General features: G+C 69.8%; 85 protein-coding genes and 3 tRNA genes. 54 read left to right on the top strand and 34 right to left on the bottom strand.

All coding sequences use genetic code 11. The annotated features are described in order from the left end of the window. Nucleotides 1-99 precede the first annotated feature (99 nt). Entirely contained in the window at nucleotides 100-4,071 is a 3,972-nt protein-coding gene (gene eccCa / locus C5E06_RS17265; protein ID WP_104307682.1) for a type VII secretion protein EccCa, read from the top strand. Between the two features lie 32 nt (nucleotides 4,072-4,103). Here the strand turns inward: eccCa and C5E06_RS17270 are convergent, their stop codons facing one another. Further along, nucleotides 4,104-4,391 carry a GNAT family N-acetyltransferase gene (locus C5E06_RS17270; protein WP_104244301.1) on the bottom strand — a complete coding sequence of 96 codons (288 nt, stop codon included), beginning with the start codon at nucleotides 4,389-4,391 and terminating at the stop codon, nucleotides 4,104-4,106. A 147-nt stretch (nucleotides 4,392-4,538) separates the two neighbouring features. Here C5E06_RS17270 and C5E06_RS17275 point away from each other — a divergent pair, with 147 nt between their 5' ends. Beyond that, the gene (locus C5E06_RS17275; protein WP_104300578.1) at nucleotides 4,539-5,471 is read left to right on the top strand and encodes a M15 family metallopeptidase; all 933 of its coding nucleotides are present in this window, start codon (nucleotides 4,539-4,541) and stop codon (nucleotides 5,469-5,471) included. Between the two features lie 267 nt (nucleotides 5,472-5,738). Next, nucleotides 5,739-8,063, top strand: coding sequence for a hypothetical protein (locus C5E06_RS17280; protein WP_104300580.1), 2,325 nt, complete (start codon nucleotides 5,739-5,741; stop codon nucleotides 8,061-8,063). Between the two features lie 102 nt (nucleotides 8,064-8,165). On the opposite strand, the gene pgm is transcribed toward C5E06_RS17280, so the two are convergent. Beyond that, nucleotides 8,166-9,794, bottom strand: a complete 1,629-nt coding sequence (gene pgm / locus C5E06_RS17285) for a phosphoglucomutase (alpha-D-glucose-1,6-bisphosphate-dependent) (protein ID WP_104244331.1) — start codon at nucleotides 9,792-9,794, stop codon at nucleotides 8,166-8,168. Between the two features lie 67 nt (nucleotides 9,795-9,861). On the opposite strand from pgm, the gene pheA reads away from it, so the two are divergent. After that, nucleotides 9,862-10,809 carry a prephenate dehydratase gene (gene pheA, locus C5E06_RS17290; RefSeq protein WP_104307683.1) on the top strand — a complete coding sequence of 316 codons (948 nt, stop codon included), beginning with the start codon at nucleotides 9,862-9,864 and terminating at the stop codon, nucleotides 10,807-10,809. On the opposite strand, the gene C5E06_RS17295 is transcribed toward pheA, so the two are convergent. Continuing rightward, entirely contained in the window at nucleotides 10,806-11,129 is a 324-nt protein-coding gene (locus C5E06_RS17295; protein ID WP_104244309.1) for a DUF6907 domain-containing protein, read from the bottom strand. The two genes, pheA and C5E06_RS17295, sit on opposite strands and share 4 nt — an antisense overlap. Before the next feature lie 245 nt (nucleotides 11,130-11,374). Between C5E06_RS17295 and C5E06_RS17300 the strand changes: the two genes are divergently transcribed. Then, complete coding sequence (locus C5E06_RS17300) at nucleotides 11,375-11,701, top strand: hypothetical protein (RefSeq protein WP_104307684.1); 327 nt, start codon at nucleotides 11,375-11,377, stop codon at nucleotides 11,699-11,701. On the opposite strand, the gene C5E06_RS17305 is transcribed toward C5E06_RS17300, so the two are convergent. From C5E06_RS17305 to C5E06_RS17315, 3 genes are all read right to left on the bottom strand, one after another. Further along, nucleotides 11,698-12,012 (bottom strand): DUF6907 domain-containing protein, encoded by a 315-nt coding sequence (locus tag C5E06_RS17305; protein ID WP_104307685.1) that lies wholly within the window; start codon nucleotides 12,010-12,012, stop codon nucleotides 11,698-11,700. The genes C5E06_RS17300 and C5E06_RS17305 overlap by 4 nt on opposite strands. 67 nt (nucleotides 12,013-12,079) lie before the next feature. Beyond that, the gene (locus C5E06_RS17310; protein WP_104244315.1) at nucleotides 12,080-12,328 is read right to left on the bottom strand and encodes a helix-turn-helix domain-containing protein; all 249 of its coding nucleotides are present in this window, start codon (nucleotides 12,326-12,328) and stop codon (nucleotides 12,080-12,082) included. A 164-nt stretch (nucleotides 12,329-12,492) separates the two neighbouring features. After that, complete coding sequence (locus C5E06_RS17315; RefSeq protein WP_104244317.1) at nucleotides 12,493-13,659, bottom strand: diacylglycerol kinase family protein; 1,167 nt, start codon at nucleotides 13,657-13,659, stop codon at nucleotides 12,493-12,495. Between the two features lie 85 nt (nucleotides 13,660-13,744). Here C5E06_RS17315 and serS point away from each other — a divergent pair, with 85 nt between their 5' ends. The 18 genes from serS (at nucleotide 13,745) to C5E06_RS17405 (ending at nucleotide 35,715) form a co-directional block, all read left to right on the top strand. After that, nucleotides 13,745-15,010, top strand: coding sequence for a serine--tRNA ligase (gene serS, locus C5E06_RS17320; RefSeq protein ID WP_104307686.1), 1,266 nt, complete (start codon nucleotides 13,745-13,747; stop codon nucleotides 15,008-15,010). Continuing rightward, nucleotides 15,007-15,843: an HAD family hydrolase gene (locus tag C5E06_RS17325; protein WP_194686498.1), complete on the top strand. Its 837-nt coding sequence runs from the start codon at nucleotides 15,007-15,009 to the stop codon at nucleotides 15,841-15,843. The genes serS and C5E06_RS17325 overlap by 4 nt, the downstream gene beginning before the upstream one ends. An 8-nt stretch (nucleotides 15,844-15,851) precedes the next feature. Beyond that, nucleotides 15,852-17,300, top strand: a complete 1,449-nt coding sequence (locus C5E06_RS19075) for an LssY C-terminal domain-containing protein (protein ID WP_146081414.1) — start codon at nucleotides 15,852-15,854, stop codon at nucleotides 17,298-17,300. Nucleotides 17,301-17,400: 100 nt separating this feature from the next. Continuing rightward, nucleotides 17,401-17,488, top strand: a tRNA-Ser gene (locus C5E06_RS17335). A 29-nt stretch (nucleotides 17,489-17,517) separates the two neighbouring features. After that, a complete protein-coding gene (locus C5E06_RS17340; protein WP_104307687.1) occupies nucleotides 17,518-18,867 on the top strand; it encodes an LCP family protein in 1,350 nt (449 codons plus the stop codon). A 117-nt stretch (nucleotides 18,868-18,984) separates the two neighbouring features. Next, on the top strand, nucleotides 18,985-20,274 hold the full coding sequence (locus C5E06_RS17345; protein WP_104307688.1) for an LCP family protein: 1,290 nt from the start codon (nucleotides 18,985-18,987) through the stop codon (nucleotides 20,272-20,274). A gap of 200 nt (nucleotides 20,275-20,474) precedes the next feature. Then, a tRNA-Ser gene (locus C5E06_RS17350) sits at nucleotides 20,475-20,564 on the top strand. 158 nt (nucleotides 20,565-20,722) lie between these two features. Further along, entirely contained in the window at nucleotides 20,723-21,640 is a 918-nt protein-coding gene (locus C5E06_RS17355) for a PRD domain-containing protein (RefSeq protein ID WP_104307736.1), read from the top strand. A 187-nt stretch (nucleotides 21,641-21,827) separates the two neighbouring features. Further along, nucleotides 21,828-23,687 carry a beta-glucoside-specific PTS transporter subunit IIABC gene (locus C5E06_RS17360; protein WP_104307689.1) on the top strand — a complete coding sequence of 620 codons (1,860 nt, stop codon included), beginning with the start codon at nucleotides 21,828-21,830 and terminating at the stop codon, nucleotides 23,685-23,687. 59 nt (nucleotides 23,688-23,746) lie between these two features. After that, nucleotides 23,747-25,159, top strand: coding sequence for a glycoside hydrolase family 1 protein (locus C5E06_RS17365; protein ID WP_104244338.1), 1,413 nt, complete (start codon nucleotides 23,747-23,749; stop codon nucleotides 25,157-25,159). Between the two features lie 354 nt (nucleotides 25,160-25,513). After that, a complete protein-coding gene (locus C5E06_RS17370; protein ID WP_104307690.1) occupies nucleotides 25,514-26,956 on the top strand; it encodes an FAD-binding oxidoreductase in 1,443 nt (480 codons plus the stop codon). A gap of 135 nt (nucleotides 26,957-27,091) precedes the next feature. After that, the gene (locus tag C5E06_RS17375) at nucleotides 27,092-28,750 is read left to right on the top strand and encodes an ABC transporter substrate-binding protein (protein ID WP_104307691.1); all 1,659 of its coding nucleotides are present in this window, start codon (nucleotides 27,092-27,094) and stop codon (nucleotides 28,748-28,750) included. A 26-nt stretch (nucleotides 28,751-28,776) separates the two neighbouring features. Further along, nucleotides 28,777-29,826: an ABC transporter permease gene (locus tag C5E06_RS17380; RefSeq protein WP_104244344.1), complete on the top strand. Its 1,050-nt coding sequence runs from the start codon at nucleotides 28,777-28,779 to the stop codon at nucleotides 29,824-29,826. After that, the gene (locus C5E06_RS17385) at nucleotides 29,823-30,692 is read left to right on the top strand and encodes an ABC transporter permease (protein WP_104307692.1); all 870 of its coding nucleotides are present in this window, start codon (nucleotides 29,823-29,825) and stop codon (nucleotides 30,690-30,692) included. The genes C5E06_RS17380 and C5E06_RS17385 overlap by 4 nt, the downstream gene beginning before the upstream one ends. 22 nt (nucleotides 30,693-30,714) lie before the next feature. Next, nucleotides 30,715-32,412, top strand: a complete 1,698-nt coding sequence (locus C5E06_RS17390) for an ABC transporter ATP-binding protein (RefSeq protein ID WP_104307693.1) — start codon at nucleotides 30,715-30,717, stop codon at nucleotides 32,410-32,412. A gap of 74 nt (nucleotides 32,413-32,486) precedes the next feature. Next, a complete protein-coding gene (locus tag C5E06_RS17395; RefSeq protein WP_104307694.1) occupies nucleotides 32,487-33,722 on the top strand; it encodes a PLP-dependent aminotransferase family protein in 1,236 nt (411 codons plus the stop codon). Between the two features lie 24 nt (nucleotides 33,723-33,746). Continuing rightward, nucleotides 33,747-34,631, top strand: a complete 885-nt coding sequence (locus C5E06_RS17400) for a helix-turn-helix domain-containing protein (RefSeq protein WP_104244352.1) — start codon at nucleotides 33,747-33,749, stop codon at nucleotides 34,629-34,631. Nucleotides 34,632-34,869: 238 nt separating this feature from the next. Next, complete coding sequence (locus C5E06_RS17405) at nucleotides 34,870-35,715, top strand: hypothetical protein (protein ID WP_104244354.1); 846 nt, start codon at nucleotides 34,870-34,872, stop codon at nucleotides 35,713-35,715. Nucleotides 35,716-36,003: 288 nt separating this feature from the next. Here C5E06_RS17405 and C5E06_RS17410 read toward each other — a convergent pair whose 3' ends face one another. From C5E06_RS17410 to C5E06_RS17420, 3 genes are all read right to left on the bottom strand, one after another. After that, complete coding sequence (locus C5E06_RS17410; protein WP_104307737.1) at nucleotides 36,004-36,774, bottom strand: EI24 domain-containing protein; 771 nt, start codon at nucleotides 36,772-36,774, stop codon at nucleotides 36,004-36,006. A 94-nt stretch (nucleotides 36,775-36,868) separates the two neighbouring features. Continuing rightward, nucleotides 36,869-37,492, bottom strand: a complete 624-nt coding sequence (locus C5E06_RS17415; RefSeq protein WP_104244356.1) for a superoxide dismutase — start codon at nucleotides 37,490-37,492, stop codon at nucleotides 36,869-36,871. Between the two features lie 124 nt (nucleotides 37,493-37,616). Then, the gene (locus C5E06_RS17420) at nucleotides 37,617-38,156 is read right to left on the bottom strand and encodes a flavin reductase family protein (protein WP_104307695.1); all 540 of its coding nucleotides are present in this window, start codon (nucleotides 38,154-38,156) and stop codon (nucleotides 37,617-37,619) included. A 115-nt stretch (nucleotides 38,157-38,271) separates the two neighbouring features. Here C5E06_RS17420 and soxR point away from each other — a divergent pair, with 115 nt between their 5' ends. After that, entirely contained in the window at nucleotides 38,272-38,763 is a 492-nt protein-coding gene (gene soxR, locus C5E06_RS17425; protein ID WP_374953210.1) for a redox-sensitive transcriptional activator SoxR, read from the top strand. 525 nt (nucleotides 38,764-39,288) lie between these two features. Here soxR and C5E06_RS17430 read toward each other — a convergent pair. Both C5E06_RS17430 and C5E06_RS17435 read right to left on the bottom strand, forming a co-directional pair. Next, nucleotides 39,289-39,966, bottom strand: a complete 678-nt coding sequence (locus C5E06_RS17430) for an SRPBCC domain-containing protein (protein ID WP_104307696.1) — start codon at nucleotides 39,964-39,966, stop codon at nucleotides 39,289-39,291. A 199-nt stretch (nucleotides 39,967-40,165) separates the two neighbouring features. Then, complete coding sequence (locus tag C5E06_RS17435) at nucleotides 40,166-41,455, bottom strand: MFS transporter (RefSeq protein WP_258063545.1); 1,290 nt, start codon at nucleotides 41,453-41,455, stop codon at nucleotides 40,166-40,168. Between the two features lie 166 nt (nucleotides 41,456-41,621). On the opposite strand from C5E06_RS17435, the gene C5E06_RS17440 reads away from it, so the two are divergent. Next, nucleotides 41,622-41,694, top strand: a tRNA-Arg gene (locus C5E06_RS17440). Between the two features lie 103 nt (nucleotides 41,695-41,797). Here the strand turns inward: C5E06_RS17440 and C5E06_RS17445 are convergent. Next, the gene (locus C5E06_RS17445; protein ID WP_104307697.1) at nucleotides 41,798-42,085 is read right to left on the bottom strand and encodes a hypothetical protein; all 288 of its coding nucleotides are present in this window, start codon (nucleotides 42,083-42,085) and stop codon (nucleotides 41,798-41,800) included. Nucleotides 42,086-42,232: 147 nt separating this feature from the next. Between C5E06_RS17445 and C5E06_RS17450 the strand changes: the two genes are divergently transcribed. Beyond that, a complete protein-coding gene (locus tag C5E06_RS17450) occupies nucleotides 42,233-42,547 on the top strand; it encodes a heavy metal-binding domain-containing protein (protein ID WP_104244492.1) in 315 nt (104 codons plus the stop codon). A 62-nt stretch (nucleotides 42,548-42,609) separates the two neighbouring features. Here C5E06_RS17450 and C5E06_RS17455 read toward each other — a convergent pair whose 3' ends face one another. Both C5E06_RS17455 and C5E06_RS17460 read right to left on the bottom strand, forming a co-directional pair. Beyond that, nucleotides 42,610-43,971, bottom strand: a complete 1,362-nt coding sequence (locus C5E06_RS17455; RefSeq protein WP_104307698.1) for an FAD/NAD(P)-binding oxidoreductase — start codon at nucleotides 43,969-43,971, stop codon at nucleotides 42,610-42,612. A 156-nt stretch (nucleotides 43,972-44,127) separates the two neighbouring features. After that, complete coding sequence (locus tag C5E06_RS17460) at nucleotides 44,128-44,718, bottom strand: TetR/AcrR family transcriptional regulator (RefSeq protein ID WP_104307699.1); 591 nt, start codon at nucleotides 44,716-44,718, stop codon at nucleotides 44,128-44,130. Nucleotides 44,719-44,832: 114 nt separating this feature from the next. Here C5E06_RS17460 and C5E06_RS17465 point away from each other — a divergent pair, with 114 nt between their 5' ends. Together C5E06_RS17465 and C5E06_RS17470 are read left to right on the top strand one after the other, a co-directional pair. After that, the gene (locus C5E06_RS17465; RefSeq protein WP_104307700.1) at nucleotides 44,833-45,642 is read left to right on the top strand and encodes an SDR family NAD(P)-dependent oxidoreductase; all 810 of its coding nucleotides are present in this window, start codon (nucleotides 44,833-44,835) and stop codon (nucleotides 45,640-45,642) included. After that, nucleotides 45,639-46,688, top strand: a complete 1,050-nt coding sequence (locus tag C5E06_RS17470; protein WP_104307701.1) for a 2,3-butanediol dehydrogenase — start codon at nucleotides 45,639-45,641, stop codon at nucleotides 46,686-46,688. Before C5E06_RS17465 ends, C5E06_RS17470 begins: the two co-directional genes overlap by 4 nt. Nucleotides 46,689-46,745: 57 nt before the next feature. Here the strand turns inward: C5E06_RS17470 and C5E06_RS17475 are convergent, their stop codons facing one another. From C5E06_RS17475 to C5E06_RS17485, 3 genes are all read right to left on the bottom strand, one after another. Beyond that, nucleotides 46,746-46,973 carry a DUF1272 domain-containing protein gene (locus tag C5E06_RS17475; RefSeq protein WP_104244502.1) on the bottom strand — a complete coding sequence of 76 codons (228 nt, stop codon included), beginning with the start codon at nucleotides 46,971-46,973 and terminating at the stop codon, nucleotides 46,746-46,748. After that, nucleotides 46,973-47,593: a DJ-1/PfpI family protein gene (locus C5E06_RS17480; RefSeq protein ID WP_104307702.1), complete on the bottom strand. Its 621-nt coding sequence runs from the start codon at nucleotides 47,591-47,593 to the stop codon at nucleotides 46,973-46,975. Before C5E06_RS17480 ends, C5E06_RS17475 begins: the two co-directional genes overlap by 1 nt. A 168-nt stretch (nucleotides 47,594-47,761) precedes the next feature. Next, entirely contained in the window at nucleotides 47,762-48,160 is a 399-nt protein-coding gene (locus C5E06_RS17485; protein WP_104307703.1) for a hypothetical protein, read from the bottom strand. Between the two features lie 284 nt (nucleotides 48,161-48,444). On the opposite strand from C5E06_RS17485, the gene C5E06_RS17490 reads away from it, so the two are divergent. After that, nucleotides 48,445-48,909: a DUF6892 domain-containing protein gene (locus C5E06_RS17490; protein ID WP_104244548.1), complete on the top strand. Its 465-nt coding sequence runs from the start codon at nucleotides 48,445-48,447 to the stop codon at nucleotides 48,907-48,909. Between the two features lie 161 nt (nucleotides 48,910-49,070). On the opposite strand, the gene C5E06_RS17495 is transcribed toward C5E06_RS17490, so the two are convergent. Continuing rightward, nucleotides 49,071-50,051 (bottom strand): NAD(P)H-quinone oxidoreductase, encoded by a 981-nt coding sequence (locus tag C5E06_RS17495; protein ID WP_104307704.1) that lies wholly within the window; start codon nucleotides 50,049-50,051, stop codon nucleotides 49,071-49,073. 39 nt (nucleotides 50,052-50,090) lie between these two features. On the opposite strand from C5E06_RS17495, the gene C5E06_RS17500 reads away from it, so the two are divergent. The 8 genes from C5E06_RS17500 to C5E06_RS17540 all read left to right on the top strand — a co-directional run bounded on the left by C5E06_RS17500 (nucleotide 50,091) and on the right by C5E06_RS17540 (nucleotide 59,535). Next, the gene (locus C5E06_RS17500; RefSeq protein WP_104307705.1) at nucleotides 50,091-50,954 is read left to right on the top strand and encodes a MurR/RpiR family transcriptional regulator; all 864 of its coding nucleotides are present in this window, start codon (nucleotides 50,091-50,093) and stop codon (nucleotides 50,952-50,954) included. A gap of 1,120 nt (nucleotides 50,955-52,074) precedes the next feature. Further along, the gene (locus C5E06_RS17510) at nucleotides 52,075-52,758 is read left to right on the top strand and encodes a tyrosine-protein phosphatase (protein ID WP_181063023.1); all 684 of its coding nucleotides are present in this window, start codon (nucleotides 52,075-52,077) and stop codon (nucleotides 52,756-52,758) included. Next, a complete protein-coding gene (locus C5E06_RS17515) occupies nucleotides 52,755-53,711 on the top strand; it encodes a metallophosphoesterase (protein ID WP_258067746.1) in 957 nt (318 codons plus the stop codon). Before C5E06_RS17510 ends, C5E06_RS17515 begins: the two co-directional genes overlap by 4 nt. After that, nucleotides 53,708-54,751, top strand: coding sequence for an ABC transporter substrate-binding protein (locus C5E06_RS17520; RefSeq protein WP_104307707.1), 1,044 nt, complete (start codon nucleotides 53,708-53,710; stop codon nucleotides 54,749-54,751). The genes C5E06_RS17515 and C5E06_RS17520 overlap by 4 nt, the downstream gene beginning before the upstream one ends. Nucleotides 54,752-54,770: 19 nt before the next feature. Continuing rightward, a complete protein-coding gene (locus C5E06_RS17525; protein ID WP_104244516.1) occupies nucleotides 54,771-56,462 on the top strand; it encodes an iron ABC transporter permease in 1,692 nt (563 codons plus the stop codon). A 145-nt stretch (nucleotides 56,463-56,607) separates the two neighbouring features. Beyond that, the gene (locus C5E06_RS17530) at nucleotides 56,608-57,795 is read left to right on the top strand and encodes an ABC transporter ATP-binding protein (protein WP_104307708.1); all 1,188 of its coding nucleotides are present in this window, start codon (nucleotides 56,608-56,610) and stop codon (nucleotides 57,793-57,795) included. Further along, the gene (locus C5E06_RS17535; RefSeq protein ID WP_181063024.1) at nucleotides 57,792-58,328 is read left to right on the top strand and encodes a histidine phosphatase family protein; all 537 of its coding nucleotides are present in this window, start codon (nucleotides 57,792-57,794) and stop codon (nucleotides 58,326-58,328) included. Before C5E06_RS17530 ends, C5E06_RS17535 begins: the two co-directional genes overlap by 4 nt. A 73-nt stretch (nucleotides 58,329-58,401) precedes the next feature. After that, on the top strand, nucleotides 58,402-59,535 hold the full coding sequence (locus tag C5E06_RS17540; RefSeq protein ID WP_258067747.1) for an alpha/beta fold hydrolase: 1,134 nt from the start codon (nucleotides 58,402-58,404) through the stop codon (nucleotides 59,533-59,535). A 77-nt stretch (nucleotides 59,536-59,612) separates the two neighbouring features. Here the strand turns inward: C5E06_RS17540 and C5E06_RS17545 are convergent, their stop codons facing one another. Next, nucleotides 59,613-60,245, bottom strand: coding sequence for a TetR/AcrR family transcriptional regulator (locus tag C5E06_RS17545; RefSeq protein WP_104244553.1), 633 nt, complete (start codon nucleotides 60,243-60,245; stop codon nucleotides 59,613-59,615). Between the two features lie 134 nt (nucleotides 60,246-60,379). On the opposite strand from C5E06_RS17545, the gene C5E06_RS17550 reads away from it, so the two are divergent. Next, nucleotides 60,380-62,932 carry an MMPL family transporter gene (locus C5E06_RS17550; protein ID WP_104307740.1) on the top strand — a complete coding sequence of 851 codons (2,553 nt, stop codon included), beginning with the start codon at nucleotides 60,380-60,382 and terminating at the stop codon, nucleotides 62,930-62,932. A gap of 135 nt (nucleotides 62,933-63,067) precedes the next feature. Here the strand turns inward: C5E06_RS17550 and C5E06_RS17555 are convergent, their stop codons facing one another. Then, nucleotides 63,068-63,703, bottom strand: a complete 636-nt coding sequence (locus C5E06_RS17555; RefSeq protein WP_104307710.1) for a dihydrofolate reductase family protein — start codon at nucleotides 63,701-63,703, stop codon at nucleotides 63,068-63,070. A 334-nt stretch (nucleotides 63,704-64,037) separates the two neighbouring features. Beyond that, the gene (locus C5E06_RS19435; protein ID WP_181063025.1) at nucleotides 64,038-66,374 is read right to left on the bottom strand and encodes an HNH endonuclease; all 2,337 of its coding nucleotides are present in this window, start codon (nucleotides 66,372-66,374) and stop codon (nucleotides 64,038-64,040) included. Nucleotides 66,375-66,561: 187 nt separating this feature from the next. On the opposite strand from C5E06_RS19435, the gene C5E06_RS17575 reads away from it, so the two are divergent. Then, nucleotides 66,562-67,230 (top strand): hypothetical protein, encoded by a 669-nt coding sequence (locus C5E06_RS17575; RefSeq protein ID WP_104307714.1) that lies wholly within the window; start codon nucleotides 66,562-66,564, stop codon nucleotides 67,228-67,230. 83 nt (nucleotides 67,231-67,313) lie between these two features. Here the strand turns inward: C5E06_RS17575 and C5E06_RS17580 are convergent, their stop codons facing one another. Genes C5E06_RS17580 through C5E06_RS17590 form a run of 3 tightly spaced genes read right to left on the bottom strand, consistent with a single transcriptional unit; the run spans nucleotide 67,314 to nucleotide 70,385 of the window. Then, nucleotides 67,314-68,600, bottom strand: coding sequence for an ABC transporter permease (locus C5E06_RS17580; RefSeq protein WP_104307715.1), 1,287 nt, complete (start codon nucleotides 68,598-68,600; stop codon nucleotides 67,314-67,316). Further along, complete coding sequence (locus C5E06_RS17585; RefSeq protein WP_104244534.1) at nucleotides 68,597-69,313, bottom strand: ABC transporter ATP-binding protein; 717 nt, start codon at nucleotides 69,311-69,313, stop codon at nucleotides 68,597-68,599. Before C5E06_RS17585 ends, C5E06_RS17580 begins: the two co-directional genes overlap by 4 nt. Nucleotide 69,314: 1 nt before the next feature. Then, nucleotides 69,315-70,385, bottom strand: coding sequence for a biotin/lipoyl-binding protein (locus tag C5E06_RS17590; protein WP_228497100.1), 1,071 nt, complete (start codon nucleotides 70,383-70,385; stop codon nucleotides 69,315-69,317). 146 nt (nucleotides 70,386-70,531) lie between these two features. Between C5E06_RS17590 and C5E06_RS17595 the strand changes: the two genes are divergently transcribed. After that, nucleotides 70,532-71,425, top strand: coding sequence for a hypothetical protein (locus C5E06_RS17595; protein WP_104244538.1), 894 nt, complete (start codon nucleotides 70,532-70,534; stop codon nucleotides 71,423-71,425). Between the two features lie 109 nt (nucleotides 71,426-71,534). Next, entirely contained in the window at nucleotides 71,535-71,810 is a 276-nt protein-coding gene (locus C5E06_RS17600) for a hypothetical protein (protein ID WP_104244540.1), read from the top strand. 19 nt (nucleotides 71,811-71,829) lie between these two features. Here C5E06_RS17600 and purT read toward each other — a convergent pair whose 3' ends face one another. The 3 genes from purT to C5E06_RS17615 all read right to left on the bottom strand — a co-directional run bounded on the left by purT (nucleotide 71,830) and on the right by C5E06_RS17615 (nucleotide 77,249). Beyond that, the gene (gene purT / locus C5E06_RS17605) at nucleotides 71,830-73,038 is read right to left on the bottom strand and encodes a formate-dependent phosphoribosylglycinamide formyltransferase (protein WP_104307717.1); all 1,209 of its coding nucleotides are present in this window, start codon (nucleotides 73,036-73,038) and stop codon (nucleotides 71,830-71,832) included. Nucleotides 73,039-73,440: 402 nt separating this feature from the next. Next, nucleotides 73,441-75,360, bottom strand: a complete 1,920-nt coding sequence (locus C5E06_RS17610; RefSeq protein ID WP_104307718.1) for an ABC transporter ATP-binding protein — start codon at nucleotides 75,358-75,360, stop codon at nucleotides 73,441-73,443. Then, nucleotides 75,357-77,249 carry an ABC transporter ATP-binding protein gene (locus C5E06_RS17615; protein WP_146081417.1) on the bottom strand — a complete coding sequence of 631 codons (1,893 nt, stop codon included), beginning with the start codon at nucleotides 77,247-77,249 and terminating at the stop codon, nucleotides 75,357-75,359. The genes C5E06_RS17610 and C5E06_RS17615 overlap by 4 nt, the downstream gene beginning before the upstream one ends. An 85-nt stretch (nucleotides 77,250-77,334) precedes the next feature. Between C5E06_RS17615 and C5E06_RS17620 the strand changes: the two genes are divergently transcribed. Further along, nucleotides 77,335-78,120 (top strand): AraC family transcriptional regulator, encoded by a 786-nt coding sequence (locus C5E06_RS17620; protein ID WP_104307720.1) that lies wholly within the window; start codon nucleotides 77,335-77,337, stop codon nucleotides 78,118-78,120. Nucleotides 78,121-78,574: 454 nt separating this feature from the next. Here the strand turns inward: C5E06_RS17620 and C5E06_RS17625 are convergent, their stop codons facing one another. After that, nucleotides 78,575-79,354, bottom strand: a complete 780-nt coding sequence (locus C5E06_RS17625; RefSeq protein WP_104307721.1) for a hypothetical protein — start codon at nucleotides 79,352-79,354, stop codon at nucleotides 78,575-78,577. 160 nt (nucleotides 79,355-79,514) lie between these two features. Between C5E06_RS17625 and C5E06_RS17630 the strand changes: the two genes are divergently transcribed. The 6 genes from C5E06_RS17630 to C5E06_RS17655 all read left to right on the top strand — a co-directional run bounded on the left by C5E06_RS17630 (nucleotide 79,515) and on the right by C5E06_RS17655 (nucleotide 85,347). Further along, complete coding sequence (locus tag C5E06_RS17630) at nucleotides 79,515-80,633, top strand: ABC transporter substrate-binding protein (RefSeq protein ID WP_219820242.1); 1,119 nt, start codon at nucleotides 79,515-79,517, stop codon at nucleotides 80,631-80,633. After that, nucleotides 80,630-81,598: a siderophore-interacting protein gene (locus C5E06_RS17635; protein WP_104307723.1), complete on the top strand. Its 969-nt coding sequence runs from the start codon at nucleotides 80,630-80,632 to the stop codon at nucleotides 81,596-81,598. Before C5E06_RS17630 ends, C5E06_RS17635 begins: the two co-directional genes overlap by 4 nt. A gap of 7 nt (nucleotides 81,599-81,605) precedes the next feature. Continuing rightward, nucleotides 81,606-82,685 (top strand): iron ABC transporter permease, encoded by a 1,080-nt coding sequence (locus C5E06_RS17640; protein WP_258067753.1) that lies wholly within the window; start codon nucleotides 81,606-81,608, stop codon nucleotides 82,683-82,685. After that, nucleotides 82,682-83,776 carry an iron chelate uptake ABC transporter family permease subunit gene (locus tag C5E06_RS17645; RefSeq protein WP_104307725.1) on the top strand — a complete coding sequence of 365 codons (1,095 nt, stop codon included), beginning with the start codon at nucleotides 82,682-82,684 and terminating at the stop codon, nucleotides 83,774-83,776. The genes C5E06_RS17640 and C5E06_RS17645 overlap by 4 nt, the downstream gene beginning before the upstream one ends. Then, on the top strand, nucleotides 83,776-84,618 hold the full coding sequence (locus C5E06_RS17650; protein WP_104307726.1) for an ABC transporter ATP-binding protein: 843 nt from the start codon (nucleotides 83,776-83,778) through the stop codon (nucleotides 84,616-84,618). Before C5E06_RS17645 ends, C5E06_RS17650 begins: the two co-directional genes overlap by 1 nt. A 132-nt stretch (nucleotides 84,619-84,750) precedes the next feature. Continuing rightward, a complete protein-coding gene (locus C5E06_RS17655; protein ID WP_104307727.1) occupies nucleotides 84,751-85,347 on the top strand; it encodes a DUF1349 domain-containing protein in 597 nt (198 codons plus the stop codon). 83 nt (nucleotides 85,348-85,430) lie between these two features. Here the strand turns inward: C5E06_RS17655 and C5E06_RS17660 are convergent, their stop codons facing one another. After that, nucleotides 85,431-86,717 carry an SLC13 family permease gene (locus C5E06_RS17660; RefSeq protein WP_104239945.1) on the bottom strand — a complete coding sequence of 429 codons (1,287 nt, stop codon included), beginning with the start codon at nucleotides 86,715-86,717 and terminating at the stop codon, nucleotides 85,431-85,433. A gap of 47 nt (nucleotides 86,718-86,764) precedes the next feature. Further along, nucleotides 86,765-87,868 (bottom strand): PrpF domain-containing protein, encoded by a 1,104-nt coding sequence (locus C5E06_RS17665; RefSeq protein ID WP_104307728.1) that lies wholly within the window; start codon nucleotides 87,866-87,868, stop codon nucleotides 86,765-86,767. Between the two features lie 101 nt (nucleotides 87,869-87,969). On the opposite strand from C5E06_RS17665, the gene C5E06_RS17670 reads away from it, so the two are divergent. Next, the gene (locus tag C5E06_RS17670; protein WP_104307729.1) at nucleotides 87,970-88,905 is read left to right on the top strand and encodes a LysR family transcriptional regulator; all 936 of its coding nucleotides are present in this window, start codon (nucleotides 87,970-87,972) and stop codon (nucleotides 88,903-88,905) included. 144 nt (nucleotides 88,906-89,049) lie between these two features. Here the strand turns inward: C5E06_RS17670 and araA are convergent, their stop codons facing one another. The 4 genes from araA to C5E06_RS17690 all read right to left on the bottom strand — a co-directional run bounded on the left by araA (nucleotide 89,050) and on the right by C5E06_RS17690 (nucleotide 94,173). Further along, a complete protein-coding gene (gene araA, locus C5E06_RS17675; protein WP_104307730.1) occupies nucleotides 89,050-90,567 on the bottom strand; it encodes an L-arabinose isomerase in 1,518 nt (505 codons plus the stop codon). Next, entirely contained in the window at nucleotides 90,564-91,292 is a 729-nt protein-coding gene (locus C5E06_RS17680; RefSeq protein ID WP_258067756.1) for an L-ribulose-5-phosphate 4-epimerase, read from the bottom strand. The genes araA and C5E06_RS17680 overlap by 4 nt, the downstream gene beginning before the upstream one ends. Before the next feature lie 2 nt (nucleotides 91,293-91,294). Then, nucleotides 91,295-93,028 carry a ribulokinase gene (gene araB, locus C5E06_RS17685; protein ID WP_104307742.1) on the bottom strand — a complete coding sequence of 578 codons (1,734 nt, stop codon included), beginning with the start codon at nucleotides 93,026-93,028 and terminating at the stop codon, nucleotides 91,295-91,297. Between the two features lie 125 nt (nucleotides 93,029-93,153). Beyond that, the gene (locus tag C5E06_RS17690; RefSeq protein WP_228496680.1) at nucleotides 93,154-94,173 is read right to left on the bottom strand and encodes a LacI family DNA-binding transcriptional regulator; all 1,020 of its coding nucleotides are present in this window, start codon (nucleotides 94,171-94,173) and stop codon (nucleotides 93,154-93,156) included. A 175-nt stretch (nucleotides 94,174-94,348) separates the two neighbouring features. On the opposite strand from C5E06_RS17690, the gene C5E06_RS17695 reads away from it, so the two are divergent. From C5E06_RS17695 to C5E06_RS17715, 5 genes are all read left to right on the top strand, one after another. Continuing rightward, complete coding sequence (locus tag C5E06_RS17695) at nucleotides 94,349-95,338, top strand: ABC transporter substrate-binding protein (protein ID WP_308471441.1); 990 nt, start codon at nucleotides 94,349-94,351, stop codon at nucleotides 95,336-95,338. 128 nt (nucleotides 95,339-95,466) lie between these two features. After that, entirely contained in the window at nucleotides 95,467-97,029 is a 1,563-nt protein-coding gene (locus C5E06_RS17700) for a sugar ABC transporter ATP-binding protein (protein WP_374953247.1), read from the top strand. Next, nucleotides 97,026-98,162 (top strand): ABC transporter permease, encoded by a 1,137-nt coding sequence (locus C5E06_RS17705; RefSeq protein ID WP_104307733.1) that lies wholly within the window; start codon nucleotides 97,026-97,028, stop codon nucleotides 98,160-98,162. Before C5E06_RS17700 ends, C5E06_RS17705 begins: the two co-directional genes overlap by 4 nt. Then, nucleotides 98,159-99,184: an ABC transporter permease gene (locus C5E06_RS17710; protein WP_104307734.1), complete on the top strand. Its 1,026-nt coding sequence runs from the start codon at nucleotides 98,159-98,161 to the stop codon at nucleotides 99,182-99,184. Before C5E06_RS17705 ends, C5E06_RS17710 begins: the two co-directional genes overlap by 4 nt. A 51-nt stretch (nucleotides 99,185-99,235) precedes the next feature. Next, nucleotides 99,236-100,542, top strand: a 1,307-nt coding sequence (locus C5E06_RS17715; RefSeq protein ID WP_104307735.1) for a M23 family metallopeptidase, incomplete at its 3' end; no start/stop codon positions are given.

Below are 100,542 nucleotides of genomic sequence, written 5' to 3' on the forward strand. Positions count from 1 at the left end.
GGCTCCGCCGCAGGTCCCGCCGTCGGCGCCCCCACACGTCCCCGCACCCGCCCAGGTGTTCCCGCCAGCACCCCACGCCGACCGACCAGGAGCGCGATCGTGAGCATCCGCGACGCCCACCGCCCCACGCGAACGGTCTTCCCCGCGCCCAGGCCCGAGGCAAGGCAGCTCGCCTCGCCCCCCACGCTCAGCGACGAGGCGAGCGCGACGCCGTTCCAGTTCCTCCTGCCGGTCGTCGGCGCCCTCACCTCCGTGACGATGATGGTCGTCATGCGCAACGGGCAGCCGCTGTTCCTCTTCATCGCGGGCATCGTGTTCGTCGTCGCGATCGTCTCGGGCGTCGGCTTCGCCGTCTCCGCGCGGGGCCGCGCCGGGCGCGCGCTCCGCCTCCGCCGCAAGCGCTACCTCGACTACCTCGAACGGCAGCGCAGCGAGCTGCGTGACGAGGCGACGGATGCGGTGCGGGCCGCGAGGCTCGTGCACCCCGACCGCAGCGGGCTCGCCTCCCTTGTGCACGACCCCGCGCGCCTCTGGGACCGCCGCAGAGGCGACGCCGACCACCTGCAGGCGCGCGTGGGAACGGCGACCGTGCCGTGGTTCCAGCTCGCGGTGGCCGCCGAGGATTCGCCCACCGAGCCCGCCGACCCCATCCTGCTCCGCGAAGCGCAGCTGCTCGCCGAGACGCACAGCGAGATCCCCGGCATGCCCGCCGTAGCTGACCTTCGCGGCGCATCCGTCGTCGCCGTCATCGGGCCGCGGGAGCGGACCGTGCCCCTCGCCCGCGGCCTCGTCGCCCAGCTCGCAAGCCACCAGCTGCCCGACGACGTGCAGCTCGCCGCCGCCTTCGCCCCAGATCGCGGCGACGACTGGCGGGGCTTCGACCTGCTGCCGCACGCGCAGAACCCCCGGCTGTTCGACGGGCCCGTGCCCGCGCGTCGCGTCGCCCCCGAGCTGCGGCAGCTCGCCGCCGTGCTCGGCAGCGAGCTCCTCGACCGCACGCAGACGGCGGCCGCCGCGAGGCGCCGGGGCGGCAAGGCCACCGCGCTGACCAGCCTCGTCGTCATCGACGACCGCCACGGAGAGCCCGCCCGACCGTTGCAGCTGCCCGACCGCAGCTACACGCCGAGCGAGATCGGCGTCACCGTCATCCACCTCATCGACGATCGCCTCGACGAGCCCGACGACGTCGACGTCCGCATCGAGCTCGACGCGGACGGGGCCGCGCGCCTCACCCACGATGCCGGCGGCAGCGGACAGCGGACGGTGCAGTTCGACGCCGACGAGCTCACCGCGACCGCCTTCGACGGCCTCGCCAGGACCCTCGCCGCGAAGCGCACCTTCGCGGCGGCGGGCGCTCGCGACGACGAGGGCCCAGCCGCCGACATCGCCGAGATCCTGGGCGTGCCCCTCGACAGGCCCGTCTCCCTCGACCGCGTCTGGGCGCCACGGCAGCCAGCGGAGTTCCTCCGCGTCGCGTTCGGCGTCAACGACCAAGGGCGACCCGTGCACCTCGACCTCAAGGAGAGCGCGCAGCAGGGCATGGGCCCGCACGGCATCTGCATCGGAGCCACCGGGTCCGGCAAGTCCGAGATGCTGCGCACCCTCATCCTGTCGCTCGCCGTCTCCCACCCGCCGGAAGACCTCGCGATGATCCTCGTCGACTACAAGGGCGGCGCCGCCTTCGCGCCGTTCGAGGGACTGCCGCACCTGGCCGGCCTCATCGACAACCTCGCTGACGACCCGCAGCTCACGGTCCGCGCCAAGGCCTCACTGCAGGGTGAGGTCGTGCGCCGCCAGCAGCTCCTCAAGAGCGCCGACTCGTCGCCTTCGATCTCCCACTACCGCGAGCTGCGGCGCACCCGCCCCGAGCTGGCGCCCATGCCGCACCTGTTCGTCGTCATCGACGAGTTCGGCGAGCTCCTCACCGCCGAACCCGACTTCATCGACCTCTTCCTGCAGATCGGCCGCATCGGCCGCTCCATCGGCGTCCACCTCCTCCTCTCGAGCCAGCGCATCGAGGGAGGGAAGCTGCGGGGGCTCGACACCTACCTCTCCTACCGACTCGGCCTGCGCACCTTCAGCGAGGCGGAGTCCCAGGTGGTCCTCGGCTCCAACGATGCGTTCCACCTGCCGCCAATCCCCGGCTACGGCTACCTGAAGGTCGACACGAGCGTCTACCAGCGCTTCCACGCCGGCTACGTCTCCGGGCCGGTCGACGAGGTCGCCGAGGCGCGCCCTGCCTCCGACGACGAGCATCCGCGCATCGTCGAGGTCCCCGCCTACAACGGCATCGAGAGCGGGGGAGACCCGGATGCGCCGCTCGTGCTGCGTGCGCCGGAGACGCGGCGCACCCTCATCGACGACCTCGTCGCGCAGCTCGACCGGCCGCAGAAGGTCCGGCCGGTGTGGCTGCCGCCACTCGCCGAGCGCATCTCGCTGGGCGACGCCTTCGCCGCCGGATCCGGGCCCGCCGCCGAGCCGACGATCGCCGGCGCCGCCTCCCTCGCCGACCCGAGCGACGGGCATCCGCTGCGCATCGTCGTCGGCGTCGAGGACGAGCCCGCGAACCAGCGCCAGGAACCCTGGGTGCTCGACCTCACCAAGTCCGGCGGCCACATCGCCATCATCGGCGGGCCGCAATCGGGGCGCAGCACCGCGCTTCGCACGATCGCGGCCTCCCTCGCGCTGAGCGGGTCGCCGGGGGCCGTCGGCATCTACGGCATGGACCTCACGGGTGGTGGACTGCGCAGGCTCGAAGCGTTCCCGCACGTCGGCGGTGTCGCCGCTCGGGGCGACGACTCTCGCCTCGTGCGCCTCGTCGAGGAGCTCACCGCCATGCTCCGCATGCGCGAGGAGCTGTTCAAGCGCCACAGCATCGACAGCACGGCGCAGCTGCGGGCCATGCACGCAGCCGGCAAGCTGCCGGAGCTCCCGACCGCCGACATCGTGCTGCTCGTCGACGGATACGGCGCGCTCCGTCAGGACTTCGAGCACCTCGACGGCCCCTTCACGAAGCTCATGCTGCAGGCCTCCAGCTACGGTATCCACCTCGTCGTGACGCTCGGTCGCTGGAGCGAGCTGCGCATGGCCCACCAGTCGCTCTTCGGCACGCGCATCGAGCTGCGCCTCAACGACCCCGCCGACTCCGCCATCGACCGGAAGCTCGCGAAGTCCGTGCCGCCCGACTCCCGTGGGCGCGCCCTCACCGACGCGAAGACGCTCGCCCAGTTCGCCCTCCCGGCGCTCGAAGCGGTCGACCCCGACCAGGTCGGCGAGGCTCTCGAGGAGCTCGCGGCTCGCGCCGCGGAGTCCTGGAGCGGGCCGGCGGCGGCCCCCATCCGCCTCCTGCCGAACACCATCGACCCGTCGACGCTCCCGGATGCCGCCGACGAGCCGACGGCCGTGCCCCTGGGGCTCCGACAGGACACCATGGACACCGCCCTCTGGGATTTCCTCGACTCCGACCAGCACCTGGTTGTGCTCGGGGACGCGAAGAGCGGCAAGTCGACGGCGCTGCGCGTCATCGCGAAGGGGCTCGTCGAGCGGTTCACGCCGGACGAGCTCGCCATCGCGGTCGTCGATCCGCGTGGCAAGGTGCCGAGCGTCATCCCCGAGGAGTACCTCGCGGCGCACGCCAGATCGGCCGCCCAGGCCAGTGGGCTCGCCGCCTCCATCGCGAGCGAGCTCGCCGAGCGTCCCGGACGCACCGCCGAGCAGCTGCGCAAGACGCCGAGGGTCGTGCTGCTCGTCGACGACTACGACATCGTCGCGGCGGGTGGCACGGACCCGCTCGGCGCGCTCGTGCCGCACCTGCCCGCGGCCCGGGACCTTGGCATCCACATCGTCGTGACGAGGCCGGTGGCCGGCTCGACGAGGGCCATGTACGCGCCGTTCCTCCAGAGCACGCGCGACACGGGCGGTGCGCTGCTGCTGCTCTCCGGCGACCGCAGCGAGGGCCAGATCGCGCCTCGCGTCTACGCCGAGCGGATGCCCCCTGGGCGCGGCAAGTACCTGCGCCGCGGCGAGGCACCCGCGGTCGTGCAGCTCGCGAACCTCCCCGAGGCCCCCTGACCCCCTCCGCCCTGCCCCTGCCCACGCCGAGGTCAGCGAGTGGTGAGGGCCTGGAACTCGGGGTTCTTGCGGATGAACGAGGCGACGTACGGGCACTGCGGCACGATCGTGAGGGCCGACTGCTCGCCGAGGGCCGTGAGCGCCGCATCCGTCAGGACGGCGGCGAGACCCTGCCCCTGGTAGGCGGGGTCGACGACGGTGTGGTCGATGACGATCGCATCGGCCGTCGTGACGTAGCTCAGGTAGCCGAGTTCGTTGCCGTCGCCGTCGTTGAGGGCGAAGCGCGAGCGATCCTGCTGGTGCTGGACGGTGTTTGACATGGCCAGAGGGTACGCCGTGCCGCGAACAGCCACCTCGATGTCGGCTGTGCCAGTCCCGTGCGCCGCTCGCGGCGAGGCCGTCCCTCGTATCCGCGCCACTCGGCCAGCCCCTGGAGCGCGTGCGCAAGGCTGTGCGAGGGTTGACCGGTGACTGAGGAGCAGCAGGGCCAAGCACCCGACGACCAGGGGCGTCGTGCTGAGCGCGCTGAGCGGACGGAGCGCACCAAGCGGGGAGTCTCCGCGCGGGTTCGCCGCAACAGGAAGATCGCAGCGGCGGCGCTGGCCGTGGTCGTCCTGCTCGGCGGCGGCTTCGTCTACTGGGCGGTCACCGCGGCATCGAACGGGGATGCGAACGTGCCGACGATCGCATCCACGACGCCGCCCGCGACCCCATCTGCCTCGGCGACCTCGACACCGACGCCGGAGTCCACCCCGACGGCAGACCCCACACCGACGGAGACGCAGCCCCCTGCGGCGGCCCTGAACATCACGGATCCCAATAGCATCACGGTGCTCGTCAACAAGCAGACCCCGCTCTCCCCGGCCGATTATGCGCCGGGCGATCTCGTGGCGATGTCCGACATCGGCGTCCCCTCCGCCAACGGCCACTCGCTCCGCTCGGAAGCGGCAACCGCAGTGCAGACCATGTTCGCGGCGGCCAGCGCCGAAGCCGGCCTCACCCTCGACATGACCAGCGGGTACCGCGACTACGGGCTCCAGACGGAGCTGTACACCGGCTACGTCGCCGAGTTGGGGCAGGAAGCCGCCGACCTCACCTCGGCCCGGCCCGGCTACAGCGAGCACCAGACGGGGCTCGCCGCAGACATCTCCTCACAGGGAGAGGGCTGCGTCCTCGAGCAGTGCTTCTCGACGACCGCCGGTGGGCAGTGGCTCGCTGCCAACGCGCACCGGTTCGGGTTCATCCTGCGCTTCCCCGACGGAGCCACCGCGACCACCGGATACGAGTTCGAGCCCTGGCACTACCGCTACGTGGGCGCCGAGACATCGGCCGCGATGCAGGCGGCCGGCGCGACGACGTACGAGGAATTCCTTGCCGCTCCCGCGGCACCGGGCTACTGAGAAGACGATGCTCGGTAGAGTTCTGCCAGAGCTTTGGAAGCAGAAGCACTCCAAGACCAGGAGGTCGAGATGGCAACGTGCCCCACGTGTGGTGCCGAAGCGCAGGTCGGACAGAGATTCTGTGCCGAGTGCGGTACCAAGCTGACGGTCGCGCGTCCTCGCGCCACTGAGGGCGAAGGCAGCAACGCGGCGCCTCGCCGTCCCGCGGATATCGGTGCTGGGGGGTTCCGCTGGAACGCCTCCGCGCCCACTCCGCCCTCCGAGGTGGTGGGTCGTGCTCGCGAGGAAGCGCAGCAGGCGGCTCCACCGTCGAGCGACGGCGACGACTTCTTCGCACGGTACCGGCCGAAGGCCGCGTCGCCGAGCGCACCGGAGGCTGACGACGACGAGGCTGACGACGCCGAGTCGGCTGCCCCGGAACCACAGTCGTACCTCCGCTCGCGCCGCCGGTTCAACCCCGACCTGCGTGCCACGGGTGAGCGCGACATCGTCGCCCCGAACCCGGTCGCAGCGGAGCCCTTCTCTCCCCCGACCCCCGCGGTCCCGAGGAAGCCGGCCGTTCCCACAGCGGTCGAGCCCCCCGTCGAGGAGCCGACGCCCGCATCGACGCCTGCCGCGGCGGATGCTCCAGCGGCGCCGGGCGCTACGGGTCCGGTTCGCGACGCGTTCGCCTTCGAGCCGCCGACCACGGAGTTCGATGTGCTTCCCATGAGCACGCCCACGCGCGCCGCCGGTCCGACCGGATCCTCTGGTAGCGACGACGAGGCCCGAGGCCAGGTCCCGAGCTGGTTCTCCGGCCTCGAGGGCACTGGCGACCCGGCTCCCGTGGCCTCGGCACCCGCCGAACCCGCAGCACCCGCAGCACCAGCAGTCCCCGCTGCGCCAGTCGAGCCCGCAGCACCCCCTGCCGCAGTGCCGACAAGCGCGGCGCCGCAGTTCGGCCGCCCACCGGCGCAGGCCGAGGACTCCACGCCGGCAGCACCCGCGAACGCGGGGCCGCGCGAGGCCACGACGGCCGAGCCGCAGGCTCCCGCGAGCAGCCCCAGGATCCCGTCCTTCCGCGCCGACCCGCCAGCTGCTCCCGCGCCGAGGGTGGTCCCGTCTTCGCCGCCGATGCCGGCGACCGGCGACCCCCTGCGGGGCGCATCCGCAGCCCCTGTCTTCCCGAGCGGGCCTGCAGTCGTGCCGGGCGAGCCGCCGCGCGCGGCACCCGCGGAGAGCAGCGCCTTCGATGAGCTCCTCGCCGGAGAGCGCAGCGACGGCAGCGTCCTGGACGACTCGGATCGCCCCATCGTCTCCCGCGACTTCGAGCAGACCGGCATCGTGCCGCTGCCCTCGCGAACCCGGGAGAGCTTCGGAGGCGCACGAGAGTCCGAGCGGCAGGATGCGGCCGATCTCTTCGGCGCGCCAGCCACGCCAGCTGCGCAGATCCCGCCAGCGCCATCCGCCCCGCAGGCGCCCCAGGCCCCACAGCCACCCGTGGCCGAGCACGCGCCAGACGCCGAACCGCGGACTCGCGCGCTGCCGCGACAGGGTGCGAGCCAGGAGTTCGACCACGCCCCTGCTGACGACCGCGATCGGCAGGCAGCCGCTGGCACCGCAGCTGCGACCGCCGCCGGAGCCGCAGTTGCTGGGGCTGCTCCATCACTGCCCTCCGAGCGAGGCACGACGCGGCCGCCGCGGTCCGACGATGGCCAGCGCGAAGAGGACCCGGCCAGGGAACTCCTCTCGAGCTGGTTCGACGAAGACGACGCAAGCGAGCAGCCGTCGGCGCCCGCATCCGCCGGAGCGCGCGCGTCTCGCCGGCCCGCTCAGGCCGCCACGGCGTCTGCCGCACCGGCGGGAGCCCCGCCCAGGTCTCCTGCACCCACCTCCGCCGGACCGGTCGGCGACGGGCCAGACCTCGAGCCCTCCGACCGCAACCCGTTCGATCGGGTCGGGGCGGCCCTCGGCGGCGGCAACGGCGGTGGCGGCGGTCGCATGGGAGCGGCCGTCCGCGGCCTCGACAACCGCAACCGTCGCCGTCTCGGCGTCATCGCGCTCTCGGTGGTTGGCTCGATCCTGCTCATCCTGTCCGCCATCATGATCGGTAATGTCGTCGGCGCGAACCGCGACGAGCCGACAGCGAGCGAGACTGCGCAGGAACAGCCAGCGACCGAGGATCCGACGACGCCCGCCGTCCCCGCCGCCGTTGCCGACCCCAACTTCGCGCCGGTCACGTTCACGAGCGAGACCGGCAACATCCGCTGCCAGATCACGCCGGAGACGGGTGTCACCTGCCAGCAGTACACGGTTGGCTTCGAGGTCCCGGAACAGGCCTGCGAGGCGGGAGCGACGGGCGTCGTGGTCGGTCTCGACTCGAACGGCTACACGTTCCCGTGCCTCACGGACGACATCCCGACCGAGGGTGCCGTCGTACAGCCCTACGACTCACCCGTGGCGCTCGGCGAGTTCGTGTGCGAGATCACGTTCGAGACCGGCGTGACCTGCTTCAACGCATCTGGTGACATCGTCAGCGTCGAGTACTCGGCGGGAGTCGGTCAGGCCGGACGCCTGAGCGCGACGAACCCGACCCCAGCGGCAGGGCAGTAGCGGCCCGCACGGCACGACGAAGAACGCTGCCTGCGTCCGCACCTCCCGAGCTTGACCGGAAATGCGAGACGCAGGCAGCGTTCTTCGTGCGAGGACGCGCTGCTAGGAGCCCAGCGCCGCGTCGACGATCGCCTTGGCCTCCGCCTGCACGAGCTTCAGGTGCTCTGGCCCCTTGAACGATTCGGCGTAGATCTTGTACACGTCCTCGGTGCCGGATGGGCGGGCGGCGAACCACGCGTTGGCGGTCGTGACCTTCACCCCGCCTATCGCCGCACCGTTGCCTGGGGCGTGGCTGAGGCGCGCCGTGATGGGGTCGCCGGCGACCTCGACCGCGGAGATGGCGTCGCCGTCGAGCTTGCCGAGCACGGACTTCTGCGCCGGCGTGGCCGGGGCGTCGACTCGCTCGTAGGCGGGGCGGCCGAACTCCGCGACGAGCTCCTCGTAGCGCTGCGACGGGGTCTTTCCCGTGACGGCGATGATCTCGGCCGCCAGGAGGGCGAGCAGGATGCCGTCCTTGTCGGTGGTCCAGACGGTGCCGTCCTTGCGGAGGAACGAGGCCCCTGCGGACTCCTCGCCGCCGAACACGATCGAGCCGTCGATGAGGCCGGGCACGAACCACTTGAAGCCGACGGGCACCTCGACGAGCGTGCGGCCGAGCGAGGCGGCGACGAAGTCGATCATGGTGCTCGACACGAGCGTCTTGCCGATGCCTGCCGTCACCGACCATTCGGGGCGGTGCGCGCACAGGTAGTCGATGGCCACGGCCAGGTAGTGGTTGGGGTTCATGAGGCCCGCGTCCGGGGTGACGATGCCGTGGCGGTCCGCGTCTGCATCGTTCCCGGTCAGGATGTCGTAGTCGTGGCGGCGCGCGAGCACGGAGGCCATCGCGGACTGCGACGACGGGTCCATGCGGATCTTGCCGTCCCAGTCGAGTGTCATGAACGGCCAGCGCGCATCCACGTCCGGGTTCACGACGGTGAGATCGAGGTCGTACTCGTCTGCGATGGCCTGCCAGTAGCGCACGCTCGCGCCGCCAAGGGGGTCTGCGCCGATGCGCACGCCCTCGCGCTTGATGGCGTCGACGTCGATGATGTTCTTCAGGTCGCGCACGTAGTCGCCCTTGAAGTCGTGGCGGCCCACGTTGCTCGTGTCCGGAGTGCCGCGCTTCACACCGTCGAGGCCCGCTTCGATGAGCTCGTTCGCTCGATTCGCGATCCAGCCCGTCGCGTCGCTGTCAGCCGGCCCGCCGTGCGGGGGGTTGTACTTGAAGCCGCCGTCCTGGGGAGGGTTGTGGCTCGGGGTGACGACGATGCCGTCGGCCTGCTCGGTGTTGGCCGGGTCCGCGTTGTAGCGGATGATCGCGTGGGACAGCGCCGGGGTCGGCACCCATTCGTCGTCGAGGTCGGCGAGCACGGTGACGCCGTTGCCGACGAGCACCTCGAGGGCGCTGCGCTCGGCCGGCTCGCTGAGCCCGTGCGTGTCGCGGCCGATGAAGAGCGGACCCGTGATGCCCTGCGCCTCGCGGTACTCGACGATGGCCTGCGTGATGGCGAGGATGTGGGTCTCGTTGAAGGACGAGGTGAGGCTCGAGCCGCGGTGGCCGCTCGTGCCGAACGCGACGCGTTGCGTCGAGACGGCGGGGTCGGGGATCTTCTCGGCGTACGCAGCGATGAGTGCGTCGAGATCGATGAGGTCAGATTCAAGGGCGAGGCTGCCAGCGCGATCGTGCATGTCCACAGTCTGGCACCGCGAGGTGTCTCGTGGGGAGGAAGTCGAGCATCGGCATAGGCTGATCTCCATGACCGAAGCCAGTGCCGTGCCAGATGAGCGAGCGACGTACTCCTACCTCGGGCCGGCGGGCACCTTCACGGAGGCGGCGCTCGGCCAGGTCGAGGCGGCCCGGGGGCAGATCTGGCGGCCGGTGAGCAACGTCGGCGAGGCGCTCGCCGACGTGACGACGGGGCGCAGCGTCGCGGCGATGATCGCGATCGAGAACAGCATCGAGGGTGGGGTCACGGCGTCGCAGGATGCGCTCGCCACGATTCCGGGGCTCCGGATCGCGGGGGAGTACGAGGTCTCCATCTCCTTCAGCCTCGTGGTGCGCCCTGGAACCCGTCTCGAGGATGTCCGCACCGTCTCCGCGCATCCGGTGGCGTACGGGCAGTGCCGGAGGTGGCTGCACGCCCAGGTCCCGGGCCACGAGCACGTCGCCGCGAACTCGAACATCGCCAGCGTCAATGCGCTCTTCGATGAGCGGGGTGACATCGACGCCGCGATCGCGCCGCGGGGGGTCGAGGGCCGCTTCGACGTCTCGGTGCTCTCCGAGGACATCCAGGACAACAAGATGGCGCGCACGCGCTTCGCGCTCGTCAGCCTGAGCCGCGAGCTGCCCGCCAGGACGGGCGCCGACAAGACGAGCCTCATCGTGGAGCTGCCCGAGGAGTTCCCGGGATCGCTCATGGTCATGCTGGAGCAGTTCGCGACTCGCGGTGTGAACCTGTCGATGATCACCTCGCGTCCGCTGCCCGACCGCATCGGCTCCTATCGCTTCGTGCTCGACCTCGACGGCCACATCGACGATGCGAGGGTGGCGGATGCGCTGCTCGGGCTTCGCCGGTTCAGTCCGCACGTCATCTTCCTCGGCTCGTATCCGCGTGCCGACCGGAAGCCGGTCGTCGTCGACCCCAAGTGGGGCGACGAGCACTTCGGGGAAGCGGTCGACTGGCTGAACTCTCTGCGCGGCTAGCGCGAGCCGGGATCGGGACCGCAGCTCTCGAGCAGGCTTGCCGCGAGGCGTCGGGCGCTGTCGACGGTGATGTCGAGGACGGGCCCGCCGTGGAGGAGGAGTGCGAGCCACGAGACGCGCTCGTGTGCCTCCTGATGCTGCACGAGCACAAGCGGGTCGACCGCGAAGGCGTGCTGTCGCCCGCCGGGGGATTCGTGGTCGGGCCTTCGCGACACGACCGACACCTCGCGGCTGAGGCTGTAGTGCAGGGTCTCGTCGGCGTCGAGGTGCAGTGCGACGCACCATTCTGGGCATCGCTGCGTGCCGGATGTCGTGGTCATGCGCGGGGTCTCCCTGCTTGCGTGCGACGATGGCGCTCCCGGTCCGGCACAGCCGGGAGAGTCGTCGCGTGTGGCGTACTCGGTCTGTCCGGACACCGTAGAGGCGACCACCGACGTTTCGCGCCCGACCGGGCGCCCGGGTCCGCGTCGCGAGGTCCAGGTCCCGAGCGGTCGCCTCTGAGAGACTTGGGTGCCCGCCCCGGCCTGGGGTCGCGTGCATTCTCGTGTCTGGAGGAGAGACAGCCATGTCGCCCACCACTCAGCGCCTGAGGCGTCTGCTGCGCACCGCGTGCCTGCTCGTCGCAGCAGCCTTCGCCGCCGTGCTCGTCCCCTGGGAGCCCGCGACGGCGCAGGCCATCGAGATCGGGACAGCTCAGACGGCGACCGTGCAGTCTGTTCCCCAGGCGGCCATCGTCACGATCGCGGTCCTCTCGACGCTCATCATCGTGCTGCTCATCGCCTTCGTCGTCTGGATGCGTCGGCGTGGGCACGCCGAGGACGCGGATGACGCGGACGCCGCGGGGAGCGACGGCGGCGTCGACTCGAACGAGGGAGTGTCAGACACGCGCTAGGCGCTGGTGTCCTCGGCGAGCGCCTGCAGGGTGCTGCCGAGGCGTGCGGCGCTGGCTGCGGTGAGGTCGAGGACGGCTGCCCCGTCGCGCAGGACCGCCACCCAGGTCTCCGATTCTCCCGCCTCCCGGTGCGTGACCAGCTCGAGCGTCGTCGGGGTGGCTGGGACCTCGGGTCGGAAGCGAAGCTCCGCGGAGGTCGGTCGCTGCAGGAGCTCGATGGCAAGACTCTCGCCGTAGTGCAGCGTCTCGCCGTCGAGGTGCAGCGAGACGCACCAGGTGGGGCAAGGGGTGGTGCCGGTGGGGTGCTTCATCGGTCGCTACAGGTGTCCGCGAGTCAGCGGATTGGCGTCGAGCAGACCCGGATGCTGAGGCGCGGAGCTAGGCGACCGGCGGTGCCGTCGGCCCGGTGTCGCCTGCGTCGGCAAGGAGGTCCATCGGCGGCACGCCGAGGAGTTCCGCCATGCCCTCGAGGGTCTGCAGCGTGATGTTGCGCTCGCCGCGCTCGACGGATCCGATGTAGGTGCGGTGCAGCCCCACCACGTCGCCGAGCGCCTCCTGGCTGATACCGCGCGAGAGGCGGATTCGACGGATGTTCTTGCCCACGCTTCGTTGGAGTTCACCGACCATGCCCCAAATGATGGAATGCCGCTACTCATGAGTCTACAGAGTTATAAGTAGCATTCTCTGCCCCGAGCGAACCAGGGTCAAGCGAAACACGGCGGTCCGTGAGACAAGTGAGCTGCGGTACGCGCGGTCTGGGCCCCTCGATGCGGGGTTCGGGCGTGTCGTCCCTAGAGCGACGGCCGGCTCGGGCTGTTCTCAGGTCCGGTGATGCCGAGGCGACGCGCGAGGGTGCGGAGCCCCTCGTTCTCGGGCATGGGCTTCGGGGTGCGCACCGTGAGGCTGGCAGGCTCGATCCAGATGCGCGCAGCGGTGATCTGCCCCGCCGCATCCCCGTCGACCTCGAACTCCTCCGGGCCGGAGTCGAGGCGGAAGGTGACCTCCTCGACCTGCGCGTAGGTGAGGGCGCGCACGTGCTTTCGGCCCTCGAGGAGGATGCGCCTGCCGACATCGGTGCGCCGCATGATGCCGGACTGCACGACGAGGCGGCCGTAGATCTGCAGCCAGCCGATCAGGCCATTGGGGCGCATGATGGCGAGGTCGAGCCTGCCATCGTCGATCTCGGCGTCGGGCAGCAGGTGGAGCCCGCCCGGCATGAGCCCGCAGTTGCCGACCATGACGGTGGCCGCCCGGAGCGACCGCGCATGCGTCTTGCCGTCGACGCGGAGACGCAGGTGGAAGTTCGGTCCGTTGGCGACGGAGCGGGCGATGCCGCCGAGGTACGCGACCCAGCCGACCTTCTTCTTCAGGTCCTCCGAGGTATTCGCGATCATGCCGGCGTCGACGCCGACGCCGCCCATGACGGTGAACGCCATGCGCTCGCGTGTCTTGTCTTCGCGTTCGACGGCGGCCCAGCCGACGTCGATGCGCGCATCCACACCGCCGAAGGCGACTTCGACGGCTCGGGCGAGCGTCGTCATGGGGAGCGTCGAGGGCTTCGCGCCGGGTAGGAGAGTGGATGCGTTCTGCACCATCTCGGACACCGTGTCGGTCACGCCTCCCGCGACCTCGATGCCGATGTTGCGCGCGAGGAGGTTGCCGGTTCCGCCCGGGACCACGCCGAGTGCGACGTCCGTGCCCGCCAGGGTCTCGGCGACGAGTCGAACGGTTCCATCGCCCCCGGCGGCGATGACCATCGTCGCGCCGGCTTCGATGGCCTCCTTCGTCTGCCCCGCTCCGGGGTCGTCCGCGGTCGTCTCGAACCACAGGGGCTCCGGCCAGCCGTACCGTTCCGCGCTCTCGGCCGCGGCTGCGCGGAGGGCTTCTGTATCGACCTTCACTGGGTTGACGACGATGGCGGCGAGCTTGTCTGAACCCTGTCGGGCGGTATGCGGCATGCAGTGAGCCTAAGTCAGCGGCGGTGTGCGTCTGCGGCGAACGCGCTCCTCTGCTCGCGGCACCCTCGACGACTAGGCTTGGACCGTGATCGACGCCCAGCTTCTCCGTGACCAGCCCGACCTCCTCAAGCGCTCTCAGATCTCGCGCGGCAACGACCCCTCGACGGTCGATGCGGCGCTCGAGGCTGACGCTGCTCGCAGGTCTGCGATCTCCGAGTTCGAGCGGCTGCGCGCCGAGCAGAACGCCGCCTCCAAGCTGGTCGCGAAGGCCAGCAAGGAGGAGAAGCCGGCGATCCTCGCCTCGGTGAAGGACCTGGCGGTGAGCGTCAAGGCGGCAAGCCAGGCCGCGAACGAGGCGAGCGCGGCTGCGGATGCGGCCATCGGGCGCATCCAGAACCTCGTCATCGAGGGCGTGCCGGCTGGTGGCGAGGAGAACTTCGAGGTCCTCAAGACGGTAGGCGAGCGCCCGGCGTTCGACTTCGAGCCGCGCGATCATCTCGAGCTGGGGGAGCTGCTCGGGGCGATCGACATGCAGCGTGGGGCGAAGGTCTCCGGTGCTCGGTTCTACTTCCTGCGCGGCATCGGTGCCCGCCTCGAGCTGGCCCTCATGACGTATGCGCTCGATGTCGCGATCCGCAACGGATTCGTGATGCTCACGACGCCGACGCTCGTGAAGCCGGAGATCATGCGCGGCACTGGCTTCCTCGGCGAGCACGCCGACGAGGTGTACCACCTGCAGGACGACGACCTCTACCTGACGGGCACCAGCGAGGTGGCGCTCGCGGGCTACCACTCCGACGAGATCATCGACATCGAGGCAGCGCCGATGCGCTACGCCGGCTGGTCGACCTGCTACCGCCGCGAGGCCGGTTCGCACGGCAAGGACACGCGCGGCATCATCCGCGTGCACCAGTTCAACAAGCTCGAGATGTTCGTCTACGCGAAGCCGGAGGACGCGGAGGCGGAGCACGAGCGGCTCCTCGGCTGGCAGGAGGAGGTGCTGCAGTCGCTCGGCTTGAGCTACCGCGTCATCGACACCGCCGCCGGCGACCTCGGCTCCTCGGCGGCTCGCAAGTTCGACGTCGAGGCGTGGGTTCCGACGCAGGATGCGTACCGCGAGCTCACCTCGACCTCGAACTGCACGACGTACCAGGCCCGTCGCCTGTCGACGAGGTATCGCACCGAGTCTGGCAAGACCGCGCCGGCTGCGACCCTCAACGGCACGCTCGCGACGACGCGCTGGCTCGTGGCGCTGCTCGAGACGCACCAGCGCGCCGACGGGTCGGTGGTCATCCCCGAGCCGCTGCGTCCCTACCTCGGCGGCCTCGAGGTCATGGAGCCCGTCAAGTGAGCGCGGTGAACCTGCCAGAGCAGGGCGCTGCGGGCGGGCGGATGCTCGTCGCGCTCGACATCGACGGCACGATCCTCGGCATCGACGGTGCGATCCCGGACGCGACGTTCGAGCAGGTTCGCCGGCTGCAGGCCGCGGGCCACGAGGTCATGCTCGCCACCGGCCGCAGCTGGGCGGACACGCGACCCATCGCCGAGCGGCTCGGCCTCGACTCGCAGTTCCACGTGTCCGCGAACGGCGCCATGACGCTCGAGCGCGACGCGGTCGCGCAGGGCGGGTACGCGACGCGCTGGATCGAGACGTTCGACCCCACCGAAGTGCTCGTCAGCCTGCGGGGAGCGCTGGAGAACGCGATGTTCGCGGTCGAGGACCCGCAGGGTGTGTTCAAGTACAGCGGGCACTTCCCCGACGGGAGTTTCGAGGCGCGCGGCGAGGAGGTTCCCTTCGAGGGGCTCCTCAACGCCGAGGCGACGCGACTTGTCGTCATCTCCCCTGACCATTCGATCGAGGAGTTCACGGCGGTCATCGAGCGTCTCGGTCTGCACGAGGTCAGCTACTCCGTCGGCTGGACCGCGTGGCTCGACATCGCGCCGGAGGGCGTCAACAAGGGGACAGCGCTCGAGCGGGTGCGCCGCGAGCTCGGCATCCCGATGGACCGGGTCGTGGTCGCCGGCGACGGGCGCAACGACATCGAGATGCTGCAGTGGGCGTCCAACGGCGGCACGGCCATCGCCATGGGCGACGCCCCGCAGGAGGTCATCGACGCTGGCACGGTGCTGGCGCCGGACTTCGCGCACGACGGACTCGGCGTGGCACTGAGCAGGCTCAGCTAGGCGACGGCATGACCGTCGACGTGCCGCGGAGGCGCCCGCTCGCCGCCATCGGCCAAGCGCTCGACGGGTTCTTCTTCGTCTTCGCGGGACTCGCCGCGATCTGGCTCGCGGTGCTCGTCGCCGACGACTCGTTCCAGGTTGGCTGGTGGGGGATCCTCCTGCTGCTCGCCTTCTGGGGCCTGCTCGCGTACCTCGTCCTGCCGCGCATCCACCGCATCCTGACGACCGTGTACGTGCCCGACTACTTCATCGGCAGGGCGCGGACCAGCGACGGCCTGCTCGGCGACCCCATCAACCTGGGGCTGCTCGGACACGAGGCCGAGCTGCATGATGCGATGCGCGCCGCCGACTGGACGCGAGCCGACGACATCTCGCTGCGCACGAGCCTCGGCATCATCTCCTCGACGGTCACCCGTCGCAGTTACCACGAGGCGCCGGTCAGCCCGCTGTTCCTCTTCGGTCGGCAGCAGGACTTCGCGTACCAGCAGGAGGTCGCAGGCAACCCGGCGAAGCGGCATCACGTGCGCTTCTGGAAGTGCCCGGACGGCTGGCTGCTGCCTGGCGGCACCCGGGTCGACTGGCTCGCGGCCGGCACCTTCGACCGTGCTGTCGGCTTCTCGCTCTTCACGCTGCAGGTGACGCACAAGATCGACGCCGACACCGATATCGAGCGCGACCACATCGTCGCCACAGTGCTCGAGGGCACGCCTCGGGCGTCCGTCGCGGTGCTCAAGGACTTCTCGACGGGCTACCACTCGCGCAACGGCGGCGGCGACTCGATCCGCACCGACGGCAACCTGCCGGTGCTGCAGCTGCCGAGCACCTCCGATGCGCCGCTGACCGTCCCCGAGCCCGTGCTGCTGCCCTCGGCCAGCGGTGCTCCCGCAGATCGCCTCGAATCCGCTCCCCGCGACTCGACTCTCCCGGCGCCATCGGCGCCATCGACGAAGAAGCGCGCCGCCTTCGAGGCCATGAGCACCTCGAGCCCCGTCGAGAGCTCGGTCGCCGAGGAGGTGCGCAGGCATGGGCGCCCCATCACCATCACGTTCGGCGCGATCGTCGTCTTCGGTCGCGCGCTGCTCGCTCTGCTCTTCTTCGGCGTGCTGGCGCTCATCGGGCCGGACGGCATGCGCGAGGTGCTGACGGATGCCGAGCTCTCCGGGACGGACGCGGCGGCCCTCGCGGAGCCGGCCTGGATCGCCAGCATGGTCGTGGGCGGGATCGTCGTCTCCTCGACGCTGCTGCTCGGCATCCTCGTGCTGCGTGGCGTGAACTGGGCGCGCATCACGCTGCTGCTCTACGCGGCCGGGTCGATCGCCCTGCAGTTCGGCGGCTGGTGGGCAGGAGATGAGGAAATCAGGTTCAGCACTACCCTCGCGTTCACAGCTCTGGATATCCTGTCCTTGCTGGCTCTGTCAGGGAAGCCGGCGCGTCAGTACTCGCGGCAGCGTCCGTGAGTCTGCGTCGAACGTCCGGGTAACCAGATATTTCACTTTCGGTTACCATGGACACGCGAAGAGCTCGAAAACGATACTGAATCGTTGTCTGAGCACTTCTGGAGGGCTGTCCGAGCGGCCGATGGAGCTGGTCTTGAAAACCAGTGGGCAGCAATGTCTCGTGGGTTCGAATCCCACGCCCTCCGCCACCAATCCCCTGACGTGAGGAACACCGCCTGTGACGCATCCCGGACCATCCCGCGCTCGGCGCGGCTACGTTCCGGGCAAGGGCGTGCAGGAGGAGACCCCGAAGGTGACCTCCGCGCGACACGGCAAGCAGCACGTGACGACGCCCACGAACTCGGTCGTCAAGACCGGGACGATCGCCCTCTGCGTCGCACTCGTCAGCGTCATGTTCGTCGGTGCGCTCGCCTGGATCAACCTGCAGTCGAAGGTCACGACCTTCGACATCGCCGACCCGTCCGGCTCGGAGGAGCCGGCGAGCTTCGCCGAGATCGAGGGCGGCATCAACGTGCTGCTCGTCGGCAGTGACGACCGAACCGGTCAGGGCGCGGAGTTCGGCGAGGGAGAAGCCGATGCGGACGGCGTGCTCAACGACGTCAACATGCTGCTGCACATCGCGGAGGACCGCTCGAGTGCGTCCGTCGTCAGCATCCCGCGCGACACGATCGTGAACCAGCCGGCCTGCACCAACGACCAGGGCGTTGCAATGGAAGAGGCCTCCGAGGTCCCCATGAACAGCATCCTCGGCGAGGGCGGCATGAACTGCGTCGTGTCGACGGTCGAGGCGATGAGCGGCATCGAGATCCCCTACGCGGCGATGGTGAAGTTCCGCGGCGTCATCGAGATGTCGAACGCCGTCGGCGGCGTCGACGTGTGCGTCGCGAACGAGATCAGCGACGACTATGTCGGCCTGTACCTGCAGCCGGGCGACTACACGCTCCAGGGTGAGGATGCGCTGAAGTTCCTCCGCACCCGCCACGGCGTGGGCGACGGCAGCGACCTGACCCGCATCGCGAACCAGCAGGTGTTCCTGTCAGCGCTCATCCGCGAGGTGAAGAGCGCTGGAACGCTCACGAACCCCGTCAAGCTGTACGGCCTGGGCGTCGCGGCGACGCAGAACATGACCATGTCGAGCTCGCTGACCGACCCGAACACGCTCGTCAGCATGGCGATGGCGCTCTCGCAGGTGCCCCTCGACAAGATCACCTTCGTGCAGCTGCCGACCGCGGCGTACGACTCGGCGCGCGTGCAGCCACTCGAGCCGGACGCCTCCGCGATGTGGGAGCTGCTGCGCACCGACCAGTCGCTGGAGGTCGCGGGCGCGCCAGAGCCCACCGAGACGCCGGCTGACCCGAGCGCCACGGTCTCCATCGACCCGGCCACGGGCTGGGAGATCGACCCGACGACCGGTTTCCCCATCGACCCGGCGACGGGCATCCCCGTCGACCCCGCCACGGGGCTGCCGGTCGAGACGCCGCCGACGAGCGCCGTGCCGCAGCCCACGCTCGCGGGCCAGCGGGCCGACGAGGAGTCATGCTCCAACGCGAGCACGTCGCTGTTCTGATCATCGACGCTTCCTGACCACCCGCGTCTGCTGGCATCCTGCGCGGGGTCAGGAGATCCATGTTCGCGCGCTCTATGCTGACGAACTCGACGTACGCTCCGGGGGAGGCCCGCACCTGTGACGACTTCTCGACGACGGGGAAGCAGCGCCCAGCGCTTCGACCGTGCCGGTGACGATGGCATCCTGCACCCGGATGCGCGGGGTGGGGTCGCCCAGCATGGCCGCCTGCCCGTCACCTCCGCCGCTCGCTCGCTCGGCAAGGGGCTGCTCGTCGCGCTCTCCGCGGCGCTCGTGAGCGTGCTCGCGATCGGCGGGATCGCAGCGGCGAACCTCGGCGGCAACCTGCAGCTGCTGCCGGACCCGGGCGGGGATGAGCCGCCCGTCGCGTTCGACGAGATCGAGGGCGGCTTCAACATCCTCCTCGTCGGCAGCGACGACCGCACGGGTCAGGGCGCCGAGTACGGGGAAGGCGACGAGGCGGCCTCCGGGGTGCTCAACGACGTCAACATGCTGCTGCACGTCTCGGCGGACCGCACGCACGCCTCCGTCGTCAGCATCCCTCGCGACACGATGGTCGACCAGCCGGCGTGCACCAACGACGAGGGGGTGCAGATGGAGGAGCGCTACGAGGTCCCCATGAACAGCATCCTCGGCGAGGGCGGCATGGGCTGCGTCGTCGAGACCGTCGAGGCGATGAGCGGCCTCGACATCCCGTACGCCGCGATGGTGCAGTTCCTCGGGGTCATCGAGATGTCGAACGCCGTCGGCGGCGTCGACGTGTGCGTGGCGAACGAGATCAGCGACGACTACGTCGGCCTCTACCTGCAGCCGGGCAACTACTCGCTGCAGGGCGAGGATGCGCTGAAGTTCCTCCGCACCCGCCACGGCGTGGGTGGCAGCGACCTGCAGCGCATCGCGAACCAGCAGGTGTTCCTCTCGTCCCTCATCCGCGAGGTGAAGAGCGCTGGCACGCTCGCGAACCCGACCAAGCTGTACGGACTCGGGGTCGCGGCGACGCAGAACATGAAGATGACGAAGTCGCTCGCGGACGTGCCGACCCTCATGGGCATGGCTACGGCGCTCAACAAGGTCGACCTGTCGAAGATCTCGTTCGTGCAGCTGCCGACAGGCGACTACGACGGTTCGCGGGTCATTCCGCTGGAGCCGGATGCGACGGCCATGTGGGAGCTGCTGGCGGCAGACCAGCCGCTGTCCGTGGCGGGCGCGCCGGGCGATGAAGGCGCGGTCGCCGACGACGGGACCGCCGGCGATGGCACGACCGGCGAGGACGCGGCGACGGATGCGCCCGTCGACCCGAACGCCCCCGTCGCGACCCCCGCGCCCACCTTCGCGGGCCAGGCCGCCGACCAGGAGTCCTGCTCGAACCCGACGACCCTCTTCGGCTAGCCCGCGCGTACCCTCCCCGCGCACCCGCGCACCCGCGCACCCGCGCACCCGCCCGCCCCCTCCGCTGCCCGAATGGGGCGGTTTCACCCCGTGTTGCGGCCGAGGACGGGGTGAAACTGACCCATCCGCGGGGTTGGTCGTGCGAAATCTCGCGCTCAGTTCGGAAGTTGCGCCGCGACCCGCTACGATAGGTGAGTCTTGGAGACGTCGCATAGTCCGGCCGAGTGCACCACCCTGCTAAGGTGGAGTCCCCTTTGAGGGGACCAGGGGTTCAAATCCCCTCGTCTCCGCTCTGCAGAGAACACCAAGATGAAGCCCCGGTACGAGCCCAGCTCGGAGCCGGGGTTTCGTGCATCCGCCTGCGTCCACGTGCATCCACCTGCGTGCACCGCCCAGCCGGCTCGCTCCCCGCGCTTGCCGTCGAGCCTGGCGCAATACAATGCCCATCATGGGCGAATCCCGCAGGAGGAGCTCCTCGAAGGCAGAAAGCTCCCCGACTCCTGGCATCTCGAAGGTCATCAACAACAACGTTGTGATCCAGATCGATGGGGCCGGGCAGGAGCGTGTGCTGATGGGGCGCGGTCTCGGCTTCCAGTTGAAGCCGGGTGACCTCATCGACCCCTCGAGGGTGGAGAAGACGTTCGTGCTCGCGACGGGCAGCGAGGGCGACCAGGCCCTGCAGCTGCTGAGCGCCGTGCCGTACACCGTGGTCGAGGCGGTCATGAGCGCGGTCGACGAGGCCGAGCGGATGCTGGGACGCGACCTCGGCAAGCGGCTTCCCCTCGCGGTCATCGACCACATCCAGTACGTGCTCGAGCGGCTCGATCGGGGCATCCGCATTCCGGCGACGTCGATGCCGGAGCTGCGCGTGCTGCACCCGCAGGAGTTCGCGGCGTCGAAGCACATGGCGAAGGTCATCTCCTCGGCCCTCGACCGGGAGCTCCCGCCGGAGGAGGCCGTGTTCCTGACGATGCACGTGCTGAACTCGACGCGCGACGAGCCCGACGGCACTTCCGCCCTGCTCTTCCGCCGCGTCCAGCACGTGGTCGTGACCGTCGAAGCCGGCCTCGGCGTCGACCTCGACGTCGACAGCCACGACTACGCGCGCTTCGTGCTGCACATCCAGTTCCTCCTGCAGCGGCTCGTGTCGCGCAGCATGCTCCGCTCCACGGACTCGTCGTTCTTCGACTTCACGAAGCGCACCTACCCGCGCTCGTTCGCGATCGCCGAGCAGGTGAAGGGGTACGTGCGGGAGGCGACGGGGGTCGAGCTGACCGACGAGGAGCTCCTGTACGTGACGGTCCACATCGAACGGCTCGCGCAGCACATTGCCTATGGCACAGACGTGGAGCCGATGCTAGAGTGACTGCCGCAGGGCAATGAAGTCCTGCGGAATCCTTGGATTGTTACCGGTCAAGCGGGCAAAACCTGAACTCATATCGCCGAAATGGCGGTGTTCGAGTTCAGGTTTTTTTGTTGCCCAAAATCTGCCGGTTCGGCCCAGGGGCTCCAGACCGAATTGCCGCCGATGGCGGGAGAAGGAGAGCGGTCCCATGGATCACTCAAGAGTTGCAGCGGATGTGCTCAAGGGCGTCGGCGGCGAAGAGAACGTCAAGTCGGTCGTGCACTGCATGACCCGGCTGCGCTTCGCGATCAGGGATGACGCGAAGATCGACAAGGCCGCGGTCAAGGCCATCCCGGGCGTCATCACGACGGCCGAGGCCGGCGGCCAGTACCAGGTCGTCATCGGCAATGAGGTCCCTGAGGTGTACGCCGAGCTCGGCAAGATCTCGAACCTCGTCGCGGGCACGCAGACGGCGACGGTCGATCCCGACGAGCCGAAGAAGAACCTGTTCAACCGCTTCATCTCGATGATCGCGGCGCTGTTCACCCCACTGCTGTGGGCGCTCGCCGGCACCGGTCTGCTGAAGGCATTCCTGTCCGCCGCGGCGACCTTCGGCTGGATCGCCACCGACACGTCGACGTACCTCGTCCTCAACGCGCTCTCCGACGCGTTCATCAACTTCCTGCCGATGGCGCTCGCGATCACGGCGGCACGCTACTTCAAGGCCTCCGAGTGGACCTCGTTCGCGATCGCCGGCGCGCTGGTCTATCCGACGATCACTCCGCTGGTCGGAGCCGAGGGGCTGACGTTCTTCGGCATCCCGTTCACGATGGTCAGCTACGTCTCCAGCGTCATCCCGATCATCCTCATCGTGTGGCTGCAGAGCTACGCGGAGAAGTTCCTCTACGCGAAGCTGCACTCCTCGGTCCGCCGCTTCCTGACGCCCATGATCGTGGTTCTGATCGCGGTGCCCCTCGTGTTCGTCGTCGTCGGCCCGATCTCCGCGCTCCTGAGCGGATGGCTCGGCGAGGGCATCGGCTGGATCTTCGCGAACGTCCCGTGGCTCGGCGGCGCGATCATGGGTGGTCTGTGGCAGGTCTTCGTCATCTTCGGACTCCACTGGGGCTTCGTGCCGCTGTTCACGCTCGAGTTCCAGGCAACAGGTCAGATCCTGCTGATCGGCCCGGTGTTCGCTGCCGTCCTCGCGCAGTCCGCTGCCGTCGCCGGCGTGTGGGTCCGCACCCGCGACAAGAAGCTCAAGTCGCTCGCCGCACCCGCCACGCTGTCCGGCTTCCTCGCCGGCATCACCGAGCCCGCGATCTACGGCATCAACCTGCCCCTCAAGCGCCCCTTCATCTTCGGCGTCATCGGTGGCGCACTCGGCGGGGCGATCATCGCCATGGGCGGCGTCTTCTCCACCGCCTTCGTCGTTCCCTCCGGGCTGGCGCTGCCTGCGCTCTTCGGCAACGGCAACATGGTCTTCCTCGGCCTCGGCCTGGTCGCGGCGATCGTGGTGTCGTTCCTCCTCACCGTCTTCCTCGGCTTCAAGGACCCGGTGGAAGAGGAAGCTCCGGCCAAGGCCGCAAGCAACGACCTCGAGATCCTCAGCCCCCTCGACGGCACCGCGGTTGCGCTGTCCGAGGTCTCCGACCCCGTCTTCGCCGGCGGTGTGCTCGGCAAGGGCGCGGCGGTCATCCCCAGCTCCGGCGCCGTCTACGCACCGTTCGACGGTGTCGTGGCAGCCGCCTTCCCGACGGGCCACGCGGTGGGCCTGCGCCACGCGGACGGTGCCGAGGTGCTCATCCACATCGGTGTCGACACGGTGAAGCTGAACGGCCAGCACTTCACGATGAAGGTCGAGTCCGGCCAGGCCGTGAAGGCTGGCGAGCTGCTCATCGAGTTCGACGCCGACGCCGTCAAGGCGGCGGGCTACGACGTCACGACGCCCGTCATCATCACGAATTCCGAGCTGTACCCGGAGATCACGAGCCAGGTGACCGGCCCCATCTCACACGGAGAGTCGCTGTACCTGGCCAAGTCGGTCGAGACCGTGGCACTCGCCAAGTAGCCGCATCCCACCGCACGACTTCACGCACCAACGCATCGCAGAACGAAGGAGACACGCGAATGACGACAACGAACTTCCCAGACGGATTCCTCTGGGGCGGCGCGACCGCAGCCAACCAGCTCGAGGGCGGCTACCTCGACGGGGGCAAGGGCCTCTCCATCCAGGACGTCATGCCGAAGGGCATCATGGCGCCGCCGACCGAGGGGCCGACGGACGACAACCTCAAGCACGTCGGCATCGACTTCTACAACCGCTACGCGGAGGACATCGCACTCTTCGCCGAGATGGGGTTCAAGACGTTCCGCTTCTCGATCGCGTGGAGCCGCATCTTCCCGAAGGGCGACGAGCTGGAGCCCAACGAGGAGGGCCTCGCGTTCTACGACCGAGTGCTCGACGAGCTGGAGAAGCACGGCATCGAGCCGCTCGTCACGATCTCGCACTACGAGACGCCGCTGCACCTCGCGCAGCAGTACGACGGCTGGGTGAGCCGCGAGCTCATCGGCTTCTACGAGCGCTACGCCCGAGTGCTGTTCGAGCGCTACGGCTCGCGAGTGAAGTACTGGCTCACGTTCAACGAGATCAACTCGGTGCTGCACGCCCCGCTCCTGAGCGGTGGCATCCTCACACCGAAGGAGCAGCTCAGCGAGCAGGACCTGTACCAGGCCATCCACCACGAGCTCGTCGCCTCGGCGCTCGCGACGAAGATCGCGCACGAGGTCGCCCCGAATGCGCAGGTCGGCTGCATGCTCATCGCCATGCCCGTCTACCCGCTCACGCCGAGCCCCGCGGATGCGCTCAAGGTCATGGACGTCGACCACTCGAACCTCATGTTCGGCGACGTGCACGTGCGCGGCGAGTACCCGGGCTTCGCGCTGCGCCTCTTCAAGGAGAAGGGCATCGACCTCAACATCACGGATGAGGACCGCGAGATCCTGAAGAACACGGTCGACTTCATCTCGTTCAGCTACTACATGAGCATCGCCGAGACGGCGGATCCCGCTGCCGGCGCCGGTGAAGGCAACATCATGGGCGGCGTGCCCAACCCGACGCTGGAGAAGAGCGAGTGGGGCTGGGCGATCGACCCGACCGGCCTGCGCATCGTCATGAACCAGTTCTGGGAGCGGTGGCAGAAGCCGCTGTTCATCGTCGAGAACGGGCTCGGGGCGAAGGACCAGCTCGTCGAGATCGACGGCGTGAAGACCGTCGATGACGGCTACCGCATCGCCTACCTCAACGACCACCTCGTGCAGGCAGGCGAAGCGATCGCTGACGGCGTCGAGCTGCTCGGCTACACGACGTGGGGCTGCATCGACCTCGTCTCGGCGAGCACGGCGCAGCTGAGCAAGCGGTACGGCTTCATCTACGTCGACCGCAACGACGACGGCTCCGGCACACTCGAGCGCTACAAGAAGAAGTCGTTCGACTGGTACGCCGAGGTCATCCGCACCAACGGAGGAAGCCTGCAGGCGTAACGGCCAGCATCCCGAGCCCCGGTATCCGGCCCTCGCGGCCGTACGCCGGGGCCGGTACTCGCAGGAGGCGGGTCGCGCACATCGCGCGGCCCGCCTTTTCGCGTCGAGCGGGCGGGGAGGTGGCGCCGGAGGCGGGATGGAAGGACAGCCCGCCCGGCTACCCGCCGCGCGTGTTGCCTGTGAGGCAACTCGGGGTCGAGCGTGCGCCACTTTCTGACGTGGTTGATGACGCAACGTGACGCCGCCTGAAGCCCGACAACGTTCGGCGAAGGGAAGCGACGACGGTGCCTGTTCACGCGATGGGCGCTTCCGTACCTTTCGAGGGATCCTCCCGCCTCCCGTCGAAAGGCCAGCATGCCCACCGAGCTCGCCACCTCCGCGCCGACCGCGCCGCTCTCCTCGCTCGAGGGAGCGCAACCGCTGCAGCGGCTCATCGGCGAGCTGCAGGCGGAGCTGCCGCAGCTCGAGGTGCGCGTGCCCTCGGCGCTGACACGCGAGTACGCGGTGGATGCGAGCACGAGGGGCCGCCTCGCCGGCATCGACATCGGCCCGGCCGTCGCGTTCCCGAGCACGGCCGCGGAGGTGCAGGTGATCGTGCGAACGGCGGCCGAGCTTGGCATCGCGGTGGTGCCGCGCGGCGCTGGCTCCGGCCTCGCAGGAGGCGCGACCGCCGACGAGCGGCAGCTGGTCGTCTCGACGGAGCGCCTCGACCGGGTCGTCGAGGTGAGCCCGCTCGACGAGGTCGCCGTGGTCGAGCCGGGCGTCATCAACGCCGACCTCAACCGCCACCTCGAGCCGTACGGCCTCTTCTACGCCCCGGACCCGGCCAGCTGGGACATCTCGTCCATCGGCGGCAACATCGCCACCAACGCCGGCGGGCTGCGCTGCGCGAAGTACGGGGTCACGCGCGAGTCGATCCTCGCGCTCGACGTCGTGCTCGCCGACGGCGCCCTCGTGCACGTCGGCCACCGCTCCATCAAGGGCGTCACGGGCCTCGACCTCGTCTCCCTCTTCGTCGGCTCGGAGGGCATTCTCGGCATCGTCGTCGCGGCGACCGTGCGCCTGCGTCCGATCCCCGTCGCCCGCCGCACGGTGTCGGCGTTCTTCGCGACGACGGCAGCTGGCGCGGATGCGCTCGCCGCCATCACCCGCAGCACGGTGCGCCCGAGCGTCGTCGAGTTCTTCGACTCCCGCACGCTCGCGAACATCGACGCGCACAGCGGCAGCACGCTCACCGCCCGCGGTGGCGCCCTGCTGCTCATCGAGCTCGACGGCTACGGCATCGACGAGCAGTCCGCGGATCTCCGCTCGGCGCTCGAAGCCGTCGGCGGGCTCGTCACCGAGGAGAGCGTCGAGGACGGCGAGGCGCTGTGGGAGCTGCGCCGTTCAGGGCGCGGCTTCGATCCCGCCGAGTGGTTCGCGGGCGGCGACATCGCCGTTCCCAAGTCACGCATCCCCGACATCTTCGCCCACTTCCCGGTCGTCGAGGAGCGCTTCGGCGTCACGGTGGGCGCTGTCGCGCACGCCGGCGACGGCAACCTGCACCCCGTCATCACGCTCCGCATCCCGGAGGGAGCTGACCCGGACGTCGTCCCGCCGCAGCTGCACGACGCGGCCGTCGCCCTCGCCGAGTTCGCGCTCGAGCTCGGCGGAACCGTGAGCGGTGAGCACGGCATCGGCTCGTCGAAGCTCGACCTCGCAGCCCTCGAGCTGTCCGAGCGGAGCCGGGAGGCGCAGCACGCCATCAAGCACGCGCTCGACCCCGCCGCGCTCTTCAACCCAGGCAAGGCCATCTGACCCGGCGCCGCGAGCGCCCCATCCCGAGCGACCCATCCCGAGCATCCGCTCACCAGCACCAGCACCAGCACACGTACACGCACCCACCGACCACCCGCAATCCCCAATGCAGACCCCGAGAAAGCAGCCACCACCATGTCGACACGACACCCACGACTCCGACGGAAACTCGCCGCAGCCATCGGCGTGCTCGCCAGCATGTCGCTCCTCGCAGCCTGCGCGACGTCCGACGCCGCCCCGGGAGCCGCGGGGGAGGGCGAGCCGAAGAACGGCGGCGACATCACGTTCCTCATCGACTCCCTCGGCGACAGCTGGATCCCCAACAACAGCGCCATCTCCAGCTACCAGGGGCACGTCTGGGGCCACGTCACCGACAAGCTCGTGTACGTCGACGGCGAGGGCAACGTCAGCCCGTGGGTCGCGGAGAGCTGGGAGCAGAACGACGACGCGACGGAGTACACGCTGCACCTCAAGGACGGCGTGACCTTCTCAGACGGCACCCCCGTCGACGCCGCGGCGGTCGTCGCGAACCTCGACATCTGGGCCAAGGGCGACCCCGACCGCGGCATCAACCGCATCGGGCTGTTCCCCGCCGCGAACTACGACGGTGCGACCGCGGTCGACGCGGCGACCGTCGAGGTGAAGTTCTCGAAGCCCACCCTCGGCTTCATCCCGACGCTCGGCTACCACGGCTCGATCCTCACCTCACCGGCCGTCATCGCGCTGCCGGCCGAGGAGCAGGCCGACCTCAGCAACTTCGTCGGCAGCGGCCCGTTCACGGTCGAGTCCTGGCAGGAGGGGCAGGACGTGGTCCTGACCAAGCGCGAGGACTACACCTGGGGTCCGGAGGCGCTCGAGCACACGGGCCCCGCGTTCCTCGACTCCATCACCTACCAGATCGTCGCCGAGCCGTCGCTGCGCACCTCCTCGGTGCAGGCTGGCCAGGCGGACGTCGCCTACAACACCTCCCCGCAGGAGCTGGATGCGCTCGCCGACGAGGGCCTCGAGGTCGCGGTTCCCCGCTACCTGGGCTTCGTCAACGGCTACGCGCTGAACACGCAGGTCGCCCCGTTCAACGAGACCGAGGTGCGTCAGGCATTCCAGCACGGCATCGACCGCGACGAGATCCTCTCCACCGTGTACACGGAGGACTGGGAGGCCGCGGAGTCGTTCATCCAGAGCAACGTCCCCGAGGCGACGGACCACAGCGACGCGTTCGCGTTCGACCCGGAGGAGTCGAAGAAGCTGCTGGATGCGGCCGGCTGGACGGCAGGCGCTGACGGCATCCGCTCGAAGAACGGCGAGACCCTCGCCGTGACGCTCTACCCGAACCCCTACCTCGCCACCTCGCAGTCGGTCGACGAGCTCGTGGCGCAGCAGCTCAAGAAGATCGGCTTCGACGTGAAGATCGAGGCGTACGACGTCGTCACGTACGGCGAGCGTGTGCTCAACAGCGGCGTCGAGATCCAGGCCACCGAGATCACGCGCAGCTTCATCGACGTCGGCACGGTCGCGGGCATCCTCACGAGCCTCAACGAGGGCGACGAGGACTGGTTCGGCGTGGGAACGAGCGACACGAAGCTCAACGAGTACGCCGAGGGCATCTCGAGCTCGAGCGACACCGAGGCGCGCGCGGCGCTCGCCGACGAGCTGCAGGGGTACGTGCTCGAGCAGGGCTACTTCGCCCCGATCACGCAGATCGTGCAGCGCGTGTACGTGCAGTCGCCGAACCTGCACGGCGTCACGTACAACGGCGTCGCGTACGCCAACTACGCCACGGCCTGGGTCGACTAGGCCCCGGCCGGCGGGAGGGGACCAGCATGAGACAGAACTACACGCGCTTCGCGCTGAGGCGCACGGGCCAGGCGATCATCGTCGTGCTGCTCGCCTACGTCTTCACGTTCTTCGTCATCAGCGTGCTGCCGGGGGACCCGGTCACGAGCACGCTGCGCAACCCCGACAACGGGTTCACGGAGGAGGAGATCGCCCGCATCGTGGCCTACTACGGCCTCGACCAGCCGCTGCTCGTGCAGCTGTGGGGTTCGCTCACGAGGTTCGTCGTCGGTGACTTCGGCGTCTCGCTGCGCTCGAACCTGCCCGTCGCCGACCTCATCGGGGATGCGCTGCCCTCGACGCTCGCTCTCGCGGGCAGTGCCCTCCTCGTGGCGGTTGTGCTCGCCGTGCTCATCGCGTTCGGCACGCAGGTGCTGCCGGTCCGCTACGGCCAGGGCGTCCTGCGCGCGTTCCCGTCGCTGTTCCTGTCGGTGCCGAACTTCGTCATCGGCCTGCTCCTCATCAACGTGTTCGCGTTCGGCCTCGGCCTGTTCCGCATCGTCGACCCGGAGAGCGCGTGGGCGACGTTCTTCGCCGCCGTCGCCCTCGGCATCCCGGTCTCGGCGCAGATCGCGGAGGTGCTCATCACGAACCTCGATCACGCGTCCTCGCAGGAGTACGCGTCGGTGGCGCGCTCCCGCGGGCTCACGCAGCGGCGACTCTTCACGCGGCACCTCCTGAAGCCGTCGGCGCTGCCCGCGGTGACGGTGCTCGCACTCACGGTGGGCGAGCTGCTCGGCGGCTCCCTCATCACGGAGGCCGTCTTCGGGCGCAGCGGCATCGGCAGCATCGTGCAGCGGGCCGTCGCCAGCCAGGACCTGCCGGTGCTGCAGGCGGTCGTCGGCCTCGCCGCCGTCGTCTTCGTGCTCGTCAACCTCCTCGCCGACCTGGCCTACCCGATCCTCGATCCGCGCGTCGACATCGAAGGAAACCGTAAGAAGGGCGGGCCCGTTATCGGCGACGCGGACGCGTCGGCACCCGAGTCCTCCTCCACACCGTCCGACTCCCCGGTCAAGGAAGAGGCGAGCATCGTATGACCTCCGCAGTTCTGAACGCCGCACCGGGCGCGACCGGCTCCCGCAGTCCCAGGGCCGCGTTCAAGGTTCGCGCGATCGGCGTCTTCCCCCCGACGGTCGTGCTGTCGTTCGTCGTCATCGCCCTGGTGCTCGCCTGGTCGCTGCTGCCCGGCGTCTTCACCTCCTCCAGCCCGGTCGACGGCGTCCCCGCCGACAAGTTCCTGGCGCCCAGCCCGCAGCACTGGTTCGGCACCGATCACCTCGGACGCGACCAGTTCGCCAGGGTCGTCTTCGGCACGCAGTCCTCGATCTCGTCGGCGCTGGTCGCCGTCATCATCGGCGTCGTCGTGGGCGGCGCGATCGGTCTCATCGGCGGGTTCATCGGCTCCTGGACCGACACGGTGCTCGCCAGGTTCGTGGATGTGCTGCTCGCCATCCCCAGCTTCCTCCTGGCCGTCGTCATCGTCTCCTCCCTCGGCTTCCAGACCATCAACGCCGCGATCGCCACGGGCGTGTCCGCCGTCGCGGTGTTCGCCCGCGTCATGAGGTCCGAGGTGCTGAAGACTCGGCGGGCCACGTTCGTGGAGGCCGCCTACCTCCAGGGCGGGTCGAAGTGGCACGTGCTCGGCCGCCACGTCCTCCCCAACGCGTCTCGCTCCGTCCTGGCGCTCGCGGTGCTGCAGTTCGGGCTCTCGATCCTCGTCATCGCTGGCCTCGCGTTCCTCGGCTACGGCGACCCGCCGCCCGCATCCGACTGGGGGCTGCTCATCTCCAACGGCAAGGACTACCCGCGGGCACCCTGGCTCGTGCTGTGGCCAGCGCTGGTCACCATCGCGACGGTGCTCTCCGTCAACCGCATCAGCCGGTGGCTCCGGCAGACGTCCTGACCGAACGCACGAGAGGCACGCAATGACCCACGCATCTGCATCTGCACCCGCACCCGCTCCCGAATCCTCCGCTCAGCCCCTCCTGCAGGTCGAGAACCTGTCGGTCGCGTACGGCAGGAGCGAGGTCGTCTCCGACGTCAGCTTCACGCTGAACCGCGGCGAGAGCCTCGCGCTCATCGGCGAGTCCGGGTCCGGGAAGTCCACGATCGCCCGCGCGATCCTGCGCCTCCTGCCGGACGGCGGTCGAGCGGCTGGGAGCATCCGCTTCGAGGGGAAGGACGTGCTCGCGTACTCGCCGCGCCAGTTCCACCCCCTGCGCGGTACCCGCATCGGCTTCGTGCCGCAGGATCCGGCGAATGCCCTCAACCCGGTGCGCACCATCGGCTCCCAGGCGCACGAGGCGGCCGACCTCGTCGACGGCCTCTCCCGCGACGAGCAGCGGGAGCTCATCTTCGCGACGTTCGAGCGGGTCGGCTTGCCCGACCCGAAGCGCGTGTACGAGTCCTACCCCCACCAGCTCTCCGGCGGCATGCTGCAGCGTGTGCTCATCGGGCTCGCCGTGCTGCCGAGCCCCGAGCTGCTCATCGCGGACGAGCCGACGAGTGCGCTCGACGTGACGATCCAGAAGCGCATCCTCGGGGTGCTCAGCGAGCTGCAGAGCGAACTGGGCATCGGGCTCGTGCTCATCACGCACGACCTCGCGATCGCGGCCGAGCGCACGCAGAAGATCGTCGTCCTCAAGGGAGGCGAGGTGCAGGAGGCCGGCGCGACGGAGCACGTGTTCACCGAGTCCACGTCGCCGTACACGGTTCGTCTGCGGCAGGATGCCCCCGCCCTGAACCCCGACCGCTACGGTTCGCTGCTGCAGCGCGACAGCCGCGGCGCCGCGACCGAGCAGGTCGCGGTCACGGGCGTGTCGAAGAGCTTCTCGGTCGGGGAGCGACGGGTCGCGGCGTTGGACGACGTGTCGTTCGCGGTGAGGGCAGGCACGACGCACGCGCTCGTGGGGGAGTCCGGCTCGGGCAAGACCACGGCTGTCCGCATTCTGCTCGGCCTCGAGGAGGCGGACGCCGGCGAGATCCGCGTCGGCGACGAGCGAGTCGACGGCAGCTCTCCCAAGCAGCTCCGCGAGATCCGCCGCCACCTGCAGCTCGTCTATCAGAACCCGTTCACCTCCCTCGATCCGACGTGGCGTGTGGAGCGCATCGTGCGCGAGCCGCTCGACCGCTACAAGGTCGGCGACAAGCGAGAGCGCGCCGAGAAGGCTCGGGCCGCCCTCGCGTCCGTCGGCCTGGGCGCGGAGTTCCTGTCCAGGAAGCCGTCTGCCCTCTCCGGCGGCCAGCGCCAGCGTGTCGCCATCGCGCGCGCCCTCGTGCTCCGACCGGACGTGCTCGTGCTCGACGAGCCGACCTCCGCCCTCGACGTGACCGTGCAGGCGGAGATCTTCGAGGTGCTGTTCCAGCTGCAGGCTGAGCTGGGGCTCACCTACCTGTTCGTCTCCCACGATCTCGCACTCGTCCGCCAGGTCGCAGACACGGTGTCGGTGCTCCAGGGCGGCAGGGTCGTCGAGTCCGGACGGGTTGCCGAGGTGCTCGCGCATCCCGAGCAGCCATACACGCGGGCCCTCATCGATGCCATCCCCACGCCCCGGTACGGGCATGCGGCCCCGTTGGCGGATGCGCACGCGACGCCCGCCGTGCAGGTCCCGGCGCTCGTCTGAGCGACCCGCACCTCCGAACCTCCACCTGAACCGACCGAGGCCGAGCGCCTCGTGCGAGAGAGAACGACGACACCATGACAAGCACCGCCAGCACGCAGACCCTCCTGCAGAGCACGCCGCAGACCTCCCCGCCGACCTGGACGTCGACGGAGCTCGCGCGTGCCTTCAACGCGCCGAAGGGCTTCGGCGACGCGACCCTGCGCGACCGGCACCCTGACTCGATCGAGCTGCTCGGCGGCATCCCCGACCCGTCGGTGCTCCCCTCCGCCGAACTCGCCGAGGCGACCGCGCGGGTCCTGTCCGTGCCGGGCGTGCCGGCGCTGCAGTACGGGCGAACCGAGGGCGTGCCCGCGCTCCGGGAGTGGATCGCCGCACGCGAGGGCGTGCCGGTATCGCGTGTGCTCATCACGAACGGCGGGTTCCACGGCATCTCCCTCGCCGTGCAGCTCGTGGTCGAGCGGGGCGGCCTCGTCGCGGTCGACAACCCGATCTTCCCGCTGTTCCTGCGCGGCCTCGAACTCTCCGACGCGAGGATCCTGCCGATCACGGTCGGCCGCGATGGCTTCGACGTCGCCGAGCTGGAGGCCCATCTGGTCGCTGGCGCGCGTCCGGCGGCCGTCTACACGGTGCCCGACTTCCACAACCCCTCGCAGCACAGCTTGGCTCTCGAGGGGCGCCGTGAGCTCGTGCGCCTCGCGGAGCGGTACGACTTCATCCTGCTGGCCGACAACCCGTACCGGGAGCTGCGCTTCCGCGGCGATGAGCTCGACTTCGAGATCTTCAACAGCTCCTCGCACGTGATCCACATCAACACGTTCACGAAGACGCTCGGCCCGGGCCTGCGCCTCGGCTGGATCGTGCTGCCGGAGCGGCTTGTCCCCGACTTCGTGTCGCTGCGCGCGCGTCAGGACTCGCACTCCTCGCAGCTCGTGCAGCATGCGGTCGCCGAGCTGCTCGGGACGACGCCCACGTTCTTCGACGACACGCTCGCGTCGGCGCGAGAGCTGTACCGGGAACGGGCGGATGCGCTCTCCGCCGCGCTCGAGGCCCACGCGCCCGGGGCCTTCGAGATCGACGCGCCAGATGGCGGCCTGTTCCTGTGGCCGCGCCTCGTCGACGACGCGATCGACGCGGACAGGCTCGCCGAGGATGCCAGCGCTGAGGGCATCGGCTACCAGCGCGGCTCGTTCTTCCCGTCTGGGCCGGGCACCGACGCGCCTCGCCGCCTGCGGCTCGCCTACGGAGACACCCCCGTCGAGCGCCTGCAGGAGGCGGCCGCGCGCCTCGGCCGCGCACTCGAGAAGCAATAAGCGGACTCATGCCAAAATATTCGGGTGGCTTCTCCGCAACGATACCGGCGTCGGGGCAGGGGTGCGGCTGAGTTCGCCGAACTCAGCGGCTACCGCGTCGAAGGTGCGCAGGCGGAGTTCGCGGTCGATGTCACGGCCATCGACCTCGGCGATGTCGCCATGTGGCGGCTGCACCTCACGCCCGTGCAAGCCACGATCGCGGACGTCCTGCCTGGGGAACTCGAGACGGTGCAGGTGCTCTCCACCGTCTCGGGGACGATGACCGTCAGGATCGCCGGAATCTCCCACGAGCTGACTCCGGGCTCGTACCTCCTCTTCGACCCGCGGCGGCCGCACGATGTGTCGAGCGCGGATGAGACCACCTCGTTCCTCTACTCGGTCCGGCGCTCCGCGGTCGAGCCGATCATCCGGGAGTTCCCCCTCAGGGTCGACGCAGACCCTGTCTACAGTCGCGCCCTGCGCGCGCTCGTCACGAGCATCCTGGACTCCGAGAGGGACTACTCCGGGCCCGGCGCGGGAAACCTGCGCATCGCGATCGAGTCGGCGCTGCTCGCGAGCATCGCGGAGGCGGTGGGGCGTTTCCGGGCGACCACGAGCGAAGGCGGCGACCGGTTCCTGGTCCTGATCGAGGGTGCCAGGCAGATCATCGCGGGAGAGTTCGCCGACCGTTCGCTCTCGGCGACCACCCTCGCGCGGCGCCTCAGCGTCTCGCGTTCCCTGCTGCACAGGGCGTTCGAGAGCGTCGGCATGACGCCAGCGGTGGAGCTGCGCAACGCTCGGGCGAGGCATGCCAGGCACCTCCTGGCTACGGGCGATTCGCCGACGCAGCGCAGGGCCGCGGCCAGGGCGTCGGGCTTCGCATCGGTGACATCGATGCTCGCGGCGATCGAGGCACTCGGCCGCGACTGACGCCGGAGCGGCCTGTTCTGTCGCGAGAATCGTCGATTCCGTCGCCGGACCGACCGGAAGGTCTATCCCTGCGCATAGAGTCGCGAGGTCGAACGCTCGTGTGCCCCCAGGCGACGTAGCGCGACCACGGACGCGAATCGCTCAGATGCGGTACGCCCACTCCTAGCACTCCGCAGCACCGCACTCCCACGCGGTGCTCGCTCGTGTGCCCAATTTTCGGAACCCAGAAAGTCGCGCAATGAACACCTCCCCCGAACCCGCCAACGTCGCAGCAACGCCCACGACGACCACCCGCCGCACCCTGCTCACCGCAGCCGCCTGGTCGGCGCCGGTCGTGGCCACAGCCATCGCGGCTCCCCTCGCAGCCGCCTCCACGCTGTGCGTCGACCCCGACGTCGGCATCAACTGGGGGCTCGCGACCGTCAGCGGAACCGCGGCGACCCTCGGCGCATCCTCGACCCTCGACCGCACGGCCGTCTTCCGCCCGCAGAACTCGACCCGGCCCACGACGTCCAACATCAGCGCCACGGTGCGCCACACCTTCAGCGGCAACATGCGGGCGGAGACGAACGACGGCACCGTCTCGGCGCAGAACGTCGGCGGCATCGGCCAGCGCGGCTACCAGATCAACCAGTTCAACGGCCCGAACGCCCTGACGCAGCCGTCTGCAAACGACTTCCAGACCGTCGTCTTCACCTTCGCTGAGGACCTCTACAACGTGCGCTTCTCCATCACCGACATCGACCGGCTCTGGCGAGCGGGGAACGGCCTCACGCGCGACTTCCTCGACGGTGTTGTGCTCGAGTCCGCGGCACCGAGGACGTTCTCGATCCCGAGCGGCTCCACGGTCACGGGCGCCGGGACCGCCACGAGCCCCTGGTACAACTCGGTCGACGGCAACAAAGCCGAGGACGCCCCCGGTGGCCAGGTCGACGTCGTCTTCGCCGGCCCGGTGCGCTCGTTCACGGTGCGCTACTTCAACCTCGGGTACATGCTCGGCACCACGAACAACACGGTGAACACCGACAACGACCAGACGATCTTCGTCACCGGTCTGCGGGTCGAGCGCCGGGCCGCCTGCTAGGGCAGTCCAGCTCGGTCGCCTCTCACCCTCCTCCGGCAGGCGAAGCTGAACCGTCGGTCGTCCCAGCCTCGGGCCCGGGACGGCCTGCGGTTCGCGGCCGCACACCGGGAGGCGCGCGACGTGGCGCTCGAGGCAGCGGGCCGCGCACTCGCCGAATCGGCGAGCGGGGCCCGCTGCTGCGAGCTGCTGCTGCGAGCCGCTGGACCAGTCGCTCGGTCCAGGCTGCTGAACCAGGCAGCGGAACGGAGGCGCCAGCACCGGCCGACGTCGGGGCGTTCTGCCCTGGATTTACTGCTCGGCGCTTGCGGGCGAGCCTGCGCGGGTCAGCCCGCGCTCGTCGAGCAGGCGGCGAGCCAGCACCGTCGAGCCGGCGACGGCAGCAGGCATCGTGAAGACGGCCCCACCAGGCACCATGAAGCAGAGCTGCGTCGCGACGCCGAAGCCGAGTAGCTGCGCACGATTCCCGCGGATGACGGAGGCGCGCTGCTCGCCGAGCAGCCGGCGCGCATCCAGTGCCCTGCCGGTGAGCTCCCGAGACAGGACCGTCCCATTGAGCGTGACGCCGACGACCGCCGCGGCGACCGAGCCGATGAGCGGGATGACGCCCACGATCGCGACGGCGATGGCCGCGAGGATGCCCATGCCGACGAGCCACAGGCTGCCTCTGACCGCCGCGAGGAGCCCGAGCCCCTCGCCCGGGTTCTCGTCACCGAGGTCGCGCTCGACGGACAGCCAGATGCGCTCGTAGAACGGATCGCCGACGGTCAGCGTGATGGCGGTGAACGTCGTGACCGACAGGAAGACGCCGCCCGCGACGATGAGGGTCATGAAGGCGATGCGCAGGACGTTGCGCCACACCTCGTCCCACGACGCCGCCCAAGGGGTGGCCCACGCGACGAGGTCGTCGACGAAGAACAGGAGCGTGACGAGCGCGGCGCCAACGAGCAGGAAGACGATGAGCGCCGGGATGAGCCCGAGCAGCATCAGATGCGGCTTCTTCTTCCAGTACCCGAAGCCCAGGAAGAGCGCGCTGACGCCTGAGAAGAACTGCCCGATCATGCCACCGAGACTACTGAGGCGCGGCAGGGAAGCGGATGCGTGCATCCGTTCCCCCGCCGCGCCTCAGGAGCTGTGCGGTTCGAGCGAGGAGGACCTAGAGCGTGATGAGGCCGTTGGTCTTCGTCGTCGCGGCGTCGTAGCGCTGCTGCACGTTGTCCCAGTCCGCGATGTTCCAGAACGCCTTGATGTAGTCGGCGCGAACGTTGCGGTAGTCGAGGTAGTAGGCGTGCTCCCAGACGTCGAGCATGAGCAGCGGGACGAGCCCGAACGGCACGTTGCCCTGCTGGTCGAAGAGCTGGAAGATGGCGAGCTGCTCGCCGAGCACGTCGTAGGCGAGGACAGCCCATCCGGAGCCCTGCACGCCGAGCGCCACTGCCGTGAACTGCGCGACGAACGCATCGAAGGAGCCGAACTGCTCGTCGATCGCCGTGGCGAGCGAGCCAGTGGCCTGGCCGCCGCCGTTGGGGGAGAGGTTGGTCCAGAAGATGGAGTGGTTGACGTGGCCGCCGAGGTTGAACGCGAGGTCCTTCTCGAGCTTGTTCACGTTGGCGAGGTTGCCGCTCTCGCGGGCCTCGGCGAGCTGCTCGAGCGCCGTGTTCGCGCCCTTCACGTAGGTGGCGTGGTGCTTCGAGTGGTGCAGCTCCATGATCTCGCCGCTGATGCTCGGGGCGAGGGCGGAGTAGTCGTAGGCCAGGTCGGGAAGGGTGTATGCGGTCATGGTGTGACCCTCTTTCTGTCGTGTTCTGCGGTATTGGTGAGTTTGGGTGGTGTGAGGGGCGGCCGAATCGCGGGTTCGGTCGCGGGTTGATGCGGCGGGTTGCGGCGCGGGTTCAGTCGCGGGTTCAGTCGCCGAACGTGGCGGCGTCGAGGCGGCCGAAGCGGCGGTTCTGGTACATGAGCGGCGGGACCGTGCTGCCGTGCAGGACCTCGAGGACCTCGGCGAGCACGATGGTCGAGCCGCCGACCTTGACGGTGCTGGCGATGCGGCAGCGCAGCGTCTCGCGAGCCTCGGGGAGGAAGGGCTCGCCCGTGGGGAAGTGATCCCAGCCCTGTTCCGGAGTGAAACGGGGGGCGCCGCTGCGGGCGAAGTCGAGGGCGATCTGCTCCTGCTCGTGGCTGAGGAGGTTCACGGTGACGTCGCCGGCTTCGAGGAGTCCGCCGGCGCTGCCGGTGGCCCGCGTCACGGAGAACGAGAGCGTGGCGGGGTCGACGGCGACGGAGCTCACGCTCGATGCGGTGAGGCCGACGGGGCCGTTCGCGGTCTGGGCCGCGATGATGGCGACGGCTGCGGGGTGCTCCCTGAAGGCGGCCTTGAACTCTTCTGCCAGCGCTGCTTGGGGCAACGCCGCTGGGACTGGTGCCTCGGGGGCGGGTTCTGTCATCGAGTGGGCTCTCTGCCTGTTCTGGAGGACGGTGATCGGAGTTGCGTGTGCGTTTCCTCTTCGAGGCTAGAACCTAAAGTAAGGTTGAAGTCAATTCGAACGGTGGGATTTCACTGTGAGCGAGACACGCAAGGACACAGAGGCGCTCGATCGGGCCCCGGGGCAGCCGCACATCTCCGACGAGCTGCTCACGGTGAGCGACATGGTTCGTCGGACGGGCGTCGCCGCATCCGCGCTGCGCTTCTACGAGGAACTCGAGCTGATCGCCGCGGTGCGCACCGCCGGCAACCAGCGTCGCTACGCCCGCCACATGATTCGGCGAGTCTCGCTCATCTCGGTCGCGAAGCGCCTCGGCATTCCGCTGTCTGACGTGCAGGACGCGTTTGCCGACCTGCCGAGCGATGCGACGCCCAGCCAGGAGGACTGGCAGCGCGCTTCGCGGCGGTGGAAGCGGACGCTCGAGGAACGGCGGCGCGGCATCGAGCGCCTCGAGCACGAGCTCATGGGATGCATCGGCTGCGGGTGCCTGTCGATGAAGGCCTGCGGGCTCCTCAACCCCGACGATGCCCTCGCCGGCGGAGGAGCCGGCCCTCGCCGCCTCGACTGAGCGCCGCCCGCGCGCGCCCGCAGCGCCGGCCCGCCCGCGCCCGCCGCGCGGGCCCGCCCATCCACCTTCCCGATCTGGCGCACCCCCTCCGCTGCCCAGGGCTGACTTGTGGTTGTTTCGGGCCCGGAATGACGACCACAAGTCAGCCCTGGGCGCCGGAGGGGGCAGCGAGGGCCAGCGCGAGGGCGAGGGCGAGCGCGAGGGCGAGGGGGCTGGAGGCAGGGCGGCGGCTGAGGCGTCGAGTCGGTCGCGGGTCGAGAGGCGCGAGTCGAGAGGCGGGAGTTGAGAGCCGCGGGTCGAGAGGCGCGAGTCGAGAGGCGCGGGTCGGGAGGTCGGATTCGGGGTTCGCTAGCTGGGAATCGGAATCGGGATCGGGGTTCCGAACTCGGGGTTCGCGAGCCGGGACTCGGGATCGCGGGTCGGGACTCGGGAGGCTGCAGCGGTATGGCCGTGGACGCAGGCGGTCGGGCCGTCGAAGCTCCGGCGTCAGCCGCGCCGAAGCTCAGGCGTCTGCTGCGCGGAAGATCAGGCGTCTGCCGCGTCGAGGCCGTCGAGGTAGGCGTCGGTGGTGCGTTTCTGCGCGGCGCGAGCGTCTGCCTCGTCCGAGCCGGCAGCGATGGAGGCATCCGCCCACGATTCGGCGCTCAGCATGAGGAAGCTCCGCGCGTCGTCGCCCCGCACCCACGAGGTTGTCTCGAGGGGAACGGTCGCGCCAGCCTCGAGGTGGTGGGCGAGGCTCGCGAAGCTCAGATCCCAGCCGACTCCGGTCGCGCCGACACCGAACTTGGGCCACGTCTCCTCGTCGGTCGGGGAGTGGTGTTCGAGGGTGAGCGTGGCGTGGGCCTCGTCGACCTTCGTGAAGTGGGCCTCGATGTGCGTGTGCTCGCCGTCGTACTCCCAGGTCAGCGTGAACGAGTCCGGGGCGTGGCAGCCGGTGATGTGCCCGTGCGCGTTGTCCTGGATCTGGTAGGTGCCGCCCTGGCGCAGGCTGCCGTCGACGGGCGCGAACCACTGGGCGAGGCGGGCGATCTCGGTGGCCGACGACCACAGCGAGCTGCGCTTCGCGGCGAACGTCTGCGTGAGGGTGATGACGAAGCCGTCGTGGCCGTCGAGTTCCTGCATCCGCACCGAACGGGTGACGGCGGCCAGCTGGGTGGCGCTGTCGAAGGTCGATGTGCTGGTAGAGGTGGGCGCCTTCGTCATGTGCCCTCCTTCTGTGTCGGTGCTGGGTTGGGATGCGGTGCTGGGGCAGCGTGCCGGTGCCGCGTGCGTGGGGCGGCGTGTGCGCGCGTTCCTAGCGTCGCACTTCGGCGTTCACCTTGGCAGGCCCCGCGCGGGGTTGCCTGTGACGATTACGTGAAGTTGCGGTTGCGGACGTGCGACGACGCTGCGCGTTGGCGGGTCAGGGGACGCGAACCGCCTGGGTGGCGGCGGTCTCACCCTTCCAGGGGAGCAGGAAGAGGGCGAGGAGCCCGGCGATGATGGTGAGGCCACCGACCATCCAGATGACGCCCGGCCAGTCGAAGTGCTGGAAGAAGACGCCGCCGAGGAACCCGAAGAGGCTTGAACCGCCGTAGTAGCCGAGGTTGTAGAGCGCGGTTGCTTGGGCGCGGCCGCGGGTCGGGTAGGCGCCTGCCCAGCCGACGGCGACGGAGTGCGCGCCGAAGAAGGCGGCCGTGAAGATCGCGAGGCCGGTGATGACGAGCCACAGCTGCGGCGCGAGGGTGAGCGCGAGGCCGCCGAGGGAGACGGCCGTGGATGCGAGGAGCACGACCTTGCGTCCGTGACGGCCGGCGAGGCGCGCGATGAAGGGCGAGGAGAACGAGCCGGCGAGGTAGGTGACGAAGACGAGCGACACGAGCCAGACGGGGAGAAAGTAGGGCGACTGTGTGAGGTGGAAGCCGAGGAAGTTGTAGACGGCGACGAATCCGCCCATGAGGAAGAAGCCCTGCGCGAAGAGGCCGAGCATCCTGGTGCTGGAGAGGTGCGCGGCGATGGCCTTCCATGCTCGGCCGATGCTCGCGCCGAGGGTTCCACCCGCGTGCTTGGCGAGCGGGGCGAACCCGCGCGGCTTGGGGATGAGCCAGATGAAGAGCACCGCCATGGCGACGGAGATGAGGGACACGGTGAGGAGGCCCAGCCGCCAGTCGAGGAGCTCGGCGACGGGGGTCGGCACGATGCGGCCACCGAGTCCACCGAGGGTGTTGCCGGCGACGAAGGTGCCGGCTGCTCCTGCAGCGGCCGTGGGGTGCAGCTCCTCGTTGAGGTAGGCGATGGCGCAGGCGGGGACGCCGCCGAGCGCGAGCCCCTCGAGGAGGCGCAGCGCGAGCGCCAGCTCGAAGCTCGGCATGAGGATCATGAGCAGACCGAGCACGGTGGCGCTCGAGATGGAGATCGTGATGGCGCGAACGCGCCCCATCCGGTCGGCTGCTATCGACCAGGGCAGGACGGAGATGGCGACGCCGAGGGTGCCCATCGACACCATGAGTGCCGCCGTCGCGGGGTCGATCGCGAAGGTCGTCGAGATCTCGGGCAGCAGCGCCTGTGGGGCGTAGAGCTGCGCGAACGTCGCGAACCCCGCGCAGAGCATCGCGAGTTGAATGCGTCGGTAGTCGCGGGACCCGCCGAGGTGTCCGAGCCAGGGGTTGCCGGTGGATGGGGGCTTCGGGGTGCTGGCGCGGTCAGGGGTCACTCGTTCGAGGGTACTCCGGGGGTTTCGTCCGAGCATTGTGCGTCTGCATGGGTGCGCGCGGATCGTTCGTGGTCTTGCCCGAAATGACGGGCGACCCGCCGGGTTTGCGGTGCGCCAGGGTCGTGTGTAAGCTATCCCCTGGTCAATCGCGCAAGCGAAAGACTGGGCGCCCGTAGCTCAACGGATAGAGCATCTGACTACGGATCAGAAGGTTAGGGGTTCGAATCCCTTCGGGCGCACGGTACCAGAGCTTCAGGGCTCGAGTACGAAGCTCTGTGTTGAGACAGATGCAGGAAAGGCTCGCGAAAGCGGGCCTTTTTTGTTTGCGGTCGTGGGGCCGTCTCAGTCGCTCGAGGACGGAGAGCGTCGTGCGGCCCGGTTGGCTGACGCGTCCGTGCGTGCGATGCGCACGAGGGCGATCAGGCCAAGGACAAGCAGCACGAGAGCGCTCGCGGGCACCAGCATGAGGCCGGCGTAGCCGAGGCCCACGAGGAACTCGGCAGTGGCCGGGCCGGCCGTGTCCGGGTGGGCAGCCGCGAGGGCGCCGGCAGGACCGAAGGCGGCGGCAGCCGCGAGGGCGGCGAGGCTGAGCCCCAGCACGACGGTGACGATGGCGAGCGCACGCTTCATGCTCTCGAGCCTCCCACACGAGCGTCCCGAGCGAGCGGCCGAGCGCCTCGAGCCTCCCAAGCGAGCCTCCCAAGCGAGCCTTCCGCTCGAGCCGGAGGAGGTGTCCGAGGACTTCCCGTGGTGCCCCGGATTCGGTAGCGTTCCCTCATGATCATCGTGACGACCAATGACGTTCCCGGCACATCCATCTCGAGCGTCATCGGCGAGGTCTCGGGCCTCACTGTGCGCTCGCGGAACATTGGTGCGCAGTTCGCGGCCGGTTTCAAGTCGCTCGGCGGCGGTGAGCTGAAGGGCCTCACGACGCAGCTCGAGCAGGCCCGGGCGGAAGCCGTCGCTCGCCTCAAGGCGGCAGCGGAGGCGGCCGGAGCGAACGCCGTCGTCGCGATGCGCTACGACTCGAACGAGATCGACCAGAACTACCAGGAGATCGTCGCCTACGGCACGGCCGTCGTCATCGCCTGAGCCTGAGCCTGAGCCTGAGCCTGAGTGAAACCCGGCCAGCACCTCTCGCGAATCGCCTCACGCTACGCGCGGCCCTTGAGGATGAGGTTCCAGTAGACCCACGGCAGCACGCGTCGGTCGAAGACCCAGGTGAGCCGACGCTCGCGCGCGAGTCCCTTCCAGAAGGGGATACTCGGGCGCGGCTGCCCGTCGGCGTCGAACTCCGCGAAGACCACGCTCGAGCGCGAGACGGTGAACGGGGCGACGGTGTAGCCGTCGTACTCGCTCCGCGCGCCGTTTCCGCCGAGCACGCCGACGAGGTTCTCGGCGAGGGCCTTCGTCTGCTTCCGCAGTGCCCCGCCGGAGCGCTGGCTCCCCGAGACGGCGGCGTCGCCGAGCGACCACACGTTCGGGTAGCGCCGGTGCTGCAGGGTGCGCCCGTCCACATCGACGAATCCAGCCTCGCTGTCGGTCAGGCGCGCCGCCGCGGCGAGACCCGCCTCGGCGATCCAGGCGGGGGCCCGCTGCGGGGGTTCCACGACGAGGGCGTCGTAGTGGATGCGCTCGGACTCGCCTTCGACGCCGGCCGTGGTGCCGAGAGTCGCCCTGCCGATGACCGCGGTGCTGCTGTCGGCGATCACCTCGTTGAGCCGCGATTCGCGGCGCACCTCGATGCCGTATTCGGCGACCTTGCGCTCGAGTTCCGCGTCGATCTCCGGCACGCCGAGCGGCGTCGCGTCCGGCAGCACCAGCACGACCCGAATGCGGTCGAGCACGCCTCGTGCGCGCCAGTAGTCGCACGCCAGGTACATGGGCTTCTGGATGGCGCCGGCGAACGAGGCAGGCTCGGGGGCCTGCACGAACACGGCGGTTCCTTCCCGCAGGTCGCGGAGAAGGTGCGAGGTCTTGTCGGCGAGCCCGATCTCATAGCTGGATGCGACGCGCGGCGACTGCAGGGCTGCGCGCAGGCCGGGGATCGCATCCCAGTCCTGCACGATGCCCGGGCAGACGATGAGATGCTCGTAGCCGACTCGTCGGCCGGATTCGAGGACCAGCGATGAGGTCTCGGGGTCGACGGAGGCGACGGCGTCGCGGAGGAGCGTCACTCCCGTCGGCATGACGTCGGCCTGCGGTCGAGTCGCCTGGCTCGCCTTCGCGGTGCCGCCGGCGACGTGCGAGAGCATGGGCTGGTAGACGTGGTTGACGCGCGGCTCGATGACGGTGATGTCGGGGATGCCGGCTCGCTGCAGCCGGCCCGCGACGGAGAGGCCCGCGTTTCCGCCGCCGACGACGAGCACGCGGTACGTGGTGAGCGTGGGCTGCTGTGTCGGCTGCTGCGCAGCCTGTTTCGCTGCCTGCTGCGCAGCCTGCTGCGCTGCCTGCTGCGCTGCCTGCTGCGCAGGCTGCTTCGTTGGCTGGGCGTCGCCGTTCGAGGTGGTGGTCATCAGAGCGACGCTAGCCGCCGGACGGTGTCGCGGACCCGTGACCGGGGCATGGTCACGCAACTCCCAGCCTGCTGCCACGCTCAGGAAACAGCATCGTCAAAACATGCGGGTCGCTGCCGGGCGCCGGCCGCCGGCCCACCCCAGCCCACTCCAGGCCTACGCCCGGCCGAGCCACCAATCGGGGGAGGCAGCGATGATCGTGCGGGCTGCCGCATCCACGTCGTCGACCTCCCCGGACCGGAGCCACTCCTCGATGGCGCTGACGGTGCCTCCGCCGGCGTAGGCGATGAGGAGGCGCGCGTGGCGTTCGCGGTCGATGCCGGGCTGCGCTGTCGGCGCGATCTCGGGGTGGCGGTCGAGGTGCGTGCGGAGGCCGGTCTCGATGCGGTCGACGAGGGTGTCGCGGACGGCCCCGGTGAGTCGCGGCGACATGGCGTTGCGGTAGATCTTCGCGTGGCGAGCGACGTGCCGCAGGAGCTCGCGCTCCGGTTCGTCGAAGACGCTGAGCTCGCTGCCGCTGCTGGCCGGCAGTGATTCGAGGGGTGCCATGAGGGTGTCGATCTCCTCGCCAAGGAACGCCGCGAGGAGGTGCTCTGGCGTCGCCGCGTGCCGGTAGAAGGTGTCGCGGGTGATGCTGGCGGCTCTGGCGACTTGCGCCACGGTGACATCGGCGATGGGCTGCGCGGCCGCGAGCTCGTAGATCGCCGCGCGGAGGGCGGCGCGTGTTCGTGCCTGACGCGGATCCATCCGCCCACCCTATGGGCTGAAGGGTGGGTCCACAGCAAACTATCTGACAGGTGCCTGATAACCGGCGTACGCTCGAAACGCACGCCAACGACGGCGGGCAGAACGGAGTGAGCAATGTCGCAAGCAGCAGACAGGACGGCAACCGGCGCGGGCCGATTCGCCGGCAAGGTCGCGATCGTCACGGGAGGTGTCTCGGGCATCGGGGCGAAGATCACGGAGCGCCTCGTCGCCGAAGGCGCCAGCGTCGTCGTCGCCGACATCAACGCCGAGCTCGTCGCCGCAGCAGGCGAGACCTTCGGCGGCGATGTCATCGGCCGCCGCACCGACGTGACCGACGAGGACGACTTCGCAGGTCTGATCGCCGAGACGGTCGAGAAGTTCGGCACGCTGGACGCGCTCTTCAACGTCGCGGGAGGCTCCCGCTCGGGCACGCTCACCGACATCTCGTTCGCCGACTGGGACTTCACGGTCCGCCTCAACCTCTACAGCGCCTTCAACGGCACCCGCCTCGCGGCCCGCCAGTTCCTCGCCGAGGGCAAGCCTGGGGCGATCGTCAACGTCGCCTCCCTCAACTCGCTCGTGCCGATGCACTTCGGTGTCGGCTACACGGCTTCCAAGGCCGCGGCCGTCATGCTCACGAAGCAGGCGGCGCTCGAGCTCGGCGAGCACGGCATCCGCGTGAACGCCGTCTCGCCCGGACTCGTCGCGACCCCGCTCACGAAGGGCCTCACCGACATTCCCGGCGTGCAGGAGGCGTACGACGAGCGCATCCCCTTCCGCCGCGCGGCGCAGCCGGAGGAGATCGCGTCGGCCGCGCTGTTCCTCGCGAGCGATGACGCCTCCTACATCTCCGGCGACAACCTGGTCGTCGACGGTGCCTGGTCGACGACCGGCTACCCCGACCTGCGGAAGTTCCTCGCATGAAGGCCGCGGTGTTCCACGGCAAGGAGGACGTGCGCGTCGAGGAGGTCGCCGACCCCACGCCGGGTCCGGGCCAGGTGAAGCTGCGCAACGCGTACGCCGGCATCTGCGGCTCCGATCTGCACGTCTACTACGCGCCGGAGAGCTCGGGCCTCGACTTCGAGCATCCGCACCCCGTCACGGGTTCGCTGCCGCCGCAGATCCTGGGCCACGAGTTCTCCGGAACCGTCGTCGAGCTCGGCGACGGCGTCGACTCGGTGCAGCTCGGCCACCGCGTCGCGGTGTGGCCGATCTACGCGTGCGGCGAGTGCGCGGCCTGCCGTCGCGGCAAGCCGAACGTGTGCACGAAGATCGGCTTCCACGGCCTCTCCTCCCACGGTGGGGGCATGGCCGAATTCACGACGGTGGATGCGAGCAAGCTGCACGTGCTGCCCGAGAACGTCGACCTGCGCCTCGGGGCGCTCGTCGAGCCGATGGCGGTCGCATGGCACGCGGTCGAGCAGAGCGGCGTGCAGGCTGGGCAGACGGCGCTCATCTCGGGTGCCGGCCCGATCGGCATCGGCGTGTGGTTCGCATTGCGCGCCAAGGGCGTCGAGACGGTCATCGTGTCCGAGCCGAGCGAGGGTCGCCGGTCTGCGATCGCCGGGGTCGGAGCGGCGAACCTCGTCGACCCGACGACTGAGGACCTCTCGGCTCGGGTTGCTGAGCTCACAGGCGGGGACGGCGTGGATGTCGCCTTCGACGCTGCCGGAGTCGGGCCAGCTGTCGCGGCCTCGCTCGCGAACCTGACTCCCGGTGGGCGCGTCGTGGTCGTCGCCATCCACGAGCGGCCCATGGATTTCCTGCCGACGCAGCTCGTCATGGGCGAGACGGCGATCGTGGGCACCCTCGCCTACCTGCAGAGCGACTTCGACGCGGTCATCGCCGCGATGGCGGCTGGCGGATACACGGCTGACGGCTGGGTCGACGACGTCGCCGTCGACGACGTGGTCGGGGCGATCGAGAGCCTCCGCGCGGGCAAGGGCATGAAGGTGCTCGTGCGGGCTTAGCGTTCGTGCGGGCCTGATCTGCGTGTTGGCCTGGCCGGAGCGCCGGGAACCGCGTCGCTACCCGCCGTGCACCCGAACGGTGCTCGGCGGGTTCGCGGCGAGCTTCGAGGCCGGGCGCACGGGGCGACGCTCGAGGTTGCCGCCGCAGTTCGGGCACGCCCGACCCTCGAACGTGGCCGCGCAGTCGCCGCACCACGTGCACTCGAAGGTGCAGATGTAGGCCTCAGCGTGCGGGGGCAGGTCGATGTCGCAGCGTTCGCAGTTCGGGCGCAGCTCGAGGGCCATCAGGCGAGTCCGTTCTTTCCGGCGAACGGGTCCCAGCGCGCGTCCGTGTGCACGTCGAGTTCGGCGGCGTCGCTGACCCTCGCCGCGACGTCAGCGCCGTGGATCGAGGCGATGATGGCGGCGGTCATGTCCATCCCCGCGGCCACCCCGGAGGATGTCCACCGGTTTCCGTCCTCGACCCAACGCGCCTGCGGGATCCACTCGACCGAGGTGCCGTGCGACGCCGCCCAGGCGAACGCCCGCTTGTTGGAGGTGGCCCGGAACCCGTCGAGCAGACCGGCCGCCGCGAGCAGCGCGGAACCCGTGCAGACGGACGTCACGAGGCGCGCATCCGCCGCCCACTCAGCGAGCCAGCCGAGGAACCCGGCGTCGACGGCGAGGGCGCGCGTGCCCTGCCCACCGGGGACGAGCACGATGTCGGGCTGCGTGGCGTCGGCGAAGCCGCTGGTCGCGATGACCTCGGGTCCCTGCGAGCTGCGCACCGGCCCAGCGTGCGGTGCGATCAGCTCGACGTCGAAGAGCGACGGGTCGAGCCGGAACAGCTCCACCGGGCCGAACACGTCGAGGAGCTCGAACCCCTCGAACAGGACAACGGAGATGCGACGCTTCGCTTCAGGCATGTCCGCATTCTCGCAGGAGGACGATCGTTCTGCGCTGGATTGCGGCGTTCGGCGATGGTTGCCCTGTGACGAGCCGCCTGCGAGGGAAATGCCCGAGTCGGGATATCTCCGAGACGGGGCCTCCGAACGTGGACTCCTCTGAGCAGGGTCGTCTAGGAGCAGGTTCGTCTACGAGAAGAGCGGTGACGCTGGGCTTTCGCTGACACTCGCGACGAAGCTGGTGAGCAGCTCGCGGTCGCTCGCCGCGCTGCGATTCGCGTGGTCCGCCCCGAAGAGCAGATGCAGGGTGCGCACCTCGCGTCCCGTCTGCTCGTCGAACTTGATCTCGTCGACCGCTTCCCGCACGGACCAGCTCGTGGACCGCGCCGACATGTGGCCCGCGCGGCCGAACGTGTACGCGGCCGCGAGGTTCGCGAAGAACAGCCAGTCGTCGCCGGCCACCTTCACCGCGTACCCGCGCTCACGCGTCCACGTGTCTCCGCACCTCGGCCTCGGCAGAGAGTCGGCCTCCACGATGTGGTCGTAGTCGGCTTCGGATGTGCGGCTTCCGCCTGCAACTCGGCACATGGGACCCCCCGGAATCGATGTCGATGCCGTGGACTCTATGCTCCTCGCGAGCCTTCCGGAACGTGCTGCCGGGTCTCTCCCGCATAGCCTGCGCAACAACGCGAAAGCGGCCAGGCCCGGTGCCCGCGTGCCTCCCCCTCCACGCCCCGCTCGCCGAGTCGCCTCCACGCCCCGCTCGCCGAGTCGAGAAGTGAGTTGTGGTCGTCAAGCGATGGCCTGAGCGACCACAAGTCGGCCCTGGGCATCTCGGCGGACGCTCAACTGCTTCCGCCAGCATTGCCCGCATGAGCGATTCCACCAAGACCCAGCCCGCCGGCGACCTGCCCAGCGAGGCGATCGACTTCGCCGACCTCAACTTCAAGCTCGCCGTCATCCAGGAGCTGATGTACGAGCAGGAGCTGCTGACCCCGCAGTTCGTGCTCGCGGATTTCCTCGAAGAGCACGTCGACCGCGAGATCGACCTCTCGCAGGAGATCACCGAGCCGATCCCCGAGGTGCTCGAGTACTTCCGCTCGCTGCCCGTGCCCAGTGAATATGCGCCGAGCGTCGAGGAACTCTTCCAGGATGGCGGGAACGACATCTACCTGGAGATCGCCCCGCAGTGGGGCGGCGACGACTCCACCTTCGATATCGCCGACTTCACCGACACGCGCCACTTCCCGAACCTCACGTCGATGACCCTGCTCGGGGTCGACGACGAGGTCATCGAGGGGCTCCGTCGGAAGGGCATCGACGCGCAGCTGCTCTGAGGGGCAGGCGGTGCGCGCCGGTGGATGAGCGTCGGTCGGCGCGCGCCGGTGGATGAGCGTCGGCCGGCGGGTGTCCGGCAGTGCGCGTCTGCCGCTTTGCATCGGTCGATGAGGGCCGGCCGGTGCGCACGGGCGGACCAGCCTCGGGTCCTGCGCGCCGGTCAGCGCACGGCGAGGAGGATTTTGCCGATGTGCTCGCCGGACTCCATGCGCTGGTGTGCTCGATGCGTGAAGTCGAGGGTCTCGACGGTGTCGAGGAGGGGGCGCACCTTGCCGGCCTCGACGAGCGGCCACACGTGCTCGCGCACCTGCGCGATGATCGCACGCCGCTCTTCCAGGGGGCGGGCGCGCAGGGTCGTGCCCCAGATGCGGCCGCGCTTCTGCATGAGGCGGCCGACGTTGATGGTCGCTTCGTTGCCGCCCTGCGCCGCGATGACCATGATCCGGCCGCCGGTGGCGAGCGCGTTGACGTCTCGGGCGAGGTAGTCGCCGCCGATCATGTCGAGCACGACGTCGACGCCGCGGCCTCCCGTGGCTTGCGCGATGACGTCGACGAAGTCCTCGTCGCGGTAGTTGATGCCTCGGGTCGCGCCGAGCTGCTCCGTCATGGCGACCTTCTCTGGCGTGCCGGCGGTGGCGTAGACGGTCACTCCGAGGGCGGTCGCGAGCTGGATGGCGATCGTGCCGACCCCGCTCGTGCCGCCGTGCACGAGGAGCGTCTCGCCAGCTTCGAGGCCAGCGCTCATGAAGAGGTTCGACCAGACGGTCGCGACGGCTTCCGGGAGCCCGGCGGCTTCGACGAGGTCGACTCGCCGCGGCTTGGGGAGCACGAGGCCCTCGTCGACCGCGACCCGGTCGGCGTAGCCGCCGCCGGGGAGGAGCGCGACGACGTAGTCTCCGACCTTCCAGGCGGCCACGGATGCTCCGATCTCGACGACGGTTCCGCTCACCTCGAGACCTGGCCAGGCCGGGGCGCCATCGGGGGAGGGGTACTTGCCTTCGCGTTGCGCGACATCGGCGCGATTCACGCCGGCAGCCGCGACATCGATGATGACCTCGAACGGCCCTGGGGTCGGCTCGTCGACGTCGGAGAGGACGAGGGCGTCTGGCCCGCCGGGGGTAGGAACCGTGATTGCACGCATGCTGGTCAGTGTTTCACGCGGACGTGTACCCTCCGTCTCATGTCAGGGCCAGTGCACGATCCAGAGCGGCTGCGGGGCGTGACGCGCCCGGAGCTGAGCGTGCTCGCTCGCGTGCGCGCCGCATCCGCCGCCCTCGGCCCGAGTGAGCGCAAGGTCGCGCAGATGGTGCTCGCCAGGCCGGATGAGATCGTGGAGTGGTCGACTGCGGAGCTCGCGGACGCCGCGGGCACGTCGACGGCCACGGTCATCCGCGCCTGCCAGAGCCTCGGGTTCCGCGGCTTCCAGCACCTCCGCCTCGACCTCGCCCGATCGGCGCCGCTCGCCCCGCGGGAGCAGGGGACCGTGCGAGAGGCGAGCACGTTCGACGATGCGATCGACGCGGTCCGGCTCGCGCAGGAGAGCGTCGACCCTGAGCGCATCGTCGCGGCTGTCGCGGCGCTCCGGGGCGCCCGCCGCGTCGTGCTCGTCGGCAGCGGCTTCTCGGGGCCCCCGCTGCAGGACTTCGCGATGCGCCTGAGCACGCTCGGTCACTCCGTCGAGGCTCCTGTGGATGCGCTCGCGCAGCAGTTCGCGGTGCGCTCGCTCTCGAGCGGCGACGTGTGCCTCGCCCTCAGCTACTCCGGTGCGAACGTGCAGTCGCTGCGGGCAGCCGAGGCTGCGAGTGCGCAGGGCGCCACCGTGGTGCTGGTCACGAGCTACGCGCGCTCGCCGCTCGGACGGGTCGCCGACGTGGTCGTGACGACCGGACCCGCGGGCACCGCCCACGACATCGATCCGTTCCTCGCGCGGCTCGGCCACACGATCGTGCTCCACGCGTTCCATTCCGCCCTGTCGGAGCTCATCGGCGGCGACGAGGTCGTCGGCATGCGGCACGTCGTGGCCGACGCGCTCTCGGAAGACTGACCTCCGAGGTGTGGCCTCCGAGGCCTGGCCTGTGAGGCCTGATCTGCGACGACTGGCCTCCTGGGACTGGCCTCCTGGGACTGATCTCCGGAGACTGGTCTGCGACGAGTGACCTGCGAGGGTTGGCCCGCGAGGACTGACCTCCGAAGTGCGCTCGCACCCGCAATCCCAGCGCATGCCAGCCCGTTCGCGTCGCCGTCTCCCGCGCCGCGTCGTGCCGGCTGGGTCGTGGCGGCCGGGTCGTGCCGGCTGGGGCCCAAGGGGTGGAGTCGAAGCGTGGAGTCGCTTCGTGCGGGGTTTTCACAACCGTGATGGGTTCTGCGGAGGCGCGTGCGGGGTTTCAGTGACTGGTGATGGGTAAAAACCCATCACGGATGCGAAAAGCCCGCACGGCCCGGGTGGCGGGGACGAGGACGCAGGCGGGGACTGGCCGGAGAGCGGGACGGGACGGGGATCAGGCTGCGCCGCGCCGGGTCGCGCCGGCTGGGTCATGGCGGCTGGGTCCCGAGGGGTGGAGCGGATGCGTGGAGTCAAGGCGTGCGGGGTTTTCGCCACCGTGATGGGTTCTGCGGAGGTGCGTGCGGGGTTTCGGTGACCGGTGATGGGTAAAAACCCATCACGGTTGCGAAAAGCCCGCACATCCCATTGGTTGTGGACGTGGACGTGGACGTGGACGTGGACGTAGGCGCAGACGGAAGCGGGGACGCGGACATGGACCTAGGCGGGGAGCAGCCCACGCCGCGCCGCCTGAAGCTGTGGAACCACGCCACGCCACGCCACGCCGCATCGCGCCGCGCCCGCATCGCGCCGCGCCCGCATCGCGCCGCGCCCGCATCGCGCCGCGCCCGCATCGCGCCGTCCCGCACCGCACCGCACCGAACCGCGCGCAACCTGACCGTTCTCCCACGCTTCCGCAGTCCAGCACCTGCGCGCGCGTCGATCTGGCTGGTCGTCCTCCGCCCCTCAGTCCCTTGCGCGCACTCGTCTCCCGGAGTTCATCCGCGCGCTCGACGCTCGTCACCGCGCGTTCACTCTCGCTCGTCACACTCCCGATGTAACAACGTTCCAGGCCCTGCGGAATCAATGTAACGGGCCGGATTCCACGCAACGGGAGGTGCTCGTGAGGGCAATCGAGATCGACGGGCTGTTCAACGCCCGCGCAGCCAGCACGACGTCACCCTGGATCGTGCGCGCCGGATCACCGGACGCGCTCGCCGCCGACGGCGAGGCCGCGCTGCGTGCCCTGGGCGTCTCGCTCATCCTCGACCTCCGCGAGCGCGCCGAGTCCGGCGAGCGCGAGCACGGCGTCCCGGTGCGCCAAGTGCCGCTGTACGGCAGCGAGCCGCCCGTCGCGGGACGCCTCGAGGACATCTACGAGACGCTCCTCCGGGGGCGGGGAGGTGCGCTCGCTGAGGCCGTCGCGGTGCTCGCCAACGCGGAACGCGGTGTGCTCGTCCACTGCACTGCCGGCAAGGACCGCACCGGGCTCGTCGTCGCCCTGGCCCAGCTCGTGGGCGGTGCGAGCGAGGCCGACGTGGTGGCCGACTACGTGCTCTCCGGTGTCGAGGTTCGCTCCGTGCGCGAGCCGTACGCGCTCGCCGTCGCCGCCGCCTACCCCGTAGCCCAGCGGGACGAGATCCTCCGCCTGCACCTCGACAGCCCGCCGGAAGCCCTCGAGCATGCGCTCACCATCATCCGCGAGCTCGGTGGCGCCGAAGCGTACCTGCGCCGCCACGGACTCACCGACGAGCAGGTGCTCGCCCTGCGCAGCAAGGCAGCCCAGGCAGCCTCGGTTCGGTCGTGAGCGCTGACGTGCACGCGAGCACTGCGGCGAACGCGAACACCGACGTGAACGCAGGCACCGCGACGAACGCAGGCGCAGGTGCCGAATCGACCGGCGCGGCACCGAACCGCACCACTGTGCTCCACCTGAGCGACGTCCACGCCACGGTCGGCGCACCCCTCTACGGGGCGGTCGACGGCATTCGACGGATGCACGCGGCCAGCGATTACGCGCAAGCGGCAGGCGTCACCCCGGAGGTCATCGTGATCAGCGGGGACCTCATCGAACGGCGCAACGAGGGCGCCTACCCGGCGCTTCGCGAGGCGCTCCTCGAGCTCGAAGCGGCGTGGGGCGTGCCTGTGCTCACGGTGCTCGGCAACCACGACGACCGGGACGCGGCGCGCATCCTGCCCGGGCATACCCTGGCCGACGACACCCTGCCCGACGGCACCCTGCCCACAACTGCCGTGCCGCGGGCCGTGCACGTCGGCGCGTGGCGCTTCGTGCTGCTCGACTCGTCTCCCGGGCGCCTGGGCTCGGAGCAGCTCGCGTGGCTCGACGCGGAGCTCGCGCAGCCGTTCGGCTCCGGCTCGATCATCGTCATGCACCACCCGCCGCTCGGGTCCCCGCTGCCGATGCTCGCCCGCGCCGGGCTCGGCGACGCAGCAGACTTCCTCGACATCGTCGAGGGCACCGACGTCCGGATGATCCTGTCCGGTCACTTCCACCATCCGCTCGCCGCCACGATGCGGGGCGTGCACGTCTCCGTCGGGCCTGCGCTCGCCTACCACCAGGTGATGGACGCAGAACCCGGCACGGTCAGCGGCTTCGACCGCTCGATGTTCTCGCTCGTGCACCTCACGCCGGACGGCGTCAGCGCCTCCAGCGTCACCGTCGAGCATCCCTCCCCGCTCTTCACCCTCAGCCCTTCCCCCGCAGACCCGCTCTCCCCTCGAACAGTTAGGTCATCATGAACTCCCTCCGCACCCCAGCCGCGCTCGCGGCCTTCGGCCTCGCCGGCGTCCTCCTCGCCGGCTGCGCGAGCTCCCCGAGCACCGCGGCGAGCGGCGACGCCAGCCCCTCGGCGGCATCCGCGCTCGAAGCCGCCACCATCACCCTCTACACGTCCGAGCCGCAGGAGAAGGCGGATGCGCTCGTCGCGGCGTTCACCGAGATCCACCCGGAGGTCACGGTGGAGGTGTTCCGTGCCGGCACGGGCGACCTCACGACGCGCGTCGCGACCGAGCAGGCCTCGGGTGGCGTGCAGGCCGACGTGTTCCTCGCCGCCGACGCGGGCACCTTCGAGGACTACGCCGCCGACGAGCTGCTGCTGCAGTACTCGCCGACCGACGTCGAGTCGCTCAACCAGGACGTCGTCGACCCCGAGGGCTACTACACGGGCACGCGCATCATCCCGACCGTCATCGCCTACAACACGGGCCTCGTCACCGAGCCGCCGACGTCGTGGGCTGAGCTCACCGACGCCGAGTACGCGAACAAGCTCGTCATGCCGAACCCCGACGTGTCGGGCGCGGCCGCGTACAACGCCGCCGTGTGGCTCGACGAGCCGGCGCTCGGCGAGCAGTGGCTGACGGACCTCGCCGCGAACGAGCCCGTGATCGCCGACAGCAACGGCCCCGTCTCCCAGGCCATCGCGACGGGCGCGCAGCCCGTCGGGATCGTCGTCGACTACCTGGCCCGCGAGCTCGCCGCCCAGGGGTCGCCCATCGCCGTCTCCTACCCGACGGAGGGCGTGCCGTACGTGTCGCAGCCCGTCGGCATCTTCGCGAACACCGAGGAGGAGGCCGCCTCGAAGGCGTTCGTCGACTTCCTCGTGAGCGCGGAGGGCCAGGAGCTCGCCGTCAGCCAGTCGTACCTGCCGGTGCGCGCCGACGTCGGAACCCCGGAGGGTGCCCCGGCGATGGATGAGATCACGATCCTCTCCCCGGAGCTCGAGACCATCCGCGCCAGCCAGGACGCCGCGGTCGAGAAGTTCCGCACGCTGTTCCTGTAGCGAGCACGCTGTCTCTCTCATGAGCACACTCGCAACAACACCCGGGAGCGGTGCCGCTGTCAGCAGCGGCACCGCCTCCGCGGCGCCCCGCAGCTCGGGCCGGGCCACGCTCGACGGGGTGCACGGGCTGTCGCTGGCGCTCTGGGTCGCCGTCGCCGCGGTTGTCCTCGTGCCCATCGGCGCGATCCTCGTGCTCGCGGCCGGCGGTTCCCAGCTGCACGTTCTCTGGCAGGCCGACGTCGTCGAGGCCGCGACGAACAGCCTCGTCTCGGCGGGCGCATCCGCGCTCGGTGCCGTCGCGGTCGGCACGGCGCTCGCGGTGCTGCTCGATCGCACCGACCTCGCCGGCCGTCGCGGCCTGCGTCTCCTCGCGCTCACGCCGCTGCTCGTGCCGCCGTTCGTGGGCGCGATCGCGTGGCTCGGCATCGCGGGCCCGACGAGCCCCGTGAACCTGTGGTGGACGCAGGCGTTCGGCGGCCCGCTCTGGTCGATCTACGGCGCCGACGGAGTGATCCTGCTCCTCACGGTGCACAGCTACCCGATCGCGATGCTCATCGTCTCGGCTGCCCTGCGCCGGGTGCCGTCCGACCTCGAGCAGGCGGCGCGCATCGCCGGGGCCAGCCCGGCACGCAGCGTCTTCACGATCACGGTGCCGCTCCTGCGGCCCGCACTGCTGTCGTCGTTCGTGCTCATCGCCGTCGGCAACCTCGCCGACTTCGGGATCCCCTCCATCATCGGCCTCCCCGAGCAGTACACGACCCTCGCGACGCTCGTCTACCGCTACCTGCAGTCGGGCACCGTGGATGAGCCGCTCGCGGTCGTCGCGACCATCGGGGTCGTCCTGCTGGTGCTCGCCCTCGCGGCGCTTGTCGTCGACTTCGTCATCGGCAGGAGTCGCTGGGAGCTCGACTCGTCGTCGTCGGCGCCGCAGCTCCTGCCGCTCGGGCGGGGGCGCGTCCCCACTTCCGTGGTGACGTGGGTGCTTGTGCTCACCGTCACGGTGCTGCCACTGCTCGCCCTGCTGCAGCAGTCGCTGCTCCGAGCGCCCGGCCTCGCCTTCACCCCGGAGAACCTGACGCTCGACAACGTCGTGAAGGCTGTGACTTCGGCCAACGCGGTCAAGGGGGCCACGAACTCGGTGATGCTGGCGGTGCTCGCGGGCCTCGTCTGCGGGCTCCTCGGCCTCGGCATCGCGGTGCTCGCCACCCGAACGCGGATGCGCGGCAGCGGCCCGCTTCGGGCGCTCGCCATGCTGCCGCAGGCGGTTCCCGGCATCGTCATCGCCGTCGCGTGGCTTGTCCTCGCACCGCACATCGGCCTGTTCAACACGCCGTGGCTCATCCTGTGCGCCTACATCACGTCGTTCACGGCGCTGGTCGTGCAGGCCGTGGCGGCGCCGCTCGCGAGCACCCCGGCGAGTGCCGAGGAGGCCGCGAGGATCGGCGGAGCCGGGCGGATGCGCGCCCTCTTCGACATCTCGAGCCGCATGGCGGCGCCCGCCGCGATCTCCGGGGCGGTGCTCGTCGCCGTCACCGCGGTGCGCGAGCTGACGCTCTCCGTGCTGCTCCTCTCACCGGGGTCGCAGACCCTCGGCGTCGCGATCTTCAACCTGCAGCAGGCGGGGGCATTCAACACGGCGGCTGCGTTGTCGCTCATCGTGGCGCTCCTCGGCGTCGCCGTCATCGGCATCGCCACGCGGGCGCCGAAGTAGCACCGCTCGGTCTCGCTGACTCCTGCCTCGATCGCGCCTGACTCGCTGACCCCTGCCTCGCTCATCCCTCGCTCCAGTCCGTGCCGGCTGCGCTCCCAGCGCCAGCCGCTCTCCCGTCCCGTTCGATCTCCCAGAAGGGCACCCCGTGGCATCCGTCACCCTCGACTCAGTCTCCGTCCGCTTCCCGAGCGGCACCGTCGGCCTCGACGACATCGACCTCGCGCTGCGTGACGGCGAGTTCCTCGCGCTCGTCGGGCCCTCGGGGTCGGGCAAGACAACGCTCCTGCGCACGATCGCGGGGTTCCAGGCGCCCACCACGGGGCAGGTGAGCATCGGCGATCGGGTGGTTGCGGGGTCCGGGGCGACGGTGCCGCCGGAGGCCCGCGAGCTCGGCATGGTGTTCCAGCAGCACGCCGTTTGGCCGCACTGTAACGTCGGACGCAACGTCGACTATCCGCTGCGCCGCGCGCGAGTCGAGAAGGCGGAGCGCATCCGCCGCGTCGACGAGGTGCTCGACATGGTGGGGCTCACGGGGTTCGCGAAGCGCAACCCGGCGACGCTCTCCGGCGGGCAGCGGCAGCGTGTGGCGATCGCGCGCGCACTCGTGGCGCGACCGCGGGTGCTGCTGCTCGACGAGGCGCTGTCCGCGCTGGACGAGCCGCTGCGGGACAGTCTCCGGCTCGAGCTGCACACCCTCACGCGTGAGCTCGGCCTGACGGTGGTGCACGTCACCCACGACCGCTCCGAGGCCCTCGCCCTCGCCGACCGGGTGGCCGTGCTCGACGGTGGGCGCATCCAGCAGCTCGGCACGCCGGAGGAGCTCGTCACGCGGCCCGCCTCGCCGTTCATCGCGAAGTTCCTCTCCGACGCGACGATCGTCGACGGCGCGATGGTCTCTGGTGCGGCCGGGTTCGCAGCGGATGCACACCCGCTGCGCGTGGAACAGGCTCGGCTCGACTTCGGGGAGCGGGGCAGTGAGAGTGCGGTGCAGGCGGCCATCCTCCCGAGCGATGTCGAGGTGCAGGTCGAGGTCCAGGGGGCCGAGGCCGGCCGAGACGATGCTGCCCTCGCGACGGTCAGGTCGGCGCTCTTCACCACGGAAGGCAGCGACCTCGTGCTCGACTGGGCCGGCCTGCGGCTGCGTGCGCGGACGCGCGGAGTTCGCCCCAGGGTCGGCGACCTGGTCGTCGTGCGTATCGCGCGGGCCCGCGTCTACGGCGTAGCCCCGGAGCCTGCTGCCGCCGACCCCGGCGCCAGCACGGACGCTCGCTCGGATGCTCGAACTTCCGCCGACGGCACGCTCGCCGGCACGTTCGCGCGGACCTCAGCGTGACGCTCGCCCTCGTGCGGCATGGCCGCACCGCCTGGAACCTGGAGCGTCGGCTGCAGGGGCGCAGCGACATCGAGCTCGACGCGCATGGCGAACTGCAGGCGCACGCCGCCGGTCGGCTCCTGGCGCGGGCGCGGTGGGGGAGCGTGATCACGTCTCCGCTGACGCGCGCGGCGCAGACGGCGGCGATCGTCGGCTCGCACCTCGGCGTTCCCGAACCCGCGGTCGAGCCCGGACTGCTCGAGCGCGACTTCGGTCGGGCTGAGGGGATGCAGGTGGCTGAGGCCGCCGAGCGCTGGCCGGGCGGGGACTACCCCGGTTCGGAGACGGCGGCACAGCTCGCGGAACGGGCGGGCGCGGCCCTCACCGCCCTGCTCGGGGCTCCCGGCACGGCGGTTGTCGTGAGCCACGGCGTCTTCCTCCGGGCAGGGATCGAAGCTGTCACCGGGGCGACGTGCCCGCGCATCCTGAACGGGCAGGTGGTGCTGCTCGAGCCGGCGGCCGGTCGGCCGACGGCGCGCTTCCTCGGGGAATAGCTCGAACCTCGGCGACCGCTCGCCCCCACCGCCCTGACGATCGGGTCGCGGCGCCCTGGTTACAGTGGATTCCGTGGCCCACGACTCTGCAGCGACCTCCGCCCGCGATCACATGCGGAAGCGCGTCGATGTCCGGTACATCCGCCACGGCGAGGTCCGCGCGCGCGTCTCGACGATCGGCGCCGACGGCGACCGCGCCTTCGTGCTCATCGCGGGCATCGGCGTCGCCTCGAACTACTACGAGAACCTCGCTCCCGGCCTCGGCGAGTTCGGGCCAGTCCACGCCCTCGACCTGCCGGGGTTCGCGGGCGTCCCGTACCCGAAGCGGCCCATGAGCATCCAGCGGTACGCGGCCGTGGTCGGCACCGTCATCGACGAGCTCGGACTCGAGGACCCCGTGCTCGTCGGCCACTCGATGGGAACGCAGGTGGTGTCCGAGCTGGCCTCGCAGCGGCCCGAGCTGAGCACGGTCGTGCTCATCGGGCCCGTCACGAACCCGCGCGAGCGGTCGCTCCCCAAGCTCGCGTTCCGCTTCCTCGAGTCGTCCGCGCGCGAGCCGTTCCGTGTGGCGATGCTCGCCACGGGCGCGTACCTGCTGTGCGGGTTCCGCTGGTTCTCCGCCGTGCTGCCGCGGATGATGCGCTACCGGATCGAGGACGTCCTGCCGCGCATCCAAGCCCACACGCTGCTCATCCGGGGCGAGCACGACTCGCTCGTGCCGCGCCAGTGGCTGCGCGACATGGAACGCCTCCTGCCTCACGCCTCCACGTGGGAGATCGAGGGTGCCGCGCACTCCGTCATGTACGACCACGCGAAGGGCGTCGCTGAGCTCTGCGTCGACCATGCCAGGGACCCCTTCGACACCCGCGGAGCCGATGGGGCGGGGCGAAGCGGGACGGCTGCGCCCGCCGGTGAGGGTGACGCCGGTTCCGTCGTCGACGCCGAGGCCGCCGCAGCAGCGGCCGCCGGCGAACTCGTGCAGCTCGCCGACGAGGATGCCCGCAACCGTCGAGTGCACGTCACCCCGCGCCTCGTGCTGCAGGTGCTGCGCTCGCGGTGGAACGAGTTCTTCGCGAGCGCGGACAACCGCCCGCGGGACATCGCGGAAGCCAAGACCGAGCACTTCCGGGCGCAGGTGGAAGCGTTCCGCGACGCCGAGCTGCGCGAGGTGCGCGACGAGCGCGAGACTGGCCAGCCGACGCGTTGACCCGCGTTCCGGCCGGCGCCGGGCCTGGGGCTGGGTTCAGGCCTGGGGCTGGGTCTGGGCCGGGGGCTACGCCAGCGTCAGGCCCCGGTGCGCCCCGTCGGCTGGGCGGGTCCGAGCACGGCGTCCAGGAGTCGCTGGATGCTGGCCTCGCTCGACTCGGTCCTGCTCAGGGCTCGGAGCAGGAGCGCGCCGATGATGGCTTCGCCGATCTCCTCGAGGCGCGCATCCGGTGCCAGCTGGCCGTGCGCGATGGCGATCTGGAAGCGTTCCGTGAGGGATCGGCTGGCGCCGAGGCTCTCGTGGAGTCGCCTGCCGATGTCCTCGTTCTCGACGGATGCGGCGATGAGCGAGCGCACGAGCAGCTCGCCCTGTGGTTGGCCGAGGAGCGCGAGGACTGCGCCGAGCCAGGCCGTGAGGTCGTCCCGAAGCTCGCCCGTGTTGGGCACGGTGAAGCGGTTGGGGAAGAGCTGCCCCTGGAGGAGGCAGTCGGAGACGAGGGCTCCCTTGGAGGGCCACCAGCGGTAGATGGTCTGCTTCGAGACGCCGGCCTCCGAGGCGACTCCCTCCATGGTGAGGCGCTCGTAGCCGCGTTCGGCGAAGAGCTTCGACGTGGCTTCGAGTACCGCGACGCGGGCGGCCTCGCTGCGCACCGGGCCCTGCTTGTGGCCGGTGGTCGCGCGTTCCTCGACACCGGCGTCTCGCTCTGACATGACGGCCATCATATTCACAAACTGAGTAGACGAGACGTTGCGTATGATCTAGGGCGGCGCCCCTCGAGCAGTCGGGTCGGTTCGGGCGCCGCAACGAGTGTGCGCGCATGATCCTGCGCGTCGAGAGGATGCTGATGGCCGAACTGCTGTACCGCCTGGGGACCTTCGCGACCCGCCGAGTGTGGGTTGTCGTGGGGGCGTGGCTGGTGATCTTGGGGCTCGCCGTCGGCGGGTTCCTCATCGGCTTCAAGGGGCTCTCGTCGAGCTTCGACGTGCCTGGCACGGCCTCGGGCGAGGTCATCTCGGAACTCGAGGAGCAGCTGCCGGCGTTCGCAGGCGCATCCGGCACCGTCGTGTATTCCACGGAGGACGGGTCGGCGCTGACGGAGGCGCAGCGGGCTGACATCAGCTCCGTGATCGCCGACCGTGGCGACCTCACCGACGTGGCCGATGTCATCGACCCGTTCTCGGCGACGGCCGAGCTGGAGGGCCAGGCGGCGCAGGTCGAGAGCGGCCGCACGCAGATCGCCGACGGGCAGGCGCAGCTCGACGCGGGCCAGGCGCAGCTGGACGGCGGCAAGGCGCAGCTCGACGCGGCGCAGGCGCAGCTGGATGCGGCGAAGCAGCAGCTCGAGGCGGCCGGGAACCCGGCGGCGCAGCTCGAGGCGCTCGAGGCTCAGCAGGCGCAGCTCGACACGCAGGTGCAGGCGATCGCCGATCAGCAGGCCACTCTGGATGCGTCGCAGGCTGAGATCGACACGCAGCTGCAGCAGCTGGAGAACGGCGCGAAGCTCGTCGATCTCTCGGATGGCATCAGCCTCGTCTCGGAGGATGGCTCGACGGCGATCGTCAACGTCTCGTTCACGGAGCCTCGCCTCGAGTTGAGCGAGGACGCGAAGCAGGGCGTCATCGAGTACTTCGAAGCGCACCCCGTCGACGGGGTGAACGTGGCGTTCTCGACGGATATCGCGCAGAGCGTCCCGCAGATCTTCGGCATCGGCGAGGCGATCGGCCTCGTGTTCGCGGCCATCGTGCTGCTCGTGCTGCTCGGGTCGGCGCTCGCCGCATCCCTGCCGATCCTGACGGCGCTCGTGGGCGTCGCGATCGGCGTCGTCAGCGTGCTCGCGTTCTCCGGCGTCGTGCAGATGGCGTCGGTCACCCCTGTCCTCGGCATCATGCTGGGGCTCGCGGTCGGCATCGACTACTCGCTGTTCATCGTGAACCGGCACCGCAAGCAGCTCATGCAGGGCATGGACGTGCGCGAGTCGATCGGGCTCGCGAACGGCACCGCCGGCAACGCGGTCGTGTTCGCCGGTGCGACGGTCATCGTGGCCCTCCTCGCCTTGAACGTGACGGGCATCCCCTTCCTCGGACTCATGGGCACGGCCGGCGCGGTGTGCGTCCTGATCGCGGTGCTCATCGCCGTCACCCTCACGCCGGCGCTGCTGGGAAAGCTCGGGATGCGAGTGCTGAACAAGCGCAGGCGGGCGCACATCCGCAAGCTGCACGGCACCGGCCCGGAAGGGGCGGCGAGCGGAGGTGTCGGCGTCGTGACGGGTCAGGTGCGGGCAGCCCACGCTCAACCGTTGAAGGCCATGCCGACGTGGCGGGCCATCGTGACGGTGCTCGCCGGGGTTGCGGTGCTGCTGACGGTCGCGATTCCCGCGCTGTCGATGCGGGTCGGCCTGCCCGACGGTTCGTCGGAGCCTGAGGAGTCGGCGTCGTACCAGGCGTTCACGATCACCGAGGAGCAGTTCGGGGCCGGCGCGACCGGTCCGCTGCTGGTCACGGCCACGCTTCCCGAGGGGCTCGACGATGCTGGCGTGCTCGACAAGCAGGTGCTCGTCGGCGAGAAGCTCGCTTCGCTCGACGACGTCACCGCGGTCGCCCCGATCGGCGTCTCGGACAACAAGAGCCTCACGGCGTTCCAGGTGATCCCGGCGGAGGGGCCGAACAGCGTCTCCACCGAGCAGCTCGTCGGCGAGCTCCGCGCTCTGCCCGAGATCGAAGACGGCATCACGCTCGGCGTCGCCGGGCAGGCGGCCATCAACATCGACATCTCCGAGGGGCTCAACTCGGTGCTGCCCCTCTACATCGCGCTCGTCGTGGGCCTGTCGCTGCTCATCATGATTCTCGTGTTCCGGTCGATCCTCGTGCCGCTCATCGCGACGGGCGGGTTCATCCTGTCGCTGTTCGCGACCTACGGGGCCGTGGTCGCGGTCTTCCAGTGGGGGTGGTTCGCGGACCTCATCGGCTTGCACGCGACAGGCCCGATCCTGAGCTTCCTGCCGGTCATCCTCGTCGGCATCCTCTTCGGACTCGCCATGGACTACCAGCTGTTCCTCGCCTCCGGGATGCGTGAGGCGTACGTGCACGGGGCGGAGGCACGGGTCGCTGTCGTGCAGGGCTTCCGGGCCGGCCGAGCCGTCGTGGTCGCCGCGGCGCTCATCATGGTGTCCGTGTTCGGCGGGTTCGTGTTCGCCGAATCGACAATGATCCGGTCCATCGGGTTCGGGCTCGCGTTCGGTGTGCTCCTCGACGCGTTCATCGTGCGCATGCTCATCATGCCGTCGCTCATGCACCTCCTCGGGAAGTCAGCCTGGTGGCTGCCGAAGTGGCTCGACAAGATCATGCCGAACGTCGATGTCGAAGGCGCCGCGCTGGAACGCAAGCACCCCGCGCACTAGCGGGACAGGTTCACGCACCGAGCTGCTACCCCGCACGCTGACGTTGAAAACGTCGGCGTTGCGGGGTCGCGGCGTTGCGTGAGGCAGCTGTCGATGGCGTGGTCGTGGTTGTGGTTGTGGCTATGGGCGTGGGCTTCAGCGCTCGCGCAGTGCCTCGTCCATGTCGGCCGTCTCAACGGGGCTGCCCGGGCCGTACTTGAGCAGCACGCATCCGCGCCCCGATGCGACGGGCGGTTCGAGGAGGCTCAGCCCGAGAGGTGGTCCATCGTCCGGGAAGAGTCGCTTTCCTGCGCCCAGGACCACCGGATACACCCACAGGTTCAGCACGTCGAAGAGCCCCTCCCGCACCAGCGTCTGGGCGAAGTCGACGCTCCCGATCACGTGGATGCTGTTGTGGCGGTCCCGGAGGGCGGACACCTCCGCCGCAAGATCGGCGCCCACACGATGCGATGCCGCCCAGGGCAAGTCGGGGGTGCCGCGGGACGCCACGTACTTCGGGATCCTGTTGAAGACCGCGGCGATGCCATCGGACGGGCCATCCGCGTAGTGCGGCCAGTACGCCGCGAAGATGTCGTACGTCTTGCGGCCCAGCAGCAGCGCATCCATGGTCCGCACACCACTCTCGACCTGCTCGCCCTCCGCCTCGTCCATGAGCGGCGCCTGCCAACCCCCGAACCTGAACCCACCCTCCGGATCCTCCTCCGGCCCACCCGGCGCCTGCTGCACCCCATCCAGGGTCGTGAAGAGGTCGATGATGATCTGACCGGCCATGGCGTCTCCTTTGATCGCAGGTGTGGTCGTCCTGAATTCGCTGAAGCCGTTGAGTTGGCTCAGCCCAGTGAGTTGACTCAGCCCAGTGAGTTGACTGAGCTCAGTGAGTTGACTGAGCCGTCTCCTTCGTCAACGTCGTCGGCCTGCTCGATCTTGCGGACGTTGGAGAAGCCGCGGGTGTCATCGCGCTCGTTTCTCCCTCAATGTACGACGAGCTCCAAAGCTCCTCCATGCGAGCCAGGTGGGAATCCGAGGGGCGCTCAGGGACAACAGATGGGATGGGCGCCTGGCTCGGTCACGAGGGATCGTCGGGTCTCAGGCGAGCCAGCCGGACTCAGAAGGGCGGCGGATCGTCCGGCGAGTCCGAACGTTCTCCCCGAGAGGTCTCGGCGCGCAGCTGGTCGCCACCTCCCTCGTCGCCCCGTTGCCCGGTTGGACGAAATTCAGGTTGCCACCGACTCGTTGCCCCCGACTCGATGGCCGCCTTCTTCGCCGCGCGCTCCCTCCTGAACTCCTCGAGGAAGCCAAGCTTCGGGAACCGCGACCGCAGGTCGTCCTCGTCCTCGCGCCTGGCCTTGTCCTCGTCCTCGTGCCTGGCCTTGTCCTCGTCCTCGTGCCTGTCCTCGTCCCTGTCTTCGCGCTCGCACTCGTGTTCCCCTGGGCAGTGCTCGTGGCGAGCGCGGATCGGGTCGCGAACGTCGCTGACGTCGCCCACTTGTGCTGCGTCGCCCGCGTCCTCAAGGTCGCCGCCACCGCCACCAACCTCCTCAAGGTCGCCGCCACCGACCGCGCGCTGAGCAGCGGCGGTGTCGTCGGCGCGGCCAGAGCTGCGTGAGTCGCCGAGGCCCGGAGCGGTCGACGGGAGGGCGACTTGGCCGCCGCTGTCGGTACTGGGTTGGGTGGCGCTCGACTGCTCGCCGCGGTCAGGGTTCGGAAGTGCGGTGAGCCGGCCGAACTGCACTGGGGCGTCGCGGAAGACGAAACCGCTGGGAGATCGCCACTCGTAGACGCCATCGGGCAGCTGTCGTACCTCCCAATCACCGTGGTGCTTGCCCGTGTGGTGGCCTCCACAGAGGTGGCCGAGGTTCGCAAGACTCGTCGGGCCGCCCTCCTCCCAAGCCTTCGTGTGGTCGATGTCACAGCGGCTCGCCGGCATCATGCATCCCACGAAACGGCAGCGACCATCGCGGACAGCGATTCGGCGGCGCATCGCACTCGTCGGCCGGTACGTATCGACCTCGACCAGCGTGCCCTTGAGGGGATCCGTGAAGATGCGCTCGAACTCGGGCGCCGCGTCGGTGAGGCGCCGCACCTCCGCAGTCGGAACAGGGGTGTAGCCGTTCAGAAGGGCAGGACCGGGGTTCCCCCGGCGTGCAGCATCTCCGCGGTCTCCGCGGTCTGTGCGGTCGGGGCTGCCTGGGCTGCCTGTCCGGGCTGCGCCGGCTGTGCCATCGGTGCCGGCTGTGCCATCGGTGCCGACCGTGCCGTCTGCGCCGTCCGTGCTGGCTGCTGCGTCTCTACCGACTCTGTACCCGGTGGGTGCGAGCAGCGTCTCAGCCGGAATGACGATCGAGATCTTCGCCTTGATCGGAGCCCTGCCCCGCAACTCCTCCGGCGTCGCGCGAAGGAAGCTGTCGGAGAGCACATCCGCGCGCACCTCGTCCAGCGAACGGGGCTCAGAATGCGGATCGTCGCCTCTGCTCCCGGCGTCCAGCGCACTGGCTGGCTCACTGTCGCAACCATCGGCGTGGCCGTTGGCAGGACCTTGGGGGTCTCCGTTGGCTCGTGCCTCGCCTTGACCGTCGGCTCGTGCCTCGCCTTGACCGTCGGCGTCGGCGTCGTTGCCGGTCGGGTGCGCGTCGGCGCGTTCCTTTGCGGCCCGTCGCTCGCCGTCGCTGATGACGAGCGCCTGCCTTGTCGTCCGGTCGAAGATCGCCACGAGCTTCGCGTAGGAGTCGATGACCGACAGCTCGCCGAGGCCGTCCTCGAGCTGCGAGAGCGTCACCCGTCGGGTACGGCGGGCCCTCTCGAAGCGCTCATCGAGTGACTCCTCGGTCAATTCCTCGGCGACCCGCTCCGCGAAGGACTTGATTCGACCGGGGGTCGTCGAGACGGCCTTCTCGAGCACCACGCGCGCAAAGTGCTCTCGGCGACGCTCGAGCTCAGCAGGGTCGGGATGCGTGATGCGCAGACCCGCGTCGACGATCACCAGTGCATGCGCGCGGCTGATGACCCCGGCCTTCATCGCCTCCTGAACGGGCTCGAAACGATTGGCGATCGCATCCGCTCGACCGAATTCGATCTGCACCGACCGCTGCGACCTGCCCGACACTGCCGCGATCTCGGACGCGAGCGACCGCACCTCCAGGGCGGGACTCGAGGTGCCAGCGAGCTCGTCGCCCCGGAGCCCCAGCTCGAGCGCCCGAGCATGCAGCTCTGTTTGCTCGCCGTGGAGCCGATTCAGGTGCCGCTGGTTGTCGGCGAGGGCGAGCACAAGCAGCGCTCGCCGCGCGCCGCGCGTGCGATCTTCGGCGCGCTGGCAGGCGTCGTCGACGACGCCCTGCTCGACACCGAGCCCGGCCGCGAGACGCCGGCGCATCTCACGAAGCCGAGCCGCGCGACCAGGCGCTGCGGCCCGCGGAGCCTCGTTGTCGATCGGTTCGTTCTGCATACCTGCATCGTCTCCCGAACCACCGACATTCTGTGATTGGCGTGTCACTTCTTTCGCCGCGCACCGCAGCGCACCGCAGCGCTCACTGCGCATCCCGCGGCGCCGTCCGCGACGAGCCGCGGCCAGAGCCGGCCCGCCGCGGCGCCGAACACAGCCTCCGTACGCTCGCTCCGGTTAGCGTTGCCGCATGACAACACCGGCGACGGCCCCGACGCTCGAGATCCAGCGGACGCTCTGGGTGTGGTGCGGCGTCTACGTGTCCGCCTGGATCAGCGGGTTGCTCGTCGGCGCCCCAGACATCACCCCGGCCGACAGCTCAGCCGCCGTCGCCGAGGCCTACGCGACCTCGCCGAGCGTGCTCGTCAACGCCGCCCTCGTGCACGGCCTAGCAGCCGTCGCCCTCTACGGCATGTCCACGCTGCTCGGCAGCCAGCGGCTGCGCAGGGCCACGCGAGGCGCGGGCCTCGCGACCCTCGTGCTCTCGCTCATCCAGCTCGCCGGCGAAGCACTCCTCACCTTCGGGCTCGCCTCCGACGCCTCCTCACCGCTGCTGGGGCTCGACTCCGGGCAGGTCTGGGCCACCATCCAGGTCGTCGACGGCATCAAGATGCTCGCTCTCGCCGCGCTCGTGCTGGTTGTCCTGCTCGGCCAGGTCCGCCGCCCCGTCTGGGCGACGCTCGTCAGCGGAGCGACCATCGTCGCGCTCCTCGCCTCAGCCGCCGGCTTCCTCACCCTGAGCGCACCGCTCATGACCGCTGCCTACGTCGCGCTGCCGCTCCTCCTCATCTGGGCCGTCGTCGCCGCGCTCCGCTTCGGGACGCCCGCAGCCGTGCCAGGCGACGCGCAGCTGGTCTAGCGTCTGCCGGCACTTCACCCCAAGCCCGACGCCAGGTCAGAGCTGCAGCAAGGGCCCACGACACGAGGGCCCGACGCAGCGCCCTACGACCGGATCGCGTCGATCACGTTGCTGCGCGTCGCGATGACCGCCGGGATGAACCCGGCGAGCAGGCCGACTCCGACGCTCACGACGATGCCGAGCACCGCCGCATCCACCGGGAACGGCACCGAATCGGTGAGACCCAGCCCGCCCGTGATCGCCCCCTGCACAAGCGGGTTCTGCAACGTCACGATCGCGCACCCGATGCCCACGATCCCTGCGAGCAGCGTGCCCACGACGCTCTCCAGCAGGATCGAGAAGAACACTCGGCCACCGGTGGCGCCGAACGACCGCCGGATGCCGATCTCCCGCACCCGCTGCTTCACCGTCACGATCGACAGGTTCACGAAGCCGATCGTGCCGACAAGCAGCACGATGCCGCCGACCGCGGTCACGAGGATCTGCACGGCAAGGAACGGGTCCTCACCCCAGGCCAGGTAGTCGGTGCGCTGCGCGTCGACCGCGCCTCCCTCTCCAAGCGCCGCCTTCAGGTCGCGCACGATCTGGCTCGATAGCTCCTCGTGGTTCTCGAGCGGCAGCCACAGCTCGTAGGTCGGGAACGTCGCAGTGGCCCCCTCGTCGCCGTCCATCGACGGCGGACCGTAGGCGCCGCCCATCATCATCCCGCCCATCATGCCGCCGCCCGCGCTGGCCCCGAGGAGATGCTGGGCGTCGCTCAGCACGTACATCTGCTCTGGGTAGTCCGGGTAGATGTTGGCGGAGACGCCGACGACCACAGCCGTCGTCGGCGCAGCTCCCGCGACCTGCAGCGTCGGATGCTCGGCCACAGACGGGTTGCCCAACCGGTTCCACATGGTCTCGTTGATGACGACCGCGGGAGCCAATCGGTCAGCGTCGTCCGACGTCAGCCACGACCCCTCGATGAGCTTCACCCGATGCATCTCGCCGTACGCCGGATCGACGATCGTGGACTCGACGTCCGCGACACCGTCGACGAACTGGATGCGCGTCATGGCGGACCCCGACGTCGACTGGTAGGTGATGCCGTACCGCTCGATCGCAGCCTTGTAGGCCGCCTCGTAGATAGCGACCTTGTCGTCGGTCGCCGCACTGCTCACCATCAGCTGGTAGCTCGCGGGGCGCCCGCTGGATCGTTCGGAGATCTCGATCGACGACTGCCGTGTGATCGACCCGAGCCCTGTGACCGCGACGATCGCGAACACGGCGATGCCGATGCCGACCAGCGCGAGCGTCACCCGAACGCGGTGCACTCGCAGCTCGTCCCACGCTTCGATGAAGGCGCCGGCGATCTGCGTGAACCAGCTCATGCGGGTGCTCCTTCGGCGGGCACGACGGCCGGTTTCGAGGGTGCGAGCAGGCCAGCGTCGAGGCGCAGCATCCGGTCGGCCCTGGCCGCGACGCTCTCATCGTGCGTGATCGTGACGAGCGCGGCCCCGGTCTCCTTCGAGATGTCGGCGAGCAACGTCATGACGCGGGCGCCGGTCTCGACGTCGAGCGCACCGGTCGGCTCGTCGGCGAGGATCACCCGCGGGCGCCGGACGATTGCGCGCGCGATCGCGACGCGCTGCTGCTCCCCGCCGGACAGTCGAGTCGGCAGCGAGTCGAGACGATGGTCGAGTCCCACATCGGTGAGCGCTTCCCTGGCGAGAGCGTCACGCCGCCAGAAGGAGCTGTCGCGGGCGTAGAGGAGCGGCATGGCCACGTTCTCCGTCGCCGTGCGCCCCTCGAGCAGGTTGAACTGCTGGAACACGAAGCCGATCTGAGCACCCCGCATCCGGTCGCGCGCCCGCAGGCGCAGGGCGGCGGTGGGTTTGCCGTCGAAGAGGAGCTCCCCGCTCGTCGGCGCGTCCAGCAGGCCCAGGATGTTCAGCAGCGTCGACTTGCCCGACCCGGACCGCCCGACGATCGAGAGGTGCTCGCCCTCCTCGATCTGCAGGTTCACGCCGCGCAGGATGTGGAGTTCGCTGTCGTCGGCGGCCCGCACCGACTTCGAGATTTCGCGGAGCTCGATGAACGCCACGTCAGCCGCCCAGCATCCCGCAGATCTCTGCGCCGCTCATCGGGTCGATGTAGCACTCTTCCGGGCTCGCCTGGTCGGCGCCGGGCACGAACTCGAGCACGATGTCGGTCTCGGTGACGCCTTCAGCGATCTGCACGAGCGTGCCGTCGGTGAGGCCGAGCTTCACGGGCCGCTCCTCGATCGCACCGTCAGCGCCCTGCACGAAGACGACCCCGGTCTCCGCCTGCCCCTTCACCGCCGTGATCGGCAGGGTGAGCACGTTCTCGGCGACGCCTCCGTGCAGCACGACGTTCGCCTCCAGGCCGGGGAACACCGTGACCTCGGCGGGAACCTTGCACGTGACCGTCGTCGTGTCGGTCGTCTCAGCTGCACCGGATGCGCCGCTCGGGTCCTCCGCGGCGCTGCTGCTCTTCGCCGCGGCACCAGAGGCGATGCGGAGCTCGGTGCACGTGAAGGGGGCTGGGCCCGCCGTGATCGTGACCTGCGCATCCGCTGGCGTCGTCGCCAGACGGTACAGCTGGGCCGGTGGGATGGTGCCCTTCACGATGAAGCTCGCCGGGGTGATCGAGACGGGAGCCTCGCCCACCGTCACCTGCTGCTGCTCGATGAGGTTGAGCTTCGTGATGGTGCCGGCCGTCGGGGCGACGATCTCGTTCCACTCGTACTCGGGCTCGACCGCGGGAGCCGCCTGCGGCTCGCCGCTCGCCTCCGGTGACGACGGTGCTGCTGCCGTCGGGGTCTTCTCGTTGCGGATGGCGGCGATCACATCGCCCGCCTCGACTCGCGCGCCCTGCGTCACGTACACCGTGTCGATCGTGCCCATCATGGGCACCTTCGCGTCGACGGCCGGCGACTCCTGCACGTTCGCCGTCAACGTGACGTCGTTCGTGATCGTGCCGAGCACGGGACTGATGACGGGTTCGACGACCTGACCCGTGGGCAGCGCTGCCGACTCCTCGGGGGCCGAGCTGAAGAACGCGATCTTGACGAGTGCGACGGCGATCACAGCCACGAGAGCGATCTTGATGCCGGGCCAGATCCATGACTTCCACACGCGCACGCCGATCCCCATTCTGTCCACGCCACCGAGTCGCGACGAGTTCTCCGAGATAAGGGTTGCCTTTCCCATGGCCGCCCCAGCGCACAACGTAGCAGGAGCCAACGACATCGCCCGCCCCCGTCCTGGACCCGGACCCGGCCCCCCTGCCACAATGAGACGTGACCACTTCACCCCAAGACCTCGGCCTGCTCCTCGACGTGGACGGCCCCATCGCGAGCCCCGTGACCCGCACGATCGCGATCCAGAGCATCCTCGACGACCTCGTCACCCTCGCCGCGGCGGGGGTTCCCATCGCGTTCATCACGGGACGCTCCGAGGAGTTCATCCGCGAACGCGTCATCGAGCCGCTCTTCGAGAACGGCCTCGCCGACGCGCTGCGTCAGCCGGGAGCCCGCATGTTCGGGGTCTACGAGAAGGGCGGAACATGGTCGGCGATTTCACCCGAAGGGATGAGCGAGCTGCAGATCGATGAGTCGGTCGTGCCGCCCTCCGCGTACATCGCCGCGATCCGCGAACTCGGCGAGGGCGAGTTCAGCGATGTCCTCTTCTTCGACGAGACGAAGAAGGCCATGATCTCTGTCGAGCAGCGCACCGATGTCAGCTCGGCCGCGTACCTCGAGCGGCAGAAGGCCTTCGACGATGCCGCGTTCGAGCTCGCCGTGCAGCAGGGTGTCGGCATGCGCCACGGCGACCGCGAGGCGCCGGATGCGCAGGGCCTCGTTCCGTTCCGCATCGACCCGACGATCATCTCCACCGACATCGAGTCCGTGAACCTCGACAAGGACCACGGTGCGCGGCGAGCGCTCGCCGAGTTTGCGGCGGCCGGTGCGCTGCCCAAGCGCTGGCGTTCGGTCGGCGACTCCCGCAGCGACTACAAGATGGCCGACGAGCTGCATGCGACGGGCTACGACACGGCGCACGTCGATGTCCGGCCCGCTGACGGGATCCTCGAGAAGGAGTACGACGTCGTGACGTTCGGCGACCTCATCCACGACGACGCCGGGGCAGCGTTCCTGCGCGAGTGCGTGCGCGAGCTGGGGCTCGACGGCTAGGCAGTGCGGAGCGCGCGTGCGCGGGCGCAGTCAGGCCTGGGCCTGGATCCGCCAGAGTGAGCGGATGCAGAATCTGGGAGAGCGAAAAGGCATTCGTCAAGCGGTCGCCGTGATCGGTGCGAGTGTCGTCCTGCTCGTCGTGACGACCGTCCTGCTCGTGCCGCACTCATGGACCAGCATCTGCATGTTGTCAGGCTCCGAGTCCGACGGCAGCTTCGACCTCGGTTCGCTCATCGGCTTCGGCGTGCAGCTCGGCAGCTGCTCGACGGCCTGGACGTCACTCGTCGGCATCCCCACCGGCTACGTGCTCTGGGGTGGCGTGCAGCTCGTGATCATCGCCGCGGCCCTCGCGGTGCAGGCGTCGCTGCTGAGTCGCCGGCGCTGAGCTGAGCGCTCAGCTCAGCTCAGCTCAGCGTGATCCTCAGTGCCGCCGCGGCTTCCCGAGCCCGCTCTCGGGCCTGGTCGACGTCGGCGCCGCGTGCGAGAGCGACCGCCACCCGGCGCTGGCCCGCGACGTTCGGCTTCCCGAAGAGGCGCAGCTGCGATGTCGGGACCGCGAGCGCAGCATCCACGCCAGAGATCGTCGGCACACCGGTGCCCTCGGCGAGCACCGCGCACGATGCGGCAGCCGACTCCCCGGAACCAGCCCCGATCCGCAGCGGCTCCGACACCGGCAGGCCGAGGACGGCTCGTGCGTGCAGCGCGAACTCCGACACATCCTGCGACACCAGCGTGACGAGGCCCGTGTCGTGTGGGCGCGGAGACACCTCGGAGAAGAGCACGTCGTCGCCGACGATGAACAGCTCCACACCGAACAGGCCGAAGCCGCCGAGCGCATCCGTCACCGTCTTCGCGACGACCTTCGCCTTCTCCAGCGCCGCCGCGGGGAGCGCCGCCGGCTGCCACGACTCGCGGTAGTCGCCGTCGACCTGCGTGTGCCCGACCGGCTCGCAGAAGACGGTGCCGCCGACGTGACGCACCGTCAGCAGCGTGATCTCCGAATCGAACGGCACGAAGCCCTCGACGATGACGCGGCCGCGGCCCGTGCGCCCACCCTCCTGCGCGTAGTCCCACGAGGCCTGGACATCGTCCGGCTCCCGGATCACCGACTGCCCCTTCCCCGACGAGGACATGACCGGCTTCACCACGCAGGGCAGGCCCACCGCCTCGATGGCCGCCGCGAACTCGGAGAACGTGTCCGCGAATCGGTACGGGGAGGTCGACAGGCCGAGCTCCTCGGCGGCAAGCCGGCGGATGCCCTCACGGTCCATCGTGAGCTGCGTCGCCCGGGCGGTCGGCACGACGCGGGTGCGTCCCTCCGCTTCGATCTCGGCGAGCACCTGCGTCGCGATCGCCTCCACCTCCGGGATCACGATGTCGGGCTGCTCCTGCGCCAGCACGGCGCGCAGGGCCACCGGGTCGAGCATGTCGACCACGTGACTGCGGTGCGCGAGCTGCATCGCCGGGGCGTTCGCGTAGCGGTCGACGGCGATGACCTCGACGCCGAGGCGCTGCAGCTCGAGCGCGACCTCCTTGCCGAGCTCGCCCGCGCCGAGGAGGAGCGCGCGCGTCGAAGCGGGGGTGAGCGGGGTGCCGAGGGTGCCATCCGTCATGCAGGCATTCTCGCACCGTCGCGTTTCGGACGGGCGCGTCGCAGCCCGGATGCGCGGAGATCAGCGGGGAGTAGCTGGTGGTGGTTGGGGTGGTGAGGCAGGGGGTGGTCGGGCAGCGGGAGCAGTGCCAGCTCTCGCGCAGAGGTCACCGAGATGCAGGCGCGCGGCGCCGGGAGCCTGCTTCTTGCTCATTCTTGTGGAGTTGCTGGCGGGGGACGGGCGGATGGGTTGGGAAGGAAGGATAGGGAAGCGGCGGGGAGCGGATGGATGGCGAGCGGCGATCAGCGGGAGCTGTGCGGGACGGAGCCGGCGCGACGGGCGTGAACCCGTGGCGCAGAGGTCACCGAGATGCAGGCGCGCGGCGCCGGGAACCTGCTTCTTGCTCATTCTTGCTGCGTCCGGTCACTCTTGCCGTGCGGGAGCAGGGAGGGCAGCTGGGGCAGAGGCTTCCGCCGCTGCGCCCTCCCATGCGCCCCACAGGCGGGCGTACTCGCCGCGGAGGCGGAGCAGTTCGCCGTGACTGCCCTGCTCGACGATGCGTCCACGCTGCATGACGACGATGCGGTCGGCGACGCGGGCCTGCGACAGCCGATGCGCGACGACCACCGAGGTGCGCCCGCGCGTCGCGGCCGTCAGGGCCGCGTCGAGGCCGAGCGGGTCGTCGCCTCCGCCCTCAGCCGTCGCCTCGTCGAGCACGACGATGGCCGGGTCGCGCAGCAGCACCCGCGCGAGCGCGAGCTGCTGCGCGGCGGCGCCATCGAGGGCGAGACCGGATGCGCCCACCCGCGTGTCGAGCCCCGCATCCAACTCGAGCAGCCAGTCTGCCCCCACCGCCCGCACCGCCGCCGCGAGGTCCTCGGCGCTTGCGGACGGTGCCCCGAGCCGCAGGTTCTCGGCGACCGTCGCCGCGAACACGTGGATCTCCTGCGTGACGAGCACGACGTTCGTGTCCCGCTCGCGTGACGCCGCGGGCCGCCCATGCACCGTCACGCTGCCGCCCGTCGGATCGAACGCCCCGACGATGAGCTGCGCGAGGGTGCTCTTCCCCGATCCGCTCTCGCCGACCAGCGCCACCCGTTCGCCCGGCGCGACCCGCAGGCTCACGTCAGCGAGCTGCATCCGCTGCCCGTCGTAGCTGAAATCGACCGATTCGACGACGATCGCGGGGGAGTCCGCGGCGACGCCCGCGCCGTCTTCGTCTTCAGCCGCCCCGTCTTCACCCGCTTCGTCTCCGCCTCCGCGGAGCGCCCCCGATTCGCCCCGTCCGTCGTGGTCGCGCGCGCCGACGACACCGACGAGCCTCGCGAGGCCGACCCCGGCGAGCTGCAGCTCGTCGATGCTGGAGAGCAGCGAGCCGATGGGGCCGAACAGGGCGAGGAAGTAGAGGGCCGCCGCCGTCGCGCCGCCGATGGACACCACGCCCGCGTGCACGAGCCAGAAGCTCACGGTGAGGATCGCCGCGACGCCCAGGTACTCGCCCGTGTTGAGGTGGGCGAAGAACGTCGTGCGGATGCGCGCCGCCTCGTACTGCAGGTCGATGGAACGCAGGCTGCGCGCATCCACCTCGGCGAGCTGGCGGCGTTGCCTGCGGTGGGCGCGGATCGTGTCCGCCCCGCTGACCCCCTCGATGATGACCTGCCCGCGCTCCGCCTCGGCGACCCGCATCTCCGTGTAGACGGGGCGAGAGCGGCGGATGAACGACCTCGTCGCGAGCACCTGCACGGGCACGGCGATGAGCGACGCGAGGCCGAGCCACGGGTTGATGGCGGCGATCCCGGCGAGCGACAGCACGATCATGAACGACGACTGCGTCACCGCCGGCAGCACGCCGGAGGCAGCCTCGGTGACCGACTCGACGTCGCCGGTCACGCGCGAGACGATGTCCGACGAGTCGGAGCTCTCGGCCTGACCGGCCCGCATGCCAAGGACGACGCTCATCGCGTCCTCGCGAAGCCCGCTCACGAGCTCCTGCACGAGCGCCACGAGGAGGCGGATGCCCGCGTAAGCGAGCAGGGCAGAGACTGACGTCACGACGAGCAGCAGGACTCCGGGCAGCACCAGCGCCTGGACACCCGCGCTGCCGGTCACGAGGTCGACGAGCCAGCCCAGGAGCCGCGGGACGAGGAGCGTCGACGAGGAACCACCGAGGAGCAGGACGACCACGGCGAAGATCCGAGGGCGGGATGCACGCAGCCGGTCAGCGGTGGCGCGCGCCGTCTCGCGGCCGGACGCGATGGGGAGGAGCGTTGCTGTTGCTGTTGCTGTTGCTGTTGCTGTTGCTGTTGCTGTTGCTGTTGCTGCTTGCGGTGCGTTGTGGCTCATCGGCGTGCCAGCTCCTCGTCGGGGCTCGTGGCCGGGGTGTCGGGGTCGGTGTCGCGCTGGGCCTGTGTCTCGTTCTGGGTCTCGGGCCGGGTCTGCGTGACCGCACCTGCGGCGGTGGATGCGTTCGGCGTTTCGGGCCGTCGAGTTTCGGCCGGTCGAGCGTCGCCCGTGCCGCAGGGCGAGTGCGCCTCGACGTCGATGACGCGGTCGCAGGCAGCGAGCAGGAGGGGGCTGCGAGTGACGAGCACGGTAGTCGTGGGGTGCGCGCGGAGGGAGTCCGCGATGCGCGCCTCGGTTGCCGGGTCGAGCGCGGAGGCCGGCTCGTCGAGTACCAGGACCCGTGCCTCGCTTGCGAACGCGCGGGCCAGGAGGACACGCTGACGCTGTCCGCCGGAGAGACGCCTGCCGCCCTCGCCGAGCTGGCGGTGCCAGCCCAGCGCGGTGACCTCGGTGAGGGCGGCGCGTTCCGCGGCCGACTCGAGATCCGGGTCGATTCCGGGGCCTGCTCCGGCGCCAGCTCCGGTATCCGCACCCACACCCGCACCCGCTACGTCGACGCCATCCGCATCCGAATCCACGAGCAGGTTCTCGTGGAGCGTCGCCGAGAAGACCGTCGCGTCGTGGGGAGGCGCGAAGACGAGGTGTCGGTAGGCGTCCGGTCCGATGGTGTGGGCGTCCAGCCCGGCCACGGTCACCTCGCCGGCCTCGAGGGGAACCCGGTAGGCGAGCGTGGCGGCGAGCGCGCGGGCGGCTGCCGGGGTTGCCGGGCGGAGGCCGACGAGCGAGCCGGGGGCCACGTCGATGTTGGTGCCGTCGGGTGCCCGCCACGTGAAGGCCGCGGGGGCATCGTGGGTGGAACGGACGGCCTCGGCCAGGCCCACGCCGCCGACGTGCGTGTCCTCGACGGGCACCGCGTGCTCCTCGCTGAGCACCGCGACGATGCGTACCGCGGATGCGCGCTTGTGCAGCCAGTTCGACGCGAACGTGCCGACGTGCGCGAGGGAGCCCTGCAGGTACTGGCCGAGGCCGACGACGGCGACGAGCTCGCCGAGCGTGATCTGCCCGAGGGCGGCGAGAGATGCGGCCGAGAAGGCGAGAGCGGCCAGGAACGCGCCAGACGCGATGCCGCTCACGGCGAGGTAGCGCTGGATGCCGCGGTTGGACGCGATCGCACCGGTCTTCGCTTCGGCGCTCGCGTCGAGGTACCGGCGGGTGGCTTGCGGCTGGGCGCGGATGCCGCGGATGATGCGCAGTCCCGCGACGAGGTCGGTCGCCACGTCGCTTGCCGCGCTCGCGGACGCCTGCTCGCGGGCGCCGCGGGCCTCGATGGGCTTCGAGGCCGCGTGCATCCCGACGAGGATCAGCACGGAGGCCGCGAGGACGCCGACGCCCAGAGGCACCGAGATCGCGAGCAGCGCCGCCGACGAGACGAGGATCGCGGCGGTGCTCGCGCCCTGCTGCACGACCGACCAGGAGACGCCCGCGACCCGATAGCTGTCCGAGGTCGTGATCTGCAGCAGCTCGCCGGGACTGCGGCGGCTCGTCACGCCGTTCGGGTGCAGGACGCGGGTCAGGAGCGAGCGCCGCAGCTCGAGCTCGCCGTGCCCGTAGACGCGCACCATGAGCCTCGCCGCCCAGCGGTACGAGAAGGAGAGCACGAGGAAGTTCGCGAGGAGGATGCCCAGCCAGAGTGCGAGCTGGGCGGCGTCGTTCGTGACGATGGCCCGGTCGATGATGACGCCCACGAGGACGGGGACAAGCGCTTCCGCGGCCTCGTGCACGATGTAGCCGAGCGTCGCGAGGGTGAGCTTCCAGCTGCGCCCTGACGCGAAGAGCGCGTCCCGCATGACGGATGCGGGGGTCGGGGTTCTGGGGTTCTCACGGGGCATCAGTCGATAGTAAGGTTCACCTAAGTCCCGTTAGTGATGCGTTCGGCCAACTTCTGTTGCGTTCCGGACAACCAGGAGATGCACCGTGTTCCAGGCGCTCGAGCTCAGCCCCGCACCATCGACCCTCGAGGTTCGTCCGGTCGGCATTCCCGCACCCTTCCTCCTCACCACGGCCGTGCTCGACGGCCCGAACCTCGGAGACCGGGTGCCGCACGTGCATCCAGAGGGCATGATCATGTGGCCATCGCGGGGGAGCGTGGTGGTGCTCGTCGAGGGTGCCCTGCGCACGCTCGCCGTCGGCCAGGGCATCTGGGTGCCGCCCTTCACGCCCCACACCATGGAGGTCGACGCGTCGTCGGTCGGGTGCTGCACGTACTTCACGAGCGAGGTCGCCCCCGACTGGCACGCCGTCGGCACTGTGCAGCTGGGCGCCGCGTTCCGCGAGCTGCTGCTGCACCTCGCCGAGTCACCCATGGAGACCGATCAGCGTCTCCGCGCGCAGGCCGTCGTCATCGAGCTCCTGCCCGCGGCGACGAGCTACGTCGAGACCGTTCCCGTGCCCCGCGATGGGCGCCTCGAGCCGCTCGTGCGCCGAGTCCTCAGCGACCCCGCCGACGATCGAGGCGTCGAAGCGTGGGCGTGGCAGCTGTCGCTCAGCGTGCGCACGATCGCCCGCATCTTCGCGGCAGAGGTCGGCATGACGTTCTCGCACTGGCGCACCATGGTGCGCATGGCGGCGGCGGCGCGGATGCTCGCCGACGACCTGCCCGTCGGCACCGTCGCCGGGCGCGTCGGCTACGCCACGACCAGCGCGTTCAGCGCAGCCTTCCGGCGCGCCATGGGGTCGAAGCCCAGCGACTGGCGGCCGTAGCTCGCCCGGCCCGTCCGGGCACTGCGTCTCGCCCAAGCTCCAGGTCTCGGGATGGGTTCCACGCCTCGGGATGGGTTGCTCGCCTCGGGATGGAGTGCAACCCATCCGCAGGCGTGGAAGCCATCTCGAAACGGACCCCAGGTTCGGAGACGCGGCGCAGCGGCGTTCCGGCGTTCCTGCGTTCCGGCGCTGCTGCGCTGCTCTGCGTTTCGCTCTAGCCCCAGGTTTCCGCTCGATTCTGCGCGGTATCTCGCCCAAGCTCCAGGTCTCGGGATGGGTTCCACGCCTCGGGATGGGTTGCAACCCATCCGCAGGCGTGGAAGCCATCCCGAAACTGACTATTGGCGGGGGAGGCGACGACTGGTGCGCCGGGGCTGGGCGGACTGCTGGCGGGGCGGGGCGGGGCGGATGTGCCGCGGGGCGAGGCGAGCGCCAGGAGTGGCCCGGCTCGACGTCAGTCTTCGGTGTCGCGGCGCAGGGGGCCCGGCAGGAAGTGCATCTGCTCGAGTCGGCCGTACTTGACGACAAGCGCCTCGACGAGGTCGCGCTGGTCTTCGTCGTCGATGCGGATCTGCGTGTGCCCGTTGTACAGGAGCAGGTCGTGGGCGTTGGAGAAGATGAGGCGCTCCCAGCGGCTCGACCAGAGCCTGCGCCCCCGCTCGTCGAACGCGACGACGTCGTCCGCGGTGAGGGTCATCATCGCGACGCCATCGCTGCCGCGCACGATGAGGCCGACGGGGAACTCGCTCTTCTCGTAGTCCTCGAAGTAGGCGTTGAAGCCCACCAGGGCCAGCGGATACACGGAGCGAAGCTCACGGGAGACCCTGGAGACCCGCAGCTGACGCGTCTCCGCTGGTTCTGCCGGCTTGGCTGACGAACCGTCGTCCCCGGTCTCGTCCCTGGCCCCGGTCTCGTCTCCGCTACCGGTGTCGCCCTCGGCGGGCACGGCGACCGGGGTGGGCGCCTGCTCCTCGACCGGAACGGCGACGAGCTTCCCGGGCTTGTGGCTCTCGACCCACAGTTCCCAGAGGCGCTGCTCGTTCGCCGGGAACGACCCGCTCGAGGTGACGAACGGCTGGTCCCTGCCGATGACGCGGTGCGTGTACTGCCACAGCGGGAGGCGCCTCGGGCGGGGGCGGATGCTGAGGTCGCCGAAGACGACGATCGCACCGATCGCGATGACCGCGAGCACGAAGATGGCGAGCAGCCCCCCGAACAGCTCGTCTTGATTCACCTTCGAAGAGTAGCGCGGCGAGAGGGCACCCGCGCGACGCCCGAGGTGGCAGGAATGCGATGCCGAGTGACCGCGAAGCGATACGCCGCCTCCGTAAGCTCGGTGTGTTCTGAGGTAAGCCTTACCTCTAGCGTCTGCACTTCTGTCGAATGGAGCCACCTTGACCTCGGCTGTCACCCGTCGCTTGTCCACCTCATCCCGTCCCACCCCGCGACGCTCGACGCATCGCCGCTGGACCGGAGCGCTCGCCGCGGCCACCGTCGCGGTCCTCGCGCTCGCGGGCTGCGCATCCGGTGACGCCGCAGCGGCTGACGGAGTGACGGCGACGGCAGCCGAGGAGGGCGCCCTGCCCGTCACGATGACGCACGCCTTCGGCGAGACCACGATCTCGGAAGCACCAGAGCGGGTCGTGACGATCGGCTGGGCGACCCAGGACGTCGTCGCCGCGTTCGGCACCGTGCCGGTCGGCATTCCCGAGACGTGGGGCGGCGACGAGGAAGGCTATTCGCCGTGGTTCCGCGCGGAGGTCGAGGAGCTGGGCGGCACCATGCCGGAGATCCTCAACTACAACGACGCGAACGAGCTCGACTTCGAGCAGATCCTCACGCTCGAGCCCGACGTGATCCTGGCCCCGCACTCCGGGCTCACCGAGGTCGAGTACAACCGCCTCACCGAGATCGCCCCGACGGTCGCGTACCCCGAGAAGCCGTGGGCCTCCGAGTCGTGGCAGTCGCTCGTCGAGATCGTCGGCGACAGCCTCGGCCAGCCCGCGAAGGCCGACGAGATCATCGCCGAGACGCAGAGCCAGCTCGACACCGTCAAGGAGGAGAACCCGCGGTTCGCCGACACGACGTTCGCGTACGGGCTCACCCTCAGCGATGGGGCGACGGAGGCCGGCATCTACATCCCGAGCGACCTGCGGGTGCAGTTCCTCACCGACCTCGGCCTGAAGAACACCCCGGCCATGGACACGGTGCTCGGCACCGTCGAGGGCGACAACTGGTACGGCGCCGTGAGCCTCGAGGAGCTCGACACCATCCCCGCTGACATCTTCGTCGCCTGGTCGAACAGCAAGGAAGAGCTCGACTACACGCTCAACCACCCCACGTTCAAGCTGTGGGAGCCCATTGCCACCGGCCACTACCTGTTCCTCGAGAGCGAGCCGCTCGCCATGGCGACCAACGCACCCACGCCCCTCTCCATCCCGTGGGCCATCGACGAGTTCGTTCCCATGCTGAACTCCGCCATCGACGGCAACGGGGTCGGAGGCGCGGAATGACCGCCCTCACCGAAGCCGGAACCGAGTCGGGAACCGAACCCGGAACCGGAACTGGAACAACCGCGAGCGTCTACGCCGAGCGCATCCACCGCGCCGTCGTGACGGGCGTGCGGCAGCTCGGTCCCGGGATGCTCCGGGTCACGTTCGGCGGCGACGACCTGCTCGACTACCCCACGACGGGGATCGGCGACGAGTACGTGCGCCTCTTCTTCCCCGACGAGGCGCACCTCGAGCCGCGCCTGCCGTTCGTCTCCGGGCGCGGCTGGGACTACGAGGAGGGTGTCGAGCCGTCGCAGATGCGCACGTACACGATCCGCGACCACCGGCCTGGTGAGATCGACATCGACTTCGTCGTGCACGAGGGCGGGATCGCGAGCACGTGGGTGCTCGGCGCGAAGCCCGGTTACGTGCTCGGGATCAACCCGCCGCGCGACCTGTACGCGCTGCCCGAGGGCGTCGCCAAGCAGGTGCTCATCTGCGACGAGCCTGCCCTGCCTGCCGCGCTGCGCATCGCCGAGCTGACGCCACACGTCGAGACGGAGATCGTCTGCGAGATCCGGGATGCTGGCTACGAGCTGCTCCCGTCGGTCGAGCTCAAGGCGACGCACTGGGTGCGCGGCTCCGGCAACGGCCACCGGCCGAGCCGCCTCGTCGAGGCCGTGCGCCGCCTCGACATCCCGAACGACGGCAGCGTCTACGTGTGGGTGGCCGGCGAGACGCGCGTCACACGAGAGGTGCGCAGCCACCTCCGCCACACCCTCGGCCTCCCCGGCTCCGCGTACAAGGTCGTCGGCTACTGGACCTACGAGGTCGAGGCCTGGTCGGCCAAGTGGGAGGCGCTCGACGAGTCGATCAAGCAGCAGATCATGGACCTCTACGGCGAGACCGGCGACGGCGAACCGGAGATGGATGAGGAGACCCGCATGGACGAGGTCTTCCGCATCTACGCCTCGGTCGGCCTCTAGCAGCGCCGTGGCGACGATCAGCACGGCGGGTCCGAGCGTCGGGGCGGCTCGCTCGAACCCCCGGGACCCGAGCGGGAGCGGCCTGGCGAGCAACAACGCCAAGCGCACCCTCGCGCTTGTCATCGCCCTCGCGGTGCTCGTCGGCACGGTCGTGCTGAGCATCTTCGTCGGCGCGCGAGCCATCTCGCCCGAGGTGGTCTGGGAGGGCCTGCTCGGCTCGCGCGCCACCGAAGAGCACGTCATGGTGCTCGACCTGCGTATCCCGCGGACCCTCGTGGGGCTTGTCGTCGGGCCCGCGCTCGGGCTGTGCGGCGCCCTCATCCAGGCGTTCACCCGCAACCCGCTCGCCGACCCCGGCATCCTCGGCGTCAATGCCGGCGCGAGCTTCGTCGTGACGCTCGCGGTCGGCCTCTTCGGCTTCACCGCCCCCGGCCAGTACGTGTGGTTCGCGCTCATCGGGGCGTTCCTCGCGACCATGCTCGTCTACGCCATGGGCTCGGTCGGCGGCGGCAAGGCGACGCCCCTCACCCTCACGCTCGCGGGCGTTGCGATCAGCGCCGTGCTCGGCGGCTTCACCTCGGCCATCGTGCTGAAGAACATCGACGCCCTCAACGTGACCCGGTTCTGGGGGGTCGGGTCCATCGGCGGGAGGTCGATGGACGTGGTGCTCACGTGCCTGCCCCTCATCATCGTCGGGGTGGTGCTCGCGCTGTTCTGCGCCCGCTCCCTCAACGCGCTGTCGCTGGGTGACGAGCTCGCAGCCTCGCTCGGGGTGCGCATCCGCTCGACCCGAGTGCTCGTGGTCATCGCCGTGACGCTGCTCGCTGGCACCGCCGTCGCGATCGCCGGCCCGATCGGCTTCGTCGGCCTCATGGTGCCGCACGTCGTGCGCTGGTTCGTCGGGCCCGACCAGCGCTGGATCATCGTCATGTCGATCGTCATGTCGCCCATCCTGCTGCTGGCCGCCGACATTCTCGGACGCATCGTGCTGCCGTCCGGAGAGCTGCGGGTGGGGCTCGTGACCGCGATCATCGGAGCCCCCGTGCTCATCGGCCTCGTGCGTCGCAAGAAGGTGAGCGGACTATGACCGCGACACGTGAGAGAACCGCCGTCGCCGCAACTGCTTCCCGGGGCATCGACTTCGGCGACCGCACCTACGCCGTGCGCTTCGGCCGCTTCTCCAACTTCCACCGCCGCCGCGCGGTCGCCGTGTGCGGCGCGATCGTCGTCGCCGTGCTGGCGCTCGGCGTCGTCTCGCTCGGCTACGGCACGCTCGCCCTCTCGCCCTGGGAGGTGCTGACGGCGCTCTTCGATTCGGATGCATCGAGGGCGCATCGGCTCGTCGTGTTCGAGTGGCGCCTCCCGCGGTTCCTGTTCGCCGTGCTGGCCGGCCTCGCGCTCGGCGCAAGCGGCGCGATCTTCCAGTCGATCACCCGCAACCCCCTCGGATCCCCCGACATCATCGGCTTCTCGACGGGCTCCTACACGGGCGCGATCATCGTGATGCTCTGGATCGGCTCGACCTCGTACTACGCCATCGGAGCGGGGGCCCTGCTCGGCGGGGCCGTCGTCGCGGCGGCCGTCTACCTGCTCGCCTACCGGAAGGGGCTCCGTCCGTTCCGGCTCATCATCGTGGGCATCGGCGCGAGCGCCATGCTCGCGTCTCTCAACGCGCTCATGATGATGCGGGTCAGCCAGGAGCAGGCGATGCTCGCCGCCGTCTGGGGCTCCGGCTCGCTGAGCGCGCTCGGCTACGCGCAGCTGCTGCCGGCGACGCTCATCTTCGCCGCGCTGGTCGTCGGATGCGGGTTCCTGGGTCGTCCGCTCGCGGCGCTCGAGGTGGGTGACGACGCGGCCCTGTCGCTCGGTGTGCACGCGAACCGCACGCGCGCCTTCTCGACCCTCGTCGGGGTCGCGCTGACGGCGCTCGTCACGGCAGCGGCCGGACCCATCTCGTTCATCTCGCTCGCCGCCCCGCAGATCGCGCGCCGGCTGACCAAGGGTGCAAGCCTGCAGCTCCTGCCGTCGGCGATCGTGGGCGCGCTCCTCCTCGTCTCCGCCGACCTCGTCGCGCAGCTCGTCGACCTCCCCGTCGGCGTGCTCACCGTCTGCGTCGGCGGCATCTACCTCGCCTGGCTGCTCGTGCACGAGCAGACCACGAAGAAGGGACGTCAGTGATGACGATCGAAGCGGATACAGCGAGCCTGGCAGGCCCTGCGACGGGCCTGGTCGCGGCTGAGCTCAAGGCCACCTCCGTGCACGTCGGCTACGACGCGCAGCCCATCATCGAGGGCCTCGACTTCGAGGTGCCGGCGCATTCGTTCACCGTCATCATCGGGCCGAACGCGTGCGGCAAGTCGACGCTGCTGAAAGCCCTCGCCCGGCTCCTCAAACCGAGCGACGGCAGTGTGCTGCTCGATGGCAGCGACATCTTCACACTCAAGACGAAGGACGTCGCGAAGCGCCTCGGCTTGCTGCCACAGACGTCGCTCGCCCCTGAGGGCATCCGGGTCGCCGACCTCGTCGCGCGGGGCCGGTTCCCGCACCAGGGCATGTTCGACCGCTGGTCGGAGGCCGACGAGCGCGCCGTCACCGACGCGATGGCCGCGACGCGGGTGGATGCGCTGTCGTCGCGGTTCGTGGACGAGCTGTCCGGCGGTCAGCGGCAGCGCGTGTGGGTCGCGATGGCGCTCGCGCAGGAAGCACCCGTGCTGCTGCTCGACGAGCCCACGACGTTCCTCGACATCTCCCACCAGTACGAGCTGCTCGAACTGTTCCGGCGGCTCCGCGGCGAGGGGCGCACGCTGGTCGCCGTGCTGCACGACCTCAACCAGGCGGCCCGTTTCGCGACGCACCTCGTGGTCATGCGCGACGGCGACATCGTCGCCCAGGGCAAGCCGGGCGAGGTGCTCACCGCAGAGCTCGTCGAGGACGTCTTCTCGCTGCCCTGCCGCATCATCGACGACCCGGAGACCGGCACGCCGCTCGTGATTCCGCGCGAAGGGGTGTGGACGGAGTAACGGGAGCGGTCTGGCAGGGCAGTGCGCTCGACAGCGATGATGGACTGCGGAACGACCTGATGGCGCGCACGCTCGACCTGGGCTGCGCGTGCCGCCCCGAACCGAGCCGAGCCGAGCCGAACGGAGTCGATGATGACGGAACTGAATGCGACGAGCATCCCGTGGGGTGACGGTCACTGGACCAACGAGCCGGTTGCCGCGGAGGCGAGCGAGGACGGGCTCCGCGTCACCGCCGTCGAGGGCAGCGACGCGTGGCGCACCACGTCCTACGGGTTCATCCACGACACCGAGCACGCGCTGCTGCGTCCGTTCGAGCAGGATTCCGCCGTCGAGGTGGAGTTCGTCGTGGACTTCACCGAGCAGTTCGACCAGGCGGGGATCTTCCTCAAGGTCGACGACGAGACCTGGATCAAGGCCGGCATCGAGCTGAGCGACGGGCAGGAGCAGCTGGGGGCGGTGGTCACCAGATCCGAGTCGGATTGGTCGCTGGCTCCAGTGCCCGAGTGGGGTGGCCGCCGTGTCGCGGTGCGCGCGAGCCGGGAGGGCAACGCCGTCACCATTCGCGCCCGGGTGGACGCCGAGCCGTGGCGCCTCGTTCGAGTGGCACCGCTGGCTGCCGATGCGCGCGTCGCGGCCGGCCCGTTCTGCTGCGCGCCGTCGCGGAGCGGCCTGGTGGTGCACTTCACCGCGTGGCGGACGACGCGGGCGGACGACTCGCTGCACCCGTGAGGCAACGGCCCGCTGGCGCTCCCGTCTCGGGATGCGGCAGCGGGCCGTGCTCTGTTGCGGGCCGTGTTCTTCTGTGGGCAGAGCTACCCGACCGCGTTGGGGATGATGACGAGGATCAGCCAGCAGAGCAGCGGGGCGATCGCGACGACGGCCACCGCGTTGAGCAGCAGGTGCTTGTAGAAGACGCGGCGGTCGATGCCCTGCGCGTTCGCGAGCACCAGCGCGCCGTTCGTGGAGAACGGTGAGACGTCGACGACGGTGGCCGAGATGGAGAGGGCCGCGACGACTCCCACGATGGGGAGCGCGCCCATCTCGAGCAGCGGCATCGCCAGGGGGATGATCGCCGTCAGGAGGGCAGTTGAGGAGGCGAAGGCGGACGTCAGGCCGATCACGTAGCAGAGCACCAGCGCGACCACGATCGGAGCTCCGATGAGGAGGGCCATGTCGGCGAGGTGGTCGATCGTGCCGAGCTCCTGGAGGATCGACACGTAGGTGATCATGCCGGAGACCAGGAGCACGGTGGACCAGCTGATGCCGGCGATCGCGTCGCTCTGCTTCTTCAGATCGGTGAAGGCCAGCACGACGCCCGCCGCGATGGCGATGAAGCTGATCGGCAGGTGGAAGACCAGGACAAGGACCAGGATCACGGCGATCAGCGCGAGCGTGAGCGCCTGGACGCGGTTCGCCTTCGAAGGGCCTTCGTCGTCGATGTCGTGGGCGCCGGCGGTGGTGATGGAGCCGGTCGCCGTGTACTCGAGTGTGCGCACTCGGCTCGCGACGGCGTAGACCACGACGGTCAGGATCGACAGGAGGGTGTTGATGCCGTAGCTGGCGAAGAAGAGCGACCAGGGCTCGATGGCGAGTCCGTTGCCCTCGACGAGGTCGCGCACGATGATCCCGGAGACCGAGATCGGCGAGAACGCCCCGGCGTGGGCGCCGTTGATGGTCATGATGCCCATCACCAGCGGGCTCATGCGGCTGCGGGCTGCGAACGTCATCGCGGCGGGTGCGATCAGGGCCACGGCGGCCGGGCTGAACGTGCCGAGCGCGGTCAGGAACGATGCGACCGCGAAGAAGACCCAGGGGATGAGGGAGACGCGGCCCCGCACTGCGCGGATGCACACGTTGACCAAGAGGTCGATCGTGCCGTTCTTCTTGGCCATGCCGAAGAAGTACGTGACGCCCACGATCGTGAGCACGATCGAGCCGGGGAACGCGGACAGGATCTCCTTGTCGTCGAAGCCGAGGTAGATGGCTCCGACGGCGAAGGCTCCGACGAACCCGAGGAAGCCGATGTTGATGGGGAAGATCGTGGCGATCACGAACATCGCGATCAGTGCGATGAGAGGGAGGATTTCAGTGGACGACATTGTCACGCTTTCGGATCAGGATGGAGAATATGCCAGTGGGGGCGTGCTCACCGCACGTAGAGCTGCGAGTCGGCGAGCCGGCGGGCAGCGCGTCGCAGGAGGACGCGTGAGCCGTCCGCGGAGATCTCGACCTCGCAGCGGAGGGTGCCGCCGAGCGTGCCGATGGTGATCACCCGGACGTCGAGGGCCGAAGTGGAGGACGCAGCATCCGCCGGCTGGCCGACTGGTCCGAGGACCGAGTCGGTGGCGGTCGTCGCGAGGGCGATGGCCACCGCGCTGGTCAGGCCGATGGTCGGATGCGGGTTGTTCATCGAGAGCATGCGGACCGAGACGTCGTAGTCGTTGGCGCTGACCGGCTCCCCGAGCGACGTCACGTAGTCGACGGGCGGGCCGACGATGCCGACCTTCGGGATCGCGTCGAAGGCCTCGTCGATGGAGGGTGCGATGCCCATCGCCACGGCGGTGCGGGCGCGGATCTTGCGCAGCATGGGAACGTACTGGCGCACCTGCTCCTCGGTCGCGGCGGCCGAGACGCCGAGCGAGTCTGCCTCGACAAGCGCGACCGGGGCTCCGGCATCCGCCATCGAGACCGCCACGGTGAGTCCGTCGACGGTGAGCTCGTCTCGGTGGTTGCCTGTGGGCCAGAGGCTTCCCGTGGTCGAGCCGACCGGGTTGATGAAGGCGAGGTCGACGGCGGTGCCGGCTCCCCGGACGCCGGGGACGCTCACGGTCGCCTCGTGCTCCTCGGTGTCCACCCGAGCGGTCACCTCTGCGCCCGTGTTGAGGTTGCGCATCCGCACCTCCGTGCTCGGCGCCCCGTGTGCGAGGTCGAAGGTGTCGACGGCCCAGAGCGCGACCGCGGTGGCGCAGTTCCCGCAGTTGCTGCCCCACTCGACGACGGATTCGCCGACGGCGACCTGCGCGAAGAGGTAGTCGATGTCGAAGGCGGGGTCGGCGCTCCTCGACACGATGGCGGCCTTCGAGGTGACGGAGGTGCCGCCGCCGACGCCGTCGAGCTGCCGAGGGTCCTCTGCGCCGAACGTGTCGACGAGCAGTGCGGTGAGCGCCGCTCGGTCCGCAGGGACATCTCGGGAATCGAAGATCCAGCACTTGCTGGTGCCGCCTCGCATGAGGGTTGCTGGGGTTTGCATCGTGGAGCCTTTCGTCTGACTCCCTCCAAGCTAGGAAGCGAAAGGCTTCACGTAAATTGAATGTTGCTACGCTCGGCTTTAGCCAAACTGAAAGGTGAGTCATGTCGGACCTCTTCGACGCCGCAACGCTGTCCCTGCTCTTGGACGTCGTGGATGCTGGCAGCATCACCTCGGGAGCCGAGCGCGCGAACATGACGGTGTCCGCCGCCTCGCAGCGCATCACCAAGCTCGAGAAGTCGATCGGCCAGCCCGTCCTCGTCCGCCTCCCCCGGGGTGTGCAGGTGACGGAGGCGGGGGCCGTGCTGGTCGAGCGCGCGAGACTCTTCCGGCGAGAGATGCGGGCCGCGAGGGGCGACCTCGAGGCGCTTCGAGGCCTCGAGCGCGGCACCGTCCGCCTCGGCTCGTTCCCCACCGTAAGCGCGTCACTGCTCTCCGACGCGCTCAAGAGCTTTCATCACTCGCAGCCGAGCATCACCGTGCAGGTGCGGTCGGCGCTTCGGCCGCGGCTCGTCGAGATGCTGCACAGCAGCGAGGTGGAGCTCGCGCTCATGTGGAGCTACGCCTGGACGGAGGCGGCCGAGCAGTCGCTGTCGCTCGTGCCGGTCGCCACGGATCGGACGGTGCTCCTGGTCGCGGCCGACTCCGAGATCGAGGACAACGTGACCGTGAGGTCCCTGCGTTCCGCCCAGTGGATCATCCGCAACGACCGGCATCCTGCCTCGGAGGTGCTGTTCCGAGCCTGCGCGACGGCGAGGTTCGAGCCGCGAGTCGTCTACGAGGCGCACGACTATCAGGAGATCGAGGCGATGGTGGCGGCCGGTGTGGGGATCGCGATGGTGCCGGAGCTCGCGATCGCGCACCACCGGCCGGACGTGCGGATGGTCCGCTTCGCCGGTCGCGACGAGGTGCCGTCCCGTTCCATCACGATCGCGTCGCTCGCGCGGCGGCAGTACACGCCGGCGATGTACGCCATCTCGCGGGCGATCCACGACGCGGCGCGGAGTATCGCGCAGCGGGGCCAGGCCCAACGGGTGTGACCGCGGCGCGGCATGCCGAGGAGAGGTGCCACGGGGTGGCGCCGTTGGCCCTCTCCGAACAAGAGCGGCGCCACCTCGTGGTCGTCGTTCGGTGCCGCCGCGAAGAGCCGCGGCGGCACCGAGGTCGGTCGAGAACCGCCGGGTCTACAGCCCCTGCGCGAGGCGGTAGTAGGCCTGGTTCCAGCGCACTTCCTTGCTGAACTCGCGCAGGGTGGTGTCGGCGTCGATGCGCAGCAGCTCGGTCTTCGCGATGGTCGCGAAGTCCTCGAACACGTCGATGCCGACGGCGGTCGACATGACCGTGTGGTGCGCGGCGCCGGCGGTGAGCCAGGCTGCGGCCGACACCTCGAACGAGGGCTCCGGCTTCCAGACGGCGCGGCCGACGGGCAGCTTCGGCAGGGGAGCGGTGGGCTCCACGACCTCGACGACGTTCGCGACGAGGCGGAACCGGTCGCGCATGTCGCTGAGTGCGACGACGACCGCGGGGCCCGGGTCGGCGGTGAAGACGAGGCGCACGGGGTCCTCCTTGCCGCCGATGCCGAGCGGGTGCACCTCGAGGCTCGGCTTGGCGGTGGTGAGGGAGGGGCTCACCTCGAGCATGTGCGCGCCCAGGATGAGCTCGCTGCCCTCGGTGAGGTCGTACGTGTAGTCCTCCATGAGGCTCGCCCCGCCGGGCAGGCCGGCGCCCATGACGTTCGCGGCCCGCACGAGGATGGCCGTCTTCCAGTCGCCCTCGGCGCCGAAGCCGTAGCCCTCGGCCATGAGGCGCTGCACGGCGAGCCCCGGGAGCTGCTTGAGCGCCCCGAGGTCCTCGAAGCTCGTCGTGAACGCGCTGAAGCCGCCGGCCTCGAGGAAGGAGCGCAGGCCGAGCTCGATGGCCGCGCCGTCGCGCAGCGACTGGTGGCGCTCGGCGCCGCGCCGCAGCTCGGGGGCGACGTCGTACAGCTCCTCGTACTCGGCGACCAGCGCATCCACCGCCGCGTCGTCGACCGCGGCGACGGCGTCGGCGAGCTCGTTGACGCCCCACGTGTTGACCTGCACGCCGAAGCGCAGCTCGGCCTCCGTCTTATCGCCCTCGGTGACGGCGACGAAGCGCATGTTGTCGCCGAAGCGTGCGAGCTTCATGGTGCGCACGGCCTGCCAGGCGGCCGCGGCGCGCGACCAGCTGTCGATCTGCCGCGTCACGCTCGCGCTCGACGCGTGGCCGACAACCGTCTTGCGGGGGATGCCGAGGCGGGTCTGGATGTACCCGAACTCGCGGTCGCCGTGCGCCGCCTGGTTGAGGTTCATGAAGTCGAAGTCGATGTCCGCCCACGGCAGCTCCACGTTGGCCTGCGTGTGCAGGTGCAGGAGCGGCTTCGCGAGCGTATCGAGGCCCTGGATCCACATCTTCGCGGGGCTGAAGGTGTGCATCCACGCGACGATGCCGATGACGTTGTCGTTCGAGTTGACCTCGAGGGCAGCGCGGCGGATGGCGTCGGAATCGGTGAGCACCGGCTTCCAGACGATCTTCACGGGCGTCTTCGGCGACTTGTTGAGGGTGTCGACGATGGCCTGCGACTGCTCGGCGACCTGGCGCAGCGTCTCCTCGCCGTAGAGGCCCTGGCTGCCGGTGAAGAACCAGATCTCGGCGGCGTCGAAGGAAGTGGTGAGTGCGCTCAACTGAGGGCTCCTGTCGGGTCTTGTCCGTAGACGTTCTGATAGCGGTCGAACAGCGAGTCGACGGCCTGCTGGGGGATGGCGTTCGGAGTGCCGAGCTGTCGGGAGATGTGCACGGTGCGGGCGACGTCCTCGACCATGACGGCCGCCTTCACGGCGTCGCGGGCGTCCTTGCCGATCGTGAACGGCCCGTGGTTCTTCATGAGCACGGCCCGCGAGCGGTGCCCGCGCAGCGTCTCGACGATGCCGCGGCCGATCGAGTCGTCGCCGATGATCGCGAATGGGCCGACGGGGATCTCCCCGCCGAACTCATCCGCCATCGCCGTGATGACGCACGGGATGGGTTCGCCCCGCGCCGCCCACGCCACGGCGTAGTCGGAGTGCGTGTGCACGACCCCGCCCACCTCTGGCATGTTGCGGTACACGTAGGCGTGCGCCGCGGTGTCGCTCGAGGGCGAGCGATCTGAGCCTGGAGTGCCGGGCACGACCTCGCCGTCGAGGGTGCAGAGGATCATGTTGTCGGCGCTCAGCTCGTCGTAGCTGACGCCGGACGGCTTGATGACGAACAGCTCCGAGCCCGGCACGCGGCCGGAGATGTTGCCGCCCGTCCAGACGACGAGCCCGTAGCGGACGAGCTCGTCGTGGAGCGAGGCGACCTCGGCGCGGACCCTGTCGATGCTCGCCTGAGTTTCAGGCGTGATGACGGGCGTGGTGCCGGAGGTCTGGATGCTCACGCGTTGACCTCCTCGCGGGTTGCCGGGGCCGGGGCAGCGGATGCGCCGGCGAGCGCCTCGCGGCGGCGACGCTTGAGGCGCTTCATGACCTGGTTCGCGCCCCGCCCGAAGTGGTCGTGGAGCTCGTCGTACTCGGCGTAGAGCTCGTCGTACGCGGCGACCGCCTCGGGATTCGGCACGTACTTGGCTCGGGTCACGCGCCCCATGGCGGCGGCCGCGGCGCGCGCATCCGGGTACGCTCCTGCGGCGATCGCCGCGTGGATGGCGGAGCCGAGCGCCGGACCCTGCGCGCTGTCGATCGTGGAGATCGGGAGGCCGAGGATGTCGCTGTAGGTCTGCATGAGGAACGCGTTCTTGAGCAGTCCGCCGGCTGCTATGAACTCCGTCACGGGAACCCCGGAGGCGTTGAACGTCTCGACGATCTTGCGCGTGCCGAAGGCCGTCGACTCGAGCAGCGCACGGTAGACGTCCTCCGCCTTCGTCGCGAGCGTCGCGCCGACGAGCAGGCCGGAGAGCTCGTGGTCGACGAGCACGGAGCGGTTGCCGCTGTGCCAGTCGAGCGCGATGAGGCCGTGCGCGCCGACGGGCTGCGCTGCCGCGAGGTTGGTGAGGTGCTCGTGCACGGAGATGCCGAGTTCGGCCGCGGCGCGCTCGTAGCGGGCGGGCACCTGGTTCTCGACGTACCAGGCGAAGATGTCGCCGACGCCAGACTGCCCGGCCTCGTAGCCGTAGAGGCCCGCGACGATGCCGCCGTCCACGACCCCGCACATCCCCGGCACCTCGGCGAGGGTGCCGGAGCTCATGACGTGGCAGGTGGAGGTGCCCATGATGGCGACCATCTGGCCCGGCTCGGTCGCGGCTGCAGCAGGGGCGGTGACGTGCGCGTCGACGTTGCCGACCGCGACCGCGATGCCCTCTGGCAGTCCTGTCCACGCCGCGGCTTCCGCCGAGAGCGTGCCGGCGGCGTCGCCGAGCTGGCCGATCTCGTGCGCCAGCTTGGTCTCCGCGAAGTCGGCGAACTCGGGGTTGAGGGCGGCGAGGAACTCGCGGCTGGGGTACTCGCCGTCCTGCAGGATGCCCTTGTAGCCGGCGGTGCAGGCGTTGCGGATGTACGTGCCCGTGAGCTGCCAGACGATCCAGTCGGCCGCCTCCACCCAGTGGTCCATCGCGGCGTACACCTCGGGGTCCTCCTCGAGGAGCTGGAGGCCCTTCGCGAACTCCCATTCGCTCGAGATGAGGCCGCCGTACCGGGGCAGCCAATTCTCACCTCTCAGCTCGGCGAGGTCGTTGATGCGGTCGGCGTGCGGCTGCGCTGCGTGGTGCTTCCAGAGCTTCACGTAGGCGTGGGGGCGCGTCTCGAAGCCGGCGACCTCGTTGAGCGGGGTGCCGTCGGCGAGCGTCGGCACCATGGTGCAGGCCGTGAAGTCGGTGCCGATGCCGATGACATCCGCCGCGTCGATGCCAGCGTCTGCGATGGCGGCGGGCACGGCGACCTTGAGGACGTCGACGTAGTCGCTCGGCACCTGCAACGCCCACTCGGGCGGGAGCTGCTCACCCGTCGCCGGGAGCCGCTCGTCGACCACGGCGTGCGGGTATGCCAGCTCGCCGACGCCGAGCTCGGCGCCGTCACGCACCCGGACGACGACCGCCCGGCCGGAGAGGGTGCCGTAGTCGACGCCGATGACGTAGCGATCCGCGGTGTCTGCGCTCTCGCGATCAGCGTCCTGCATGCGCGATTCCGAGTTCGTCGAATGACTCATCCTGGCGGTCTCCTTTGGCTCGACCGGATGTAATGTGATCGATCACACCACGCAGACGCCGTGAGCGCAAGCCCAGAGTTGTGGACGCGACCCGGCTAGCTCTCGAGGGTCATCCGACGAGTCGAGGCGCGGCTGATCAGCTTCGGCAGCACGTTCGGGATGCCCTCGTCGCCGTCGAGGAGTCGCGCGACGCACTGGGCCCCCGCGGCGGCGAAATGCTGCCGAACGGTGGTCAGTGGCGGCCAGAAGTGCGCGGCCTCCGGGATGTCGTCGAAGCCCACGACACTCAGGTCGTCCGGCACGGAGACGCCGGCATCATGCGCCGCGTGGAGCACGCCGAGGGCGGTCTGGTCGTTCGCGCAGAACACAGCCGTCGCGTTCGACTCGAAGATCTGGGCCGCGGCCAGATAGCCAGCGCCGGGGGACCAGTCCCTGGCGTCGATGTGTCGCGCGTCAAGGCCCCGCGACTCCATCTCGAGACGGAAGCCCCGGAGGCGGGAGGTGGCGTCGATCCAATCGCTGGGGCCGGCGAGGTGCACCACGTTGATGTGCCCCAGGTCGAGCAGGTGGGCCGTCGCCACGCGGGCGCCCTCGAGCTGATCCTGAGCAAGGTCGGCCCCTCCCTCGGTGGCCCATGCCTGCAGCGTCACGAACGGGATGCCCGACTTCATGCTGCTCAGCGCCTCGAGGAGGGGGGTCTGCGGCGCGACCGCGACGATGCCCTCGACGTTGAGGCTCGCCAGGTTCCCGAGGGCCTGCTCGATCGACGCGACATCGAAGCCGTCCGTCTGTTCGACGATCGTCGTGTAGCCCCGTGCGCGCGCGGCTTCCGTGATGGCGATGATGCTCGACGACGGGCCGTACTCGCCGTTCGCGGTCGAGAGGACCCCCAGTGTTCGGCTCCGCTTCGAGGAGAGTGCCCTCGCGGCGAGGTTCGGGCGGTAGTCGAGCTCGCCCATCGCATCCAGCACCTTCTGCCGAGTGGCCGGGCGGACGCTCGAATGGTCGTTGAGGACCCTCGAGACGGTCTGGTGGGAAACCCCGGCGGCACGCGCGACGTCGAACACGCTTGCGGCCCGCTTGGGCTTCATCGCATCCACAGGTCCGTTCGTCATTCCGCAATTATGCCCGCAGCCAGCGAGTGGCGGTGCCCGAATAACGATTGAGATTGGCGGTTGCGCTCCCCGGATGTGATCGATAACATTTCGGCAGATGCGAGGAAGCATCCCACGGCGCAGCATCACGACGGCCCAGGCACGAGTGAACTGCTCTCAACGAGGAGAGACAAGCGTGAACAAGTCAACGATCAAGACCATCGCCGGGATCGCGATGGCAGGAGCACTCACTCTGAGCATGGCGGCCTGCTCCGGAGGTTCAGGAGACACGGCCGCAGGCAGCGACGGAGAGCTCATCACCGTCGGCTTCGTCGCCGTCGGACCAGAAGGCGGCTGGCGCACCGCGAACGAGCAGAACATCCAGGACTCGTTCTCCACCGAGAACGGCTTCGAGCTCAAGTACGCACCCGCGACCAACGGGGACCAGAACTCGCAGATCACCGCATTCACCTCGTTCATCGACGAGGGCGTCGACGCCATCCTGCTCTCCGCCACCGAAGCCACCGGCTGGGAGAGCGTCCTCGAACGAGCCCAGGAAGCCGAGATCCCCGTCATCCTCCTGGACCGCGGCATCGAGCCGAACGACGAAGCCCTCTACACGAGCCACATCGCCCCCGACAACGTGGGGATCAGCTCAGCCGCAGCCGAGTGGGCGAACGGGCAGTTCGCAGACGGAGGCAACTACGTCGTGCTCGAAGGTCCCCCCGGACTCTCCGTCGTCAACGACCGCAACAAGGGGTGGGACGAGAGCATCGACTCGAAGCTGACGAAGCTCGAGAGCCAGTCGGCGAACTGGTCGACTGAAGAGGCCAAGAGCGTCTTCGAGACGATCCTCAAGTCGAACAGCAACGACGTGCAGCTCGTCTTCGCGCAGAACGACGAGATGGGACTCGGCGCAGCCCTCGCCGTCGAGGAAGCCGGACTCAAGCCGGGCACCGACGTGAAGATCATCACGATCGACGGCACCAAGGCCGCCCTCGAAGCGCTCGCAGCTGGCCGCCTGTCCTTCGTCGCCGAATACAACCCGCTGTTCGGTGACGTCGCCGTCGACGTCGTGAAGTCCGCGGTCGCCGGCGAGAGCGTCGAGAAGAACATCGTCGTCGAGAGCGTGACCTTCGACTCGCCGGAGGCCGCGACCACCGCCCTCCCCGACCGCAAGTACTGACAGCGCTCGTGCCCCGGCGCGCCGCCGCTCTCTCGGCGGCGCACCGGGCGCACCCACCCCACACACTCGACGCCGGCCCACCGGCAGAACGCTAGGCGATCATGGCAGCGAACCAGCCAATCGTTGAGATGAGCGGCATCTCAATCGAGTTCCCCGGAGTGAAAGCACTCCAAGACGTGAACTTCCGGCTCTTCCCCGGCGAAGTGCACACCCTCATGGGCGAGAACGGCGCGGGGAAGTCCACCCTCATCAAGGCACTCACCGGCGTCTACAAGATCGATGCAGGCGCCATCCTGATCGGCGGCGAGGAGCGGCAGCTCAGGGGCACGGCAGACGCCCAAGCCGCTGGCATCTCCACGGTCTATCAAGAGGTGAACCTCTGCGACAACCTCTCCATCGGGGAGAACGTGATGCTCGGGCACGAAGTGCGTGGGCCCCTCGGAATCAACTGGCGCAAGACGAACGCGGCAGCGCGCGACGCACTCGCGGCACTCGGACTCGACCACCTCGACCCGAAGCGCTCCCTCTCGAGCATCTCGCTCGCGATGCAGCAGCTCGTCGCGATCAGCCGAGCGATGGTCATCAGATCGAAGGTCCTCATCCTCGACGAGCCGACGTCGAGCCTCGACGCGCAGGAAGTGGATGGGCTCTTCGCCGTCATCCGCCAGCTTCGCGAGCAGGGGGTCGCGATCCTGTTCGTCTCCCACTTCCTCGACCAGGTGTACGCGATCAGCGACCGGCTGACCGTGCTCCGCAACGGCCAGTTCGTCGGCGAGTACGCCACCGCCGAGCTCAGCAGAAGCGATCTCATCTCGAAGATGATCGGCAAGGAGTTCTCGACCCTCGAGTCGCTGGGCGCCAACCGACGGGTCGACGCTCGCGACGGCGACGACGTCCCCCTCTACCGCGCTCAGGGCATCGGCCGAAAAGGCTCCATCGATCCCGTCGACATCGAGGTCCACCGCGGAGAGGTCGTCGGTCTCGCCGGACTGCTCGGATCGGGGCGCACCGAGCTCGGGCGCCTGATCTACGGGGCAGACAAGCCAGACGCCGGAACGGCACACCTGAACGGAGCGCCTGTCGAGGTGCATTCGCCCGCCGCCGCGCTCGGCAAGCACATCGCCTTCTCGACCGAGAACCGTCGAGACGAGGGCATCGTGGGCGACCTCACCGTTCGCGAGAACCTGATCCTCGCCGTCCAGGCCAGACGAGGCTGGGCCCGCCCGCTGTCCAGAAGAGAGCAGAACGAGCTCTGCGCCAAGTACCTGACCGAGCTCAACGTCCGCCCCGCCGACCCGGAGCGCGCCATCCGCAACCTCTCCGGAGGCAACCAGCAGAAGGTGCTCCTCGGGCGCTGGCTCGCCACGAAGCCCGAGCTGCTCATCCTGGACGAGCCGACCCGCGGCATCGACGTGGGAGCCAAGGCCGAGATCCAGGAGACCATCGCGCAGCTCGCCGAAGACGGCATGTCGGTCATCTTCATCTCGTCGGAGCTCGACGAGGTGGTCAGGCTCAGCGAGCGGATCGTCGTCCTCAAGGACCACAGGAAGATCGCGGAGATCGCCAACGGCCCCGACGTCACCGCGGACCTCATTGTCCAGACCATCGCCGCCGACGGAGTCGACGCGCAGCTGCCGGACACCCCGTCCACCCCACCCGCATCCACTGACGTCGAGGGAGCCCACGCATGAGCCAGACCACGGCCCCGCTCGGCACACCGACCACCGACAGCCCCGCCGAACCGCCCCGACGCCGACGAGACACCGACCACCCGGTGCGCGGCGCGCTCCGGCAGCCCTACATCTGGGCGGTCGTCGCACTCGTGCTGCTCATCATCATCAACCTGCTCAAGGACCCGGGCTACCTGGGCATCTCGGTCAACCAGGCGACCGGCGACCTCAACGGCAACATCATCGACATCCTCCGCGCAAGCGCACCCGTCATGATGATCGCCGTCGGCATGACCCTCGTGATCGCTACGCGCGGCATCGACCTGTCCGTCGGCTCCGTCATGGCCGTGGCGGGTGCCGTCTCGATGGAATTCATGGCGTCCGCGCAGAACTCCTTCGGCTCTGCACTGACCGCCATCGGCCTTGCGCTGCTCATCAGCGCGCTCCTCGGCACCGTCAACGGACTCCTCGTCTCCGTGGTCGGCCTGCAGCCCTTCATCACCACGCTCATCATGATGCTCGCCGGTCGCGGGCTCGCGAAGGTCATCACCGCCGGCCAGAACACGTCGGCGAGCAACGACTCGTTCCGCTGGATTGCCAACGGCACGATCGGCGGGTTCCCCGTGATCTTCCTGCTGGCCGTCGGCATCGTCGTCCTCGTCGCGCTGCTCGTGCGACGCACCGCGCTCGGCCTCATGATCGAGTCCATCGGCATCAACCCCAAGGCCTCCCGCATGGCGGGCATCCGCCCCATCGGGCTGCTCTTCTTCGTCTACATCTCGAGCGCGATCCTCGCTGGCGTCGCGGGAATCCTCAGCACCGCCACCGTCATGACGGTCGAAGTCGCCAAGACAGGATCGGCGTCGGAGATGGATGCGATCCTCGCCGTCGTCATCGGCGGCACGTCGCTCGCCGGGGGCAAGTTCTCGCTCACGGGCAGCGTCATCGGCGCCCTGCTCATCGCGACGCTGGACAAGACCGTCGTGTTCCTCTCCATCCCATCCTCAGCCACGCCCGCGTTCAAGGCGATCGTGATCGTCCTCGTCTGCCTCCTGCAGTCGCAGCGCGTCCGCGACTTCTTCAAACGGCGACGAGCCAAGACCCCCACCGGACCCGCGAGTTTCGCACCAGCCCAGAAGGCGGTTGCCGCATGACCACCATCGTCGAACAGACCAGCGAGGTCACCAGGCTCGCGAAGTTCAAGCCGAACCTCGACTCCCTCCCGACGCTCGCCGCCGTGGTCATCTTCGTCGGGATGCTCGCATACGGGGAACTCGCGTACGGCGGGATCCTGCAGTTCAGCACCCTCTCCAACCTCCTCATCAACAACGCCTACCTGATCGTCCTCGCCATCGGACTGACCTTCGTCATCCTGACGGGCGGCATCGACCTCTCCGTCGGCGCGGTCATCGCCGTCAGCAGCCTGATCGGGGTCATGCTCTCCAGCGCAGGGCTCCCCGCGATCCTCGTGATCGTGCTGATGATCGGCGTCGGCTCGCTCTTCGGCCTCGCCTCCGGAATCCTCATCCACTCCTTCCGAGTGCAGCCGTTCATCGCGACCCTCGCGATGATGTTCCTCGCCCGCGGGCTCGCCTCGATGCTCAGCACCGAGCCCCAGCGACTCGCGGACGACTCGCCCATCCGCGGCCTCTCCACCGAGATCAAGATCATCGACGGGCCGAAGATCAACGACCTCGTCGTCACCCCCGCCGTCGTCATCGCGGTTCTCCTCGTCGGTGTCGCCTTCTTCATCCTGCACCGCACCCGCTTCGGGCGGACCGTCTACGCCATGGGAGGCTCGGAGCAGTCCGCGCTGCTCATGGGGCTCCCCGTCGCTCGAACGAAGATCATGATCTACGTCATCAGCGGCACCCTCGCGGGCATCGCGGCAGTGCTCTACACCTCGAAGCTCGGGATCGCGCAGAACATCACGGGCGTCGGATGGGAACTTGACGCGATCGCGGCGGTCATCATCGGCGGCACGCTGCTGACCGGCGGCGGTGGGTTCGTGCTCGGCTCAGTGGTCGGCGCCCTCGTGCTGGGTCTCATGAACGTCCTCATCACCCGCGACGGCAGCATCCCTCCCGAGGCGACGACGATCATCACCGGCGGCATCCTGCTCGTGTTCGTGCTGCTGCAGCGGGCCGTCACCTCCCGGAAGCGACGAACGCAATAGCGGCGGGCGCTGTGCCTGGCGAGCCTCCCTGCGCGAGCCTAAACTCAGCCCATGACCGGCATCACCGCAAGGGGCGCGCGCGTCTGCGTGGCGGTCCTCGCGGCGGCTGCGCTCGCGTCGCTGAGCGCCTGCTCGGCGAGCCCGGCCCTCACGATCGGTGCGGATGCGCCTCCCGCGGTCACCGAGACTCCATCAGCCGCCGCACCTCCGGCGGCGAGCGGCGAGCAGTTCACGCCCGTCGTCGTCTCCGCCCTCGCCGCGCCCATCCCCGTGCTCGGCACTGATGAGCGCATCCACCTCGCCTACGAGCTGCAGCTCACCAACGGGTCGCCGTCGAAGGTGAAGATCCACGCGGTCGAGGCGAGCAGCGGCGGAACGGTGCTGCAGGAGCTCGAGGGCGACGACCTCGACGACGTGATGCGCGTCGCCGGTGCCACCGATGGTGGAGGGCTCGAGCTCGGGCCTGGGCAGAACGCGACGGTGTGGATGGACGCGACCGTCGCGTCCGGCACCGACGTGCCCGACCTCATCGACCACACCGTCACCGTCGAGATGCCCAAGGCGCAACCGCCGCTGTACGAGAAGACCATCGCCGAGACCACGCAGGCCGTCGCCGTCGACAGACGCGAGGTCGCCGTCATCGGCCCGCCCCTCACCGGCAGCGGATGGCTCGACGCCAACGGCTGCTGCGGCCTCACCGCCCACCGCGGCGCCGTCAGCCCCATCAACGGCGCCTACTGGGCGCCGGAACGCTGGGCCATCGACTACGTCAAGCTCACCCCCACCATGCGGCTCTACGAAGACTCCCGCGACAACGCGCGCAGCTACCCCGGCTTCGGCGAGAACGTCATCGCCGTCGCCGACGGCCCCATCGTCGCCATCACGAGCGACCGCCCCGAGCAGGATGCAGGCACAGCCCCCGGCCCGACCCTCACCCTCGACGAATACGGCGGCAACTACGTCGTGCAGGACATCGGCGGCGGCAACTACGCGTTCTACGCCCACCTCAAGACCGGCAACCCCTTCGAGCTCCGGGTCGGTCAGCAGCTCGCCCGCGGCGACCGCCTCGGGCTGCTCGGCAACAGCGGGAACAGCGACGCCCCGCACCTCCACTTCCATGTCATGGACTCCCCGAACCCCCTCGCCTCCAACGGACTGCCGTTCGTCTTCGACACGTTCACGCTCGACGGCCAGGTCACCTCGCAGGCCGCGCTCGACGCCGGCGAACAGGGCAAGGCCTACAAGGTCGACAAGGCGAACGCCGGAGAGCGCACCAACCAGGTGCCGCTCACCGGCGTTCGCCTTGTCGACCTTGTAGGCCTTGCCCTGTTCGCCGGCGTCGAGCGCGGCCTGCGAGG

It is taken from the genome of Pseudoclavibacter sp. RFBI5 (assembly GCF_002931395.1).
GTDB lineage: Bacteria > Actinomycetota > Actinomycetes > Actinomycetales > Microbacteriaceae > Pseudoclavibacter.

Bases quoted from the DNA above. Each gene is read 5' to 3' on its own strand.
- C5E06_RS17270 (WP_104244301.1), bottom strand. From the start codon at position 4,391: ATGTCAAACACCGTCCAGCACCAGCAGGATCGCTCGCGCTTCGCCCTC.
- pgm (WP_104244331.1), bottom strand. From the start codon at position 9,794: ATGCACGATCGCGCTGGCAGCCTCGCCCTTGAATCTGACCTCATCGAT.
- pheA (WP_104307683.1), top strand. From the start codon at position 9,862: ATGACCGAAGCCAGTGCCGTGCCAGATGAGCGAGCGACGTACTCCTAC.
- C5E06_RS17295 (WP_104244309.1), bottom strand. From the start codon at position 11,129: ATGACCACGACATCCGGCACGCAGCGATGCCCAGAATGGTGCGTCGCA.
- C5E06_RS17300 (WP_104307684.1), top strand. From the start codon at position 11,375: ATGTCGCCCACCACTCAGCGCCTGAGGCGTCTGCTGCGCACCGCGTGC.
- C5E06_RS17305 (WP_104307685.1), bottom strand. From the start codon at position 12,012: ATGAAGCACCCCACCGGCACCACCCCTTGCCCCACCTGGTGCGTCTCG.
- C5E06_RS17310 (WP_104244315.1), bottom strand. From the start codon at position 12,328: ATGGTCGGTGAACTCCAACGAAGCGTGGGCAAGAACATCCGTCGAATC.
- C5E06_RS17315 (WP_104244317.1), bottom strand. From the start codon at position 13,659: ATGCCGCATACCGCCCGACAGGGTTCAGACAAGCTCGCCGCCATCGTC.
- C5E06_RS19075 (WP_146081414.1), top strand. From the start codon at position 15,852: ATGACCGTCGACGTGCCGCGGAGGCGCCCGCTCGCCGCCATCGGCCAA.
- C5E06_RS17355 (WP_104307736.1), top strand. From the start codon at position 20,723: ATGGGCGAATCCCGCAGGAGGAGCTCCTCGAAGGCAGAAAGCTCCCCG.
- C5E06_RS17360 (WP_104307689.1), top strand. From the start codon at position 21,828: ATGGATCACTCAAGAGTTGCAGCGGATGTGCTCAAGGGCGTCGGCGGC.
- C5E06_RS17365 (WP_104244338.1), top strand. From the start codon at position 23,747: ATGACGACAACGAACTTCCCAGACGGATTCCTCTGGGGCGGCGCGACC.
- C5E06_RS17370 (WP_104307690.1), top strand. From the start codon at position 25,514: ATGCCCACCGAGCTCGCCACCTCCGCGCCGACCGCGCCGCTCTCCTCG.
- C5E06_RS17375 (WP_104307691.1), top strand. From the start codon at position 27,092: ATGTCGACACGACACCCACGACTCCGACGGAAACTCGCCGCAGCCATC.
- C5E06_RS17380 (WP_104244344.1), top strand. From the start codon at position 28,777: ATGAGACAGAACTACACGCGCTTCGCGCTGAGGCGCACGGGCCAGGCG.
- C5E06_RS17385 (WP_104307692.1), top strand. From the start codon at position 29,823: ATGACCTCCGCAGTTCTGAACGCCGCACCGGGCGCGACCGGCTCCCGC.
- C5E06_RS17390 (WP_104307693.1), top strand. From the start codon at position 30,715: ATGACCCACGCATCTGCATCTGCACCCGCACCCGCTCCCGAATCCTCC.
- C5E06_RS17395 (WP_104307694.1), top strand. From the start codon at position 32,487: ATGACAAGCACCGCCAGCACGCAGACCCTCCTGCAGAGCACGCCGCAG.
- C5E06_RS17405 (WP_104244354.1), top strand. From the start codon at position 34,870: ATGAACACCTCCCCCGAACCCGCCAACGTCGCAGCAACGCCCACGACG.
- C5E06_RS17410 (WP_104307737.1), bottom strand. From the start codon at position 36,774: ATGATCGGGCAGTTCTTCTCAGGCGTCAGCGCGCTCTTCCTGGGCTTC.
- C5E06_RS17415 (WP_104244356.1), bottom strand. From the start codon at position 37,492: ATGACCGCATACACCCTTCCCGACCTGGCCTACGACTACTCCGCCCTC.
- C5E06_RS17420 (WP_104307695.1), bottom strand. From the start codon at position 38,156: ATGACAGAACCCGCCCCCGAGGCACCAGTCCCAGCGGCGTTGCCCCAA.
- C5E06_RS17430 (WP_104307696.1), bottom strand. From the start codon at position 39,966: ATGACGAAGGCGCCCACCTCTACCAGCACATCGACCTTCGACAGCGCC.
- C5E06_RS17445 (WP_104307697.1), bottom strand. From the start codon at position 42,085: ATGAAGCGTGCGCTCGCCATCGTCACCGTCGTGCTGGGGCTCAGCCTC.
- C5E06_RS17450 (WP_104244492.1), top strand. From the start codon at position 42,233: ATGATCATCGTGACGACCAATGACGTTCCCGGCACATCCATCTCGAGC.
- C5E06_RS17455 (WP_104307698.1), bottom strand. From the start codon at position 43,971: ATGACCACCACCTCGAACGGCGACGCCCAGCCAACGAAGCAGCCTGCG.
- C5E06_RS17460 (WP_104307699.1), bottom strand. From the start codon at position 44,718: ATGGATCCGCGTCAGGCACGAACACGCGCCGCCCTCCGCGCGGCGATC.
- C5E06_RS17465 (WP_104307700.1), top strand. From the start codon at position 44,833: ATGTCGCAAGCAGCAGACAGGACGGCAACCGGCGCGGGCCGATTCGCC.
- C5E06_RS17470 (WP_104307701.1), top strand. From the start codon at position 45,639: ATGAAGGCCGCGGTGTTCCACGGCAAGGAGGACGTGCGCGTCGAGGAG.
- C5E06_RS17475 (WP_104244502.1), bottom strand. From the start codon at position 46,973: ATGGCCCTCGAGCTGCGCCCGAACTGCGAACGCTGCGACATCGACCTG.
- C5E06_RS17480 (WP_104307702.1), bottom strand. From the start codon at position 47,593: ATGCCTGAAGCGAAGCGTCGCATCTCCGTTGTCCTGTTCGAGGGGTTC.
- C5E06_RS17485 (WP_104307703.1), bottom strand. From the start codon at position 48,160: ATGTGCCGAGTTGCAGGCGGAAGCCGCACATCCGAAGCCGACTACGAC.
- C5E06_RS17490 (WP_104244548.1), top strand. From the start codon at position 48,445: ATGAGCGATTCCACCAAGACCCAGCCCGCCGGCGACCTGCCCAGCGAG.
- C5E06_RS17495 (WP_104307704.1), bottom strand. From the start codon at position 50,051: ATGCGTGCAATCACGGTTCCTACCCCCGGCGGGCCAGACGCCCTCGTC.
- C5E06_RS17500 (WP_104307705.1), top strand. From the start codon at position 50,091: ATGTCAGGGCCAGTGCACGATCCAGAGCGGCTGCGGGGCGTGACGCGC.
- C5E06_RS17520 (WP_104307707.1), top strand. From the start codon at position 53,708: ATGAACTCCCTCCGCACCCCAGCCGCGCTCGCGGCCTTCGGCCTCGCC.
- C5E06_RS17525 (WP_104244516.1), top strand. From the start codon at position 54,771: ATGAGCACACTCGCAACAACACCCGGGAGCGGTGCCGCTGTCAGCAGC.
- C5E06_RS17545 (WP_104244553.1), bottom strand. From the start codon at position 60,245: ATGTCAGAGCGAGACGCCGGTGTCGAGGAACGCGCGACCACCGGCCAC.
- C5E06_RS17550 (WP_104307740.1), top strand. From the start codon at position 60,380: ATGGCCGAACTGCTGTACCGCCTGGGGACCTTCGCGACCCGCCGAGTG.
- C5E06_RS17555 (WP_104307710.1), bottom strand. From the start codon at position 63,703: ATGGCCGGTCAGATCATCATCGACCTCTTCACGACCCTGGATGGGGTG.
- C5E06_RS19435 (WP_181063025.1), bottom strand. From the start codon at position 66,374: ATGCAGAACGAACCGATCGACAACGAGGCTCCGCGGGCCGCAGCGCCT.
- C5E06_RS17575 (WP_104307714.1), top strand. From the start codon at position 66,562: ATGACAACACCGGCGACGGCCCCGACGCTCGAGATCCAGCGGACGCTC.
- C5E06_RS17580 (WP_104307715.1), bottom strand. From the start codon at position 68,600: ATGAGCTGGTTCACGCAGATCGCCGGCGCCTTCATCGAAGCGTGGGAC.
- C5E06_RS17590 (WP_228497100.1), bottom strand. From the start codon at position 70,385: ATGGGGATCGGCGTGCGCGTGTGGAAGTCATGGATCTGGCCCGGCATC.
- purT (WP_104307717.1), bottom strand. From the start codon at position 73,038: ATGACGGATGGCACCCTCGGCACCCCGCTCACCCCCGCTTCGACGCGC.
- C5E06_RS17610 (WP_104307718.1), bottom strand. From the start codon at position 75,360: ATGAGCCACAACGCACCGCAAGCAGCAACAGCAACAGCAACAGCAACA.
- C5E06_RS17615 (WP_146081417.1), bottom strand. From the start codon at position 77,249: ATGCCCCGTGAGAACCCCAGAACCCCGACCCCCGCATCCGTCATGCGG.
- C5E06_RS17635 (WP_104307723.1), top strand. From the start codon at position 80,630: ATGACCGCCCTCACCGAAGCCGGAACCGAGTCGGGAACCGAACCCGGA.
- C5E06_RS17645 (WP_104307725.1), top strand. From the start codon at position 82,682: ATGACCGCGACACGTGAGAGAACCGCCGTCGCCGCAACTGCTTCCCGG.
- C5E06_RS17650 (WP_104307726.1), top strand. From the start codon at position 83,776: ATGACGATCGAAGCGGATACAGCGAGCCTGGCAGGCCCTGCGACGGGC.
- C5E06_RS17655 (WP_104307727.1), top strand. From the start codon at position 84,751: ATGACGGAACTGAATGCGACGAGCATCCCGTGGGGTGACGGTCACTGG.
- C5E06_RS17660 (WP_104239945.1), bottom strand. From the start codon at position 86,717: ATGTCGTCCACTGAAATCCTCCCTCTCATCGCACTGATCGCGATGTTC.
- C5E06_RS17665 (WP_104307728.1), bottom strand. From the start codon at position 87,868: ATGCAAACCCCAGCAACCCTCATGCGAGGCGGCACCAGCAAGTGCTGG.
- C5E06_RS17670 (WP_104307729.1), top strand. From the start codon at position 87,970: ATGTCGGACCTCTTCGACGCCGCAACGCTGTCCCTGCTCTTGGACGTC.
- araB (WP_104307742.1), bottom strand. From the start codon at position 93,028: ATGCAGGACGCTGATCGCGAGAGCGCAGACACCGCGGATCGCTACGTC.
- C5E06_RS17690 (WP_228496680.1), bottom strand. From the start codon at position 94,173: ATGACGAACGGACCTGTGGATGCGATGAAGCCCAAGCGGGCCGCAAGC.
- C5E06_RS17700 (WP_374953247.1), top strand. From the start codon at position 95,467: ATGAGCGGCATCTCAATCGAGTTCCCCGGAGTGAAAGCACTCCAAGAC.
- C5E06_RS17705 (WP_104307733.1), top strand. From the start codon at position 97,026: ATGAGCCAGACCACGGCCCCGCTCGGCACACCGACCACCGACAGCCCC.
- C5E06_RS17710 (WP_104307734.1), top strand. From the start codon at position 98,159: ATGACCACCATCGTCGAACAGACCAGCGAGGTCACCAGGCTCGCGAAG.